Annotated in this window: 104 protein-coding genes (1 of these 104 running past the window's edge); 56 read left to right on the top strand and 48 right to left on the bottom strand. The window is 74.8% G+C overall.

Going from position 1 to position 115,343, the window contains the following annotated elements:
- The 4 genes from KPF47_RS08855 to KPF47_RS08840 all read right to left on the bottom strand — a co-directional run.
- Positions 1-590: the 5' portion of a VanZ family protein gene (locus KPF47_RS08855; protein ID WP_224388025.1), read on the bottom strand. The gene continues 556 nt to the left of window position 1, outside the view; the window shows 590 of its 1,146 coding nt (coding positions 1-590); the start codon lies at positions 588-590; the stop codon falls past the left edge of the window.
- Positions 591-651: 61 nt separating this feature from the next.
- Positions 652-1,635: a methylmalonyl Co-A mutase-associated GTPase MeaB gene (meaB, locus tag KPF47_RS08850; protein ID WP_224388024.1), complete on the bottom strand. Its 984-nt coding sequence runs from the start codon at positions 1,633-1,635 to the stop codon at positions 652-654.
- 79 nt (positions 1,636-1,714) lie between these two features.
- A complete protein-coding gene (gene scpA, locus KPF47_RS08845; RefSeq protein WP_224388023.1) occupies positions 1,715-3,925 on the bottom strand; it encodes a methylmalonyl-CoA mutase in 2,211 nt (736 codons plus the stop codon).
- Complete coding sequence (locus KPF47_RS08840) at positions 3,922-5,853, bottom strand: methylmalonyl-CoA mutase family protein (RefSeq protein WP_255659351.1); 1,932 nt, start codon at positions 5,851-5,853, stop codon at positions 3,922-3,924. Before KPF47_RS08840 ends, scpA begins: the two co-directional genes overlap by 4 nt.
- Before the next feature lie 260 nt (positions 5,854-6,113).
- On the opposite strand from KPF47_RS08840, the gene KPF47_RS08835 reads away from it, so the two are divergent.
- From KPF47_RS08835 to KPF47_RS08775, 13 genes are all read left to right on the top strand, one after another.
- A complete protein-coding gene (locus KPF47_RS08835) occupies positions 6,114-6,608 on the top strand; it encodes a DUF3237 domain-containing protein (RefSeq protein WP_224388021.1) in 495 nt (164 codons plus the stop codon).
- Between the two features lie 44 nt (positions 6,609-6,652).
- Complete coding sequence (locus tag KPF47_RS08830) at positions 6,653-7,273, top strand: sulfite oxidase-like oxidoreductase (RefSeq protein WP_224388020.1); 621 nt, start codon at positions 6,653-6,655, stop codon at positions 7,271-7,273.
- Between the two features lie 2 nt (positions 7,274-7,275).
- Positions 7,276-7,995, top strand: coding sequence for an FAD-binding oxidoreductase (locus KPF47_RS08825; RefSeq protein WP_224388019.1), 720 nt, complete (start codon positions 7,276-7,278; stop codon positions 7,993-7,995).
- A gap of 67 nt (positions 7,996-8,062) precedes the next feature.
- Positions 8,063-8,995 carry an alpha/beta hydrolase gene (locus KPF47_RS08820; RefSeq protein WP_224388018.1) on the top strand — a complete coding sequence of 311 codons (933 nt, stop codon included), beginning with the start codon at positions 8,063-8,065 and terminating at the stop codon, positions 8,993-8,995.
- Positions 8,996-9,232: 237 nt separating this feature from the next.
- On the top strand, positions 9,233-14,068 hold the full coding sequence (locus tag KPF47_RS08815; RefSeq protein WP_224388483.1) for a Pls/PosA family non-ribosomal peptide synthetase: 4,836 nt from the start codon (positions 9,233-9,235) through the stop codon (positions 14,066-14,068).
- Positions 14,065-14,766 (top strand): BPL-N domain-containing protein, encoded by a 702-nt coding sequence (locus tag KPF47_RS08810; RefSeq protein ID WP_224388017.1) that lies wholly within the window; start codon positions 14,065-14,067, stop codon positions 14,764-14,766. The genes KPF47_RS08815 and KPF47_RS08810 overlap by 4 nt, the downstream gene beginning before the upstream one ends.
- On the top strand, positions 14,763-16,475 hold the full coding sequence (locus KPF47_RS08805; RefSeq protein WP_224388016.1) for a heparan-alpha-glucosaminide N-acetyltransferase domain-containing protein: 1,713 nt from the start codon (positions 14,763-14,765) through the stop codon (positions 16,473-16,475). Before KPF47_RS08810 ends, KPF47_RS08805 begins: the two co-directional genes overlap by 4 nt.
- A 57-nt stretch (positions 16,476-16,532) precedes the next feature.
- Positions 16,533-17,984, top strand: coding sequence for a M1 family aminopeptidase (locus KPF47_RS08800; protein WP_224388015.1), 1,452 nt, complete (start codon positions 16,533-16,535; stop codon positions 17,982-17,984).
- 111 nt (positions 17,985-18,095) lie between these two features.
- Positions 18,096-19,613 carry a cytochrome ubiquinol oxidase subunit I gene (locus KPF47_RS08795; protein ID WP_224388014.1) on the top strand — a complete coding sequence of 506 codons (1,518 nt, stop codon included), beginning with the start codon at positions 18,096-18,098 and terminating at the stop codon, positions 19,611-19,613.
- 15 nt (positions 19,614-19,628) lie between these two features.
- Positions 19,629-20,693, top strand: a complete 1,065-nt coding sequence (gene cydB, locus KPF47_RS08790; protein WP_224388013.1) for a cytochrome d ubiquinol oxidase subunit II — start codon at positions 19,629-19,631, stop codon at positions 20,691-20,693.
- Positions 20,694-20,698: 5 nt separating this feature from the next.
- Positions 20,699-22,486, top strand: a complete 1,788-nt coding sequence (gene cydD, locus KPF47_RS08785; RefSeq protein ID WP_224388012.1) for a thiol reductant ABC exporter subunit CydD — start codon at positions 20,699-20,701, stop codon at positions 22,484-22,486.
- Positions 22,483-24,189 carry a thiol reductant ABC exporter subunit CydC gene (cydC, locus tag KPF47_RS08780; protein ID WP_224388011.1) on the top strand — a complete coding sequence of 569 codons (1,707 nt, stop codon included), beginning with the start codon at positions 22,483-22,485 and terminating at the stop codon, positions 24,187-24,189. The genes cydD and cydC overlap by 4 nt, the downstream gene beginning before the upstream one ends.
- A gap of 185 nt (positions 24,190-24,374) precedes the next feature.
- Positions 24,375-25,826, top strand: a complete 1,452-nt coding sequence (locus KPF47_RS08775; protein ID WP_224388010.1) for a hypothetical protein — start codon at positions 24,375-24,377, stop codon at positions 25,824-25,826.
- Positions 25,827-25,900: 74 nt separating this feature from the next.
- Here KPF47_RS08775 and fabG read toward each other — a convergent pair whose 3' ends face one another.
- On the bottom strand, positions 25,901-26,659 hold the full coding sequence (fabG, locus tag KPF47_RS08770) for a 3-oxoacyl-ACP reductase FabG (RefSeq protein ID WP_224388009.1): 759 nt from the start codon (positions 26,657-26,659) through the stop codon (positions 25,901-25,903).
- Positions 26,660-26,825: 166 nt separating this feature from the next.
- On the opposite strand from fabG, the gene KPF47_RS08765 reads away from it, so the two are divergent.
- The 3 genes from KPF47_RS08765 to KPF47_RS08755 all read left to right on the top strand — a co-directional run bounded on the left by KPF47_RS08765 (position 26,826) and on the right by KPF47_RS08755 (position 29,466).
- Positions 26,826-27,584, top strand: coding sequence for a class I SAM-dependent methyltransferase (locus KPF47_RS08765; protein ID WP_224388008.1), 759 nt, complete (start codon positions 26,826-26,828; stop codon positions 27,582-27,584).
- A gap of 234 nt (positions 27,585-27,818) precedes the next feature.
- Positions 27,819-28,685, top strand: a complete 867-nt coding sequence (locus KPF47_RS08760) for an ABC transporter substrate-binding protein (protein ID WP_374108822.1) — start codon at positions 27,819-27,821, stop codon at positions 28,683-28,685.
- A 19-nt stretch (positions 28,686-28,704) separates the two neighbouring features.
- Complete coding sequence (locus KPF47_RS08755) at positions 28,705-29,466, top strand: SDR family NAD(P)-dependent oxidoreductase (protein ID WP_224388006.1); 762 nt, start codon at positions 28,705-28,707, stop codon at positions 29,464-29,466.
- A 44-nt stretch (positions 29,467-29,510) separates the two neighbouring features.
- Here the strand turns inward: KPF47_RS08755 and KPF47_RS08750 are convergent, their stop codons facing one another.
- From KPF47_RS08750 to KPF47_RS08720, 7 genes are all read right to left on the bottom strand, one after another.
- Complete coding sequence (locus KPF47_RS08750) at positions 29,511-30,119, bottom strand: ABC transporter substrate-binding protein (protein WP_374108816.1); 609 nt, start codon at positions 30,117-30,119, stop codon at positions 29,511-29,513.
- Positions 30,120-30,205: 86 nt separating this feature from the next.
- The gene (locus KPF47_RS08745; RefSeq protein WP_224388005.1) at positions 30,206-32,068 is read right to left on the bottom strand and encodes an IS481 family transposase; all 1,863 of its coding nucleotides are present in this window, start codon (positions 32,066-32,068) and stop codon (positions 30,206-30,208) included.
- Positions 32,069-32,127: 59 nt separating this feature from the next.
- Positions 32,128-32,490 carry a hypothetical protein gene (locus KPF47_RS08740; RefSeq protein ID WP_224388004.1) on the bottom strand — a complete coding sequence of 121 codons (363 nt, stop codon included), beginning with the start codon at positions 32,488-32,490 and terminating at the stop codon, positions 32,128-32,130.
- Positions 32,491-32,614: 124 nt separating this feature from the next.
- Positions 32,615-33,382 carry an ABC transporter ATP-binding protein gene (locus KPF47_RS08735; protein ID WP_224388003.1) on the bottom strand — a complete coding sequence of 256 codons (768 nt, stop codon included), beginning with the start codon at positions 33,380-33,382 and terminating at the stop codon, positions 32,615-32,617.
- Positions 33,379-34,374, bottom strand: a complete 996-nt coding sequence (locus tag KPF47_RS08730) for an iron ABC transporter permease (protein ID WP_224388002.1) — start codon at positions 34,372-34,374, stop codon at positions 33,379-33,381. The genes KPF47_RS08735 and KPF47_RS08730 overlap by 4 nt, the downstream gene beginning before the upstream one ends.
- A gap of 84 nt (positions 34,375-34,458) precedes the next feature.
- The gene (locus KPF47_RS08725) at positions 34,459-35,493 is read right to left on the bottom strand and encodes a cytochrome P450 (RefSeq protein ID WP_224388001.1); all 1,035 of its coding nucleotides are present in this window, start codon (positions 35,491-35,493) and stop codon (positions 34,459-34,461) included.
- A 110-nt stretch (positions 35,494-35,603) separates the two neighbouring features.
- Positions 35,604-37,187 (bottom strand): Na+/H+ antiporter, encoded by a 1,584-nt coding sequence (locus KPF47_RS08720; protein WP_224388480.1) that lies wholly within the window; start codon positions 37,185-37,187, stop codon positions 35,604-35,606.
- A gap of 106 nt (positions 37,188-37,293) precedes the next feature.
- Between KPF47_RS08720 and KPF47_RS08715 the strand changes: the two genes are divergently transcribed.
- The 4 genes from KPF47_RS08715 to KPF47_RS08700 all read left to right on the top strand — a co-directional run bounded on the left by KPF47_RS08715 (position 37,294) and on the right by KPF47_RS08700 (position 40,233).
- Positions 37,294-37,827, top strand: coding sequence for a YbhB/YbcL family Raf kinase inhibitor-like protein (locus tag KPF47_RS08715; protein ID WP_224388000.1), 534 nt, complete (start codon positions 37,294-37,296; stop codon positions 37,825-37,827).
- Between the two features lie 11 nt (positions 37,828-37,838).
- Positions 37,839-38,855, top strand: a complete 1,017-nt coding sequence (locus KPF47_RS08710) for a hypothetical protein (RefSeq protein ID WP_224387999.1) — start codon at positions 37,839-37,841, stop codon at positions 38,853-38,855.
- Positions 38,856-38,933: 78 nt separating this feature from the next.
- Complete coding sequence (locus KPF47_RS08705) at positions 38,934-39,398, top strand: nitroreductase/quinone reductase family protein (RefSeq protein WP_224387998.1); 465 nt, start codon at positions 38,934-38,936, stop codon at positions 39,396-39,398.
- Positions 39,399-39,438: 40 nt separating this feature from the next.
- On the top strand, positions 39,439-40,233 hold the full coding sequence (locus KPF47_RS08700; protein ID WP_224387997.1) for an LLM class flavin-dependent oxidoreductase: 795 nt from the start codon (positions 39,439-39,441) through the stop codon (positions 40,231-40,233).
- 27 nt (positions 40,234-40,260) lie between these two features.
- Here the strand turns inward: KPF47_RS08700 and KPF47_RS08695 are convergent, their stop codons facing one another.
- Entirely contained in the window at positions 40,261-41,961 is a 1,701-nt protein-coding gene (locus tag KPF47_RS08695; RefSeq protein ID WP_224387996.1) for a class I adenylate-forming enzyme family protein, read from the bottom strand.
- A gap of 192 nt (positions 41,962-42,153) precedes the next feature.
- Here KPF47_RS08695 and KPF47_RS08690 point away from each other — a divergent pair, with 192 nt between their 5' ends.
- On the top strand, positions 42,154-42,993 hold the full coding sequence (locus tag KPF47_RS08690) for an IS5 family transposase (RefSeq protein WP_224386569.1): 840 nt from the start codon (positions 42,154-42,156) through the stop codon (positions 42,991-42,993).
- A 31-nt stretch (positions 42,994-43,024) separates the two neighbouring features.
- Here the strand turns inward: KPF47_RS08690 and KPF47_RS08685 are convergent, their stop codons facing one another.
- A complete protein-coding gene (locus KPF47_RS08685; protein WP_224386178.1) occupies positions 43,025-43,618 on the bottom strand; it encodes a plasmid pRiA4b ORF-3 family protein in 594 nt (197 codons plus the stop codon).
- A 91-nt stretch (positions 43,619-43,709) separates the two neighbouring features.
- Positions 43,710-44,552, bottom strand: coding sequence for an IS5 family transposase (locus KPF47_RS08680; protein WP_224386276.1), 843 nt, complete (start codon positions 44,550-44,552; stop codon positions 43,710-43,712).
- 416 nt (positions 44,553-44,968) lie between these two features.
- Here KPF47_RS08680 and KPF47_RS08675 point away from each other — a divergent pair, with 416 nt between their 5' ends.
- Positions 44,969-46,048 carry an AbrB family transcriptional regulator gene (locus tag KPF47_RS08675; RefSeq protein ID WP_224387995.1) on the top strand — a complete coding sequence of 360 codons (1,080 nt, stop codon included), beginning with the start codon at positions 44,969-44,971 and terminating at the stop codon, positions 46,046-46,048.
- A gap of 7 nt (positions 46,049-46,055) precedes the next feature.
- On the opposite strand, the gene KPF47_RS08670 is transcribed toward KPF47_RS08675, so the two are convergent.
- Entirely contained in the window at positions 46,056-46,937 is an 882-nt protein-coding gene (locus tag KPF47_RS08670; protein ID WP_224387994.1) for a cobalamin-binding protein, read from the bottom strand.
- A 54-nt stretch (positions 46,938-46,991) separates the two neighbouring features.
- Between KPF47_RS08670 and pgm the strand changes: the two genes are divergently transcribed.
- From pgm to KPF47_RS08655, 3 genes are all read left to right on the top strand, one after another.
- Complete coding sequence (gene pgm, locus KPF47_RS08665; protein WP_224387993.1) at positions 46,992-48,677, top strand: phosphoglucomutase (alpha-D-glucose-1,6-bisphosphate-dependent); 1,686 nt, start codon at positions 46,992-46,994, stop codon at positions 48,675-48,677.
- The gene (gene ppgK, locus KPF47_RS08660; protein WP_224387992.1) at positions 48,674-49,423 is read left to right on the top strand and encodes a polyphosphate--glucose phosphotransferase; all 750 of its coding nucleotides are present in this window, start codon (positions 48,674-48,676) and stop codon (positions 49,421-49,423) included. The genes pgm and ppgK overlap by 4 nt, the downstream gene beginning before the upstream one ends.
- A gap of 144 nt (positions 49,424-49,567) precedes the next feature.
- A complete protein-coding gene (locus KPF47_RS08655) occupies positions 49,568-50,191 on the top strand; it encodes a TetR/AcrR family transcriptional regulator (RefSeq protein WP_224387991.1) in 624 nt (207 codons plus the stop codon).
- 13 nt (positions 50,192-50,204) lie between these two features.
- Here KPF47_RS08655 and KPF47_RS08650 read toward each other — a convergent pair whose 3' ends face one another.
- Positions 50,205-50,750: a dihydrofolate reductase family protein gene (locus tag KPF47_RS08650; protein WP_224387990.1), complete on the bottom strand. Its 546-nt coding sequence runs from the start codon at positions 50,748-50,750 to the stop codon at positions 50,205-50,207.
- Between the two features lie 69 nt (positions 50,751-50,819).
- Entirely contained in the window at positions 50,820-52,301 is a 1,482-nt protein-coding gene (locus KPF47_RS08645; protein WP_224387989.1) for a mannitol dehydrogenase family protein, read from the bottom strand.
- 209 nt (positions 52,302-52,510) lie between these two features.
- On the opposite strand from KPF47_RS08645, the gene KPF47_RS08640 reads away from it, so the two are divergent.
- The 9 genes from KPF47_RS08640 to KPF47_RS08600 are packed head-to-tail and all read left to right on the top strand — an operon-like array spanning position 52,511 to position 61,932.
- Positions 52,511-53,440, top strand: a complete 930-nt coding sequence (locus KPF47_RS08640; RefSeq protein WP_224387988.1) for a TetR/AcrR family transcriptional regulator — start codon at positions 52,511-52,513, stop codon at positions 53,438-53,440.
- Positions 53,437-54,330, top strand: a complete 894-nt coding sequence (locus KPF47_RS08635) for a 3-keto-5-aminohexanoate cleavage protein (RefSeq protein ID WP_224387987.1) — start codon at positions 53,437-53,439, stop codon at positions 54,328-54,330. The genes KPF47_RS08640 and KPF47_RS08635 overlap by 4 nt, the downstream gene beginning before the upstream one ends.
- The gene (locus tag KPF47_RS08630) at positions 54,323-55,300 is read left to right on the top strand and encodes a 3-hydroxyacyl-CoA dehydrogenase NAD-binding domain-containing protein (RefSeq protein ID WP_224387986.1); all 978 of its coding nucleotides are present in this window, start codon (positions 54,323-54,325) and stop codon (positions 55,298-55,300) included. The genes KPF47_RS08635 and KPF47_RS08630 overlap by 8 nt, the downstream gene beginning before the upstream one ends.
- Positions 55,293-55,766 (top strand): thioesterase family protein, encoded by a 474-nt coding sequence (locus KPF47_RS08625; RefSeq protein WP_224387985.1) that lies wholly within the window; start codon positions 55,293-55,295, stop codon positions 55,764-55,766. The genes KPF47_RS08630 and KPF47_RS08625 overlap by 8 nt, the downstream gene beginning before the upstream one ends.
- 56 nt (positions 55,767-55,822) lie before the next feature.
- Entirely contained in the window at positions 55,823-57,379 is a 1,557-nt protein-coding gene (locus tag KPF47_RS08620; RefSeq protein ID WP_224387984.1) for an ABC transporter substrate-binding protein, read from the top strand.
- Positions 57,380-57,384: 5 nt separating this feature from the next.
- Positions 57,385-58,344 carry an ABC transporter permease gene (locus KPF47_RS08615; protein ID WP_224388478.1) on the top strand — a complete coding sequence of 320 codons (960 nt, stop codon included), beginning with the start codon at positions 57,385-57,387 and terminating at the stop codon, positions 58,342-58,344.
- Positions 58,341-59,216 carry an ABC transporter permease gene (locus KPF47_RS08610; RefSeq protein ID WP_224387983.1) on the top strand — a complete coding sequence of 292 codons (876 nt, stop codon included), beginning with the start codon at positions 58,341-58,343 and terminating at the stop codon, positions 59,214-59,216. The genes KPF47_RS08615 and KPF47_RS08610 overlap by 4 nt, the downstream gene beginning before the upstream one ends.
- Positions 59,213-60,808 carry an ABC transporter ATP-binding protein gene (locus KPF47_RS08605; protein WP_224387982.1) on the top strand — a complete coding sequence of 532 codons (1,596 nt, stop codon included), beginning with the start codon at positions 59,213-59,215 and terminating at the stop codon, positions 60,806-60,808. The genes KPF47_RS08610 and KPF47_RS08605 overlap by 4 nt, the downstream gene beginning before the upstream one ends.
- Positions 60,805-61,932, top strand: a complete 1,128-nt coding sequence (locus tag KPF47_RS08600) for a serine hydrolase domain-containing protein (protein ID WP_224387981.1) — start codon at positions 60,805-60,807, stop codon at positions 61,930-61,932. The genes KPF47_RS08605 and KPF47_RS08600 overlap by 4 nt, the downstream gene beginning before the upstream one ends.
- Positions 61,933-61,974: 42 nt before the next feature.
- On the opposite strand, the gene KPF47_RS08595 is transcribed toward KPF47_RS08600, so the two are convergent.
- The 4 genes from KPF47_RS08595 to KPF47_RS08580 all read right to left on the bottom strand — a co-directional run bounded on the left by KPF47_RS08595 (position 61,975) and on the right by KPF47_RS08580 (position 68,361).
- Entirely contained in the window at positions 61,975-62,592 is a 618-nt protein-coding gene (locus tag KPF47_RS08595) for a malonic semialdehyde reductase (protein WP_224387980.1), read from the bottom strand.
- Between the two features lie 77 nt (positions 62,593-62,669).
- Positions 62,670-63,602, bottom strand: coding sequence for an aldose 1-epimerase family protein (locus KPF47_RS08590; RefSeq protein ID WP_224387979.1), 933 nt, complete (start codon positions 63,600-63,602; stop codon positions 62,670-62,672).
- Positions 63,603-63,628: 26 nt separating this feature from the next.
- Entirely contained in the window at positions 63,629-67,147 is a 3,519-nt protein-coding gene (locus KPF47_RS08585; protein WP_224387978.1) for an AAA family ATPase, read from the bottom strand.
- On the bottom strand, positions 67,144-68,361 hold the full coding sequence (locus KPF47_RS08580; protein WP_224387977.1) for a DNA repair exonuclease: 1,218 nt from the start codon (positions 68,359-68,361) through the stop codon (positions 67,144-67,146). The genes KPF47_RS08585 and KPF47_RS08580 overlap by 4 nt, the downstream gene beginning before the upstream one ends.
- 223 nt (positions 68,362-68,584) lie before the next feature.
- Here KPF47_RS08580 and KPF47_RS08575 point away from each other — a divergent pair, with 223 nt between their 5' ends.
- On the top strand, positions 68,585-68,767 hold the full coding sequence (locus KPF47_RS08575) for a hypothetical protein (protein ID WP_224387976.1): 183 nt from the start codon (positions 68,585-68,587) through the stop codon (positions 68,765-68,767).
- A complete protein-coding gene (locus KPF47_RS08570) occupies positions 68,764-68,991 on the top strand; it encodes a hypothetical protein (protein ID WP_224387975.1) in 228 nt (75 codons plus the stop codon). Before KPF47_RS08575 ends, KPF47_RS08570 begins: the two co-directional genes overlap by 4 nt.
- Before the next feature lie 8 nt (positions 68,992-68,999).
- On the opposite strand, the gene nhaA is transcribed toward KPF47_RS08570, so the two are convergent.
- The 3 genes from nhaA to edd all read right to left on the bottom strand — a co-directional run bounded on the left by nhaA (position 69,000) and on the right by edd (position 73,116).
- Positions 69,000-70,319, bottom strand: a complete 1,320-nt coding sequence (gene nhaA, locus KPF47_RS08565; protein WP_224387974.1) for a Na+/H+ antiporter NhaA — start codon at positions 70,317-70,319, stop codon at positions 69,000-69,002.
- 314 nt (positions 70,320-70,633) lie between these two features.
- The gene (gene eda, locus KPF47_RS08560; protein WP_224387973.1) at positions 70,634-71,251 is read right to left on the bottom strand and encodes a bifunctional 4-hydroxy-2-oxoglutarate aldolase/2-dehydro-3-deoxy-phosphogluconate aldolase; all 618 of its coding nucleotides are present in this window, start codon (positions 71,249-71,251) and stop codon (positions 70,634-70,636) included.
- 23 nt (positions 71,252-71,274) lie between these two features.
- A complete protein-coding gene (edd, locus tag KPF47_RS08555; protein ID WP_224387972.1) occupies positions 71,275-73,116 on the bottom strand; it encodes a phosphogluconate dehydratase in 1,842 nt (613 codons plus the stop codon).
- A 139-nt stretch (positions 73,117-73,255) separates the two neighbouring features.
- On the opposite strand from edd, the gene KPF47_RS08550 reads away from it, so the two are divergent.
- Positions 73,256-74,434: an ROK family transcriptional regulator gene (locus KPF47_RS08550; protein ID WP_224387971.1), complete on the top strand. Its 1,179-nt coding sequence runs from the start codon at positions 73,256-73,258 to the stop codon at positions 74,432-74,434.
- Positions 74,435-74,439: 5 nt separating this feature from the next.
- Here KPF47_RS08550 and KPF47_RS08545 read toward each other — a convergent pair whose 3' ends face one another.
- Positions 74,440-75,177 carry a GNAT family N-acetyltransferase gene (locus KPF47_RS08545; protein ID WP_224387970.1) on the bottom strand — a complete coding sequence of 246 codons (738 nt, stop codon included), beginning with the start codon at positions 75,175-75,177 and terminating at the stop codon, positions 74,440-74,442.
- A 166-nt stretch (positions 75,178-75,343) separates the two neighbouring features.
- On the opposite strand from KPF47_RS08545, the gene galK reads away from it, so the two are divergent.
- Both galK and zwf read left to right on the top strand, forming a co-directional pair.
- A complete protein-coding gene (gene galK, locus KPF47_RS08540) occupies positions 75,344-76,480 on the top strand; it encodes a galactokinase (RefSeq protein WP_224387969.1) in 1,137 nt (378 codons plus the stop codon).
- A 62-nt stretch (positions 76,481-76,542) separates the two neighbouring features.
- Entirely contained in the window at positions 76,543-78,114 is a 1,572-nt protein-coding gene (zwf, locus tag KPF47_RS08535; RefSeq protein WP_224387968.1) for a glucose-6-phosphate dehydrogenase, read from the top strand.
- Between the two features lie 78 nt (positions 78,115-78,192).
- Here the strand turns inward: zwf and KPF47_RS08530 are convergent, their stop codons facing one another.
- The 7 genes from KPF47_RS08530 to KPF47_RS08500 form a co-directional block, all read right to left on the bottom strand.
- Entirely contained in the window at positions 78,193-78,549 is a 357-nt protein-coding gene (locus tag KPF47_RS08530; protein WP_374108821.1) for a transposase, read from the bottom strand.
- A gap of 10 nt (positions 78,550-78,559) precedes the next feature.
- Positions 78,560-79,402 carry an IS5 family transposase gene (locus KPF47_RS08525; protein WP_224386276.1) on the bottom strand — a complete coding sequence of 281 codons (843 nt, stop codon included), beginning with the start codon at positions 79,400-79,402 and terminating at the stop codon, positions 78,560-78,562.
- 136 nt (positions 79,403-79,538) lie between these two features.
- A complete protein-coding gene (locus KPF47_RS08520) occupies positions 79,539-80,396 on the bottom strand; it encodes an IS5 family transposase (protein WP_224387967.1) in 858 nt (285 codons plus the stop codon).
- A gap of 254 nt (positions 80,397-80,650) precedes the next feature.
- Positions 80,651-81,493, bottom strand: coding sequence for an IS5 family transposase (locus tag KPF47_RS08515; protein WP_224386276.1), 843 nt, complete (start codon positions 81,491-81,493; stop codon positions 80,651-80,653).
- Positions 81,494-81,753: 260 nt separating this feature from the next.
- The gene (locus KPF47_RS08510; protein WP_224387966.1) at positions 81,754-82,206 is read right to left on the bottom strand and encodes an IS5 family transposase; all 453 of its coding nucleotides are present in this window, start codon (positions 82,204-82,206) and stop codon (positions 81,754-81,756) included.
- A gap of 176 nt (positions 82,207-82,382) precedes the next feature.
- Positions 82,383-83,606 carry an IS701 family transposase gene (locus KPF47_RS08505; RefSeq protein ID WP_374108783.1) on the bottom strand — a complete coding sequence of 408 codons (1,224 nt, stop codon included), beginning with the start codon at positions 83,604-83,606 and terminating at the stop codon, positions 82,383-82,385.
- Positions 83,607-83,660: 54 nt separating this feature from the next.
- Entirely contained in the window at positions 83,661-84,662 is a 1,002-nt protein-coding gene (locus tag KPF47_RS08500) for a LacI family DNA-binding transcriptional regulator (RefSeq protein ID WP_224387965.1), read from the bottom strand.
- Positions 84,663-84,775: 113 nt separating this feature from the next.
- On the opposite strand from KPF47_RS08500, the gene KPF47_RS08495 reads away from it, so the two are divergent.
- The 6 genes from KPF47_RS08495 to KPF47_RS08470 are packed head-to-tail and all read left to right on the top strand — an operon-like array spanning position 84,776 to position 91,516.
- A complete protein-coding gene (locus KPF47_RS08495) occupies positions 84,776-86,329 on the top strand; it encodes a sodium:solute symporter family protein (protein ID WP_224387964.1) in 1,554 nt (517 codons plus the stop codon).
- On the top strand, positions 86,322-87,581 hold the full coding sequence (locus tag KPF47_RS08490) for an AGE family epimerase/isomerase (RefSeq protein WP_224387963.1): 1,260 nt from the start codon (positions 86,322-86,324) through the stop codon (positions 87,579-87,581). The genes KPF47_RS08495 and KPF47_RS08490 overlap by 8 nt, the downstream gene beginning before the upstream one ends.
- A complete protein-coding gene (locus tag KPF47_RS08485) occupies positions 87,578-88,360 on the top strand; it encodes a 6-phosphogluconolactonase (protein ID WP_224387962.1) in 783 nt (260 codons plus the stop codon). Before KPF47_RS08490 ends, KPF47_RS08485 begins: the two co-directional genes overlap by 4 nt.
- The gene (locus tag KPF47_RS08480) at positions 88,357-89,136 is read left to right on the top strand and encodes a sugar isomerase domain-containing protein (RefSeq protein ID WP_224387961.1); all 780 of its coding nucleotides are present in this window, start codon (positions 88,357-88,359) and stop codon (positions 89,134-89,136) included. The genes KPF47_RS08485 and KPF47_RS08480 overlap by 4 nt, the downstream gene beginning before the upstream one ends.
- Positions 89,133-90,251: an N-acetylglucosamine-6-phosphate deacetylase gene (locus tag KPF47_RS08475; RefSeq protein WP_224387960.1), complete on the top strand. Its 1,119-nt coding sequence runs from the start codon at positions 89,133-89,135 to the stop codon at positions 90,249-90,251. Before KPF47_RS08480 ends, KPF47_RS08475 begins: the two co-directional genes overlap by 4 nt.
- Positions 90,248-91,516 carry a hypothetical protein gene (locus KPF47_RS08470; protein ID WP_224387959.1) on the top strand — a complete coding sequence of 423 codons (1,269 nt, stop codon included), beginning with the start codon at positions 90,248-90,250 and terminating at the stop codon, positions 91,514-91,516. Before KPF47_RS08475 ends, KPF47_RS08470 begins: the two co-directional genes overlap by 4 nt.
- A 51-nt stretch (positions 91,517-91,567) precedes the next feature.
- Here KPF47_RS08470 and KPF47_RS08465 read toward each other — a convergent pair whose 3' ends face one another.
- From KPF47_RS08465 to cobT, 4 genes are all read right to left on the bottom strand, one after another.
- Positions 91,568-92,260, bottom strand: a complete 693-nt coding sequence (locus tag KPF47_RS08465) for a cutinase family protein (protein WP_224387958.1) — start codon at positions 92,258-92,260, stop codon at positions 91,568-91,570.
- A gap of 125 nt (positions 92,261-92,385) precedes the next feature.
- Positions 92,386-93,129 (bottom strand): precorrin-4 C(11)-methyltransferase, encoded by a 744-nt coding sequence (gene cobM, locus KPF47_RS08460; RefSeq protein ID WP_224387957.1) that lies wholly within the window; start codon positions 93,127-93,129, stop codon positions 92,386-92,388.
- Positions 93,130-93,139: 10 nt separating this feature from the next.
- Positions 93,140-94,351: a precorrin-6y C5,15-methyltransferase (decarboxylating) subunit CbiE gene (gene cbiE, locus KPF47_RS08455; protein WP_224387956.1), complete on the bottom strand. Its 1,212-nt coding sequence runs from the start codon at positions 94,349-94,351 to the stop codon at positions 93,140-93,142.
- Complete coding sequence (gene cobT / locus KPF47_RS39955; protein WP_308015360.1) at positions 94,344-96,062, bottom strand: nicotinate-nucleotide--dimethylbenzimidazole phosphoribosyltransferase; 1,719 nt, start codon at positions 96,060-96,062, stop codon at positions 94,344-94,346. The genes cbiE and cobT overlap by 8 nt, the downstream gene beginning before the upstream one ends.
- 100 nt (positions 96,063-96,162) lie before the next feature.
- Here cobT and KPF47_RS08440 point away from each other — a divergent pair, with 100 nt between their 5' ends.
- The 4 genes from KPF47_RS08440 (at position 96,163) to KPF47_RS08425 (ending at position 99,942) form a co-directional block, all read left to right on the top strand.
- A complete protein-coding gene (locus tag KPF47_RS08440) occupies positions 96,163-96,549 on the top strand; it encodes a YchJ family protein (protein WP_224387955.1) in 387 nt (128 codons plus the stop codon).
- Between the two features lie 229 nt (positions 96,550-96,778).
- Positions 96,779-97,963 (top strand): CaiB/BaiF CoA-transferase family protein, encoded by a 1,185-nt coding sequence (locus tag KPF47_RS08435; protein WP_224387954.1) that lies wholly within the window; start codon positions 96,779-96,781, stop codon positions 97,961-97,963.
- Between the two features lie 55 nt (positions 97,964-98,018).
- Complete coding sequence (locus tag KPF47_RS08430; RefSeq protein ID WP_224387953.1) at positions 98,019-98,501, top strand: DUF4188 domain-containing protein; 483 nt, start codon at positions 98,019-98,021, stop codon at positions 98,499-98,501.
- 82 nt (positions 98,502-98,583) lie between these two features.
- A complete protein-coding gene (locus KPF47_RS08425; RefSeq protein ID WP_224387952.1) occupies positions 98,584-99,942 on the top strand; it encodes a sugar porter family MFS transporter in 1,359 nt (452 codons plus the stop codon).
- Here the strand turns inward: KPF47_RS08425 and KPF47_RS08420 are convergent.
- Positions 99,923-102,226: a molybdopterin-dependent oxidoreductase gene (locus KPF47_RS08420; RefSeq protein WP_224387951.1), complete on the bottom strand. Its 2,304-nt coding sequence runs from the start codon at positions 102,224-102,226 to the stop codon at positions 99,923-99,925. The genes KPF47_RS08425 and KPF47_RS08420 overlap by 20 nt on opposite strands.
- Before the next feature lie 53 nt (positions 102,227-102,279).
- On the opposite strand from KPF47_RS08420, the gene KPF47_RS08415 reads away from it, so the two are divergent.
- Genes KPF47_RS08415 through KPF47_RS08405 form a run of 3 tightly spaced genes read left to right on the top strand, consistent with a single transcriptional unit; the run spans position 102,280 to position 103,748 of the window.
- The gene (locus KPF47_RS08415) at positions 102,280-102,795 is read left to right on the top strand and encodes a DUF664 domain-containing protein (RefSeq protein ID WP_224387950.1); all 516 of its coding nucleotides are present in this window, start codon (positions 102,280-102,282) and stop codon (positions 102,793-102,795) included.
- A 28-nt stretch (positions 102,796-102,823) separates the two neighbouring features.
- Positions 102,824-103,237: a LysR family transcriptional regulator gene (locus KPF47_RS08410; protein ID WP_224387949.1), complete on the top strand. Its 414-nt coding sequence runs from the start codon at positions 102,824-102,826 to the stop codon at positions 103,235-103,237.
- Complete coding sequence (locus KPF47_RS08405) at positions 103,227-103,748, top strand: LysR substrate-binding domain-containing protein (protein ID WP_224387948.1); 522 nt, start codon at positions 103,227-103,229, stop codon at positions 103,746-103,748. Before KPF47_RS08410 ends, KPF47_RS08405 begins: the two co-directional genes overlap by 11 nt.
- 20 nt (positions 103,749-103,768) lie before the next feature.
- Here the strand turns inward: KPF47_RS08405 and crcB are convergent, their stop codons facing one another.
- The 6 genes from crcB to KPF47_RS08375 all read right to left on the bottom strand — a co-directional run bounded on the left by crcB (position 103,769) and on the right by KPF47_RS08375 (position 107,402).
- Positions 103,769-104,134, bottom strand: coding sequence for a fluoride efflux transporter CrcB (gene crcB / locus KPF47_RS08400; RefSeq protein WP_224387947.1), 366 nt, complete (start codon positions 104,132-104,134; stop codon positions 103,769-103,771).
- On the bottom strand, positions 104,131-104,520 hold the full coding sequence (locus KPF47_RS08395; RefSeq protein WP_224387946.1) for a CrcB family protein: 390 nt from the start codon (positions 104,518-104,520) through the stop codon (positions 104,131-104,133). Before KPF47_RS08395 ends, crcB begins: the two co-directional genes overlap by 4 nt.
- Positions 104,517-105,764, bottom strand: coding sequence for an MFS transporter (locus KPF47_RS08390; protein WP_224387945.1), 1,248 nt, complete (start codon positions 105,762-105,764; stop codon positions 104,517-104,519). The genes KPF47_RS08395 and KPF47_RS08390 overlap by 4 nt, the downstream gene beginning before the upstream one ends.
- A complete protein-coding gene (locus KPF47_RS08385) occupies positions 105,761-106,201 on the bottom strand; it encodes a MarR family winged helix-turn-helix transcriptional regulator (RefSeq protein ID WP_224387944.1) in 441 nt (146 codons plus the stop codon). The genes KPF47_RS08390 and KPF47_RS08385 overlap by 4 nt, the downstream gene beginning before the upstream one ends.
- A gap of 90 nt (positions 106,202-106,291) precedes the next feature.
- A complete protein-coding gene (locus KPF47_RS08380; protein ID WP_224387943.1) occupies positions 106,292-106,753 on the bottom strand; it encodes a MarR family winged helix-turn-helix transcriptional regulator in 462 nt (153 codons plus the stop codon).
- 361 nt (positions 106,754-107,114) lie between these two features.
- Positions 107,115-107,402, bottom strand: coding sequence for a hypothetical protein (locus tag KPF47_RS08375; RefSeq protein WP_224387942.1), 288 nt, complete (start codon positions 107,400-107,402; stop codon positions 107,115-107,117).
- An 87-nt stretch (positions 107,403-107,489) separates the two neighbouring features.
- Between KPF47_RS08375 and KPF47_RS08370 the strand changes: the two genes are divergently transcribed.
- Positions 107,490-107,906: a hypothetical protein gene (locus KPF47_RS08370; protein ID WP_224387941.1), complete on the top strand. Its 417-nt coding sequence runs from the start codon at positions 107,490-107,492 to the stop codon at positions 107,904-107,906.
- Here KPF47_RS08370 and KPF47_RS08365 read toward each other — a convergent pair.
- From KPF47_RS08365 to KPF47_RS08350, 4 genes are all read right to left on the bottom strand, one after another.
- Positions 107,903-108,382, bottom strand: a complete 480-nt coding sequence (locus KPF47_RS08365; protein ID WP_224387940.1) for an SRPBCC family protein — start codon at positions 108,380-108,382, stop codon at positions 107,903-107,905. The two genes, KPF47_RS08370 and KPF47_RS08365, sit on opposite strands and share 4 nt — an antisense overlap.
- A gap of 62 nt (positions 108,383-108,444) precedes the next feature.
- Positions 108,445-108,792 carry a hypothetical protein gene (locus KPF47_RS08360; protein WP_224387939.1) on the bottom strand — a complete coding sequence of 116 codons (348 nt, stop codon included), beginning with the start codon at positions 108,790-108,792 and terminating at the stop codon, positions 108,445-108,447.
- Positions 108,731-109,543, bottom strand: coding sequence for a hypothetical protein (locus KPF47_RS08355; RefSeq protein WP_224387938.1), 813 nt, complete (start codon positions 109,541-109,543; stop codon positions 108,731-108,733). The genes KPF47_RS08360 and KPF47_RS08355 overlap by 62 nt, the downstream gene beginning before the upstream one ends.
- A 48-nt stretch (positions 109,544-109,591) precedes the next feature.
- Complete coding sequence (locus KPF47_RS08350) at positions 109,592-110,302, bottom strand: IclR family transcriptional regulator (RefSeq protein ID WP_224387937.1); 711 nt, start codon at positions 110,300-110,302, stop codon at positions 109,592-109,594.
- Here KPF47_RS08350 and KPF47_RS40760 point away from each other — a divergent pair, their 5' ends adjacent.
- From KPF47_RS40760 to KPF47_RS08330, 3 genes are read left to right on the top strand one after another with little or no spacing between them, the layout of a single operon-like run.
- Positions 110,303-112,309 carry an acetoacetate decarboxylase gene (locus tag KPF47_RS40760; protein ID WP_374108815.1) on the top strand — a complete coding sequence of 669 codons (2,007 nt, stop codon included), beginning with the start codon at positions 110,303-110,305 and terminating at the stop codon, positions 112,307-112,309.
- Position 112,310: 1 nt separating this feature from the next.
- Positions 112,311-113,213, top strand: coding sequence for a 3-hydroxyacyl-CoA dehydrogenase NAD-binding domain-containing protein (locus KPF47_RS08335; RefSeq protein WP_224387935.1), 903 nt, complete (start codon positions 112,311-112,313; stop codon positions 113,211-113,213).
- A complete protein-coding gene (locus tag KPF47_RS08330; RefSeq protein ID WP_224387934.1) occupies positions 113,210-114,430 on the top strand; it encodes an acyl-CoA dehydrogenase family protein in 1,221 nt (406 codons plus the stop codon). Before KPF47_RS08335 ends, KPF47_RS08330 begins: the two co-directional genes overlap by 4 nt.
- The last annotated feature ends 913 nt before the right edge of the window (positions 114,431-115,343 follow it).

Raw genomic sequence — 115,343 nt, 5'->3', positions numbered from 1 at the left:
CACGAGCGGGGCCGCAGCAGGGTCGCGGCCAGACCGCCGAGCAGCGCGCCCGTGGTGTTGGCGATCAGGTCGTCGACGTCGGCGAGCCGGTAGGCGCACGGGAACAGGAACCAGTTGCCGGTGTACTGGGTGGCCTCGACCAGCACCGACACCGCGAACCCGGCCAGGACCGTGACCGGGAGCGAGCGGCGGAACACCCCGCGCAGGAACCAGCCCAGCGGCGCGAACAGCACCACGTTCAGCACCACCTGCTGCACGGCGGCGTTGGCCAGCCAGGCCCGCACCCCGGTCGCGTCCTGGCGCGCGGCGATCCGGGCGATGTCGCCGACGAAGGCGAACGGCCGGGTCTGCAGCGAGTCCGCCGCGGTGCGCCCGGCGCAGAACGCCGCGTCGACCTGGGGCAGCGGGAGCAGCGTGTAGCCGAGGATCGCCAGGCCGTACACCGGGACGGCGACGAGCACGGCCAGTTCGCCGGGCCCGAAACGGCCGCGGCGGCGGTAGGTCAGCGCGACGGCGGGGACGAGCACGGCCAGCACCAGCGCCGACCCGAGGCCGATCGCGAGCACCCCGGGGATGATCCGGTCGTTCACGGTGCCCGACGCTAGCGACCGGCCGGGCCGCGCCCGGGGACCGAAACGGGTGGTTCGGGGTTCAGCCCAGGACGTCGAGGATCTGCTGGGCGGCGAGGGTGGGCGTGAGGCCGCCGTCGCGGACCTCGGCGGTCAGTGCCGGCAGCCGCTCGGCCGTCGCCGGGTCGTGCAGGACGCGGTCCATGAGCCGGTCGCGCACCATCTGCCACATCCACTCGACCTGCTGGTCGGCCCGCCGCGTCGCGAGCTCACCGCCCTTGTCGAGGGCCTCCCGGTGCGCGGTGACCTTCTCCCACACGGTGTCCAGGCCCGCGCCGGTCTGGGCGGAGCAGGACAGCACCGGGGTCCGCCAGTGCGCGGAGGTGGGGGTCATCATGTGCAGCGCGCCGGCGAGCTCGCGGGCCGCGGCGCGGGCGTCGCGCTCGTGCGGGCCGTCGGCCTTGTTGACGGCGACGACGTCGGCGAGCTCCAGGATGCCCTTCTTGATCCCCTGCAGCGCGTCGCCGGTGCGCGCGATGGTGAGGAACAGGAAGGTGTCGACCATCCCCGCGACCGCGGTCTCGGACTGCCCGACCCCGACGGTCTCGACGAGCACGACGTCGAACCCGGCGGCCTCCATCATCACCATCGTCTCGCGGGTACGCCGCGCCACCCCGCCGAGCGTGCCCGCCGACGGCGACGGGCGCACGAACGCGTCCGGGTCGACGGCCAGCCGCGGCATCCGGGTCTTGTCACCCAGGATGGACCCGCAGGTCCGGGTCGAGGACGGGTCGACGGCGAGCACCGCCACCCGGTGGCCCTGGGCGGTGAGCCGCGAGCCCATCGCCTCGATGAACGTCGACTTCCCGACGCCGGGTACCCCGGAGATGCCGACCCGCACCGCGTGTCCGGCCTTGGGCGTCAGCTCCAGCAGCAGCTCCTGGGCGGCCCGCTGGTGGTCGGGCCGGCTGGACTCGACCAGGGTGATGGCCCGGGCGAGCAGGGTGCGGTCTCCGGCCAGGACGCCGCGGGCGAGCTCCGCGGGGTCGGGGACACGTGGGGCCATCGGCGGGCGCTCTCCTTGCGGGACGGGGTCGGACGAGGCCCGGGCCCGGTGCACGCACCGGGCCCGGCGGGGCGGTGCCTCAGTCGGCGTAGACGCTGCCGGGCGTGCCCCCGGTGTCGCCGTCGCCGTGACCGAGGGCCGCGGACAGCTTGCCGAGCAGGTCGACCGCGGCCTCGGCGATGACGGTGCCGGGCGGGAACACCGCGGCCGCGCCCATCTCCAGCAGCTCCGGGACGTCCGCGGGCGGGATGACCCCGCCGACGACGACCATGATGTCCGCGCGGCCCAGCTCGGCGAGCTCGCGGCGCAGCTCCGGGACCAGCGTGAGGTGCCCGGCCGCCAGCGAGCTCGCGCCGATCACGTGCACGTCGGACTCGGCGGCCTGCTTGGCGACCTCGGCCGGGGTCTGGAACAGCGGCCCGACGTCGACGTCGAAGCCGATGTCGGCGAAGGCGGTGGAGATGACCTTCTGGCCGCGGTCGTGGCCGTCCTGGCCCATCTTCGCGACCAGGATGCGGGGCTGGCGGCCCTCGTGGCCGGCGAACTCGGAGACGAGCTCGCGGGCGCGGTCGATCGCCGGGTTCTGCCCGGCCTCGGCGGAGTACACACCGGAGATGATCCGGATCTGTCCGGCGTGGCGCCCGAAGACCTTCTCCAGTGCGTCGGAGATCTCCCCGACGGTGGCCTGGTCGCGGGCCGCGTTCACGGCCAGCTGGAGCAGGTTCTCGTCGTCGGTGCGCGACGAGCCCTCGGCGATCTTCTCCGCGGCGCCGGTGAGCGCGCGCAGCGCCTCGTCGACGGCGCGGTCGTCGCGCTCGGCGCGCAGCCGGGCCAGCTTCTCCAGCTGCTCGCGGCGCACGTTCGCGTTGTCGACCTTGAGCACGTCGATCTGCTCGTCGGCCTCGACGACGTACTTGTTGATCCCGATGACCGGCTGGCGCCCGGAGTCGATGCGGGCCTGGGTGCGGGCCGCGGCCTCCTCGACGCGCATCTTGGGGATGCCGGCGTCGATGGCCTGGGCCATGCCGCCGGCCTTCTCCACCTCGTCGATGTGCGCCCACGCCCGCTTGGCGAGGTCGTAGGTGAGCTTCTCGACGTAGTAGGAGCCGCCCCACGGGTCGACGACGTTCGTGGTGCCCGACTCCTGCTGCAGCAGCAGCTGGGTGTTGCGGGCGATCCGCGCGGAGAAGTCCGTCGGCAGGGCGAGGGCCTCGTCGAGGGCGTTGGTGTGCAGCGACTGCGTGTGGCCCTGGGTGGCGGCCATCGCCTCGATGCAGGTGCGCACCACGTTGTTGTAGACGTCCTGGGCGGTCAGCGACCAGCCGGAGGTCTGCGAGTGCGTGCGCAGGCTCAGCGACTTGGCGTTCTGCGGCTCGAACCGGTTCACGAGCTTCGACCAGAGCAGGCGCGCGGCCCGCATCTTCGCGACCTCCATGAAGAAGTTCATGCCGATCGCCCAGAAGAAGCTCAGCCGCGGCGCGAACTTGTCGATGTCCAGGCCCGCGTCGACACCGGCCCGCAGGTACTCCACGCCGTCGGCGAGGGTGTAGGCGAGCTCCAGGTCGTTGGTCGCCCCCGCCTCCTGGATGTGGTAGCCGGAGATCGAGATGGAGTTGAACTTCGGCATCTTCGCGCTGGTGAAGCCGAAGATGTCGGAGATGATCTGCATCGACGGCTGCGGCGGGTAGATGTAGGTGTTGCGGACCATGAACTCCTTGAGGATGTCGTTCTGGATGGTCCCGGTCAGCTTCTCGGGGCTCACGCCCTGTTCCTCGGCGGCGACGATGTAGAGCGCCAGCACCGGGAGCACGGCCCCGTTCATCGTCATCGACACCGACATCCTGTCCAGCGGGATGCCGTCGAACAGCTGGCGCATGTCCAGGATCGAGTCGATCGCGACCCCGGCCATGCCGACGTCGCCCGCGACGCGGGGGTGGTCGGAGTCGTAGCCGCGGTGGGTGGCCAGGTCGAACGCGATCGACAGACCCTTCTGCCCGGCGGCGAGGTTGCGCCGGTAGAACGCGTTGGACTCCGCCGCGGTGGAGAACCCGGCGTACTGGCGCACCGTCCACGGCTGGTTGGTGTACATCGTCGGGTAGGGCCCGCGCAGGTACGGGGTGATGCCCGGGTAGGTGTGCAGGAAGTCCACACCGGCGAGGTCCTCGGCGGTGTAGAGCGGCTTGACGCCGATCCCCTCCGGGGCCTCCCAGACGTCGGCGGAGCCGGTCCAGGTGGTCGCGGGAGCGGTGTCGCCCAGGAGCGGCACGCCGGTGAAGTCGGGAATGCTCACTTCGAGCCCTCCAGGTGGGTGTACACGTCGTCCAGGACGGCGAGGGCGTCGCAGCCGGCGAACAGGTGGCCGTCGACGCCGGGCACCGGCTCCTTCGGCTTCCCCGCGAGCAGGATGTGCGCGGCCCCGGCCTCGCGCAGCGCGGCGGCGGTCTCGGCGGCCCGCTCGTCGTAGAGCGTGTCCGAGGAGCAGAGCACCGCGACCGGCGAGCCGCTCTTCCCGAACGCCTCGACGACGTCGGCGGCGGTCTCGGTCGGGCCGGCGTCGACGGTGTCGACACCGCCCGCGGCCAGGAGGTTGCGGGTGAACCCGGCGCGGGCGGTGTAGACCGCCAGCGGGCCGAGGGTCGCCAGGAAGGCGGTGGGGCGAGAACCCGTCTCGGCCAGCAGCGCGTCGGAGCGGTCCCGGTGGGCCTCGTAGGCCTCGGCGGGGCGGTAGAGCGGCAGCCCCCCGCGCTCGACGGCCGGCGGCAGCGGGGTGCGCTCGACCGGCTTCTCGTCCAGGTCGGGGAACTCCGAGACGCCGGTGAGCGGCGTCCTGCGCTTCGCGACGTCGGCCTCGCGGCGGGCGCGGACCTCGCCGACCCGATCGGCGACCAGGCCGGAGTCGAGCGCGGCGACGGCGCCGCCCGCGGTCTCGATCTCGACGAAGAACTCCCAGGCCACCCGGGCGAGGTCGTCGGTGAGGTGCTCGACGTACCAGGACCCGCCTGCCGGGTCGATGACCCGCGCCAGGTGCGACTCCTCCACCAGCAGGTTCTGGGTGTTGCGGGCGATGCGGCGGGAGAACGGCTCGGCCACCCCGAGGGCGGCGTCGAACGGCGGCACGGTGACCGCGTCGGCGCCGCCGACACCGGCGGCGAACCCGGCGACGGTGCCGCGCAGCATGTTCACCCACGGGTCGCGCCGGGTGAACAGGGCGTCGGGCACGGTGGCGTGCTGGGTCTGCGGCACGTCGGTGACCCCGGACGCCTCCAGCACCCGGGCCCACAGCCTGCGCCCGGCGCGCAGTGTCGCGATCGTCGGGAACTGCTCGGGGGTGGCCGCGTAGCGGAACTCCAGCAGCCGGGCCGCGTCGGCGACACCGATGCCCGCGGCGTCCAGGGCCCGCAGGTAGGCGACGCCCGCGGCGAGGGACCAGCCCAGCTCCTGGGCATCGGAACCACCCGCCTCGCGGATCACGGTGGCGTCGACGGTGATCGCGGTGATCGCGTCGAAGGTGCCGTGCACGCGGCGGGCGACCTCGACGACCGAGTCGACGTCCGGGCCGGAGCCCGCGCGGGCACGCAGCCCGATCGGGTCGACGCCCAGCGAGCCGAGCAGCTCGGCGTCCTCGACGCCGTTGCGGGCGGCCAGGTCCAGGTAGGCGTGGGCCGCGGCGACCTGCTCGGTCCCGGCGTCCAGGGCGACCCCGGCCAGGTCCAGGTGCACCCCCTCCAGGGCACGGGCCAGGTCGGCGACGGCGACGCCGCCCTCACCCACCCGCAGCCAGACCGAGGTGACACCGCACTCCAGGTCGGCGAGCACGGCCTCGCGGACCGCGGCCGGGTCGGTGCCGGCGTGGCGCTGGCGGATGTCCCAGCCGTCCGGGACGTGCCCGTCGGTGCGGGCACCGCGGGTGAACGGCCACGAGCCAGGCACGCCGGTGGGCGGGAGGTCGGTGACGTCCTCGTCGGCGTAGAGCGGCGCGACACGGATCCCGTCGGGCGAGGTGCGGGTCAGCGTCTCGACCCCGGCCCCGAGCTCGGCGTCCTCGCCGATCCGGCCCGATCTGCGCACCACCGCGTCCGCGGCGGCGAGCCACCGGTCGCGGGTGACCGGGTCGGAACCGCCCGCGAGGACGAGCTCCTCCGGCTCGACCGGACCGTCCACGGCAGAGCCCTCCGGACCGGCTGCGCGGTCGGCCGCGCTGCGGTCACTGTCCGTCATCCGCTCTGTTCTCCTCACCGGCCCGCGGGGCGGCCTCGTTGCCCGCCGGATGGCGCCGTCATCGACGCCACCGAAGTGCCGCGGAGTCTAGTGAGCCGGTGCCTCCGGGGGCATGCGCTGTGGCGAGGCGCGCACGGCCTGTGATGCACCCGACTGGCGCAACGGGACCGTCCGGGGGCCTCGCGGCGAGCACCCGGCCGTTCCCCGCCGGTAGTCCTCACGGGTAGCCCCGGGGGTCCCCCGGGCGCCAGTCTGGGGCCGTGCCGACTCCTGGACCCGCACCCGCCGTACCCGGGCTGACCCCGGTCGCCCGCGTCCACGTCCTGCTCGATCCGCCGCTGGAGGTCGGCCGGACCCCGTTCGGGCGGGAACGGGAGATCCCCATCGTCGGCGGCACGGTGTCCGGTCCCGGCCGCGACGGCGAGGGCCTGCACGGCGAGGTGCTGCGCGGCGGCGCCGACCGCCAGCGGGTGCTCGACGACGGCACCGCCGTGATCGACACCCGCTACACCGTCGCGCTGCGCTCGGGCCACCTGCTCCAGCTCGCGACCGCCGGGTACCGCACCGGGCCGGCCCCGGTGCTGGACGCGCTGCTCGCCGGCGAGCCGGTCGACCCGGCCCGCTACTACTTCCGCGTCGTGGTCGACGCCCGCACCGCCGACCCCGACCTGGCCTGGCTCAACACCGCGGTCCTCGTCGGCTCCGCGGTGCGCACCGCCGACGCGGTCGCCTACGACGCCTACCTCGTGACGTGACCCGCGGTGGGAACAACGGCGGGCGGGGCGGCATTGTGGACGGCATGCCCCGCGTGACCCGAGGATTCGTCGGCCGCAGGCCGCGTGACCAGCGGCTGCCACCCGGCCAGTACGACGTCGGCGACCAGTGGCCGGTGCTCACCGCCGAGCGCGCCCCCGTCCTGGACACCACCCGCTGGACGTTCCGGATCGACGGCCTGGTCCAGCGTCCCGTCGAGTGGACCTGGGACGAGATCCGCACGCTGCCCCGGGAACGGTGGGACGGCGACATCCACTGCGTGACCACCTGGTCGAAGTTCGGGATGAGCTGGAGCGGGGTGGCGGTCGACACCCTGCTGGAGGCCGCGGGCCCGCTCCCGCAGGCGCGGTTCGTCGTGGCGCACTCGCACTCGGGCTACACCACGAACATGCCGCTGTCCGACCTCACGGGCGGCCGGGCGTGGGTGGCGTTCGAGGCCGCGACCGCGCCCGACCGCCCGGAGCCGCTGACCCGCGAGCACGGCGGACCGGCCCGGCTGCTGGTGCCGCACCTGTACTTCTGGAAGAGCGCGAAGTGGGTGGCCGGGCTGCGCCTGGTCGCCGAGGACGAGCCCGGCTTCTGGGAGCGCAACGGCTACCACGACCGTGGCGACCCGTGGGCCGAGCAGCGGTTCCAGGGGGACTGAGGATGGGCGCCACCACCTCCCGCGCGACCCTGCGCTGGCAGGCCGCCACCGTGCTGGCGGTGCACGACGAGGCCCCGGGGGTGCGCACGTTGCGGCTCGGTCTGGACGAGCCCGCCACGCACCTGCCCGGCCAGTACTACGTGCTGCGGCTGACCGCGGAGGACGGCTACACCGCGCAGCGCTCCTACTCCGTCGCCTCGGCGCCCGACGGGCGCCCGGAGATCGCGTTGACCGTCGAGCGGCTCGACGACGGCGAGGTCTCGGGCTTCCTGCACGACGTCGCCGCCGTCGGGGACGTGCTGGAGGTACGCGGACCGGTCGGCGGGTGGTTCGCCTGGGACGGGGTCTCCCCCGCCCTGCTGGTCGGTGGCGGGTCCGGCCAGGTACCGCTGGCCGCGATGCTGCGCCACGCCCGCGCGACCGGCCGTCCGGACCTGGTCCGGATGCTGGTGTCGGTCCGCACGCCCGAGGACCTGTTCTACGGCGACGAGCTCACCGGGCCACCGGTCACCGCGGTCTTCACCCGCGTCGCGCCGCCCGACGCGGCCCGACCGGCGGGCCGGCTCACGGTGGCCGACCTCGCCCCGCTGGTCCGGGGCGGGGAGACCGCGTTCGTCTGCGGCTCGCCCGGCTTCGCCGCCGACGCGGCCGACCTGCTGGCGGCGGCCGGTGTCCCGGACCACGCCATCCGGATCGAGCAGTTCGGGCCGACCGGGGCCTGACCCTGCGGCAGGCCGCGGGCGTGCGGCAGGATGGCGCCGCCCCGCCCGCGCACCGCAGGAGCCGACGATGACCGTCACCCCCGCCGAGACGTCGTTCCGCAGCGCCGGGCTGCGCTGCGCCGCCTGGTACCTGGCCCCGTCCGGTGCGGAGCTCGCGAACGACCGCGGCCGCCCCTGTGTGGTGATGGCACACGGGTTCGGCGCGACCCGCGACTCCGGGCTGCTCCCGTTCGCGCAGCGCTTCGCCGCGGCGGGCTGCGCGGTGCTGGTGTTCGACTACCGCGGGTTCGGCGCCTCCGACGGCACCGGCGACCCCCGCCTGGACCAGGACGTGCACCACGGCCGACACCGCGCCGACTACCACGCGGCGGTCGCGCACGCCCGCACGCTGCCCGGGGTCGACCCCGAGCGGATCGTGCTCTGGGGGAGCTCCTACTCCGGCGGGCACGTGGTGCCGGTCGCGGCCCGCGACGGCCAGGTCGCCGCGGTGATCTCCCAGGGCGCGGCGATGGACGGCACCGCCGCGCTGCTGGAGATCCTGCGCTACGCCGGGCCCGCGCAGCTGGCCCGGCTCACCGGGCACGGGCTGCGCGACGCCGCCGCGGGGCTGCTCGGGCGGCCGCCGCACCGGATCGCCGTGTTCGGGCCGCCCGGGTCGACCGCGGCGATCACCTCGCACGACGCCGAGAGCGGCTACTCCTCGATCACCGGGCCCGCGTTCCGCAACACCATGCGGGCCCGCGGTGCGTTGCGGATCCCGCTCAACCGCCCGGTGACGGCCGCGGCCCGGCTGCGGGCGCCGATCCTCGTCGTCGTCGCGGCACGGGACTCGATCGCGCCGCCGGCGTCGGTGCGCGCGGTCGCCGCCCGGGCCGGTGCGGGCTCGGAGGTGCTGGAGCTGCCCTGCGGGCACTTCGACATCTACCTCGGGGAGATGTTCGAGCGGTCCGTGTCGGCGCAGGTCGACTTCCTGCGACGCACGCTCGCCGTCCCCGCCTGACTGGGCCGGACGGCGTACGGACACTCCCCGGTCGGCCCATCGGACCCTGTGAGTGACCACACTCCGTATAAGCGACGGTCTATCGCCTGTTCTCGCGACGTAACGACGCGCCGTCGTCGCGACGATGTCCTGGGGTACCACGGCGGCGCCACCCGGTCCGACCCTGAACCCACCCGGGGCTCCCCTTCCGGCCACCGAATCGTCCGCCGCCGTGTGAGGAGATGACGGCACGTGACGATGTCCCCGCCCCGCGCGGGGGTAGCCGCGGTGCGCCCGGCCCCCGCCGGCGCGCCCGCGCGGCACCCGGACCGCCTGCACCGGTTCTTCGAGGCCACCGTCGCCCGGTCCCCGCGGGCGATCGCACTGCAGGACGGCGGCCTCGAGCTCACCTACGCCGAGCTGGACGCGCGCGCCAACCAGCTCGCACGCCACCTCGCCGGGCTCGGCGCGGGACCCGGCCGGCGCGTCGGGATCCTGCTGCACCGGACGTGGCGGACCTACGCGGTACTGCTGGCCGTCGGCAAGACCGGTGCCACGTTCGTCCCGATCGACCCGGCGGCACCGGTGGACCGGGTCGGCTACATCCGCGACGACGCCGGGCTGGACCTGCTGGTCACCACCTCGGACCTGGCGGGCGAGCTGGCGCCCCGCGGGCTGGTGCTGCTCGACACCTGCGTCGACGCCGTCGCCGCACTGCCCCGACACCCGGTCCCGGCGCCCGCCGCGGACCCGGCCGACCCCACCTCCCCGGCCTACATCATCTACACCTCCGGCTCCAGCGGCCGGCCCAAGGGCGTCGCGATCGCCCACCCCAGCATCTGGAACTTCGTGCACGTCATCACCGGTGTCTACGACGTCCGCCCGCACGACCGCGTCTACCAGGGCATGACGATCTCCTTCGACTTCTCCATCGAGGAGATCTGGCCGACCTTCGCCGCCGGGGCGACGCTCGTGGTGGGACCGACGGACTCCCGCCGGATCGGCGCCGAGCTGGGCGACTTCCTCGCCGACACCGGCGTCACCGTGCTGTGCTGCGTGCCGACCCTGCTCGCGACGATCCCACGCGAGCTCCCCGCGCTGCGCACCCTGCTCGTCGGCGGCGAGGCCTGCCCGGCCGGGCTGGTCGAGCGCTGGGCCCGCCCGGGACGGCGGATGCTCAACACCTACGGCCCCACCGAGACCACCGTGACCTGCACCTGGGGCGAGCTGCTCCCGGGCCGACCGGTCACCATCGGCCGCCCGGTGCCCACCTACTCGGCGGTCATCCTCGACGACGCCCTGCGGGAGGTGCCCCGCGGCGAGGTCGGCGAGCTCTGCATCGGCGGCCCGGGGGTCGGCATCGGCTACGTCAACCTGCCGGACAAGACCGCGGACCGGTTCGTCCACCACCCCGCGGCCCCGCGCAACGGCGACGACAGGCTCTACCGCACCGGCGACCTCGCCCGGTTCGACGAGCGCGGCGAGATCATCTACCTGGGCCGGGCCGACGACGAGGTGAAGATCCGCGGCCACCGCGTGGACCTCGGTGAGATCGAGACCGTCGCGCTGGAGCACGCCGACGTGGAGAGCGCCGTCGCCGCGGTCTCGAGGACCGGGGACGGGACAGGCGAGGAGCTGGCCGTCTACGGCGTCGGGGCCGCCGGGCCGGGCGGCACCGTCGACCGCGCCGGGCTGCACGGGCTGCTGCGCGCCCGGCTGCCCGAGTACATGGTCCCGGGCCACCTCGAGGTGCTCGACGCCCTGCCGATGATGCCCAGCGGCAAGGTCGACCGGTCGCGGCTGCCCGCTCCGTCCGGTCCGCGGATCGTCCTGGCCCACGGCCCGCACGCCGAGCCGTCGACCGCTCTGGAGACCGCGGTCCGGGCGGTGCTCGCCGAGGTCCTCTCGCTCGACGCCGGGCAGGTCTCGGTGACCGCCGACTTCTTCGACGAGCTCGGCGGGCACTCGCTGCTCGCCGCCCGCGTCGTGACCCTGCTGCGCGAGCGCGGCGTGGGCCGCAGCCCGGCGGTGCGCGACCTCTACGAGAACCCCACGGTGCGCGGTCTGGCCGCGGCCCTGCACCCCGACTCGGCCGGTGACGGCGGCGACGGGTCGGTCCCGCCGCCGCCCCGGCCCGAGCCGCTGCGCCACTCCCGGGGCCGCTACACCCGCGCCGGATCCGCACAGGGCGCAGGTCTGTTCCTGCTCATGCTGGTGATGACCCTGCCCGCCGCCGGGGTCTACGCCTGGCACGGCGGGCGGGTCGCGCCCGACGTGCTGGCCCAGCTGGCCGTCGGTGCGACCGCGGTGTTCCTGCTGCAACGCTGGCTGCTCGCCCCGCTCGCGGTCCGCGCGCTCACCGCCCGGGTCCGTCCCGGCCGGTACCCGATGTGGGGTCGGGTGCAACTGCGGCTGTGGGCCGCGGACCTGCTGCTGTCCATGTCACCGCTGCCGGTGCTCTCCGGCGGGCCGCTCGCGCCCGCCTACCTGCGCCTGCTCGGTGCCCGGATCGGCCGTGACGTGCACGTCGGCACCTCGGTGCTGTCGCTGCCGGCGCTGCTGCGGATCGGCGACGGCGCCACCGTCGGCCACGGCGCCGCGCTGCGGCCCTGGACGCTGGCCGACGGCTGGGTCACCGTCGCCCCGATCGCGGTCGGCGAGGGCGCCCACGTCGGCGCCAGCACGGTCGTCGAGCCGGGCGCGGTGGTCGGGGCGGACGCCGTGGTCGGCGAGCAGTCCGCGCTGGCCGCGGAGCAGGTGGTCCCGCCCGCGGAGCACTGGGCCGGGTCCCCCGCGGTGCCCGACGCCGCCGACGCCGCGGTCGCCGAGCTCACCGAGCGCGGCCCCGCACCGTCCTGGACGCGGCCGCAGCGGGCCGCGGCGCTGGCCGGGGTCGCCGTGCTGGAGCTGGTGTCGCTGCTGGCGCTGGTCCCGGCGGTGCTGCTGGTGTGGACCTCGCTGCTGCTGTTCGGCGACGGTCCCGCGCTGCTCGTCGCCGCCGTGGTCGGGCCGGTGTTCGTGGTGACCGTGTGCGTGCTGGTGGCGGGGGGCCGCCGAGCCGTCGCGCCGCGCACCGGTCCGGGGGTGTTCCCCGCCCGGTCCGCGCTCGGGCTGCGCAAGTGGTTCGGCGACAAGCTGCTCGAGATGAGCCTGACCTACACCAACTCGCTGTACTCCACGCTCTACACGGTGGGCTGGCTACGGCTGCTGGGCGCCCGGATCGGACGCGGCGCGGAGGTCTCCACCGCCTCGCACCTCGACCCGGAGATGCTGACGATCTCCCAGGGCAGCTTCGTCGCGGACATGGCCAGCGTGGGCAGCGCGACCTTCCACAACGGCTGGATGGTCCGCCGGCCGACGCTGGTGGGGCGGCGCGCGTTCGTCGGCAACGCCGCCGTCGTCCCGGCCGGGTCGACGCTGGGCGAGGAGTCGCTGATCGGGGTCGCGACGGTGCCCCCGCCCGCGGGCGTGCCCCGGGACACCACCTGGCTCGGGTCGCCCGCGATGCACCTGCCGGTGCGCCAGGGCTCCGGCGACCACCCGGAGTCGCTGACCTTCGCGCCGTCACGGCGCCGGGTCGCCGAACGGCTCGGCATCGAGTTCCTGCGGGCCACCCTGCCCGCCTCGGCGATCTCGGTGTCGCTCTACCTGTTCCTGCAGGGCTTGTCCGACGTGGCCCGCACCGGCCCGGCGTGGGGGGTCGTGCTCGCCGCACCGGTGCTGGCACTGGCCTCGGCGCTGGCGCTGGTGCTGCTGGTCGCGGTGGTGAAGTGGCTGGTCGTGGGCACCTACCGGCCCCGGACCGAGCCGCTGTGGAGCCGGTTCGTGCGCCGCTCGGAGTTCGTCACCGGGCTGTACGAGGCCTCCGCGGTGCCCGGGCTGCTGAGCATGCTGTCCGGCACCCCGCTGCTGCCGCCGATGCTGCGGCTGCTCGGTGCCCGGATCGGGCGCCGCACCTGCGTGTCCACGACCTACCTGACCGAGTACGACCTGGTCGAGATCGGCGACGACGCCGTCGTGGGGCGGGACGTCTCGCTGCAGACCCACCTGTTCGAGGACCGGGTCATGAAGATGTCCACGGTGACCGTCGCCGACGGCGCCTCGGTCGGCGACCGGGCGATCGTGCTCTACGACGCCGTGGTCGGCGCCGGGACCCGGCTCGACCCGCTGTCGCTGGTGATGAAGGGCGAGCACCTGCCGGCCGGCACCCGGTGGCGGGGCATCACCGCCCGCGCCGTGCCCGAGGCGGCCCCGGAGCCCACCGCGGACCCGGCCGTCCCCGGCGAGGCCCCGGCGGCCCGGTCCGCCCCGGCGGTCGCGGCCGACGCCGACACCGGGCCCGACACCGGGCCCGACACCGCGTCCGACACGGCGTCCGACACGGCGTCCCGGACCGAGGCCGTCCCCGCCGTCACGGTGGACCCCGTGGCGGACTCGACCCGGGCCGCCGCAGCGGACCCGGAGCGGACCACGGCGCTGACCCGGGTACGGGGAGCCGACGACCCCGGGCGCACCCTCCTGATGCGCTCGGTGCTGGCCGGGCGGCAGACCCCCCGCCGCGGTCCCGGGCGGCACCGGGCCGGCGGGACCGGCGGGACCGGTGCGACCGGCACGCCCGGCCGTCCCGGCACCCCCGGCCGTCCCGGTGCGCCCGGCCGTCCCGGCACCCCGGGCGGTCCCGGCGCCGGGTACGGCGGCCGGTCCCCCGCCGGACCGGGCGCCCCGTCCCGTCCGCGGCACCGCCGCGCCGCGGACCCGGACGACCGCGACGGCGCCGTCGTCCCCGCGGGGCGCGCCGGGCAGGGTCCCGGGGCGCGTTCCGCGGAACGCACCCGCCGGGTCCGGCCGGCCCCGGGCCCGCGCACCGGGCCGCCGGTCCCTCCGTCGACGCCCGTGTCGGTCCCCACCTCGGTGCGCACACCGCTGCCCACATCGCGGCCCACATCGCCGCCCCTGCCGGCGCCCGGACCGGTGCCCCTGCCGCCCCCGTCGACGCCCGCAGCGGTGCCGTTCGTGGTGCCTCCGTCGGTACCGCCCGCGGTGCCGCGGCCGCGTGAGGCCCGCCCCGTCCGGCCCGGGCCGGGTCCACGGTGAGCCTGCTCGGGCGGCTGCTCGGCCGTACCGCCCCTGCCCCCGTCGGCGACGGCAGACCCGTGGCGCTGGTCTACCGCGGTCCGGCGTCGCAGCCCACCGGGTGCGCGGAGGCGGTCGCGGCGCTGCTGGCGTCCTCCCGGCACGGGTTCGACGTGCACTTCACCGGTCCCCGTGAGCGGGTCCCGCTCACCGCGAACGCGCTCGCGGGCGCCGTGCTGTACGCCCAGCCCGGCGGTGGCACGCTCGCCGCGGGCTGGCGCGCGATGCGCCCGGTGGCCGGGGTGCTGCGCGACTGGGTCGGCGACGGCGGTCGCTACCTCGGGTTCTGTCTGGGCGGCTACCTCGCCGGGGCCACCCCCGGGTTCGCGCTGCTGCCCGGCGACACCGACCGCTGGATCGACTCGCCCGGCGCCACCGTCGGCCACGACGGCGACGCCCTGGTCCGGATCGACTGGCGCGGCCGCGACCGCAGCCTGTTCTTCCAGGACGGGCCGCACTTCCTGCTGGAGTCCGGCACCGTCCTGGCCCGCTACCCCGACGGTCTCGTCGCCGCCGCCGTGACCCCGTTCGGGCGCGGCCGGGTCGGCGGCGTCGGCCCGCACCCCGAGGCCGGGCCGGACTGGTTCGCCGATGCCGGGCTGCCCGCGGCCGACGCCCGTGACCTCGGGCACCAGCTGATCGACGAGGTGCTGACATGACCCGACCGCAGCCGCCCGGCACGTCCCGGCGGGGCCCGGACCGCTCCGCACCACCGCGGCCACCCGGCGCCCCGGCCCCGACGCGGCCCGCCGGCCCCCGGCACGACGCCGACGGCGTCCGGTACCGCCCCCGGCACGGGGTACCGGCCCCCGCCGCCGACGGCCCGGGTGGCGGCCACCGGCGCGCCGACCCGCCGCGGGGTCCGGGCGAGCCCCTCGGTCCCGGTGCCCGCCAGGCCGACCGGACCGACGTCCCGACCCAGTACCTGGTCCCGGCCCCCCGCCCGGCCGCGGAGACCCGGCCCGGCACCGGGACACGGTCCATCTCGGCGACACTCCCCGGCGCGGCGACACGGCCCGGCGCGGCGACACGGCCCGGTGCGGCGACACCGTCGGCCACGGCGACACGGGCCACCGCGGCGGCGGGGTCCACCACGGCGACACGGACCACCGCGACGGAAGGGTCCACCGCGACGCCGCACGCCACCCCTCCCCGCGCGGAGCGGGCGGCACGGCTGCCCGGCGTCGACGCCACCCGTGGTGTCGCGCTGCTCGGCATCATCGCCGTGCACGCCCTGGTGGAGGCCACCGACGACGGTGCCCCCACCCCCAGCTACCTCGTCTTCGGCGGCCGCTCCGCGGCGCTGTTCGCCGTGCTGGCCGGGATCTCGTTCGCGTTCATGACCGGGCGGGCCCGGGTCCGCCCCGGCCCGGACCTGCGCACGGCCGCGGCGATGCTCGCCACCCGCGCGGGCGTGCTCATGGCGCTGGCCCTGGCACTGAGCTGGACCGACCCGTCGATCGCGGCGCTGATCCTGCCGTACTACGCGGTCGCGTTCCTGCTCGCGATCCCGCTGGTCGCGCTACCCACCCGGGTCCTGGCACCGCTCGCGGTGCTGCTGTGCCTCGGGGTCCCGGTCGGGTCACAGCTGGTGCGCCCGTTCCTGCCGCTGCCCGACCTCGGCAACCCCTCGGTCGCCGACCTCGTCACCGATCCGGGGGCGCTGCTGTCGGAGCTGACCCTCACCGGGGCCTACCCCGCGGTGGTGTGGCTGGCCTACCTGGCCGTCGGCATCGTCGTCGGTCGGCTGCCGCTGTCCGGGCGGCGTACCGCGACGGCGCTGCTGGTCGGCGGGGTCGCCGCGGCCGTGGCCGCCACCGGGCTGTCGATGTGGCTGCTCGGCCCGGCCGGGGGGTACGCCGCGATCGCCGCGGCGAGCCCGCCGGAGCTGCTCGAGAGCGCCCCGACCGTCGCCGACGTCGTGACCGGTTACCCCGACGGCGTCACCCCCACCACGACCTGGTGGTGGCTGGCCACCGTCGCACCGCACTCGGGCACCCCGCTCGACGTCGTGCAGACCACCGGCTCGGCGCTGGCCGTGCTCGGCGCGGTCCTGCTCCTCGCCTCGGTCACCACCCGCGGCGTCGCCGGGCCGCTCGGCTACCTGCTGCGCCCGCTCGCGGCCGCCGGGTCGATGACGCTCACCCTCTACGTCGCCTCCATCCTGTTCATGAACTCCGCGCTCGACGACCTCGGCCCGTGGGAGGGCTACCTCTGGCAGGTCGCGGTCGCGGTCGCCGCCGCGACCGCCTGGCGGCGCGCGGTCGGCCGCGGCCCGCTGGAGACGCTCGTGTCGACGCCCGCGCACGCGGTCCGGGACCGGCTGCGCGCCCGCGACCGGTCGCGCGGCCGCGATCGGGTGGCGTAGCCGTGCGGGCGGCCACGCCGGTCGCCGCCCGCCGGCACCACGGCTAGCCTCGCCACCATGATCGACCTGACCCGGCGGCGCCGGGCCCTCGTCGGCGTCGCCGTCGTCCTGGCCGTACTGGGGGGCTGCGCGGCCGGGGTCCCGCAGGTCGAACGGGCCACCCCGTGGCCGCAGCGCCCGGTCGTCGACGCCTCGCTGGACCTCGCGCCGGACCTGTCCTCGGCCACCGGCCGCCAGAGCGTCCGATTCACCCCGGACGCGCCAATCTGCGAGCTGGTCTTCCGGCTCTGGACCAACCGCCCGACCGTCGTCTCCGACGGCGGCTCGTCCCGGGTGACCACCGCGAGCGTGGACGGCACCCCGGTCACCCCGCGCACCGAGCAGGCCGGCGCCCCCGACGGCGCTCCCGGCACCCTCGTCGAGCTGCCGCTGCCCGCCTGCGTCGACGCGGGCACCATCGTCACCGCACAGCTCGGTTTCACCCTCACCCTCGGCGAGGACTCGACCGAACGCATCGGCTACTCCCCGTCGGCCGGGACGGCCTGGCTCGGCAGCCCGCTGCCGGTGCTGGACTGGGTCCGCGGGCGCGGCTGGGTCCGCACCCCGGCGGTGCGGATGTCGGGTGAGACGGTCGTGGCCGAGGACTACCGGCTCGCCTCGCTCGCGGTCACCGCGGCGGCCGACCAGCAGGTCGTCGGGGTCGGGACGGCCACCGGCACCCGCGACGCCGGCGGCGGGCGGCTCACCCGCACCTTCTCCGCCGACGCGGTCCGCGACGTCGCGGTCGCCGTCGGCGCCTACGAGGTCACCGCGTCCACGGTCGGGGCCACCCGGGTGCACGTCGCGCTGCCCACCGCGGGCCGCGCCGGCGTCCGGCGCGGCGGTGAGCTGCGCGGCTCCGCGCAGGACTGGCAGGACGTGGTCGCCCGGTTCCTGCCCGCGCTGGAACGGCTGCTCAGCCCGTACCCGTACCCGGACCTGTGGCTGACCGTCGTCCCCACCCAGAGCGACGGCGTCGAGTTCCCGACCCACCTGCAGTTCGGCGACGTCGACGACGCCACCCGCCCGTCGCTGGCCGCGCACGAGATCGCCCACTCCTGGTTCTACTCGCTGGTCGGTAACGACCAGGCCCGCGACCCGTGGCTGGACGAGGCGTTCACGACCTGGGCGCAGGCGCTGGTCGCCGGCCAGCGCGACCTCTACCGGATCGGCAGCTTCGGGCCCGGTGACGTGGCCGGCCCGATCGGCGCCCCGATGTCGTTCTGGGACTCCCGCGGCGGTTTCACCGACCTCGTCGACGGCGTCTACGACCAGGGCGCGGCGGCCCTGTTCGCCGGCCGGGACGCCGTCGGGGCCGAGCGCTTCAACGCCGCGATCCGTGGCTACGTCGACGCGAACGCCCACCGCGTCGCCGCCCCGGCCGACGTCGAGCGGGCCTTCGCCGACCTGCCGCAGGTGCTCGACGTGCTGCGCGAGCACGGGGCCTTCGCCCCCCGCACGGGGGGCTGAGCGCACCCGCGGCGGATCGCGTGTCCAGCGCCACCGGGCCCGGCTCCCCACTGATCTTCTACTTCCGGTAGAACTACTACTGGACGTAGAACTTCGCCCGGGAGGTCCGGAATGGACGCGCTCGACCTGGCTCGCTGGCAGTTCGGGATCACCACGATCTACCACTTCCTGTTCGTGCCGCTGACCATCGGACTGTCGGTGATCGTCGCGTCGCTGCAGACCGCCTGGTTCCGCACGGGCCGGGAGGAGTACCTGCGCGCCACCACGTTCTTCGGGAAGCTGTTCCTGATCAACTTCGCGATGGGCGTGGTCACCGGGATCGTGCAGGAGTTCCAGTTCGGGATGAACTGGAGCGCCTACTCCACCTTCGTCGGTGACGTGTTCGGCGCGCCGCTGGCGATGGAGGCGCTCATCGCCTTCTTCCTGGAGTCCACCTTCATCGGGCTGTGGATCTTCGGGTGGGACCGGCTGCGGAAGGGTGTGCACCTGGCCTGCATCTGGGCCGCCGCGATCGGGTCGAACCTGTCGGCGTACTTCATCCTCGCGGCGAACGCGTGGATGCGGAACCCGGTCGGCTACGAGGTCGACGACGCCACCGGCCGTGCCCGGCTCACCGACATCGGCGCCGTGCTGACCAACCCGCAGGCCTGGTCCACCTACACCCACGTCGTCGCCGCCGCGTTCCTGATCGCCGGGCTGTTCGTCGCCGCGGTGAGCTCCTGGAAGCTGATGCGGGAGCGCTGGGGCCGTCCCGGTGACGCGACGCCGCACCCGGGCGAGCACGCGTTGTTCCGGAAGACCCTGCGCACCGGGTTCCTGGTCACCCTGGTGGCCGGTGTGCTGGTCGTCGCCTCCGGTGACCACCAGGCCAAGCTGGCCGCGACCCACGAGCCGATGAAGCTCGCCGCGGCCGAGGCGCTGTGGGAGACCGAGCAGTCGGCCGGGTTCTCGCTGTTCGCCGTCGGCGACGTCCAGGGCAGCCGCAACCACATCAACGTGCAGGTCCCCGGGGTCCTGAGCTTCCTGGCCACCGGGAGCCCGTGGGGCCCGGTGCAGGGCATAGAGAACGTGCAGGCGCAGTACGAGGCGCTCTACGGGCCCGGGGACTACCGGCCCAACATCGCCGTCCTCTACTGGGCGTTCCGGCTGATGATGGGTCTCGGCCTGGCCGGCGTCGCGGTCGCGACGGCGGGGCTCTGGCTCACCCGCGGCGGCCGGCTGCCCGGGTTCACCCGGGACGGCGCACCGGCTCCGGCCGGGCGGCTCCGGCGGTGGGCCTACCGGGGTGTGGTCGCCGCGCTGCCGGCCGCGCTCGCCGGGAACATCGCCGGCTGGGTGCTGACCGAGATGGGTCGCCAGCCCTGGACGGTGCACGGCGAGCTGCTCACCGCGCAGTCCGTCTCCCCGGGGGTGAGCCTGGGCCAGGTCGCGTTCTCCCTCGCCGCCTTCACCGCGGTCTACGGGGTGCTCGCCGTCGTCGAGGTACGGCTGTTGCTGCGCTACGTGCAGGCCGGTCCCGCCGCCGCACTCCCCTACGTCGACCGGCCCGACGGCACCGGCGACGACCCCGACGACGGCGCGGCCGTCGGCACCGACGACGAGCGCCGCCCCGCGGCGTTCAGCTACTGACCCCGGAGGGCGACGATGGACCTGCCCACGATCTGGTTCCTGGCCGTGGCCGTGCTCTGGACCGGCTACCTGGTGCTCGAGGGCTTCGACTTCGGCGTGGGCATGCTGGTCCGCGTCCTGGGCCGCGACGACGAGGAGGACCGGGAGGCGGCCCTGGGGGCGATCGGCCCGGTGTGGGACGGCAACGAGGTGTGGCTGATCGCCGCCGTCGGCGCGATGTTCGCCGCGTTCCCCGCCTGGTACGCCGCCATGCTGTCGGGCCTCTACCTGCCGGTGCTGCTCGTGCTGCTGGGCCTGATCGTGCGCGGGGTCGGGCTGGAGTACCGGCACAAGCGCTCCGACGCGCCGTGGAAGGCCCGCTGGGACCTGATGATCGGTCTCGGGTCGCTGGTGCCGGCGTTCGTGTGGGGCATGGTGCTGGCGAACCTGGTCCGTGGCCTGCCCACCGTGCTCAGCGCCCCGGGCAGCGGGCAGAACACCGTGGTCACCGCCTCGCTCACCGACCTGCTGAACGGCTACGCCCTGCTCGGCGGCGTCGTCACCACGGCCCTGTTCCTGCTGCACGGCGCGGTGTTCCTGGCACTGAAGACCGACGGGCCGGTGCGCTACCGGGCGCGGCGGTTCGCGCTGCGCGCGGTGGTCCCGGTGCTGCTGGTGACCGTCGCGTTCCTGGCCGCGACGCTCGCGCTGCGCGAGCCGTCCTGGACCACCACGGTCGCCTGGGTCTCCGGCGCGGCCCTCGCCGCGGCCGGGGTGGCGCTGCTGGCCGGCCGCGAGGGGTGGGCGTTCACCGCCACCGCGCTCGCGATCGGTGGACTGTCGGTCGTGCTGTTCGGGCAGCTGTACCCGACGCTGCTGCCCTCGACGACCGACCCCGCGCACACCCTGACCGTCGCGAACGCGGCGTCCGCGCCGTACACGCTCGGCGTCATGTCCTGGATCGCGGCCGTGTTCCTGCCGCTGGTGCTCGGCTACCAGTCCTGGAGCTACTGGGTGTTCCGCCGCCGTCTCGGCGGGGCGCGGGTCGCCCCGGCCGGGACCTCCGGCCCTGGTGACACCGCGGTACCGGCACCACGATGACGACCGTGTCCACCCCGTCCACCACCGTCGGCGGGCCGCCCGCGGGCGGCCCGCCGGTCGCCCCCCGGCTGCTGCGCACCGCGAGCGCGGTCCGGGTGCAGCTGGCCGTCGCCACGGTCTGCGGGGTCGCCGCGACCGGGCTGATCCTGGCCCAGGCGTGGCTGGTGTCGCGGGTGGTGGCCGGGGCGACGCCGTCGTTCTCCCTCGGCGGCGCGCGCACCGGGCCGGGCGCCGGGCTCGACACCCTGGCCTGGCTGGTCGGGGGCGTCGCCGTCGTCGCGGTGGCGCGGGCGCTGCTGACCTACGGCGCGGAGTCCGCCGCGCTGCGCTGTGCCGCCCGCGCCAAGTCCCAGCTGCGGATGCAGCTCGTGCGCCGGCTCGCGCTCGCCGCGCCGGACCCGCGGCGGTCCTCCGGTGAGATCGTCACCCTGGCGACCCGCGGCCTGGACGCCCTCGACGACTACTTCGCCCGCTACCTGCCCCAGCTGGTGCTCGCGGTGCTGGTCCCGGTCGCGGTGCTGGTCGTGGTCGCCGACGCGGACTGGATCTCCGCGGTCGTCATCGCGGTCACGCTGCCGCTGATCCCGCTGTTCATGGCCCTGGTCGGGATGCACACCCGGGCCCGCACCGACCGCCAGTGGCGGCTGCTCTCGCGCCTGGGCGGGCACTTCCTCGACGTGGTGCAGGGATTGCCGACGCTCGCGCTGTTCCGCCGCGCGCAGGTCGTCGCGGGCAAGGTCCGGGAGACCACGGACGAGCACCGGCACGCCATGACCGGCACCCTGCGGGTCGCGTTCCTGTCCGCGTTCGTGCTGGAGGTCCTCGCGACGCTGGCCGTCGCCCTGGTCGCGGTCGAGGTCGGCCTGCGGCTGCTCTACGGGAACCTCGACTACGCCACCGCGCTGTTCGTGCTGGTCCTGGCCCCCGAGGCCTACCTGCCGCTGCGCGAGGTCGGGGCCCGGTTCCACGCCAGCACCGAGGGCGTCGCCGCGGCCCGGCAGGTGTTCGCCGAGCTGGACCGACCGGCCGGCGGCGCGACCGGCGGGACCGCGCCGGTGCCGGCCGCCGACCCGGCCGGGCGCGGCCTGACCGTCGAGGGGCTACGGGTGCGCTACCCCGGTGCGGACACCGACGCCGGCGCCGGGCTGTCGCTGGGCCTCGCCCCCGGTGAGACGGTGCTGCTGCGCGGCCCGTCCGGGGCCGGGAAGTCCACTCTGCTCGGGGTGCTGCTCGGCACCGTCGCACCGACCGGGGGCACCGTGACCGTGCACGGCCGCGACGGGACCGGTACCGACCTGACGACGCTGGACCTCGACGCCTGGCGCCGCGAGGTCGCCTGGGTGCCGCAGCAGCCGCACCTGTTCGCCGACACCGTCGCCGCCAACGTCCGCCTCGGCGCCGGGCCGGACCGTGCGACGGTCACCGACGACGCCGTACGCGCCGCGGCGGCGCGGGCCGGGCTCGACGCCGTCGTCGCCCGGCTGCCCCACGGCTGGGACACCGTGCTCGGCGAGGGCGGCGCGCAGCTGTCGTCGGGCGAGCGCCAGCGGGTCGCGCTGGCCAGGGCGTTCCTGCGGGACGCCCCGCTGGTCCTGCTCGACGAGCCGACCGCCCACCTCGACCCCGACTCCGCCGCCGCGGTGCGGGCCGCGGCCGGCGAGCTGCTGCGCGGGCGCACCGCGATCGTCGTCGCGCACGACGCGGGATGGGCCGGGCACACCGACCGCACCGTCACGATCACCCCGGCCACCGCCACCCCGGTCACGGCCACGTCCGCCGGGGGCCCGCGATGAGCCCCTGGTCGCTCGCCCGCAGCGTGCTGGCGCCCCGGCTGCGCGGCGTCGTCGGGGGCGCGCTGCTCGGCGCGCTGGCCACCGTCTGCGGTGCCGGGCTGCTGTCGCTGGCCGCCTGGCTGCTCGCCACCGCCGCCCAGCACCCCTCGGTGACGGCGCTGTCGGTCGCCGTCGTGCTGACCCGCGCCCTGGGCGTCGGACGCGGGGTGGCCCGCTACGCCGAACGGCTGGTCGGGCACGACGCCGCGCTGCGCGCGCTGTCGGACATGCGCGGGCGGGTCTACGCCCGGCTCGCCGCGACCGAACCGGTGCGCCGGTTCCGGCCCGGGGAGCTCGTCGCCCGGCTGGTCGGCGACACCGACTCGGTGCAGGACCTGGTCGTGCGCGGAGTGCTGCCGGTCGTCGCGGCCGCGGTCGCCGGGTCCGGTGCGGTGCTGCTCGCCACCGCGCTGTACGTCCCCGGCGGAGCGCTGCTCGCCGCCGGCCTGCTGCTCGCCGGGGTCGCGGTGCCCGCCCTCGCCGCGGCGCTGTCCCGGCGGCCCGCCGAGCGCGCCGGCCACGCCCGGGACCGGCTCGCGACCGCCCTGGTCGACCTGCTCGACGGCGGCCCGGAGCTGCTCGCCCACGGCGCGACCGGCCACGCCGTCGACGCGGTCGCCCGGGCCGACGCCGAGCTGACCCGCACCGCCCGCCGCGACGCCGCGCTGCTCGGCCTCGGCGCCGGGTCCGGTGCCCTGGTCGCCGGGCTCACCCTGGCCGGGACACTGCTGCTGGGGGTGGCCGCCGTCGACGCCGAGGCGCTGGGCTCGGTCGGGCTGGCTGTGCTGGTGCTGACCGCGCTGGCCGCGTTCGAGATCGTCGCACCGCTGCCGGCCGCCGCGGCCCGGCTCGCCGCGGTCCGCGCCGGGCTGGCCCGTCTGGTGCCGGTGCTCGACGCCGCGCCCGACGTCGCCCACCGCGCCCCCGGAGGACCGCCGCTGCCGCGCCGCGGTGACCTGCGGGTCCGCGGGCTCACCGCGGCCTGGCCCGGCACGGGCCCGGGCGGCCGCGGCCGCACCGTGCTGCACGGGGTGGACCTCGACGTCGGCCGCGGGGAGGTGGTGGCGCTGGTCGGGGCCAGCGGCTCGGGCAAGTCGACGCTGGCCGCCGTGCTGTTCCGGTTCCTCGACCCGCGGGCGGGCACGGTCCGGCTCGACACCCACGACCTGGCGCTGCGCCCGCCCGACGAGGTCCGCACGGTGGTCTCCGGGGTGCCGGCCGACCCGCACGTGTTCGACTCGACGGTCCGGGAGAACCTGCGCCTGGCCGCACCCGACGCCGACGACGCTCACCTCGGCGACGTCCTGCGCCGGGTCGGGCTCACCGGCCTGGCCCTCGACGACGAGGTCGGCGCGCACGGCGCCCGGCTGTCCGGCGGGATGCGGCGGCGGCTCGCCCTGGCCCGCGCGCTGCTCGTCGACCCCGCGGTGCTCGTGCTCGACGAGCCGACCGCGCACCTCGACCCGGACACCCGCGACGCCGTCCTCGACGACCTGCTCGCCGCCGCGGCGGGCCGGGCGGTGTTGATCATCACCCACGATCCGGCGGTGCTGCCGCGGGCCGACCGGGTGTACACGCTGCGCGACAACAGGGTTCACCTGCACAGCGGGGCTGCGTGCAGCCCTCGCGAACCGCGGCCCTACCCTGCTCCGAACGTCCGGTAGCGGGCTCGCGCCGGCTCCGGGCGGGTAGGAGGTTCTCTCAGGCAGGTCACAGGAGGCCCCTGACACGCTGGGACCACCTCGCCGGGACACCGTCCCGTGCAGGAGTGCAGGAGTCAGTACGAGCCCGCGCGCGCCACGGCATCCGCCGGGCGCCGCGTCCGGTCAGAACGTGAGGTCACCACCCCGTGCGAGCGTCACGCCGTCCCTCCCCGACGACGTCCGGACCGAGGTCCCCGTCGCGGACCCCCCGCCTGCGGTCCGGCCCCCGCCGGACCTCGGCCCTGGCCCTGCTGCTGGCGGGGGTGCTGGGCCTCGCCGCCTGCACCTCGGGCACCGGCGGCGACGGCACGACGGTCGGCACCGAGCCCTCCTCGGCCCTGGAGGCCTCCGCCAGGGCCGTCGACCTGAACGGCTGGCGCTGGGACAAGCAGCCGGGGCCGATGGAGATCGGGGTGACCCACACCCAGGACAGCCTCGACGACACCGAACCCGCACAGGCCCGCCAGCGCGGCGTCGACATCCTGTCCAGCCTCGGCCAGGAGTACCAGAACCACCACATCATGGGCTTCGGCACGCTGAACCCCGAGCCGCGCCCCGGCGAGTTCGAGTGGGGCTCGCTGGACCGGCGCATGCAGCTGACCGAGGAGACCGGCGGCAAGGCCATGCTGACGCTGTGCTGCTCCCCGGACTGGATGAAGGGCGCCCCGCGTGACAGCGGCGCCACCCGCTGGGACCGGCTGGAGAAGGCGCCGCTGCCGGAGCACTTCGCCGACTTCGCCAACCTGGCGCGGGAGGCCGTGCAGCGCTACCCGCAGGTCGACCGGGTCCTGGTGTGGAACGAGCTGAAGGGCTTCTACAACCAGGCCGAGAACCGCTGGGACTACGAGGGCTACACGAACTTCTACAACCAGGTCTACCAGGCCGTGAAGTCCGTGCGGCCGGACGTGCAGGTCGGCGGGCCCTACGTCGTCATGAGCAGCGTCCCGGTCGACTCGGGCGACGCCTCGGACATCCGCGGCCCCTGGGGCGCGCTCGACCAGCGTCCCCTCGACGTCCTGGACTACTGGCTGAAGAACAACGTCGGCGCGGACTTCCTCGTCGTCGACGGCTCCACCACCAACCGCGGCCAGCAGGACGCGATCTCCCCGGTCGACGTCGGCGCGGAGAAGTTCTCGGTCATCGACCGCTGGATCCAGGAGCGGACGCAGCTGCCGATCTGGTGGGCGGAGTTCTACGCCAACGTCCCGGCCGACGCCCAGGCCGGGTACGCCACCCCCGCCAGCGCCGTCTCGACCGTGGCCGCCCTGCAGGCGATGGCCCGCTCCGGCACCCAGGGCGCGCTGCTGTGGGGACCCGAGGGCAGCGACTCGCTGGAGTACTCCTCGCTGTGGAGCCCCGCGACCGAGGAGAACGGCGGCCAGCCGACGCCGCTGACCGACGCGTGGCGCTGGCTGGTGCCCAAGCTCCGGGAGGGCACCGTCGAGCTGGGCCGGGCGACCGACGGGTCCTCGCTGGGCGGTTTCCGCGCCGCCGACGGCTCGGTCCTGCTGGTCAACTTCTCGGCCGACGCGGTGCCGGTCTCCGGCCAGGACGACATCCCCGGCTGGGCGATCGTGCCGATGAACAGCACCTCCTGACCCCGCCACGACGACGAACGGGCCGGTACCGCCACTGCGGTACCGGCCCGTTCGTCGTGGGGACCGTGCCGTGGTCAGGCCTTGGGGCCACCGGCCACGTAGATGACCTGGCCGCTGACGAACGAGGAACGCTCGTCGACGAAGAACGACACGGTCTGGGCGATGTCCTCGGGCGAGCCGGGGCGCTGCACCGGGATCTCCTTGGCCCGGGCGGCCTTGAACTCCTCCCAGTCCACACCGATGCGCTCGGCGGTCGCCTTGGTCATCTCCGAGGCGATGAAGCCCGGCGCGATGCAGTTCGCGGTGACGCCGAACTTGCCGAGCTCGATCGCGAGGGTCTTGGTGAAGCCCTGCATGCCGGCCTTCGCCGCGGAGTAGTTGGCCTGGCCGCGGTTGCCCAGCGCCGAGGTCGAGGACAGGTTCACGACCCGGCCCCAGGCGGCGTCGACCATGTGCTTCTGCACCGCGCGGGTCATCAGGAACGCACCCCGCAGGTGCACCCCCATGACCGCGTCCCAGTCGTCGACGGTCATCTTGAACAGCAGGTTGTCCTTGGTGATGCCGGCGTTGTTGACCAGGACGGTGGGCGCTCCGAGCCGCTCGGCGACCGCGTCGACGGCAGCGGCGACGGCCTGCTCGTCGGCGACGTTCGCGCCGAACGCGGCCGCGGTCCCGCCGGCGGACTCGATGGCCTCGACGGTGGCCTTGGCGGCCGACTCCTCCAGGTCCAGCACCGCGACCTTGTGCCCGTCGGCGGCGAGCCGGATCGCGGTGGCGGCCCCGATGCCGCGCGCCCCACCGGTCACGACGGCGGTCCTCTGCTGCTGGGTCATGTCTCTCCTCGCTGATCGACGGTGATCTCCGGGTCGGTTCCGCAGCCGATCGTGTCACCACCCACCGCGCAGTCACATCGCAGCCCGTGCGACGTCGCTCACCCCCGATCGGAGGTCCCCGGTGCACTAGCGTCGAGGTGTCCGTTCCCGACCAGGAAGGTTGTCCATGGCCGTCGAGCGTTCCGCACCGACCTACCGGCTCGCGCTGCCGGAGCCCACCACCTCGTTCGAGCAGGACGCGGAGTACTGCGTCCTGGACCTCGGGCAGGGATGGTCGGAGTACCGCTTCCACGACTACGACGAGCTCTACAAGATCCCCGGACTCTACGAGAAGCTGTTCTACGACATCCTGCAGTGCCAGTCCCCGGCGGTCGTCGCCGGTGCGCTGGCCGAGCAGCTCGACGCCGTCGGCGTCGACCCGTCCGGGCTGCGGGTGCTCGACGTCGGAGCCGGCAACGGCATCGTCGCCGAGGAGCTGCGGGCCCGTGGCGTCGGCAAGGTCGTGGGGATCGACATCCTGCCCGAGGCCCGTGACGCCGCCGAGCGGGACCGCCCGGGGGTCTACGACGACTACCACGTCGTCGACCTCACCTCCCTCGACGAGGAGACCACCGAGAACATCGCCTCGGGCGGGTTCGACGCCCTGACCTGCGTCGCCGCGCTCGGCTTCGGCGACATCCCGCCCGCGGCGTTCCGCGCCGCGTTCGACATGGTCGCGGTGGACGGTTTCGTCGCGATCACCCTGCGGGACGACTTCCTGACCGACGGCGACACCTCCGGGTTCGCCGGACTCATCTCCTCGATGCTGGCCTCCGGCGAGCTCGAGGAGCTCGGGGCGACCGTCTACCGGCACCGGCTCGCGACCAGCCGCGACCCGCTGCTCTACCGGGCCGTCGTGGCCCGCAAGCGCCGCCCGCGCGGCTGACCCGGCGCGTTCGCACCGGTGCGCGGGGACCGGCCGCCGGTGCGAACGCGCGACCGCCGGACCGGCGCCTGAGATCATCCGGGCATTTCCGGTAAGGCTAGGCTCGGCTATGGTCCCGGCGTGCTCCGTCGAACGATCGTCCTGCTGGCCCTCGCGGGCCTGCTCACCGCCTGCGCCTCCGATCCCGGACCGGCCGCCGCGCCGTCCGGCTCCGACGGTGCGTTCCCCGTCCGCATCGACCACGCCTTCGGCACCGCCGAGATCCCGGCCCGCCCGCAGCGGGTCGTCGCGCTCGGCGTCACCGACGCCGACCCCGTCCTCGCCCTGGGCGTCACCTCGGTCGCGGTCGCCTCCTACACCTTCTACCAGGAGACCGGCGGGCTGGGCCCGTGGGCCCGCGGGCTCGTGCAGGGCGAGGCCCCGCAGGTGCTCACCGAGCCCGAGCCCAACCTGGAGCGGATCGCCGCCCTGCGCCCGGACGTGATCATCGCGCTGTCCGCGGGCATCGATCAGGCCGCCCACGACCAGCTCAGCGCGATCGCACCGGTCGTCGCCCGCCCCGCCGGGTCGATCGCCTTCGGGGTGGGCCGCACCGAGCAGATCCGCGCGGTCGCCACCGCGCTCGGCGAGACCGCCCGGGGCGAGGAGCTGGTCCGGACCGCCGACACCGCGTTCTCCGACGCCGTCGCCGCGCACCCCGAGCTCCGCGGGAAGATCGGCGCGACCGTGCTGCCCTTCGACGGGAAGTACGGCGCCTTCACCGACGCCGACGCGCGCGGCCGGTTCATGACCGGTCTCGGGCTCGCCCAGCCCCCGGCGATCGCCGAGCGCGACGACGGGCAGAGCTTCTACGTCGAGGTCGCCTCCGAGCAGGCCGGCCTGCTCGACGGCGACGTCATGGTGATGCTCGCCGATGAGGGCGCCGCGAAGCAGCAGGTCGACTCCGACCCGGTCCTGCGCCAGGTGCCGGTCGTCGCCCGCGGTGACATGGTCGTGCCCGACGCCGACACCCGCGGCGCGATGACCTACAACAGCGTGCTCTCGGCCCCGTTCGCCCTCGAGCGGCTCGTCCCGCAGCTCGCCGAGAAGCTCCGCGACTGATCCGGGTTAGGGTCGCGGCGTGACTGTGATGGAGCGGTTCCGACTGGACGGCCGGGTCGCCGTCGTCACCGGTGCGTCGTCCGGCCTCGGCGTGGCCTTCGCGCAGGGGCTGGCCGAGGCCGGTGCCGACCTCGTGCTGGGCGCGCGACGGGCCGAGAAGCTGGCCGACACCGTGGCCCTGGGCGAGGCGACCGGCCGGCGTGCGGTCGCCGTCGCCACCGACGTGGCGAGGCCCGAGGACTGCCGGGCGCTGGCGCAGGCCGCCGTCGACGAGTTCGGCCGGCTGGACGTGCTGGTCAACAACGCCGGCGTCGGCACCGCCGTGCCCGCGCTGAAGGAGACCCCGGACCAGTTCCGGGAGGTGGTCGACATCAACCTGCACGGCTCCTACTGGATGGCGCAGGCCTGCGCCGCACACATGCAGCCCGGGTCGAGCATCGTCAACATCTCCTCGATCCTGGGGCTGACCACGGCGTCACTGCCGCAGGCGGCGTACTCGGCGTCGAAGGCGGCGATCGTCGGCCTGACCCGGGACCTGGCCCAGCAGTGGACCGGCCGCCGCGGCATCCGGGTGAACGCGGTCGCGCCGGGGTTCTTCGCCTCGGAGATGACCGAGCAGTACCAGGCCGGGTACCTGGAGAAGATGGCCGAGCGCATCCCGATGGGGCGCAAGGGCGACCCGGCGGAGCTGACCGCCGCGGTGCTGTTCCTGGCCTCGGACGCGGGCGGCTACGTCACCGGCCAGACCTGGGCCGTCGACGGCGGTCTGACCATCACCTGACCCGCGCCCGGGGGCGCCCGCACGGCGCCCCCGGGCAGCGGTCCTCAGCCGCGGGGGACGTCGTCGGCGCGCGGCGTGAGCCCGGAGGCCGGCACCAGCGCCCACCGCTCCAGCGCCGCCCGGACCTGCTCGGCGGCGTCGATGTTGAGCGGGCCCGAGGTCCACAGCGCGTAGGGCAGGTTCAGGAACCGGTTCTCCTTCACCGCGGGCAGGTCACGGGTGTCCGGGCGGCTCCTGAGCAGCGCGACCTTCTCCGCGAAGGTCTGCGGCGGGTAGTCGACGAACAGGAACGCCGCGGGCTGCGCGGTCGCGACCCGCTCCCAGGAGACCGCGGTCCAGGTGTCGTCGACGTCGGAGAGCGCGTTGCGCGCGCCGGCCGCCTCCATGATCGCCTGCGGGGCGCCGAACCGGCCGCTGGAGAAGGGCGAGTCGGTGCCGCTGTCGAACAGGAACACCGTCGGCGGGGTCGCCGCCCTCGGCGCCGTCCCCAGCGCGTCGAGCCGGGTGTCGAGGTCGGCGACGACGCGCTCGGCGTCGGCGGCGTGCCCGGTGATCGTCCCCAGGTCGTGCAGGTCCGTGCGCAGCGCCGTCCACGGGTCGACGATGCCGCGGACGCTCCGCCCGTCGGCCCGGCGGCAGGACTCGGTCAGCACGTACGGGGCGATGCCCTGTTCGCGCAGCCGGTGTCTGGGTTCAGATGATGCGGGACGGGTTGGCTTCAGATGATCGGTAACTGCTCCTAGCCAGTTGTTCGGTCTCGGACACCGTAGGCCTTGAAGCGGGTCAGGGGCCGGGTGCTGGTGCGGGGGATCTGGGTGATGACGTGGTGTGCGTGTTCGTCGTAGACGGTCAGGGTGGTCTCGCCGATCTCGATGGTGACGAGCTGTCCGGCGTAGCGCTGGCCGACCAGGACGCGCTGGTTGATGACCTGGGTGGCGCCCTGGGAGGAGACCCGGCGTTGGGTGCGGGCGGGGCGGTCGTCAGGGGCGGGTAGTGGGCCGGCGGCATGAGCGCCGCGGAGTTTGCGTCGCTGGGCCGGGGTGAGTTCCAGGGTGGTGGTGCGGGTGCGGACGCCGTCGACGATCACGTGGGCCAGGCCGTCTTCGAGGTGGATGGTGACGCGGCGGCCGGCGTGTTGGGCGCCGACGTTGAGGTGGGTCCCGGCGACCGAGACTCCTCCGGTGTAGTTCGCGGTGCGGTGGATCTGCAGCGGGCCGGGATGTGCGCGGTCGGCGGCGGGCAGGACTGGGGCCGGTCCGGCTGTGCGGGCGCCCTCGGCGCGCAGGCGGGCCAGGTGGGTGGTGGTCATCCGGGAGGGCACGGTCTTGCGGTGGACGCCGTCGAAGCTGAGATGGACGGTGGTGGTGTCGATCCAGAGGGTGGCGATCCGCCCGGTCAGGGCTGTGCCCAGCCAGAACTGCTGACCGCAGACTCCGAGGTTGCCCGAGGTCGGGACGACGCGTTCGATCTCGACTGCGGCCGTGGGAACGGGATGGGCCGGCGGCGGTGACGGGACCGGGACGGTGACGGGGGCGGGCTGTTCGGTGGGTGGGACTGGGGCGGGGGTCTCGGATAGGTCGTCCGGGAACGGGTCGTGGTCGTCGGGTTCGGGCAGGCCGGTGAGCTCGGGCGGGCTCCAGATCCGGGGTGCTGGGTCCGGGCGCTGCTGGGCCGTGGGGAAGTGGGTGGCCGGGCTGGTCATGGCCCGGGCCTGGTGGGGGCGGTGGTGGTTGTAGTCGTGGACCCAGTGCTCGATCGCGGATTGGGCGGCGTCGAGGGAGTCGAACGGGCCGTGGTCGTCGAGTAGTTCGGCTTGGATGCTGTGATGCCAGCGTTCGATCTTGCCGGTAGTGGTCGGGGACCGGACCTTGGTCAGTAGGTGGTCGATGCCGTTGCGGCGGCAGATCCGGTCGAAGAGCACCTCGACCCGGCGGGGTCGGGCGAAGCGGCCGGTGAACTGGCGTCCGTTGTCGGTCAGGACCTGTTCCGGTGGCCCGTAGCGGGTCATGGCGTCGCAGAACGCGCGGCAGACCGCGCGGGAGGTGGCGCGTTCGACCACGGTGGCGATCACGGCGAAGCGGGAGTGGTCGTCGATACCGGTGACGAGCTTGACCTCCCGGGCCCCACCTTGCGCGGTGGGGTCGGTGATCCAGACCGAGCCCATGATGTCGAGCTGCCAGAGCTGCATCGGCTCAGGTCGTTCCCAGCGCTGGTAGTCGCCCCGTGCCCGGCGCCGCGATGTGGGGACGATCAGGTTGTTGCGCACCAGGGTCCGGTAGATCGACGACCGTGACGGCGGGGTCAGGCCGGTGCGGGCGAGTTCGTGGCCCAACCGGCGTGGGCCCCATCGGGGATGGTTACGGCGCATCTCGCAGATCAGGGCCTCGACCTGCTCGTCGAGCTGCCAGGGATGGCGGTGCGGACGATGGGAACGATCGGCCAGCCCGGCCAGGCCCTCCTCGCGGTAGCGGCGCACCCAGGCGTGCACCGTCTTGCGCGAGACCCCGTAGCGGGCGGCGACCTCGACCACCGGTGCGCGGGCCGAGAGGACTTCCATCACCGCGTGATAGCGCTGCTCCACGACGCTCAACTCCACGAGCATCAGTCCTGGCCCCTCTCGCACGACGACCGTCGTGCACAGCAGAGACCAGGAGCGGAGCGTTACCCCTCATCTGGAGCCAGCGTGTCACCCATCAAGCGGAACCCGACATGTTCGCGCAGCCGGGTTGGGGTGAGGTTCTTCTCCTCGCTGTAGCCGTAGTTCCAGCCGGCGACCATCACGTCCGGGGCGCGGGCCAGCACCGTCTCCAGCGTGGGGTACTCGGGGGCGGCCTGCGGCAGCGCGTCCACGACGGCGGCGCCGTAGTGCCGGCGCAGGGTGTCGGCGTCGCGCTGCATGCTCGACACCGCGGTGACCCGGTCCTGGGCGCGCAGCGCCAGGATCATCGAGATCATGTTGCCGTCGTTGACGAACATCCGCTGCGCCGGTGCCGGGAACGGCGCGTCGGCACCACAGTTCGCCACGGTGACCGTGGCGGCGGGTCACCGGCGGCGGCAGGCGCCGGGGCGGGCGCCGAGCAGGCGGCGAGGGCGACCACCCCCGCGGCGAGGACGGCGTACAGCCGTGGTGGACGGGTCGGCGGACGGGTCACGGGCTCTCCCTGAGCGAGTCGAACACGAGGCGGGACCGCCCGGTCACCGGGTGCGTGACGCGGGCGGCGGCGACCCCGAAGACCCGTGAGACGGTGTCGGGGTCGAGGCGGGACACGGCCGGGAGGGCCCGGCCGTCGTGCAGGACGACGATGCGGTCGCACCAGCGGTCGGCCAGGTCGAGGTCGTGCAGGCTCACCACGACGGTCCGGCGCAGCGACCGGACCAGGTCCAGCAGGCCCAGTGCGTGCCGGACGTCGAGGTGGTTGGTGGGCTCGTCGAGCAGCAGGAGACCGGCGTCCTGGGCGAGGCCCCGGGCGAGCAGCACCCGGCGCCGTTCGCCACCGGAGAGCCGGTCGACCGGCCGGTCGGCGAGACCGTCGAGCTCGACCGCGGCCAGCGCCGCGGTGACCTCGGCCCGCTCGACCGCGTCGCCGCCCGCCCACGGCGGCCGGTGCGGCACCAGGCCGAGCGCGACGACCTCCCCGGCGCACAGGTCCGTCGGGAGGTCCTCCTCCTCCCCGACGAACGCGATCCGCCGGGCCCGCTGCCGGGCGCGCAGCGCGGTCAGGTCGGTGCCGTCGAGCAGCACGCGCCCCGCGGCGGGCCTGCGGATCCCGGCGAGCGCACGCAGCAGGGTCGACTTGCCGCTGCCGTTGGGACCGACGACGCCGAGCACCTCCCCCGGCTCGACGGCGAGGTCGACCCCGGTCAGGACGGCGCGGCCGCCGAGCACGCAGGTCAGGTCCTCGGCACGCAGGATCACGCCATGCTCCCGGCGGTCCGGTAGCGGCGTCGCCCCATCAGCACCAGGAACACCGGGGCACCGATCAGCCCGGTGACCACACTGAGCGGCATCTCGGTGGGCCGCACCGCGACCCGGGCGGCCACGTCGACGACGAGCAGGAACACCGCCCCGCCCAGCGCGGTCACCGGCAGCAGCACCCGGTGCCGGGACCCGACGAGCAGCCGGGCCAGGTGCGGCACGACCAGGCCGACGAAACCGATCGCCCCGGACACCGCGACGAGCACCCCGACCGCGACCGCGCACACCGCGAACAGCACGGACCGGGCGGCGGTCACGGGCACGCCGAGTGCGGCCGCGGTGTCGGGCCCGGCGGTCAGCGCGTCGAGCCAGCCGCTGAACGCCCCGAGCAGCACCAGCAGGAGCGCCACCGTCACCGCGGGCACCGCGACCCGGTCCCACTGCGCCCCGGACAGGCTCCCGAGCAGCCAGAACAGCACGGACCGGGCGGCGGCCGGGTCGCCGGAGCGGAACACCAGGAAGCTAGCCGTCGCCGAGAACGCCGAGCCGAGCACGGTGCCGGTGAGGATCAGCCGGATCGGGGTGATCCCGCCCTGGGCGACGGCGATCGCCCCGACCAGCGCCCCGGCCGCGAGGGCCCCGACCAGCGCCCCGGTGAACAGTGCCCAGGTGCCGAGTGCACCCAGCGCCCCGGTGGTGATGACGGCGGTGGCCCCGACGCTCGCACCGGAGGACACCCCGAGCAGGTAGGGGTCGGCGAGCGGGTTGCGCACCAGGGTCTGCACCCCGGCCCCGGCCAGCGCGAGACCCGCGCCGACGATCGCGGCGAGCAGCGAGCGCGGCATCCGCAGGTCCCACACGATCGTCGAGACCGGGCCGGGGCGCTCGTGCAGCACGGCGTCGACGACCTGCGCGACCGGGAGGACCTCGGCGCCGAACGCGAGCGAGCCCACGAGCGCGGCCGCCAGCAGCACGGCGAGTGCCACGGTCACCGTCCCGGACCGCACCGCATCCCGTTCCCACACCTGCACAGTTCATCATGTCCTGTCATGGCGGGGTCTCGAGTGCGTCGACGATCACCGACCGGGTCGCAGCCGTACCCGTAGCGCGGCGAGCCGCGCCCCGACCGGCCCGCCCGGGTGCACCTCGACGAGCCCGGCCACCGGACCGGCGGGACGGGCGTCGGGGAACCGGTCGCGCAGCACCTCCAGCACGGTGCGGAGCTCGAGGCGGGCCAGGTGCGCACCGGCGCAGAAGTGCGGGCCGTACCCGAAGGTCAGCGGGTGCCCGACGGCCGGGCGGGCGTCGATCCCCCGGATGTCGACCAGCACCGGAGCCCCGGCGGGCAGCGGCTCACCGTCGAGGTCGACGCCGGTCCGGGCGAAGCGCCACAGCGAGAACGGGGCGGGCGGGTGGACCCGCAGCACCTCGGCGACCAGCGCGTCGAGCTCCTCGGCGGTGCGGCCGGCGAGCCCGGAGTCCAGGGCGTGGGCGACGACGTACCCGAGCGCGGCGTCGGTCGTGAGCTGCCCGGCGAACACCAGCCCGAACACGAGGTAGCCGACCTGGGCGTCGGTGAGGTCGGGCAGGGCGGCACGCAGTCCGGCCGCGACGCCGTCGCCGGTCCCGTCGGTGACCGCGGCCGTGCCGATCGCCTGCAGCCGTCCGAACGCCGCTCCCGCCACCGACGGGTCGGGACTCCACATCGCCCTGCAGGCGGCGACGGCGTCGTCGAGGAGCCCGGGTGGCGCGCCCACGACCTCGAGCACGACGGCCAGCGGGTAGCGGGTGGTGACGTCCTCGGTCAGGTCGACCTCACCGGGGCCGAGCCCCTCGAGCAGGGCGGAGGCGAGGGAGCGGACGCGCCCGGAGTACCGGGCGAGCGCGCGGGCGGACAGCAGCGGTGCGTGCGCGCGACGCAGCCGGGCGTGCCCGGGACCGTCGGCGGTGGTGAGCGAGAGCCGCTCGCTGGCAGACGGTTCGAGGTCGGTGACGCCCGGAGGTGCGAGCGCGGTGTCCTTCGCGAACCGCGGGTCGGTGAGCACCCGCCGGGCGAGCGCGTCGTCGGTGACCACCCACACCGCGGCCCCGCCGGTCAGCGCCGTGCGCACGACCGGCCCTCCGGGAACCGTGGGACCGGGCTCGGACAGGGATCGGGTGCGGGCGCTGAACGGGCACGTCATGAGACGAGCGTGACCGTCGACGCGGACACGTCCGGTCCTCAGTCCAGCAGCACCGTGCGCAGGTCGAGACGCCGCAGCACCCGGTCGACGGCGTGCGGGTCGACGCCGGGCTCGCGCCGGGCGGCGAGCACCTCCGTCCGGGCCGCGGCCAGCGCGGAGGCCTGGGCCTCGGCGAACGCGGTGCGGGCCTGCTTGACCGCCGCGATCCGGGACCGCTCCTCCTCCGACGGGGTCTCCCCCGACAGCACCCGCTCCAGCCGTTCGACGCGCTCGCGCATCGCGGTGCCGACCTCCTCGGGCAGTCCCCGGACGGTGCGTTCGAACTCCAGGGTCGCGACGGCGGCACGGCGCGCCCGCAGCACGATCTCCCGCTCGGCGCGCTCCTCGGCATCGGCCTCGTCGTCGATGTCGAGCCCGCGGACCAGCATCCCGAGGGTGAAGCCCGGCACCAGCAGCGTCACGAACAGCACCGACACCGCGATCAGGACGAGCTGGTCACGGGCCGGGAACGGCGCACCGGAGGCGGTCTGCAGCGACAGCGCGAGCGCCAGCGTCGCGAGGCCCCGCATGCCGCACCAGGACAGCAGTACCGCCTCGCGCCCGGTGAGCGGCGCGGCGCCGGCCGCGGCGGCGTCGTCGGTCCTGCGGGCCAGCACCTGCCAGGCGACGACCATCCACAGCACCCGTACCGCGACGACGACCACGCACACGACCGCCGCGTGCCCGAGCATCGTCGGCAGCTCGTCGCCCGCGGCGAGCACGACCTGGCGCAGGTCGAGCCCGATCAGGCCGAACGCGAGACCGGTGACCAGCAGCTCGACGACGTTCCACAGCGAGGACTGGGTGAGCCGCTCGGCGGCCTCGTCGGCGTCCGCCCCGGCCCGCAGCTGCAACGCCAGCACGACGACCGCGATGACCCCGGAGGCGCCGAGCTCCTCGGCCGCCAGGTAGGTGGCGAACGGCAGGACCAGGGTGAGCGCGCTCCGTCCGGTGGCATCGGTGAGCCTGCCGAGCACCCGGCGGGCCAGCCAGGCGGCCCCGAGACCGATGAGCACCGCCCCGGCCGCGCCGAGCACGAACCGCACGCCCAGCCCGAGCGGGCTGAGCTCGCCGCCGGAGACGGTGGCGAGCACCGCGGCCTGGAACACGACCAGGGCGGTCGCGTCGTTGAACAGCCCCTCGCTCTGCAGCACGGCCACCACCCGGCGCGGGATCGGGACCTGCCCGGCGACGGCCTCGACGGCCACCGGGTCCGGCGGGGCCACCATCGCGCCCAGTGCGACCGCCGCGGTCACCGCGATCCCCGGGACGAGCAGCCACACCGTGCCCGCCACGGCCGTCGCGGTGACCAGCACCAGCGCGACGGCGAGCAGCGCGATGGTCCGCCACCGCGCCCGGAACAGTGCCCACGAGGTGCGCTGGGCGGTGGCGAACAGCAGCGGCGGCAGGAACAGCGGCAGGATCAGCTCGGGGTCGATGACGAACGCGTCGGGCAGCCCGGGCAGCAGCGCGACGACCACGCCGAGCACCACCATCAGCGCGGGCCAGGGCAGCCGCAGCCGGTCCCCCACCCCGACCAGGACGACCGCGGCCACCATCAGCCCGACGAGCACGAGCAGCATCTCCACGGACCGACACCCTGCCCTGCTCGCCGCCCCACGGCACCCGACGCGCCGTGCCAGGATCACCGGCGAGACACACCCCCCACCGACCGAGGAGGTCCGCCCCGTGCCCCGCAACCCCTACGACGAGCTGCCCCCGGTCCCGTCGTTCACCCTCACCAGTACCGACCTGGACGACGGCACCGCGCTCGCCACCCCCCAGCTCTCCGGCATCTTCGGCGCGGGCGGCGAGGACGTCTCGCCGCAGCTGTCCTGGTCCGGTGCGCCGGAGGGGACCCGCTCCTACGCCGTGACCTGCTACGACCCGGACGCCCCGACCGTCGCCGGGTTCTGGCACTGGGCGGTGTTCGATCTGCCGGCGTCGGTGACGTCGCTGCCCTCCGGCGCCGGTGACGACACCGGGTCCGGCCTGCCCGAGGGCGCGGTGCAGCTGCCCAACGACGCGAGCCTGGCCCGCTACCTGGGGGCGGCACCGCCGCCCGGGCACGGCCCGCACCGGTACTACTTCGTGGTGCACGCCGTCGACGTGCCCTCGCTGGACGTGCCCGCCACCGCGACGCCGACGTTCCTGGCCTTCACCCTGTTCGGACACACCGTCGGTCGTGCCGTCCTGGTCGGGACGCACGCCAACCTGAGCTGAGGTCCGCCGGCGTGGACACCGACACCGAGCTGGACCGGCTGTACCGGGTCCCGCCGGAGGACTTCGTCGCCGCCCGCACCGACGCCGCCGCCCGGGCCCGCGCCGACGGGCACGCCGACGCGGCCCGGGAGATCGCCGCCGCCCGGCGACCGACCCGGGCCGCGTGGCTGACGAACCTGCTGGTCGACGACGCCCGCGACGACCTGGAGGGTCTGCTCGCCCTGGCCCCCCTGCTGGCCCACGCCCAGCGCTCGCTCGACGGGGCGGCCCTGCGGGAGGTGTCGGCGCAGCGCACCCGGCTGGTCGGGGCCCTGGCCCGGCGGGCCGCCTCCCTCGGCCGCGCCGCCGGGGCCCGGGTGGACCCGGGCCTGGAACGCGACGTGCGGTGGGTGCTGGAGTCGGCGCTGGCGAGCCAGGACCTCGCCGACCGCGTGCGCTCGGGCCGGCTGGAGCGCTACGAGCGGCACAGCGGCTTCGGGCCGCTCGGCGACGCCGGGCCGACGCCGGACGCCGGGGCCGCACCGGAGGCGGGCCCGCGACCGGTCACCGGCTCCGCGCCGGCCGACGCTGCTCCACGACGGGTAGACGCCGGGGAGGGCGGAGACGATGCCGGGGCGGACTCCGACGCCGCGGAGCCGTCGGAGCGCCGGCGGGACGCGCGGCGGCGGGAGGCCGGGCGCCGGGCCGCGCAGGAACGGGAGCGGCGTGCGGCCGAGCGCCGGGCGCAGGCGGTCACCGAGGCCGAGAGGGCGGTCGAGACCACCCGTCTGGCCGCCCACGACGCCGGCCGCGAACGCGACGACGCCCGGGACCGCACCGAGCGGGCCGCCGCCCGCCGCGACGACGCGCACCGCCACGTGGACGAGCTGGCCGCCGAGCTGGACCGTGCCCGGGCCGCGGCCGAGGACGCCGACCGCGCCCGCGCGGAGGCCGACCGCGCCGCCCGGGACGCCGCGGGGCGGGCCGAACGGGCCGAGGAGGCACTCGCCCGGGCCGAGGAGGCGCTGGACGGGCTGCGCCCGGACTGAGGGCACGCGCCCGCCGGGCACCGACCTGCGCCACACTGCCGACTCCGCCGAGACCCCCACCGACGACGAGGAGCCCCTGTGTCCGACGACCCCCGCCGCCACATCCGTGCCCCGCAGCGGATCAGGGACCTGAACGACGACCTGCTCGCCCGCCGCGAGCGTGGCGAGCTGCCCTTCGAGCTGCCCGTCCTGAGCGTCCCCGGCCGGCGCAGCGGCACACCCCGGCACACCCCGCTGACGGTGTACGCCACCGGCGGCGAACGGTTCGTCGTCGGTGGGTTCCCGGGCGCCGACTGGATCGTCAACGTCCGGGCGGCGGGCGGTCACGCCACGCTGAGCACCGGTCCGGACGCCGAGCCGGAGTCCGTGGTGCTGGTCGAGCTGCCGCCGGAGCAGGCGCGCCCGGTGCTGGAGGCGTGGCCGCAGGTCACCCCGGACGGCGTCGGGATCATGGTGGACAACGGTGTCGTCGCCGAGCCGACGCCCGCCGCGCTCGGGGCCCTGACCGGCATCTGCCCGGTGTTCCGCATCGACCCCGCCTGAGCCGCGCGGCGCGGCGCGCGGGCGTGGCACGGTGACCGGTATGGACATCGGCATCGTCTTCCGGCCCGAGCTGGCCCCCGAACAGCTGCCCGGGGTCGCCCGCGACGTCGAGGCCGCGGGGCTGGACCAGCTGTGGCTGTGGGAGGACTGCTTCCTGCACGGCGGGACCGCCACCGCCGCCGTCGCGCTGGCCCGCACCGACACCCTCACGGTCGGCGTCGGGCTGTTCCCGGTGCCGCTGCGGAACCCGGCGGTCGTCGCGATGGAGACCGCCTCGCTCGCCCGGCTGTTCCCCGGCAGGTACCTGCCGGTCCTCGGGCACGGCGTGCTCGACTGGATGGGTCAGGTCGGCAACCGGGTCGCCTCACCGCTGACGCTGCTCGCCGAGCACACGAGCGCCGTGCGGGACCTGCTCGCCGGTCGTGAGGTCACCCGCTCCGGGCGTTACGTGTCGCTGGACCGGGTCCGGCTGGACCACCCGCCCACCATCGTCCCGCCGGTCCTGGTCGGCGCGCGCGGGCCGCGCACCCTGCGGCTGGCCGGGGACCTCGCCGACGGGGTCCTGCTCGACTCCGGCCCGACCCCCGAGGAGGTCGCGTCCTCGCTCCGGGAGTGCGGGCCGGGCGGAGCCGCGGACGGTTTCCGGCGCGTCGGCTACGTCGCGCTGCCGGAGGATCCCGCGGCGCACGGCGGGCAGGTCGCGACGATCGTGCGGGCCCGCGCCGAGGCCGGGCTGGACTGCGTCGTGCTGGTCCCACCGGCCGGAGCCCCCGACCCGGGTCCCTGGCTGGACGCCGTGTCCGCCGCCCGCGACGCCACCGCACCGGACCGGTGACACCGGCGCTCCCCCGCCGTGGTGCCGTCACGTCGTAGCGCCGAACCCCTCCCGCAGCTCCCGCTTGCGGATCTTCCCGGTGGCCGTGCGGGGCAGCGGCTCGTCGGTCCACCGCACGTGTGCGGGCGCGGCGAACCGCCCCACCCGCGCCACGACGGCGGCCCGGACGGCGTCGTCGTCGCGGGGCGCGCCGGGGCGGGCCCGCACCAGCGCCGCGACCTCCTCACCCAGCCGCGGGTGCCCCACGCCGAGCACGGCCACCTCCAGGACGCCGTCGACCTCGTGGATCGCCGCCTCCACCTGCGCGCAGTACACGTTCTCCCCACCGCGCAGCACGACGTCCTTGAGCCGGTCCACGACGTACACCCAGCCGTCGGTCACGTGCCCCAGGTCGCCGGTGCGGAACCAGCCGTCGACGAACGCGCCGGCGTCGGCGTCGGCGTCGGGCCGGTTCCAGTAGCCGCGGACCACGTTCGGACCGCGGAACCACAGCTCGCCGACCTCGCCGTCGCGCCGTTCCCGCCCGTCCTCGCCGACGACCCGCAGCTCGGCCCCCGGCGCGGGGCGGCCGACCGAGTCGGGCCGGGCCCGGTACTCGGGCCCGGTGTTCGCGCAGATCGCCGAGGTCGTCTCGGTCAGCCCGTAGCCGTTCGCGGCCCCGGCACCCAGCTCGCGCCCGATCCGCGCGACGAGCCCGGGCGGCACCGGTGCCCCGCCCATCCCGACGGTCCGCAGCGACGCGAGGTCGGCGGGGTCGGCGCCCTCGAGCAGCTCCGCCGTGGTCGAGGGGACCCCGTTGGAGCGGGTCAGCCGCTCCTCCCGCACGACGGCCCGGGCGGCCATCGGGTCCCAGCGGTGCAGCGTCGCGAGCTTCGCCCCGCCGAGCACGGCGCCGACGAGACCGTTGATCCCGGCGATGTGGAACATCGGGTACATCAGCAGGGTCCCCTGCTGTCCCGGCGGCGGCTCCACCCCGGTCCCGAGCGCGGTGGCCCGGGCCTGCAGCGCGACGTTCAGCAGGTTCGTCACGTGGTTGCGGTGGGTCCCGACCGCGCCCTTCGGACGGCCGGTGGTGCCGGAGGTGTAGAGGATCGTCGCGTCGTCGTCGGGGCCGGGCGCGGTGCCCGCGGCCGGGTCACCGGGACCGTCGGTGCGCAGCCCCAGGTCGTCCCACTCGGTCACCGCTGCCGGGGCGGGCGCCCCGCCACCCCGGACCCGTACGACCGGCACCCCGGTCCCGGCGCCGCACAGGGCGGCGCACCGCTCCGGGTCGGCGACCACCACCCGGGCGCCGGAGTCGGCCACCGCCCACGCCAGCTCGGGGGCGCTCCACCAGGCGTTCAGCGGCACCACGACCAGCCCCGCGACCTGCGCGGCGAAGAAGACCACCGGCCACTCGGGCAGGTTGCGCATGGCGATCGCGACCCGGTCGCCGGGCCCGAGCCCGAACCGTCCGGTGAGGACCCCGGCGAGGTCGGCCACGAGGCTGCGGTGCTCGGCGTAGCCGAGCCGCTCGCCGTGGTGGACGGTGAAGGTCCGCTCCGGCCAGGCCGCCGTGGTCGCCCACAGCTCGGCGAGGGTGTGCGGTCCGCGGCGGTAGACCCGCATCGGGACCCCCCGCACGTCCGCGTCGACCAGCTCGAACTCCCCGCCGGGCGCGGTCAGCCCGGCGATCACCGGTCCGAGCCCGGTGGTCGCGGCGGGGTCGTCCCCCGGGGTGTCTCCCATCGGCGCACCTCCTCGTGCCCGTCCGTCCTACCCCGGCGGGAGCCCGGAGGGGAAGCCGCGGTCGTTCGCTCGGGACAACGATCGTGTCGCGACTCACCGCGCCCCAGTACGCGCGTCCCATTTAGAGGTCGTTTCAGAAGTCGGCGTGTCGGTCCTGTGTGGATCGGCGCTGGTAGCTGATCATGTCCGGTCGTGGCGCGGCGATCTTGTGTCGAGCGATTGGTGAGCGACGAGCTGTGGGCGCTGGTGGAGCCGCTGCTGCCCAAGCCGCGCAAGCACAAGCGGGGACGGACAGGCCGTCCGCGGGTGCCGGATCGGGCCGCTCTGGCCGGGATCGTGTTCGTGCTCAAGACCGGGATCAGCTGGAACGCGCTGCCCGCCGAGCTCGGCTGTGGGTCCGGAGTGACCTGCTGGCGGCGGCTACGGCAGTGGCAGCAGGCCGGGGTCTGGGCCCAGCTGCACCGGGTGATGCTCGACCGCCTCGCCCAGCAGGGCCTGCTGGACTGGTCGCGGGCGGCGGTGGACAGCGTGAGCGTGCGGGCCAAGCGCCGCGGCGAGGCCACCGGGCCCTCGCCGACCGATCGCGGGAAGGCGGGCAGCAAGTACCACGTGCTCTGCGACCGAGGCGGGCTCCCGCTGCATGCGCTGGTCACCGGGGCGAACACCCACGACAGTCGGATGCTCGCCCCGCTGCTGGACACCAACCCCGGCGTCCGCGAACGGGCGGGACAGCCGGGGCGTCCGCGACGTCGGCCGGACAAGGTGCACGCCGACAAGGGCTACGACTATCCCCGCTGCCGCCGCTACCTGAGTGGGCGTGGGATCGGGGTGCGGATCGCCCGGCGCGGGATCGAGGACTCCACCCGGCTCGGGCGGGTCCGCTGGGTCGTCGAGCGCACCATGTCCTGGCTGCTGGACTTCCGCCGCCTCGCGCTGCGCTACGACCGCGCCGAATCCACGATCACCGCGCTGTTATCGCTGGCCTGCGCCCTGATCTGCCACCGCCGCCTCACCAAGCCGAAGCCGAAGTGATGGTCGACCCAGCCCTCGCTGAGGCACTCGCCTACGAGGTCGGGGCCAGCGGCCGCCAGGCCAGCCACTCCAAGGCCCGGTCGGCCTCGTCAGGGTCGAAGCGGTGCGGGTCGAACGGCCCGCCCGCCCACTCCAGGCGCTCGGCGCGGTCGGGATGGTCAGGGTCGGCGAGCACGGCCTGGAAGTCCTCATACCCCCCGATCCCGCCGACGTCCTCGGGCGGGCACGCCCCCTGCCCGGCGACGCATCGCGGATAGCACACTCCCGGCTCGACGGCCGCGACCGCCTCGACGGTGATCTCGTGGGCCCAGTTGTCACCGAAGTCGTAGACGTAACCGAACCGGTCACCAGCCTTGACCAGCCGAAACAGCTTCTCTTTCGTCTCGTCGGCGACATCCTGTCCGGGCCAGTCCGGGTCTGGGATCCCGTAGCGGCGCCCGACGATCTCGAACTCGTGCAGATGAGAGTTCGTCCAGCCCATCACTGACTGCACCACCTCGTGCAACACCGCCAAGTCGACCTCGCCCGGCACCTGCACCCGACGCCGGACCGCCGGCACCACCTCGGTCAGGACGATCTCCAACTCGAAAATCTTCGTCTTCTCAGACACACGAGGCGCGACCATCAGCCGATGCTGCCAGCCCCGCCGTCACCGGCAGAACCGGGCCCACCACTTCTGAAACGACGTCTTAGAGGTCGCGCGGATTGGTTGGTGATCATGGACGTCGTGCAGGTCGGGCGTTCCAGCGGTGTGTGGTCCAGGCCTGCCGAATCAAGCTACGGAGTGTGACGATCGTGTCGGCGAGGTCGAAGAACGCGTCGACGACGATTTCTCGTCGTTCGTAGCAGCGCTGCAGCCGGTTGAAGCTGTTGTGCCAAGCGTTGGTCCGCTCGACGTGCCAGCGGCGGGTGGCCTGGATCGGCGCTTTCTCACCCTTGTGCGCGATCTCGCCGTGCAGGCCTCGTTCGGCCAGCGTGTCGCGGGTCTTGCCGGAGTCATAGCCGGCGTCGAGGTGCACGGTGATGTCGTCGGGCAGCGGGCCGAGAGCATCGAGGCGGTCGAGGGTGGGGCCCAGTAGCGGGGAGTCGTGCCGGTTGGCTCCGGCCAGGACTCGGCCCAGCGGGATGCCGTATCCCTCGACGAGCACCGAACGTTTCATACCCTGTTTGCGCCGGTCCACCGGCGACGGACCGGCGACCTCGCCGCCGCCGGGGGCCTTGGTGATGGCGCCATCGACGGCGATGTCGTGCAGCAGCAGACCGACGATGCGGTCGTAGGCGTCCAGGACGATCCGACGCAGCTGGGCGAAGACCCCGAGCCTGATCCACTCGTCACGACGATCGCGGATGGTGGTCGCCGAGCAGGTGCTGTCAGCGATGCCCTCATACGAGCAGCCGAACCGCAGTACCTGCAGGAGCTTGTCGAACACGATCCGATCCGCGATCCGGCGGCGATGGCAGCCCAGCGGATGGGTGGGATCGAACTCGTCTCGATGAGGCAGCAGCGCGGTGAACTGGTCCCACAACGGCTCGGTCAGCCATGATGGCAGGGTGGGCACGCGGCCTCCAGACGATCACGAAGCGTAGATAACTTCATGATCGGCAGGCCCGTACCCGCCCTCGCCCCCAGACACTCGACCGCGGCCAAGCTGTGACCAATCCGCGCGACCTCTTAGAGGTCATTTCAGAACGAGGTCGACGTGTCTGTTGTAGACGACAAGCGGCTATCTGACCTGCCGTTTGATCTGTCGTCGAGGGGTCAATGGAAACTCGACAAGTCGTTCTGAAACGACCTCTTAGAGCGTCCGGCAGTAGAGGTGGCCGTGTGTCGGTGTTGGTAGAGACACGGACCTGCAAGTGATCATGGGATTGCTGATGTCCTGATAGTCGCCTGGAGAGTCCGTGCCTCTACCTGCAACGACACCCCCACGACCTCATTTGCCGGGCGCTCTTAGGCTCGGGTCGTGATCACACGGTGAGGTCCCGCCCGTCGCAGACCGGATGGTGGCGCTGGCTGCTGCTCGCCGCCCTGACCGTGCTGGTGACCGCCGGCCTCGCCGCCGTGGACGTGCCCTCCCCCGCCCTGTTCGCCGGGCTGCTGGTCGCGACCGTGCTCGCACTGTCCGGCCTCGGCCCCGTACGGGTCGCGCGCCCCGCGACGTCGGGGGCGCAGGCGGTCATCGGTGTGGTCATCGGGCTGCTCGCCCGCCCCGACACCCTCGCCGCGGTGGCCGCCGAGTGGCTGCCGGTGCTGCTGATCAGCCTGGCGACGCTGCTGGTCAGCATGGGGTCGGGGCTGCTGATGGGGCTGCAGCGCGGTGTCACCCCGCTCACCGGGATGCTCGCCCAGACCGCGGGCGGTGCGTCCGGGCTGGTCGCGATCAGCCGCGAGCTGGGCGGGGACGAGCGCACCGTCGCCGTCATCCAGTACCTGCGGGTCGGCCTGGTCACCGCGACCATGCCGGTGGTGGCCGCGGTCGTCTACGGCGCCTCCACCGGTGCCCCGCCCCCCGCGGCGGCCGGCCCCGGCACCCCGTGGTGGGTCGGGCTCGCGGTGACCGCGGTCTGCGTGGGCGTCGGGGTGCCGCTGGGGAAGATCGCGCGGGTCCCCGCCGGGGCGTTGCTCGGGCCGATGCTGGTGGCGCTGGTGATCAGCCTGGCCGGGTTCTCCTTCGCCGCGTCGGTGCCGCTGCCGATCGTCGACGTCGCCTACGCCGTGATCGGCTGGCAGGCGGGGCTGCGCTTCACCCGGGCCGCGCTCGGGACCGTCGCCCGCGTGCTGCCGCTCGCCACGGTGCTCATCCTGGGCGTCGTGGCGCTGTGCGCCGCACTGGGGCTGCTGCTGTCCCGGCTCACCGGGATGACCCCGCTGGAGGGCTACCTCGCGACCACCCCGGGCGGGGTCTACGCGGTCCTGGCGACGGCGATCTCCTCCGGTGTCGACGTGACCTCCGTCGTCGCCGTGCAGGTGCTGCGGGTGATCCTGATGCTGCTGGTGGCCCCGTGGATCGCACGGGCGGTGGGGCGTCGGCTCGGCCCCGGCACCGCAGGCTGAGGCCCGCTCAGCGGACCCGGGCCACCCGGCCCGGTGGCGGCGCGGGGACCACCCCGGGGTGCAGGACGGCGGCGATCGCCTCCACCCCGTCGACCAGCCGCGGGCCCGCCCGCACCACGAACGACGCGGAGTCGATCGCGTGCACCGGGACCCCGGCGGGCAGCCACGCCAGGGCCGCGCGGGCCTGGCCGAGCGCGTCGTCGAGCCCGAAGCCGCAGGGCGCGACCAGTACCGCGTCGCACGGGGGCAGGGCGGCCGGGTCGACCGCGGTGCTGCGTCCGCCCGGGTCCGCGGCCACCGGGACCCCGCCGGCGGCGGTGACCAGGTCGGGTACCCAGTGCCCGGGCAGGAACGGCGGGTCGGTCCACTCCAGCACCAGCACCCGCGGCGCCGGACGGCCCCGCACCGCGGCGGCGACGGCGTCGAGCCGCGCCGTCAGGCCGGCGACCAGGTCGGCGGCGCGCTCCGGTACCCCGGCCGCGACGCCGACCGCGGTCACCGCGTCGAGCACGTCGGCCAGCCGGTGCGGGTCCAGCGACAGCACCCGGGCCCGGGTCCCCAGCTCCGCCTGGACCTGCGCGACGGTCGAGCCGGGCAGTGCGCACACCGCGCACAGGTCCTGGGTGAGGATCAGCTGGGGGTCGGCGGCGGCGAGCCGGGCACGGTGCACCGCGTAGAGCGGCAGCCCGGCCGCGGCGCGCGCACGGACCACGGCGTCGATCTCCCCCGGCGACGCGGCGGGCGGCAGCGCGGTGTCGACGACCACCGGCACCCGGTCCCGCACCCCCACCGGCTCGTCGCACTCGAAGGTGACGCCGACCAGGTCGGCGGCCAGGCCGAGCCGTCCGGCGATCTCGGTCCCGGCCGGGAGCAACGACGCGATCCGCACACCGCACGACGGTAGGCGGTGGCGTGGGCCGCGACGAGGGGGAAGGATCGCCGCATGACCGTGCACGAGCGCGCCGGGACCCCGGCCCGCCCCGAGGACCTCGTCGACGTCGACGCGCTGCTGGCCGCCTACGCCTCGACCCACCCCGACCCGTCGGTCGCCGTGCAGCGGGTCGCGTTCGGCACGTCCGGGCACCGCGGGTCGGCGTTCACCGCGACCTTCAACGACGACCACATCGCCGCCACCAGCCAGGCCATCGTCGAGTACCGGGCCGCGCAGGGCACCGACGGCCCGCTGTTCCTCGGCCGCGACAGCCACGCGCTGTCCGAGCCGGCCTGGCGCACCGCGGCCGAGGTGTTCGCGGCCAACGGCGTCGACGTCGTGATCGACTCCCGGGACGGGCTGACCCCGACCCCGGCGATCTCGCACGCGATCCTCGTGACCAACGCCGGGCGCGACGGCCGGCACCTCGCCGACGGCGTCGTCGTCACCCCCTCGCACAACCCGCCCGCCGACGGGGGCTTCAAGTACAACCCGCCGGACGGCGGCCCGGCAGGCACCGAGGCGACGTCCTGGATCGCCGACCGGGCCAACGAGCTGCTGGAGAACGGGCTGAAGGAGGTGCGCCGCGCCCGGTTCGACGCCGCCGCACACCGCTACGACTACCTCGGCACCTACGTCGACCAGCTCGACCAGGTGCTCGACATGGCCGCGGTCCGCGACGCCGGCGTCACCATCGGCGCGGACCCGCTCGGCGGCGCCTCGGTGGACTACTGGGGTGAGATCGCGCAGCGCTGGGGCCTGGACCTGACCGTGGTGAACCCCGACGTCGACCCGACGTTCGGGTTCATGACCCTGGACTGGGACGGGAAGATCCGGATGGACTGCAGCTCGCCGTACGCGATGGCGTCGCTGATCGCCCGCATGGAGGCCGGCGGTGCCGATGCGCGCTCCGCCGAGGCTCCGCGCGGTGCCCCCTTCACCATCGCCACCGGCAACGACGCCGACGCCGACCGGCACGGCATCGTCACCGCCGACGGCGGCCTGATGAACCCCAACCACTACCTCGCCGTCGCGATCGGCTACCTGTTCGCCCACCGCCCCGGCTGGCCCGCGGCCGCCGGGATCGGCAAGACCGCCGTCAGCTCGTCGATGATCGACCGGGTCGCCGCCGACCTGGGCCGGACGCTGGTCGAGGTGCCCGTCGGGTTCAAGTGGTTCGTGCCCGGCCTGCGGTCCGGCACGATCGGATTCGGCGGGGAGGAGAGCGCGGGCGCGTCGTTCCTGCGCCGCGACGGCTCGCCGTGGAGCACCGACAAGGACGGCCTGCTGCTGGCCCTGCTGGCCTCGGAGATCACCGCGGTCACCGGGTCGACCCCCAGCGAGCACTACGCCCGGCTGACCGGGCGGTTCGGCGCCCCCGCCTACGCCCGCACCGACGTCGCCTGCTCGCGGGAGGACAAGGCGGCGCTGTCGAAGCTGGCCGCCGACGCCGTCACCGCCACCGAGCTGGCCGGGGACGCGATCACCGCGCGGCTCACCCGTGCCCCGGGCAACGACGCCGCGATCGGCGGCCTGAAGGTCGTCACCGACGCCGGGTGGTTCGCCGCCCGCCCCTCGGGCACCGAGGACGTCTACAAGGTCTACGCCGAGAGCTTCCGCGGGCCGGAGCACCTGGCACGCATCCAGGACGAGGCGCGCGGAGTGGTCTCGGCGGCCCTGGGAGGATCGGGCGCGTGACCAGCAAGCACGCACTCGGCTTCGGTATCGACATCGGCGGCTCCGGCATCAAGGGTGCCCCGGTGGACCTGCACAAGGGCCGGCTGGCCGCGGAGCGGGTACGGATCCCGACGCCGCAGCCGTCCACCCCGGAGGCGGTCGCGAACACCGTCAAGCAGATCCTCGACGAGTTCGACTGGCGCGACCCCTTCGGCTGCACCTTCCCGGCCGTCGTCACCCACGGGGTCACCCGCACTGCGGCCAACGTGGACCGGGCCTGGGTCGACTGCGACGCCGCCGCGGTGCTGCGCCGGGTCACCGGCCGGGACGCGCTGCTGGTCAACGACGCCGACGCCGCGGGTGTCGCCGAGGCCGAGTTCGGCGCGGCCGCCGACCACCACCACGGGCTCGTGCTCGTCGTGACCCTCGGGACCGGCATCGGGTCGGCGCTGGTCAACCACGGGAAGCTGGTGCCCAACACCGAGTTCGGGCACCTGGAGATCGACGGGTTCGACGCCGAGTCGCGCGCCGCCGACTCCGCCCGCGAGCGCGAGGACCTGGACTGGGAGCAGTGGGGGGCCCGGCTGCAGCGCTACTTCACCCACGTCGAGGGGCTGCTGTGGCCGGACCTGATCGTCGTCGGCGGCGGGGTCAGCAAGAAATTCGAGAAGTGGTCGCCCTACGTGCACACCCGCACCGAGCTCGTCCCGGCCGGCCTGCTCAACGAGGCCGGGATCATCGGGGCGGCGCTGCTGGCGCACGGCTGAGCGGCGCCCCGCCGGGCGCGCGCGGAGCACTGGTTTGCGTTGCTCACGAACAGGCGAGCACACTGCAGGGGCTGCACGACTGCACTCCCCGCACGTTCCGAGGGTGCGAGCCGCGCCGGGACCAGCGGGAGAGGCGGGACGGGCATGATCGGCGAGATGCTGACCGACCAGGAGGCGCGCTGCCACGGGCTGCGGGAGCGCAAGAAGGTGCGGACCCGGCAGGCACTGCGCGCCGCGGCGCTGGAGCGCGCCCGCACCCAGGGTCCGGACGCGTTCACCGTCGAGGAGGTCTGCGCCGACGTCGACGTCGCCCCGCGCACCTTCTTCAACCACTTCCCCTCGAAGGACGCGGTGCTGTTCGACTGGGACACCGCCTCCCTCGACGAGCTCGCCGCCGAGGTCCGGGACCGGCCCGAGACCTCCCCGCTGGCCGCGGCGACCGCGGTGCTCGCCGAGGTGGCCGAGGCGCTGACGACCAGCCCGACCTGGCACGGGCAGATGGAGCTGCTGCGCGCCCACCCCGAGCTGCACCCGCGGATCGCCCACGTCGGGCGGACCGTCGAGCTGACCGTGGCCCGGGGGCTCGCCGAGCGCGACGGCGCCACCACCCCCTCGACCGCACACCGGCTCGCCGCGGCCGCCGCCATGGCCGTGCTGCAGGTCGCGGTCGCGGGCTGGCTCACCGACCCGGCGGGCCGGGCGGCCCGACGGGTCTACGGCGAGGTCCTGGCCGCCGCCCGTACGGCCTTCGCGGAGCTGGCCGACTGAGGACGCCGCGGCCTCAGGCGACCAGCGGCCCGTAGGTCAGCCGGACCACGCCGTTCTCGTAGGCCTCGGACTCGCGCAGCCGCAGCGGTACCCGGCTGCCCTCGGCGAACAGCCGCAGCCCGGTGCCGAGCGAGACCGGGTAGACGAACAGGTTCAGGGTGTCCACCAGGCCGTCGGCGAGCAGCGCCCGGACCAGGGTGACGCTGCCGGAGACGTAGATCCCACCCTCGGTGGACTCCTTGAGCCGGCGGATCCGCGCGGGGTCGTAGGGGCCCAGCACGTGCGAGTTCTCCCACTCCAGCGGGTCGGCCAGGGTCGAGGTGACGACGTGCTTGGGCGCGCCGTTGAAGAACGCGCCACCGGACTCGACGTCGTGACCACGGGCGGACCAGGCCGGGTGGAACATCTCGTAGGTGGTGCGGCCCAGCAGGATCGCGGCATCGGTCAGCCGGCCGATCGCCTCCCCCATCGCGTCGGTGAAGCCGTACTCCGCGGTCCAGGACGGGTCGGACACGACCCCGTCGAGGCTGATGAACTCGTGCACGTCGATGGTGCCCACTGTGGTCTCCCGGGGTCGGCTGCTGAGGTGTCGGGGGTAGGACCGCGGCCCGGCCCGGTACTCATCGGCTCAGGCCAGGTCCGCGACGGTGGACGCCGCCCCGCGCGACCACAGCGACTCCAGCGCACGTCGGAACGCGCCCGCGAACCGCTCGTCGGAGCCGAGGTCGCCGAAGACACCGCGGTGGGACAGGAACGACCCCGGCGTGTCGCGCTCGGCGCGGGCCAGCGCGGTCATCTCCTCGGCCAGGCGGTCCTGCTGGGTGATCGACCCGCCGGCCTCGTCGGTGCCCTCGGCGTAGCGGCACCATCCCGCCACGACGGCGGCCGCCCGGTCCACCGGCCCGTCCGCGGCCAGCTGCTCGCGCACCACCGGCAGCAGGAAGATCGAGATCCGGTCCGAGCTGCCGTAGTTGATCCGCGTCAGGGTGTCGGCGACGCCCGGGTTCGCGAACCGTTCCAGCAACGTGTCCTTGTACTCGTCGAGGTCGATGCCGGGGACCGGGCGCAGGGTCGGGGTCGCCTCGTCGTCCATGTAGCCGCGCAGGAACGCGGCGAAGGTGGGGTCCTGCGCGACCTCGTGGACGTAGCGGTGCCCGGCGAGGTAGCCCAGGTACCCCAGCGCCTGGTGGGTGGCGTTGAGCAGGCGCAGCTTCATGAACTCGTAGGGCACGACGTCGTCGACGACCTGCACCCCGACCCGCTCGAACTCCGGGCGGCCCGCGGCGAAGTGGTCCTCCAGCACCCACTGGGTGAACGGCTCGCACACGACCGGCCAGCCGTCGCGCAGCCCGAAGCGCTCGGCGAGCGCGTCGCGGTCGGTGTCGGCGGTGGCCGGGGTGATCCGGTCGACCATCGAGTTGGGGAAGGTGACCGCCTCGGCGACCCAGGCGCCGAGGTCGGCGGCGCGGAGCTGGGCGACACCGGTGAACACCCGCCGGGCGACGTCGCCGTTGCCCTGCATGTTGTCGCAGCTCATGATCGTGAGCGGTCCGGTGCCGCGTTCCCGGCGCCGGGCCAGCGCCTCGACGACCAGCCCGAACGCCCCGGTCGGGGCGGTGCCCGCGGCCATCGCGTCCAGGTCGGCACGGATGCCGGGGAAGTCCGGGTCGAACTCACCGGTCTGCTGGTCGATCGCGTACCCGCCCTCGGTGATCGTCAGCGAGACGATCCGAGCGTCGGGGTGCGCGATCCGCTCGATGACGGCCTCGGGGTCGTCGGGGGCGTAGAGGTAGTCGACCAGCGACCCGACGACCCGCGGCGCGAGCGTGCCGTCGGCCTCCTTGAGCACCAGTGTGTAGAGCCCGTCCTGGGCGGCGAGCACGTCCCGCATCCGGTCGTCGGTCCCGAGCACGCCGACCCCGCAGATCCCCCACCCCGGCGCACCGCCGGAGGCCAGCAGCGCGTCGACGTACATCGCCAGGTGGGCACGGTGGAAACCGCCGACACCGATGTGGACGATCCCGCGGCCCACGGCGGTCCGGTCGTAGCCGGGGACCTCCACGCCCTCGATCCCGTCGGTCCAGATCCCGGCCTCGTCCAGCGAACGCATGGTCCCCCTCGCCACATCCCCCGCGCCCCCGCGACGCTGTCGGGTGAGGGCACGACACTACCGCTCCCACCGGCCGGCGCAAGCGGTTCCGCGACCGGCCCGCGCGAACTGGTCGCCTCACCGGTAACGCCAGCGAAACGAGGCTGTGCGCTGCGACGATCGAAGATCTAGACTTGCGCATATCGCAAGTGTGGGCCTACGGTCGCCCGGTGACCGACCCGCGCGAGCCCCGGACCGCCGACGAAGCGGTGGCCGGCCGGGTACGCGCCCTGCTGGAGCGCGACGGCTGGACCCAGCGCCGGTTCGCGGCCGCGGTGGGGCTGGACGAGACCAAGCTGTCCAAGTCCCTCGCCGGCCGGCGGCGCTTCGCCGCCGGCGAACTCGTCCGTGTCGCCGAGGTCACCGGGGAGACGGTCGCGCGGCTGCTGCACGGCCGCGACGGCGCCCGCGCCCGCACCGCGGTCCCCACCGGGGCGGCCGCCCCGGCCGCCGAGCCCGGCCCGGGCCGCGAGGCGGGCGGGTCGCACGGCACCCGGGGCCGGATCCTCGACGCGGCCTGGGAGCTCATCGCCGACCACGGCTACCACCGGGTCCGCACCGCGGACGTCGCGCGGGCGGCGGGGACCAGCCCGGCGGCGATCCACTACCACTTCCCCACCCGCTCGGAGCTGCTCGACTCCGCGCTGCGGCACAACGTGCGCCTCGCCTTCGACCGTCAGGTCGCCGAGCTCGACACGGTCTCCGACCCGCGGGAACGGCTGCTGCGGCTGATCGACCTGCAGCTCCCCGACGGTGCGCTGCTGCGCCGGGAGTGGTCCATCTGGATCCAGGTGTGGGCGGAGTCGGCGATCGACCCCGCGCGGCGCGAGCTGTACTGGGACGCCTACGACCGCTGGTACCGCAGCATCGCGATGACCCTCGACGACGGCGCCGCGGCCGGGGTGTTCGTCGCCGGGCGCACCGAGGCGCTGGCCGACCAGCTCACCGCCCTGATCGACGGGCTCGGCATCCAGGTGCTCGCGATGACCCCGCGGGCCGGCACCGACCGGATGCGCGCCGTCCTGCACGACTTCATCGACCGGGCCGCGCTCGCGGCGCCGGACCACCGGCAACACCCAGATCGGACGGAGAACGGATGAACCGTGACGTCATCATCACCTGCGCGGTGACCGGGGCCGGGGACACGGTCGGGCGCAGCCCGCACGTGCCCGTCACCCCGGCGCAGATCGCGGCGGACGCGATCGCCGCGGCCCGCGCCGGCGCCGCCGTGGTGCACATCCACGTCCGCGACCCGGAGACCGGGAGCCCGTCGCGGGCGGTGGAGCTCTACCGCGAGACCGTCACCCTGATCCGGGACTCCGGCGTCGACGTCGTGCTGAACCTGACCGCGGGCATGGGCGGCGACCTGGTGATCGACGCCGACGACCCGCTCAAGCCGGTCGACGGCACCGACCTGGTCAACGCGCTGGAGCGGCTCCCGCACGTCGAGGACCTGCTCCCCGACATCTGCACGCTGGACTGCGGCTCGCTCAACTTCGGCGAGGGCAACCAGCTCTACATCTCCACCCCCGACATGCTGCGCACCGGCGCGAAGCGGATCCAGGAGCTCGGTGTGAAGCCGGAGCTGGAGATCTTCGACACCGGCCAGCTGTGGTTCGCGAACGTGCTGGTCTCCGAGGGCCTGATCGACGCCCCGGCCCTGTTCCAGCTCTGCATGGGCATCCCCTACGGCGCCCCGGCCGACCCGGGTGTACTCGCCGCGGAGGTCGACCTGCTCCCCGAGGGCGCCAACTTCGCGTCGTTCGCGATCGGCCGCGACCAGCTGTCGTGGGTGGCCCGGTCGATCCTGGCCGGCGGGCACGCCCGCGTCGGGCTGGAGGACAACCTCTACCTCTCGCGCGGGGTGAAGGCGACCAACGAGCAACTCACCGAGCGGGCGGTCCGGATCGTGCAGGACCTGGGCGCCACCGTCGCGACCCCGGACCGGGCACGCGAGATCCTCGGCCTGAAGGAGCGCGCCGGTGCCTGAGCTGCGTCCCGTCACCGACATCCGCACCGTCGCCTGCATCGGCGCCGGCGTGATCGGCGCCGGCTGGGCGGCCTACTTCCTGTCCCGCGGGCTGACCGTGCGCGCCTGGGACCCGGCCCCGGACGCCGAGGAGAAGCTGCGCCGGGTGGTCGACGCCGCCTGGCCCGCGCTCACCGAGCTGGGCCTGGCGCCGGACGCGGACCCGGGTGCGATCACCGTGTTCCCGACCGCCGCCGAGGCCGTCGCCGGCTCGGACTTCGTGCAGGAGAGCGCCCCGGAGGACCTGGAGCTCAAGCGCTCGCTGCTCGCCGAGCTGGCCGCGGCCGCGGTGGCCGCCGGACCGGACGTGGTGGTGGCCTCGTCGACGTCGGGCTTCCCGATGACCGACATGGCGACCGAGGCGGCCGAGCCGGGCCGGCTCGTCGTCGGGCACCCGTTCAACCCGCCGTACCTGATCCCGCTGGTCGAGGTCGTCGGCGGGGAACGGACCGAGGGCTGGGTCGCCTCGCGGGCCGCCGACTTCTACCGGCACATCGGCAAGTCGGTGATCGAGATGGAACGGGAGCTGCCCGGGTTCATCGCGAACCGGCTGCAGGAGGCCATCTGGCGCGAGGCGCTGCACATGGTCGCCGCCGGTGAGGCCACCCCCGAGGAGATCGACCGCTCGATCACCGACGGACCCGGGCTGCGCTGGCCGGTGCACGGCCCCTGCCTGACCTTCCACCTGGCCGGCGGGCAGGGCGGGATGGCGCACATGCTCGACCACTTCGGACCGTCGCTGAAGGCGCCGTGGACCCGCCTGGAGGCCCCCGAGCTGACGCAGGAGCTGCGCGACGACATGGTCGCCGGGGCCGAGGTCTCCGCCGGTGGCCGGCCGATGGCCGAGCTCGTCGCCGAACGCGACCGCGCGGTCATCGCGGTGCGCCGGGCGGTGGACGCGGCCCGTGCCGCCGGGGGCGCCGGTGCCTGAACCGCTGCGCCACACCGACACCGTCCGCCCGGAGTGGATCGACTACAACGGTCACCTGTCCGAGCCGTACTACGTGCTCGTGTTCGGCGACGCCACGACCGCGTTGATGGACCGGACCGGCATGGACCCCGGGTACCGCGCGGCCACCGGCTGCTCGCTCTACACCGTCGAGGGGCACGTCCGGTACCTGCGCGAGATCGGGCCGGACGCCGTGCTGGAGGTCCGCACCCGGGTGCTGGGCCGGGACGCGAAGCGGCTGCGCCTGTGGCACGAGCTGCACGTGGACGGGCGGCTGCGGGCGACCGAGGAGCTGATGTGCCTGCACGTCGGCCCCGGCGGGACCGCACCGTTCCCCGACGACGTCGCCGCCGCCCTCGACTCGCTCGTGCTCCCGGGTGAACCGGAGCACGCGGGCCGGGCGATCGCGGCCATCGGCCGGGAGGAGGTGCATCGCCCCTCGACGTGATGGGCCCGAGACCGCGGCCCCGGCGCGACCGGGGCCCTCTGCGAGGAGACACGTTCATGACCAGCCCGACAGTGGCGCACGGCGGGCTCACCCGCCGGCGCCTGCTGGGCGGAGCGGCCGGCCTGGCCGCAGCGGCCTTCCTGGCCGGCTGCGGCGGACCGGCGACGGCCCGTGAGGCCGGAGCCCCCCGTCGCGGCGGCGTCCTGCGGGTGGGGGTGACCGGCGGAGGCTCGTCGGACACCCTCGACCCGCACAGCCCCGCCACGAACCCGGACATCGCCCGCGTCATCAGCCTCTACGAGCCCCTGGTTCGCTGGGACAACGCCTACACGCTGCAGCCCGCCGTCGCCGAGTCCGTGCGGCCCGACCCCGGCGCCCGCAGCTGGACCGCGAGGATCCGGCCCGGCATCACCTTCCACGACGGGCGCCCGGTGACCCCCGACGACGTCGTCGCGACGTTCCGGCGGATCACCGACCCCGACGACCCGAAGTCCGGTGCCGCCCAGCTGGAGACGCTGCGCGAGGTCGTCGTGATCGGTGACGACCGGGTCCGGTTCGTGCTCAGCGAGCCCGGGCCGGTGTTCGACCAGTACCTGGCCGAGTACAGCTGCGGGATCGTCCCCGCGGACTTCTCCCTCGACCGTCCGGTCGGCACCGGTGCGTTCCGGTTCGAGTCGTTCTCCCCCGGCCAGCAGAGCGTCTTCGTACGACACGACGGGTACTGGCGTCCGGACCAGCCGTGGGTCGACCGCCTCGAGCTGATCAACTTCAGCGAGGAGGACGCCCGGATCAACGCGTTGCTGTCCGGGCAGGTCGACGCGATCGACCAGGTCCCGCTGTCGCTGACCGAGGTGGTCGGCGCCTACGACTCGATCGCGCTGCTCACCGCCGAGACCGGGAGCTGGCTGCCGTTCACCATGCGGGTCGACGTCGAGCCGTTCGACGACGTCCGGGTCCGGCAGGCGTTGCGGCTGGCCACCGGCCGCGGCGAGATGGTCGGCCAGGTGCTGTCGGGTCAGGGCGCGCCGGCGGGTGACCTCTACGGCCGCTTCGACCCCGACTTCCTGGCTCCCCGCCGCGACCAGGACCTGGAGCGGGCGCGGGACCTGCTCGCCGCCGCCGGGAAGCCGAACCTGTCGCTGGAGCTGGTGACCTCGCCGATCCAGGCCGGCTCGGTGGAGTCGGCACAGGTCCTGGTCACCCAGGCCCGCGCGGCCGGCATCGACATCGGGCTGCGCCGGGTGGACACCTCCACCTTCTTCTCCGACCAGTACCTGCAGTGGGAGTTCGCGCAGAGCTTCTGGAACACCCGCAACTACCTGCCGCAGGCCGGGTCCTCGTCGCTGCCGGACTCGCCGTTCAACGAGACGCACTGGAACGACGCGGAGTACATCCGGATCGTGCGCCGGGCCCGCGCCGAGGTGGACGCGACCCGGCGCGGCGAGCTGGTCCGCAGTGCCCAGCGCATCGAGTACGACCGGGGCGGCTACCTCATCTGGGGCTTTCCGAACCGGGTCGACGCGCACCAGGCCTACGTCGGCGGTCTCACGCCGAGCCGGACCGGGCTGTCCCTGTCCGGCTACGAGTTCCGGAAGGCGTGGGTGGGGGCGTGAACCTGCTGACGAAGATGATCCTCCAACGGCTGCTGGTCAGCGTGCTGGTGCTGTTCGTGGTGTCGCTGCTGGTCTTCGCCGCGACCCTGCTGCTGCCCGGTGACCCGGCCCGCGCCATCCTCGGCCAGCAGGCCACCCCCGAGCGCGTCGCGGCGCTGACCGCGCAGCTCGGCCTGGACCGGCCGGTCTGGGAGCGGTACCTCGGGTGGCTGGGCGGGGTGCTCACCGGGGACCTCGGCTACTCCGCGGCCACCCAGGGCCCGGTGACCGAGCTGCTCGGCGGCCGGATCGCCGCGTCCGGGGTGCTGCTGGTGCTGACCGCGGTCGTCGCGACCCCGGTCGCCCTGGCGCTGGGCGCCTGGGCCGCGGTCCGCCGCGGCACCCGCACCGACTCGGCGCTGTCGGGAACCAGCCTGGTGCTGGCCGCGCTGCCCGAGTTCGTCATCGGCGTGCTGCTCGTCGTGCTGTTCGCGACCTCGGTGCTGCGGGTCCTGCCCTCGGTCACCATCGCCCGGCCCGGAGAGCCCGTCTGGACCCGGCCCGAGCAGCTCGTGCTGCCGGTGCTGACCCTGGCCCTGGTGGTGATCCCCTACGTCGTCCGGATGACCCGGGCGACGCTGTCGGAGACCTTCGACACCGGGTTCGTCGAGATGGCACGGCTCAAGGGCCTGCCCGAACGCACGGTGCTGCTGCGCCACGCCGTCCCGCACACCGTCGGGCCGGTCGCCCAGGTGCTGGCCCTGCAGCTGGCCTGGCTGGCCGGCGGGGTCGTCGTCGTGGAGTTCCTGTTCCGCTACCCGGGCATCGGCCAGGCCCTGATCGACGCGGTCAACAACCGCGACGTCCAGGTGGTCCAGGCGATCTCGATGCTGATCGCCGCGTTCTACGTCGTGGTCAACCTGGCCGCCGACGTGGCCGGGATCCTCGCCGACCCGCGGATCCGCAACTCCGGAGGTGTCCGATGAGCGTGGTGGACCCCCCTGTGACCGCGGGCTCCGCGCCGGCCGGGCTGCTGCGGCGCACCTTCCGGCGCCGGCAGGCCCGGATCGGCGCCGCGCTGACCCTGGTGGTGGTGGCCGTCGCGGTGCTCGGCCCCGTGCTCGGGCCGCTGCTGACCGGGTTCGGCGTCGACGACTTCGCCGGGCGGCCGTTCGGCCAGGACGGCGTCGCCGGCACCGACGACCTCGGCCGCGACGTGCTCACCCGCTTCCTCGCCGGCGGCGGCCCGGTGCTGCTCTACGCCCTCGCCGCGACCGCGGTCGGGCTGGTCGGCGGGGCCGCCGCCGGGATGCTCGCCGGGTACTCCGGCGGCCGGCTGGACACGCTGATCATGCGCGGCGGCGACGTGCTGCTGTCGTTCCCGCAGCTGGTGCTGGCGCTGCTCGCGGTCGCCGTGCTCGGCTCGTCGGGCTGGCTGCTGGTGCTGGTCATCGGGATCTCGCACATCCCCCGGGTGGCACGGGTCGCCCGGCAGGCGACGCTGTCGGTCGCCGGTCAGGACTACGTCCTGGCCGCCCGGATGTACGGCGTCCCGCGCCGGCGCATCCTCGGCACCGAGATCCTGCCGAACATCACCGGCCCGCTGATGGTGGAGCTGGGTCTGCGGCTGACCTACTCGATCGGCTACATCGCCTCGCTGTCGTTCCTCGGCCTCGGGGTCCAGCCGCCGGCCGCGGACTGGGGACTGCAGATCAACGAGAACCGGATCGCGCTGATCGTCGCCCCGTGGGGCGTGCTGCTGCCGGTACTGGCCATCGCGGTCCTCACCGTCGGCACGAACATGATCACCGACGCCCTGGCCAAGGAGTCGGCGGACACCACCGGGGAGGGCGCATGACCGCCACCGAGTCACCCACCATCGCCTGCACCGGCCTGCGGGTGTCCACCACCGGCGGGCGGGAGGTGCTGCACGGCGTCGACTACGCCGTCGCCCCGGGTGAGATCCTCGCGCTGGTCGGCGAGTCCGGCTCCGGGAAGACGACGGCGGCGCTGGCCGCGCTCGGCCACTTCCGGACCGGCCTGGTGCACACCGGCGGCACGATGGTCTTCCACGGCCACACCGAGACCCACGACGACCTGCTCACCCTGGACCCCGTCACGCTGCGCGGGATCCGGGGCCGTCTGGTCAGCTACGTCCCGCAGGACCCGGCCCTGTCGCTGAACCCGCTGCTGCGGGTCGACACCCAGGTCGCGGAGGTCCTGGAGGCCCACGCCTACGAGGGCGACGTCGACGCGCGGGTCCGAGAGGTCCTCGCCGACGTCGGCCTGCCGCACGACGACGCGTTCCTGGCCCGCTACCCGCACCAGCTCTCCGGCGGCCAGCAGCAGCGGGTCGGGATCGCCGCCGCGTTCGCGAACCGGCCCGACGTCGTGGTGCTCGACGAGCCGACCACCGGTCTCGACGTCACCACCCAGGACCTCGTCCTGGACACCGTGCGGGAGCTGGTGACCCGCTCGGGGACTGCGGCGCTCTACATCACCCACGACCTCGCCGTCGTCGCCGGGCTGGCCGACCGGGTGGCGGTCATGCAGGCCGGCGAGGTCGTCGAGACCGGACCGGTGGCCCGGGTCCTCACCGCACCCGAGCACGCCTACACCCGGGGGCTGATCGCCGCCGTGCCCGACCTGGACCGGCACGTCGAGCGGGACCCGGTGCCGTCCGGGGACGGGGCGGGCGAGCCGCTGCTGCGGATGTCCGGTGCCGGGAAGCGGTACGGCTCGCGGACCGTCCTCGACGGCGTCGACCTGGAGCTGTGGCCCGGCGAGTGCCTGATGCTGCTCGGCGAGTCCGGCTCGGGCAAGACGACCCTGGCCCGTGGTCTGTCCGGGCTGCTCACCCTGGACTCCGGCACGCTCACGCTCAAGGGCGAGGAGCTCACGACCCCGCGCACCTACGCCCAGCTGCGCAGCGTCCAGTACGTGTTCCAGAGCCCGTTCGCCTCGCTCAACCCGCGCCGCACCCTGGCCGGGTCGCTGGAGGTCCCGCTGCGCCACCTGACCGACGCCGACGCCGGGGCCCGCCGGGCGCGGGTGCTCGACATGCTGCGCCAGGTCCGGCTGGACGAGAGCTTCGCCGGGCGCTACCCCGGGTCGCTGTCCGGCGGCGAGCGCCAGCGTGCGGCGATCGCCCGCGCCCTGGTCACCGCGCCCGACGTCCTCGTGTGCGACGAGGTGACCTCGGCGCTGGACGTGTCGGTGCAGGCCGCGATCCTGGACCTGCTGGCCACGGTCCGCCGCGAGCTCGGCACCGCGATGGTGTTCGTGACCCACAACATCGCGCTCGCCCGCGAGGTCGCCGACCGGATCGCGGTGCTGCAGGGCGGCCGGATCGTCGAGCAGGGCACCGTGTCCGAGGTCCTCACCGACCCCGCCCACGACTACACCCGTGAGCTGCTGGCGCACACACCGTCGATGGCCGCGGTCCGATGACCGCCGGTCCGGCCGACGGCCACCGGGTGCACGGCACCGTCGCGCCCGGGTTCTCCGCCGTCGCCGACGCGTTCGCGACGGTGCTCGCGGGCTCGCACGCGGGGGTCGCGTTCTCGGTGGTCCGCGGCGGGGAGCCGCTCGTCGAGCTGCACGGCGGCCTCGCCGACCCCGCCACCGGACGCCCCTGGGCGGCGAACACGGTGGCGGTCCTGTTCTCCGGCACCAAGGGACTGACCGCGGCCGGCTGCGCCGCGGTCGCCGACCGGCTCGACCCGGACGCCCCGGTGTCCCGGTACTGGCCGGAGTTCGCCGGGGGCGGCAAGGAGCACGTCACCGTCGGCCAGGTGCTGTCGCACACCGTCGGGCTCCCCTACACCGACCCCGAGCCGTCCCCGGCCCAGCGGCTCGACGACCGGGCCTGTGCCGCGGTGCTGGCCCGCCAGGAGCCGATCTGGGAGCCGGGCACCCGGGTCGCCTACCACCCGACGACCTACGGGGCGATGGCCGCGGAGCTGCTGGCACGGGTCACCGGGCGCGACCCCCGCGCGGTCGTACGCGACACCGTGGCGCAGGTCCCCGGTGCCCGGGTGTTCCTGGGCGAGGACCCGCCCGCACCGGCGCGGATCGTGCGCGACCCCGACTACCGGATCTCCACGTTCCTCACCGACCCGCACCGCCGGCGGCTGGTCGAGCGGATGTACCGGATGCTGCTCGAGGAGCCGGACCTGCCCGACAGCCCCGCCTACCACCGCAGTGGCGCCCTGTCCGGTGCCGGCCTGGCGGGTGCGCCCGCGATGGCCCGGTTCTACGCGGCGCTGTGCGTACCGGGGACGTCACCGGTGCCGGCCGCGGCACTGGCCCAGGCCACGAGGACCTGGTCCGAGGGCACCGACGCGATCAACGACCGGCCGCTGCGGTTCGGGCTGGGCTTCGAGCTCGCCGACCCGATCGGCACCTACGGACCGGAGCGGGTCGCCTTCGGCCACAGCGGCGCGGGGGGCGGGCGGCACGGCGCCTGGCCCGACCGGGAGCTCGGCTTCTCGTTCCTCACCAACGAGATGCGGGCCGAGGACGTCGACGACCGGGCCTCGGAACTGCTGGCGGCGCTGCACACCTGTCTGTGACGGCGCGGTGCGCTGCGCCGCGCCGTCACGGGCGGGGGTGTCTCAGGCGAAGTCGAGGACCTGCTCCGCCGCGAGGCGGGGCAGCCGCGGGTGCCAGGCGTCCGGGCCGGGGTGACCCAGGTTGACCACCAGCAGCACCCGGTGCCGTCCACCGGGGAAGAACTCCTCGGTCACCGCGTCGGCGTCGAACCCGGCCATCGGGCCGGTGGCGAGGCCGAGCGCACGGGCGGCCAGCAGGACGTAACCGACCTGCAGCGAGGCGTTGAACCGGGCCATCGCCTCGCGCCCCTCGCAGCCCTGGGACTCCAGGCCCTCGCGGAAGCCGGGGCGGATCGGGAACGTGGTGTCCGAGTGCTCGTGGAAGTCCAGGTCGACGGCCAGGACCGCGATGACCGGGGCCGCCTCGGACTTGGCCCGGTTGCCCTCGGCGAGCAGCGGCACCAGGCGCCGCTTGCCCTCCTCGCTGCGGACGAAGGTCACCCGCAGCGGCTGGGTGTTCGCCGCGGTCGGCGGCCACTGGGCCAGGTCCCACACCGAGCGGAGCGTCTCGTCGGTGACGGGCTCGTCGGTGAAGGTGTTGGCGGTACGGGCCTCGGTGAACAGCGCGGCACGGCCGGCCTCGTCGAGTCGGGGAAGCTGCACCGGATGCGTGGTCTCCACAGTCACGAACCGTAGAGCGTTCAACGACTTCGCCGGCATTCCCCGGCCGGACCATGACGCGGGTCACGCCGTGGCGGTCAGCCGGTGGCGTGCACACCCCACCGCAGCACCTGCGACTCCCCCGGGACGAGCTCGATCAGGTCGGTGCCCGAGTTCAGCGCGTCCGGCGGGCAGGTCATCGGCTCGACCGCGATCGCCCGCGACGCCGTCACGGCCCCGTCCGGGCCCTGACGCGGGAAGTCCCCGGGGGTGAAGACCTGCACCCAGCCGAACGCCGCGTCCGCCCACAGCTCGGTGCCGCCGCCGTCGCGGGACCCGACCCGGTGCCGGACCCGGCCGTCGGCGCCGCCGTCGGGGCCGTCGCCGGGTGTGCAGCCCCCGAACGCGCTGTCCAGGACGAGCCCGGCCAGCCGGGTCCGGGAGACCGCCCTGTCCAGTGCGCGCGGGGGGCCGTCGGGCAGCTGGTCGCGCAGCGGCAGCTCGGTCCGGGCGGACAGGGTGAGCTCCAGCTCGTCGGTCGGGACGTCACCGACCCGCAGGTACGGGTGGAAGCCCAGACCGAAGGGGACCGGGGCGTCGCCGAGGTTCTCCACCTCGGTGGCGACGGTCAGTCCGTCACGGCCGACGGAGTAGGTCACCGTGACCCGCACCGGCTGCGGCCAGCCCGGCTGCACCGGCGCCACCGCGGACAGCGTGATCCGGTCCCCCGCCCGGTCCACCGGCGTCCACGGGACGTGCCGCAGCAGGCCGTGGATGGCGTTGCCGGCGTCCGGCTCGGTGAGCGCGAGCTGCATCGGGGCGCCGCGGTGGGTCCACGCGCCGCCACGGACCCGGTTCGGCCAGGGTGCGAGCACCGCGCCGGAGCCCTTCGCCGGGCGGACGGTCGGCGGGTGCGGCTCGATCCGGACCCGGCCGGCCTGCGAGAAGCCGGCCAGCGCCGCACCCACCTCGTCGACCTCGGCCTGGGAGTCCCCGCTGACGATCACGAACCGTTCACCGCACGCGTCCACCCGAGCAGTCTCCGCGACCGGGCCGCTCAGCCGGCCAGCGGGGTGGCCCGGGCGGTGTCGGCGTCACCGACGACCTCGACCGGGGCGGGCGGGCCCAGCTCGGCGACGGTGAACGTGACACCGGCGTCGCGGGCCAGGCCGACGACGTGCTCGTGGTGGGTGAACAGCAGGACCTGGGCGGTGGCGGCCAGCTCCCCCAGGACGGCGACGGCGGCGGCGCCGCGCTCGTCGTCGAAGGTCATCAGGACGTCGTCGAACACGACCGGCACCGTGGGCAGCCCGGCGGCGACCCGGTCGGCCTGCAGCTGCTCGATCCCGGCCAGGCGCAGCGCGAGGTGGACCTGGTAGGCGGTGCCCTCCGACAGCCGGGCCGGGGCGAGCTCCTCCCCGTCGGCGCGGACCGCGACCAGGCTGCGGCCGGTACCGCCCGCCTCGCCCGGGGGCCGCAGCGCGACGAACCGGCCGCCGGTGAGACGTTCGAGCAGCACGCCGGCACGGACCAGCAACGGGGAGGCGTGGCTGCGTTCGTAGGCCTCCAGCTCGCGGCGCAGGATCTCGCGCTGCAGGTGCAGCACCAGGTAGCGCTCCGCGGCGTCGGCGACCCCGGCGAGCTCGGACTGGGCGCGGGCGTGGAGCTCGGCCGCACCCTGCGCCTCCTCCAGCTCCCGGCGCCGGGCCCGCAGCCCGCCCAGCTGTTCGCGCACCTCGTCCTGCACCGCGCCGAGGTCGCGCTCGTGCGCCTCGGCCCGGTCGAGTGCCTCGGCGAGCGCGCCCGGCTCGGTGTCGGGGGCGGCCGCGACCAGCTCGGTGGCGTCGAGGTCGGGGGCCGCGGCGGCGAGCAGGCGTTCCTGCTCGGCGATCCGGGTGTCCAGCCCGGCGACGTGGCTGCCCCGCCGCGCCGCGGCCTCCAGCCCACCCGGCTCCGGGGCCTCGGTCAGCGCCAGCTCGACGGCGAGCCGGTCCAGCACCGCGGTGGCCCCGGTGGCCGCGCGGGCGGCGCGGGCCGCCTCGTCCTCGGCGGCGGCGATGCCGTCGTCGAGATGGCCCGCCGACACCGCGGACTTGGTGACCTCGCGGACCCGGTCGGCCAGCTCGCCGAGCCGGTCCACCGCGGCGGTACCGGTCGGGGAGGGCTCCAGGTGCCGCTCGACCAGCGCGACGACGGCCCGGCCGTGGGCGGCGACGGCACGCTCGAGCCGGCGGGCCTGGTCGTCGTCCTCACGGGCGAGTGCGCCCGCGGTGCGCGCGTCGGCAACGGTGTCGCGACGGGTGTCCCAGCCGGCGGGCTCCAGGTCGGTGGGCAGGCCGGCGCCCCGCAGCGCGAACCGCCAGCGCTGGGCGGCCAGCTCGCGCTCGTGGCGGGCGGCGTCGGCGGCACCCCCGGCGCGCTCGGCCTCGCTGCGCAGCCGGGCCAGCAGCACCCGCCGGTCCCGGGCGTGCTCGGCCTCGGTGGCCAGGTCCGCCGCGGCGACGAGCAGCACGTCCAGCGGGGCGCCGTCGCGCGGGCGTCCGGCCGCGGCGAGCGCCGAGCCCAGCGCCCGTTCCTGCACCTCGGCCTGGTCGCGCAGGCGGGCGAGGCGCTCGTCGGCGCGGGCGGCGTCGCTCTCGGCGCGGGCGGCCTCGGTCAGCGCGGAGACGACCGCGTCGGCGTCGTCGGGCTTCGGGACGGCGACGCCGTGCGTGCGCCACAGCGTCGCCCACGCGGCGGCCGCGGCGGCCGTGCGCTCACCGGCGGCGGTGGCGGCGACGGCGGTGCGGGCGGCGTCGGCGTCGGCGGTGTCGAGCTCGGCGTCGCGGTGGGCGAGCTCGGCGACCCGGTCCGCGGAGGCGATCATGTCGTCGGCGACCCGGTCGGCCCCGGCGAGCGCGGCGGACAGCTTCCCCGCGGCCGCGGCGGCGCCCTCGGGGCCCGCGGTGAGCAGCCGTTCCAGCGCGGTGTCGCGGGCGGCGCGGGCGGCGGCCAGCGCCTCCGCGCCCACCGGGCGGCCGTCCGCGGCCACCCCGTCGCGGGCGGCCCGGGCCCGGTGCGCGCGGTCCGCGGCGTCCGCGGCGGCCCGCTCGGCGCCGCGCTGGTCGGACTCCGCGGCGCGCAGTGCGGCCCGCAGCTCCCGCACCTCCCGCCGGGGCGGGGCCAGCACGCCCCGGTCACCGCGGGTCTCGCGGTGACCGGCCGCGGCGAGCGCCTCGGCCCGCCGGGCGCGGGCGAGGTCCCGGTCGGCGACCGCGGTCCGGCACAGCGCCGCCGCCGAGCCCTCGGCCTCGATCGCCCGTCGGACCTCGGCGACCCGGTCGGCGTCGAGACCGCCGGGCACGTCGGCCACCTCGCGGACCTCGGCGAGCGCGGCGGCGTGCAGCCGCTCCGCGCGGCTCTGCTCGGCCAGTGCCTCGGTGAGCCGGCGGGCGTGCTCGTCGAGGTCACGGGCGCGGTCGCTGGGCAGGTGGACCGCGGCGAGGCGGTCGGCGGCGCTGCGCCCGTCGTCGGCGACCAGACCGGCCAGTGCGGTCTCGGCCCGGCGATGGGCCTCGGCGGCGTCGGCGCGCAGCCGGGCCGCCCGTTCGGCGTCGGCGCGACGGGCCTGCGCGGCGGACTCCAGCTCGCGGACCCGGGTGGCGTCGGCGAGCAGGTCCTCGTCGAGGTCGAGCTCGGCGCGGCGGGCCCGCAGCGCGTCGGCGGTGGCGCGGTGCTCGTCGCGCGCAGTCTCGGCCTCGGCCAGCGCGGCGGTCGCGCGGGTGTACTCCTCCAGCGAGGCCGCGTCCAGGGCGGCGCCGGTGGCGCACAGCGCGGCGCGCTCGGCCCGCAGCTCCGCCAGCTCCCGCGCCGGATCCTGGCCGCGCACGGCCTGCCGGGCGGCCCCGGCCGCCCCCGCCGCCCCGCGACGGGTCCGGGTCAGCTCCGCGGCACGGCGCTCCAGCCGGGCGATCTCCTCGGCCAGCGCGGTGACCTCCCCGGCCCGCGACACCCGCTCCCCCACGGCCTTCTCGGTCTCGGTGAAGCGGGCGAACGCGGCCCGCACCTCCACCGAGCGGTTGCCCCGGTGGTCCTTGAACAGGGCGTCGGCCTCGGCGTCCAGGGCGGCGATCAGCGCCCGGGCGTCCCGGCCGCTGCGGGCGGTGAACACCAGCTCGGCGAGGTCGCCCGCACCGGAGCACAGCGCCCGGCCGCCCTCGCGCAGCTCCTCGTGCCCCAGCCCGAAGCCCTCCCGCCAGCGCCGCCGGGCGTCGGCGCCGGACTCGCCCCACGGCGGGTCCGCGACGGCGCCGGTGTCGTCGTGCAGACCGCGGGTGGTGCGGCGCAGCACGCTCGTCCCGCCGTCGCCGTCGACCCGGGCGGAGACGGCGAGCCGGGACGGGCCGACCGCGTAGGCGTGGCGCACCGGGCGGGGCATCCCCCACAGCAGGTCCGACAGGGCGTCGAGCAGGGTGGTCTTGCCCGCCTCGTTGGGCCCGGACACGATCGTCAGGCCCGTACCCAGGGTGAGCTCGCGCCCCTCGTAGGCGCCGTAGCGCTCCAGGACCAGCGTGCGCAGCCGCGCGGTGGCGGTCACGACCCGGCCATCCGGGCCAGCAGCTGCTGCTCGGCCTGGCGGGCCAGCGCGGCGAGGCGCTCGTCGTCGCGCAGGTCCAGCAGGCCCGCCTCGCGCAGCCGCCGGCCGACCTCGCGCTCCAGCGGGGCGGCCAGCTCGCGGATGCGGTCGGGTTCGGCGGCGAGACCGGCCGCGGCGGCCGACACGGCCGCCGTCAGCTCCGGGTCGACCGCGAGCGCCCCGGCGGGTGGGCGGGTGCGGTTGCGGACCTTCTCCAGGACCGCGCCGCAGCGCTCCGCGAGCAGCTCCAGCTCGGTGCGGACCCCCTCGGCGGAGGTGAGGTCCGCGGCGGCGGCCCCGGCGCCGTACAGCGTCACCTGGGCGACGACGGCGCGCGGCGCGGCGGCGGCGCAGCGCTCGCGCAGCGCGGCCTCGTACACCTCGTCGGCTCCGCCGAGACCGGTGATGTCGACCTCGACGAGCTCCCAGCGGGCGACGTCGAGCACCAGCGGGGTGACCGCCGCCCACCGGCCGGGGGTCGCGTCGACGAGCAGGGCCCCCTTGGCGCCGCGCTCCTGCGGGTGGCGGCCCTGCAGGTTCCCGGAGAACCAGGCCGGGTGCGGGCCCTCGCAGACCGCGCGCTGCTCGTGCACGTGGCCGAGGGCGAAGTACTCGTAGCCGCACCCGGACAGGTCCTCCGGGCGGCAGGGGGCGTAGGTGTCGTGCCGGTCGTCGCCCTGCACCGAGGTGTGCAGCATCCCCACGTTGACCAGGCCGGGGATCCGGTCGGGGTAGGCGGGGACGAGGTTCTCCAGCACGGCGCGGCGGGCGAAGCCCTGGCCGTGCACGGCCAGGCCGCGGTCCTCGTCGACCACGGTCTCGGGCGCGTCCACCGACAGCCGGTGGGTGTTGGGCGGGAGCCGCAGCGACCGGGTGATCTCGGACTCGGCGTCGTGGTTGCCGCTGATGAGGAACACCGGGATGCCCTCGTCGTGCAGCCGGGACAGCTGGCGGACGAAGAACGCGCCGGTCGCGTAGTCCTTCCAGTCGCCGTCGTACACGTCGCCGGGCAGCACCAGCGCCTCGGCCCGGGAGTCGACGACCGCGTCCACGAGGTTCTCGCAGGCCCGTCGGGTCGCCGCGCGCAGCGTCGCGGCGAGCTCGGAGTCGCCGAGCCTCGACAGCCCGCGCAACGGGCTGTCGAGGTGCAGGTCGGCGGCGTGCACGAAGCGCACGGAACAACTCCCGGAGCGGTCGGGGAACGGGGACCGCCGAGTCTAGGGCGGTGCCCCGTCGGTTCCCCGCCGCGACACCGCCCGCCCGCTCACCGATGGCGGCACCGCAGGTCAGGTGGGGTGGACCACACAGCGGCACCGGTCACGTTCCGGTGTCCGGACGACGACCGGTGGGTGGATGCTGGCCGTCCGGTCCCGAGAGAGAGGCGCGAGGTCGAGCCCGATGATCCAGCTCTGCGAACGCTGCTTCGCACCCGTCGACACCGCGACCGAACGCGTCTACCGGTTGTCCCACATCGCGTCGGCCGACGCGGCGGGAGAGGTGACCTGGCGCGAGGCCGTCGTGCACGTCGCCGCCTGCGTCCCCGCCGGCACCGTCGCCCCGGCCGAGCGGCGGGCGGCGTGATCCGCGACGCGCTGTGCGAGCGCTGCCTGAACCCGATCGACCCGGCGTCCGAGCCCCTGCGGGTACGCACCCACGGCGGGACGGCCCCCGACGGCGGCCCCGCACGCAGCTTCGTGCACGCCCTGCCGTGCGCCCGCCCGGACACCGGTGACTGGGACCGGGGCCGTCGCGGCCTGTCCCCGGCCGCGGTGCGGCACGCCGCGGCCCGCGCCGACCACCGCTGACCCGGCGCTCACCCGTCCCGGCGGGGGCCGCCCTGCTGGTACACGTCCGGCACCCCGTCACCGTCGTCGTCGCGCGTCTCGGTCTGCTCGATCCGCCGGTAGTGGGCGTTGCGGGCGCGCAGGACCACCGTCGCCAGTAGCGCCGCGAGCAGCGATCCGCACAGCACCCCGATCTTGACGTGGTCGTCCTGCGGTCTCCCGGCGCCGAAGGCCAGCTCGCCGACCAGCAGCGACACGGTGAACCCGATCCCGGCGAGCTGGGCGAGACCGAGCAGGTCCCACCAGGACAGGTCGTCCGACAGCTCGGCCCGGGTGAACCGCTGCACCAGCCAGGTCGCGCCGAGCACGCCCACGGTCTTGCCGACGACCAGGCCGGCGACGATGCCGAGGGTGACGGTGTCGACCAGGGCCGCGCCGAACCCGCCGCCGTCACCGTCGCCGCCGACCACCGTGACTCCGGCGGCGAAGAACGCGAACACCGGCACCGCGAACCCGGCCGACAGCGGGCGCCAGCTGTGCTCGAAGTGCTCGGACAGCGACACCCCGTGCACCCGGCGCCGCCCCAGGACCGGCACCGCGAAGCCGAGCAGCACCCCTGCGACCGTGGCGTGCACGCCGGACTCGTGCACGAGCACCCAGGTGATCGCGGCGAGCGGCAGCAGCACCCACCAGGAGCGGATCCCGCGCTGCACCGCGAGGGTGAACAGCGCCAGCGGGACGAGGGCGCCGAGCAGGGCGGGCACCGACAGCCGGTCGGTGTAGAAGACCGCGATGATCGTGATGGCGAGCAGGTCGTCGACGACAGCGAGGGTCAGCAGGAAGGTCCGCAGCGCGGCAGGCAGGTGGGTCCCGATCACCGCCAGCACCGCGAGCGCGAACGCGATGTCGGTGGCCGTCGGGATCGCCCAGCCGACCAGGGCGTCGGGGTTCGCCAGGTTCACCGCGACGTAGATCAGGGCGGGCACGGTCATCCCGCCGACGGCCGCCGCGACCGGTAGCAGCGCCGTCCGCGGGTCGCGCAGGTCCCCGGCCAGGAACTCGCGCTTGAGCTCCAGCCCGACGACGAAGAAGAACACGGCCAGCAGGCCGTCCGCGGCCCAGGTGGCCAGCGACAGGTCCAGGTGCAGCGCGGCGGGGCCGACGGTGACCCCGGCGAGCGCGGTGTAGGCGTCGCGCCAGGGCGAGTTGGCGAACAGCAGCGCGGCCACGGCCGCGATGACGAGCAGGACGCCGCCGACGGTCTCGGTGCGCAGCACGTCGGCGACGCGACGGGCCTGTGCCCACGAACCGCGGGAGAACAGGCGGCGGGGGGCGGGGGTGGTGTTCACGGGGCTCCGGTCAGGTCGGGAGGGCAGGGGGCATCGCTCGCCGACCAGACTTCCCGGCACACCGGAAGAGACCTTAACGGTCCCGGGCCCCCGCGTCAGCCCGTTCGAGGCGCTCGCCACCTCCCGCACCGGACTCCCGGGGGCGGCCCCCTCGTGCCGTCCCCGGGCATCGGGATCGCGTCGGGCCCCGGCCCGTCGGTGTCACCGCTGGCGCACGGCGACGCGATGAGCGAGATCGCCGGGTGGGCGCCGACCCTGCTCCGCCTCCGGCCGGCCGTGGCGGCAGCCGGGGCCGTGCCCGTGGGCCCGCGCCGTCAGCCCAGCGCGGCGGCGGCCGCGGCGAGGCCGCGGATCCGGTCGAACTCCCCCGCGGCGACGGCGTCGGCCGGGGTGAGCCAGGAGCCCCCGACGCAGGGGACGGTGGGCAGGGCCAGGTAGCCCGGTGCCGAGTCGACGGTGATCCCCCCGGTCGGGCAGAACCGGAGGTCCGGCAGCGGCCCGGCGACCGACTTCAGGAACGGGCGCCCGCCCGCGGCCTCGGCCGGGAAGAACTTGCAGGCGGTGTGCCCGCGCTCGGCGACGGCCATCATCTCCGAGATCGTCGCGGTGCCGGGGAGGAAGTCCAGCCCGGAGTCCTCCATCGCGTCGAGCAGCCGGGGCGTCGCGCCCGGGCTGACGAGGAAGCGGGCACCCGCCTCGACCGACCGGCGCACGTCGTCGGGGGTGCGGACGGTCCCGGTGCCGACGACCGCGTCGGGCACCTCGGCCGCGATCCGGCGGACGGCCTCGAGCGCGGCCGGGGTCCGCAGGGTCACCTCGATGACCGGCAGCCCGCCGTCCACCAGGGCACGGGCGAGCGGGACGGCCGTCGCGGCGTCGTGCAGCACGACGACGGGGACGACGGGGGCCAGCTCCAGCAGCTTCTCGCTCATGGTTCCTCTCGGACGGGACGGGCTCAGTGGGGCAGGGCGACGGTCGCGCCGGTGTCGGCGGGGCCGACCGCGGCCCGGAACGCGGCGAACAGCTCGCGCCCGGTGCCGGTGGTCGGGCCGGACGCGCCCGCGGGCCGGACGGGCTCGCGGGCGTCGAACTCGTCGGCGTCGACCAGCAGGGACAGGGTGCCGTTCAGGGTGTCCAGGCGCACCGGGTCACCGTCGCGGACCTTCTGCAGCGGTCCGCCCTGCGCGGCCTCGGGGGTGACGTGCAGCGCGGCGGGGACCTTGCCCGAGGCGCCGGACATCCGGCCGTCGGTGACGATCGCGACCTGGTGACCGCGGTCCTGCAGCAGCCCCAGCGCGGGGGTCAGCTTGTGCAGCTCGGGCATCCCGTTGGCGCGCGGACCCTGGTACCGGACGACCGCGACCAGGTCGCGCCCGTCGAGCTCACCCGCGGCGAACGCGGCCAGCAGGGCGTCCTGGTCCTCGAACACCATGGCCGGGGCCTCGACGACGCGGTGGTCGGGCTCGACGGCGGAGGTCTTGACCACCGAACGGCCCAGGTTGCCGTGCAGCACGCGCAGCCCGCCGTCCGGGGAGAACGGGTCGGCGACCGAGCGCAGCACCGACTTGTCCAGGCTCTCGGTGGTGCCCTCACGCCAGACGAGGGTGTCCCCGTCGAGGAAGGGCTCGCGGGTGTAGCGGCGCAGGCCGGGGCCATCGACGGTGCGGACGTCGTCGTGGGCCAGGCCGTGGTCGAGCAGCTCGCGGATGAGCAGCTGCATCCCGCCGGCGGCGTGGAAGTGGTTCACGTCCGCCGTGCCGTTGGGGTAGATCCGGGCCAGCAGCGGCACGACCGCGGACAGGTCCGAGAAGTCGTCCCAGGTGATCTGCACGCCCGCGGCGGCGGCCATCGCGACAAGGTGCATCGTGTGGTTGGTGGAGCCACCGGTGGCCAGCAGCGCGACGATCCCGTTGACCACCGCCTTCTCGTCGACGACCGCGCCCATCGCCTTGTCCGGGTCGCCCGCGGCGGCGAGCGCGCGGCGGGCGACGTCGTCGGTCAGGGCGTCGCGCAGCGCGGTGCCGGGGTTGACGAACGACGACCCCGGCAGGTGCAGGCCCATGACCTCCATCAGCAGCTGGTTGGAGTTCGCGGTGCCGAAGAAGGTGCAGGTGCCGGGGCCGTGGTAGCTGGCCGACTCCGCCTCCAGCAGCTCTGCGCGGTCGGCCTCGCCCGCGGCGAACGCCTGCCGCACCCGGGCCTTCTCCTTGTTCGGCAGCCCGGAGGTCATCGGGCCCGCCGGGGCGAGCAGCACCGGCAGGTGCCCGAACGACAGCGCGCCCATCACCAGGCCGGGGACGATCTTGTCGCACACCCCGAGCAGGACGGCGGCGTCGAACATGTCGTGGCTCAGGGCGATCGCGGTGGACATCGCGATCACGTCGCGGGAGAACAGCGACAGCTCCATGCCGGCCCGGCCCTGGGTGATGCCGTCGCACATGGCGGGGACCCCGCCGGCGACCTGGGCGACCCCGCCCGCCGCGCGCGCCGCCGCCTTGATCCGCGCGGGGTAGGTCTCGAACGGCTGGTGCGCCGAGAGCATGTCGTTGTAGGCGGTGACGATGCCGATGTTGCGGGCGGGCGACGCGGTGAGCGTCAGCTTGTCCGGCCCGCACGCGGCGACGCCGTGGGCGAGGTTGGCGCAGCCGAGGTCGGCGCGGCCGGGTCCCGCGGCGGGCCCCGCCGCGGCGGCGGCGCGCACGCGCTCGAGGTAGGCGGCCCGGGTGGTGGCCGAGCGGGCGACCACCCGCCGGGTGACGGCGTCGACGACGGGGTGGAGCGGGGCGGGAGAGGTCACGGTGCGTCGATCTCCAGGTGGTGGGGTACGTGGCGAACCGTTCGATAAGCACTCTATCGACTGACTTATGTACCCACAAGACGTTAGTGAGACGGCATCAGCGTTTCACCAGGTCGAAGCCCTGTGGTTCACTGGATGAATGCGAGGACGCACCCCGACCAGCGCGCCCGCCACGGCGGGCGAGATCTTCCGGCTGGTCCGGGACGGCGTGGCCGGAACCCGGACCGAGATCGGTCGCGAGACCGGCCTGTCCCGGACCGCGGTCGCCGCCCGCGTCGACCGGCTGCTCGCCGACGGCCTGGTCACCGAGGTGGTCGGCGCCGCCGCGACCGGCGGGCGACCCGCCGCGCGCCTGGAGTTCAACGCCGCGGGCGGCACCGTCCTGGCGCTGTCGGTCGGGGTCAGCCGGTCCAAGGCCGCCGTGTGCGACCTGTCCGGCGCCGTGCTCGCGGAGGAGGTCGTCGACATCCCCGCCTCCGCCGGGCCGGAGCACCTGATGTCGGAGGCGGTGATCCGGCTGGAGAAGCTGCTGCTCACCGCGGGGGTGGACGACGCGACGATCCGCGGCATCGGGTTGTCCATCCCGGGCACCGTCGACGGCGCCCGGGGCTGGTCGGTGGGAGTCCCCGCGCTGCCCGGATGGGAGCGGATCGCGCTGCCGCCGCTGCTGACCGCACGCTTCCCGGCCCCGGTGCTGGTCGACAACGACGTGAACGTCATGGCCCTGGCCGAGCACGACGCGCATCCCGACGTCGACGACCTGTTGATGGTCAAGATCGGGTCCGGGGTCGGCGCCGGGCTCGTCTGCGGCGGGGTGCTCCAGCGCGGCGCCTGGGGCGCGGCGGGCGAGATCGGGCACACCCCGGTCCACGACGGTCCGGGCATCGGCTGCGGCTGCGGCAACATCGACTGCCTGGAGGTGCTCGCCTCGGGCCGGGCCCTGGTCCGCGACCTCGCCGACTGCGGGCAGCCGGTCACCGGGATCGCCGACGTCGTCGCGCTGGTCAAGCAGGGTGACCCGGACGCGGTCCGGCTCGTGCGCATCGCCGGGCGCCGGCTCGGCGAGGTGCTCGCCGCCGCCGTGAACCTGGTCAACCCCGCGCTGGTCGCGATCGGCGGGGACCTGGTCGGGGCGTTCGACCCGCTCGTCGCGGGTGTGCGGGAGGCGATCTACCGGCGCTCGATGGCCGCGGCCACGCAGAACCTGCGCATCGAGCCGGGTCTGCTCAGCGGCCGTTCCGGTGTGATGGGCTGCGCGATCCTGGTGCTCGACGAGGTGCTCTCCCCCGGCTCCGTCGACGCCGCCCTGTCGGCCTGAGCCGTTCAGCCGTGCGGGACGCGGAGCAGGTCGAACCGCATCGCGCGCGACACGGTGAACCCCATCGCCCGGTAGAGCCGGACGGCGCCGTGGTTGTCGGCGGCCGCGTGCAGGATTGGGCGCTCGCCGCGGGCCACGATCCCGGCGGCGACGGCGTCGACCAGCCGACGGGCCAGGCCCCGGCCCCGGAACAGCGGGTCGGTGCAGACCGCGCTGATCTCGGTCGCCCCCGCGGCACCGGGGCCGCCGAGACGCATGCGCTCCCCCGCCATCGCGACCAGCCTGCCCTCGTGCCGGACCCCGAGGTAGCGGCCCAGCTCGGCGGTGCGCGCCAGCCACGGCCCCGGCCGGGTACGCGCGGTGAGCTCGGCCATCTCCGCGCGGTCCGCCGGGCCCAGCTCGACGACGTCGTCGGCGGTCGCACCCGCCACCGCGGAGCCGTCCATCTGCACCCCGGGGAACGCGCGCAGCAGGTCCCAGCCCGCCGGGATCCGGGGCGGCCCGTCGCCGGCGCGCACCACGACCACCTCACCACCCGGCACGCACAGCGCCGCGAGGTCGGCCCAGTCGCCGGCGCTGCCGCGTCCGTCCCGGTCGAGCGGGAGTGCCCCGAACGGCGAGACCTGCGGGTCGAAGCGCACGGCGGCCCCGCGGACCGCGCCGAAGCCGCGCAGCCGGCCGCGCAGGGCGGAGGTCACCGGGTCGGCCAGGGCGGTGTCGAGGGGGTCGGGGGCGTCGGGCACGGCCGCCATCGTGCCCCGGCGCCCCCGACCACCGTCCCCGGGGTCGGCTACCGTGCCCGCGCCCCCGGCCACCCGCCCCCGGCCGAACCGCCACCGCCACCGCCACCGATCTCCACCGATCTCCACCGACCTCCACCGACCACGCACCAGTACGACCGGAGCTGCCATGTCCACCGTCGCCGACGCCTTCGCCACCCGTCACGGGGCGGCCCCGACCGGGGTCTGGTTCGCCCCCGGGCGGGTCAACCTGATCGGCGAGCACACCGACTACAACGACGGGTTCGTGCTGCCCTTCGCGCTACCGCACCGGGCCGTCGTCGCCGCGGCGCCGGCGTCCGGGGGGCGCAGCCGGGTCCGGTCGGTGCAGGAGCCCGGCGAGGTGGTCGAGTTCTCCGCGGCCGGCGTCGTCCCGGGTGCGGTGCCCGGCTGGGCCGCCTACGTCGCCGGGACCTGCTGGGCCTTCCGGGAGGCCGGCTACCCGCTGGGCGAGGTCGAGCTGGAGCTGGACTCCGACGTGCCGGTCGGGGCGGGGCTGTCCTCGTCGGCGGCGGTGGAGTGCGCGGTCGGTGTCGCGCTCGCCGGCCTCGCCGGGGCCGACGTGGACCCGACCACGCTCGCCCGGATCGCCCGGCGCGCGGAGAACGAGTTCGTGGGCGCCCCGACCGGCGGGATGGACCAGATGGCCTCGATGCACGGCCGCGCCGGGCGGCTGGTGTTCCTCGACACCCGTGACGACACCGTCGCGCTGGTGCCCTTCGACCTGCCGGCACACGGCCTGGAGCTGCTGGTCGTCGACACCCGGGCACCGCACGCGCACGCCTCGGGCGAGTACGGCGCCCGGCGCGCGGACTGCGAGGCCGCGGCCGCCGCCCTGGGCGTCCCGGCCCTGCGCGACGCCGACACCGAGGACCTGTCCCGGATCACCGACCCGCGGATCCGGCGGCGGGCCCGGCACGTCGTGACCGAGAACGCCCGGGTCCTCGAGACCGTGCGGCTGCTCTCCGGCGGTGCCGACCCGCGGGCCATCGGGCCGCTGCTCGACGCCTCGCACACCTCGATGCGCGAGGACTTCGAGATCACCGTGCCGCACGTCGACGTGGCCGTCGAGGCGGCCAGGGACGGCGGCGCGACCGGCGCACGGATGACCGGTGGCGGCTTCGGCGGGTGCGTGATCGCGCTGGTCGAGGCCGACGCGGCGGCCGCGGTCACGGCGTCGGTCCGCGAGGCCTACGCCCAGCGCGGCTGGGCCGATCCGGTGGTGTTCCCCGGGACCCCGTCGGACGGGGCGGGCCGGCTGGCCTGACCGCACCCCCTTCCGCCTTTCGCGAGCCGAACGGAATCGGTACAGTACGGAAGTGCCCGTTCGTGGGCCTGGCACCGCTCGACCCGCGCCCGTTCGCCTACCGAGGAGACCGGCTCGTGCCGCACCCCCTTCCCGTCATGGACCCCGCCGACGTCGTCGTGTTCGGCGGCACCGGCGACCTCGCGATGCGCAAGCTGCTGCCCGCGCTCTACCTCCGCGACCGCGACGGCCAGCTCGCCGCCGACACCCGCATCGTCGCCGTGTCCCGCTCCGGGCTCGACGACCCCGGCTACCGCGACAAGGTGGACTCCGAGCTGCGACGCACCGCGCCGCGCTGGGCCGGTCCCGACGCCTGCGCCGACGACGCGCAGCACCGGCGCTTCCTGGACCGGCTGCACCACGTGACCCTCGACGTCGCCGACGACGACTGGTCCCGGCTCGCGGACCTCATCGGTCCGCCCGCGCCGGGCCGCACCCGCGTCCTCTACCTCGCCTCCGCCCCGCAGCTGTTCGGCCGGATCTGTGTCGGCAGCGCGGCCGCCGGCATCGTGGACGACCGCACCCGGGTGGTGCTGGAGAAACCGCTCGGGACCGACCTGGCCTCGGCGCAGGCGATCAACGACGAGGTCGGCTCGGTCTTCGCCGAGGAGCAGATCTACCGGATCGACCACTACCTCGGTAAGGAGACCGTGCAGAACCTGCTGGTCCTGCGCTTCGGCAACTCCCTGTTCGAGCCGCTGTGGAACGCGGGCCAGATCGACCACGTCCAGATCACCGTCGCCGAGTCGATCGGCGTCGGGAACCGGGCCGACTACTACGACGGCTCCGGCGCGCTGCGCGACATGGTGCAGAACCACCTGCTGCAGCTGCTCTGCCTGGTCGCCATGGAGCCGCCCGCCAAGATCGACGGCGAGGGGGTGCGCGACGAGAAGCTGAAGGTCCTGCAGTCGCTGCGGCCGCTCGACGGGCCCGACGTCGTGCGCGACACGGTGCGCGGGCAGTACGCCGAGGGCCTGGTCGACGGCACCGCGGTGCCCGGCTACGCCACCGAGCTGGCCGAGTCGCGGGCCGGGACACCGCGCGAGCGGGAGCGCTCCTCCACCGAGACCTTCGTGGCCCTGCGTGCCGAGGTCGCGAACTGGCGCTGGGCCGGGGTGCCGTTCTACCTGCGCACCGGCAAGCGGCTCGCGACCCACGCGTCGGAGATCGTGGTGCAGTTCAAACCGGTCCCGCACTCGATCTTCCCCGCGTTCGGCGAGGAGATCCCGGCCAACCGGCTCGTCCTGCGGCTGCAGCCCGACGAGGGCGTCCGCCTGCACATGACGGCCAAGCAGCCCGGCCCCGGCGGGATCCGCCCGATCCCGGCACCGCTGGACCTGAGCTTCGCCCGCACCTTCGGCGACCGGCTGCCCGACGCCTACGAGCGGCTGCTGATGGACGTGCTGCGGGGCAACCCGACCCTGTTCATGCGCCGCGACGAGATCGAGGCCGCGTGGCGGTGGGCCGAGCCGATCCTGCGGACCTGGGAGGCCACCGACCAGCGGCCGCGCCCCTACACCGCGGGAAGCCACGGCCCGGCCTCGGCCACCGCGCTCATCGAGCGCGACGGCCGGGCCTGGCACGAGGACTACTAGGGCGTGTCTCCTAAGAGGTCGTTTCAGAACGACTTGTCGAGTTTCCATTGACCCCTCGACGACAGATCAAACGGCAGGTCAGATAGCCGCTTGTCGTCTACAACAGACACGTCGACCTCGTTCTGAAATGACCTCTAAAGTGCGCAACCAGGTGACGATGGCCTTCAGTGCAACTCCGCCGCGGTAGGTCAGGGCGAGTTTGTCGTAGCGGGTCGCGAGGCCGCGCCACTGCTTGACCTCGCAGAACCCGCGTTCGACGACGTTGCGGCCGCGGTAGTCGACCCGGTCGAACGCCGGTGGTCGACCGCCGCGTGTGCCGCGTCGTTTCCGGTGTCCCTGCTGGTCAGCCGGCTCCGGGATGACCGCGACGATCCGTCGTCCGCGCAGGTGGGCGCGGATGGCGCGTGAGGAGTAGGCCTTAGAGGTCGCGCGGATTGGTTGGTGATCATGGACGTCGTGCAGGTCGGGCGTTCCAGCGGTGTGTGGTCCAGGCCTGCCGAATCAAGCTACGGAGTGTGACGATCGTGTCGGCGAGGTCGAAGAACGCGTCGACGACGATTTCTCGTCGTTCGTAGCAGCGCTGCAGCCGGTTGAAGCTGTTGTGCCAAGCGTTGGTCCGCTCGACGTGCCAGCGGCGGGTGGCCTGGATCGGCGCTTTCTCACCCTTGTGCGCGATCTCGCCGTGCAGGCCTCGTTCGGCCAGCGTGTCGCGGGTCTTGCCGGAGTCATAGCCGGCGTCGAGGTGCACGGTGATGTCGTCGGGCAGCGGGCCGAGAGCATCGAGGCGGTCGAGGGTGGGGCCCAGTAGCGGGGAGTCGTGCCGGTTGGCTCCGGCCAGGACTCGGCCCAGCGGGATGCCGTATCCCTCGACGAGCACCGAACGTTTCATACCCTGTTTGCGCCGGTCCACCGGCGACGGACCGGCGACCTCGCCGCCGCCGGGGGCCTTGGTGATGGCGCCATCGACGGCGATGTCGTGCAGCAGCAGACCGACGATGCGGTCGTAGGCGTCCAGGACGATCCGACGCAGCTGGGCGAAGACCCCGAGCCTGATCCACTCGTCACGACGATCGCGGATGGTGGTCGCCGAGCAGGTGCTGTCAGCGATGCCCTCATACGAGCAGCCGAACCGCAGTACCTGCAGGAGCTTGTCGAACACGATCCGATCCGCGATCCGGCGGCGATGGCAGCCCAGCGGATGGGTGGGATCGAACTCGTCTCGATGAGGCAGCAGCGCGGTGAACTGGTCCCACAACGGCTCGGTCAGCCATGATGGCAGGGTGGGCACGCGGCCTCCAGACGATCACGAAGCGTAGATAACTTCATGATCGGCAGGCCCGTACCCGCCCTCGCCCCCAGACACTCGACCGCGGCCAAGCTGTGACCAATCCGCGCGACCTCTTAGAGCGTCCGGCGATTGATGGTTATCGGAGTCGACGGGTCGTGGGTCGGGTTGTCCAGCGGTAGCGGCTGCGGGCACGGTTGATCAGCCGGCGGATCACGGTGAGCGCGGCGGCGAGGTTGAGGTAGAACTCGACGATGATCTTCCGGCGATCGGTGAACCGGCGCAGCTTGCCGTAGCCGTTCATCCAGGAATGGGTGCGCTCGACCGGCCACCGCTTACCGACCTGGATCGGGGCGGGCCGGCCCTTGGTGGCGATCTGTGCGTCGAACCCGAGTCGTTCGAGCAGATCGCGGGTCTTGCCTGAGTCATAGCCCCGGTCCAGGTGCAGGCACGGTCGCTCGGGCAGCGGCCCGATCATGTCGTAGATCCCGATCAGGGTCGGTTTCAGCAACGGCGAGTCGTGGTCATTGGCGCGGGCGCTGATCAGGTGCAGCGGGATCCCCGCACCGTCGCAGACCACGGAGCGTTTGGTGCCCTGTTTGCCCCGGTCGACCGGGTTACAGCCGGCGACCTCGCCACCGCAGGGAGCCTTGGTGATCGCTCCGTCGGCAGACAGATCGTCGAGGTCGAGACCGATCATCTGGTCATAGCCGGCCAGCGCGGCCCGAAGGACCTGCTCCCCGACGCCGGCGGCGGCCCACTGGGCGAGACGGCGGCGGATCGTGCGGTCCGAGCAGCCGGGGGTGGCGATGCGTTCGTAGCCGCTGCCGTGCACCAACGCCGCGAGCACGTGCTCGAACACCAGGCGGTCGGGGATCCGGCGGCGGTGACATCCCCACGGATGGGCCGGGTCGAACTCCGGGCGCCGCTCTGCCTCGATCAGGGCAGCGAACTCGACCCAGAGGGGGTCGATCAGCGATTCTGGCAATAGAGGCACGGACCCTCCAGGCGACCATCAGGACATCAGCAATCCCATGATCACTTGCAGGTCCGTGTCTCTACCAACACCGACACACGGCCACCTCTACTGCCGGACGCTCTTAGAGGTCATTTCAGAACGAGGTCGACGTGTCTGTTGTAGACGACAAGCGGCTATCTGACCTGCCGTTTGATCTGTCGTCGAGGGGTCAATGGAAACTCGACAAGTCGTTCTGAAACGACCTCTTAGAGGTCGCGCGGATTGGTTGGTGATCATGGACGTCGTGCAGGTCGGGCGTTCCAGCGGTGTGTGGTCCAGGCCTGCCGAATCAAGCTACGGAGTGTGACGATCGTGTCGGCGAGGTCGAAGAACGCGTCGACGACGATTTCTCGTCGTTCGTAGCAGCGCTGCAGCCGGTTGAAGCTGTTGTGCCAAGCGTTGGTCCGCTCGACGTGCCAGCGGCGGGTGGCCTGGATCGGCGCTTTCTCACCCTTGTGCGCGATCTCGCCGTGCAGGCCTCGTTCGGCCAGCGTGTCGCGGGTCTTGCCGGAGTCATAGCCGGCGTCGAGGTGCACGGTGATGTCGTCGGGCAGCGGGCCGAGAGCATCGAGGCGGTCGAGGGTGGGGCCCAGTAGCGGGGAGTCGTGCCGGTTGGCTCCGGCCAGGACTCGGCCCAGCGGGATGCCGTATCCCTCGACGAGCACCGAACGTTTCATACCCTGTTTGCGCCGGTCCACCGGCGACGGACCGGCGACCTCGCCGCCGCCGGGGGCCTTGGTGATGGCGCCATCGACGGCGATGTCGTGCAGCAGCAGACCGACGATGCGGTCGTAGGCGTCCAGGACGATCCGACGCAGCTGGGCGAAGACCCCGAGCCTGATCCACTCGTCACGACGATCGCGGATGGTGGTCGCCGAGCAGGTGCTGTCAGCGATGCCCTCATACGAGCAGCCGAACCGCAGTACCTGCAGGAGCTTGTCGAACACGATCCGATCCGCGATCCGGCGGCGATGGCAGCCCAGCGGATGGGTGGGATCGAACTCGTCTCGATGAGGCAGCAGCGCGGTGAACTGGTCCCACAACGGCTCGGTCAGCCATGATGGCAGGGTGGGCACGCGGCCTCCAGACGATCACGAAGCGTAGATAACTTCATGATCGGCAGGCCCGTACCCGCCCTCGCCCCCAGACACTCGACCGCGGCCAAGCTGTGACCAATCCGCGCGACCTCTTATCTGCGCGGACCCGCTCGGGCCGGGTCCGCGGTCGGCCCGGACCGACCCGTCCGACGCTCAGATGTGACATCAGGTGCGCGAACATCGGGGCGTCACCGGCCTGGCCAGGGCCGACCAGTACGACCAGCGGGCGGCCGTGTCCGTCAACGAGCTGGTGGATCTTCGTGCCGAGCCCTCCGCGGGAGCGGCCCAACGCGTGATCGGGCGGCTCGATCAGCAGATTCTTGTAGTTCGATCCGGCCCCCTGTGTCCCGCTGCAGGGTCGCGGCGTGTTGGTGAGCGCGGATGATCGTCGAGTCGACCGACACGGCCCAGTCCACGAGACCGGCGGAGTCGGCATCGGCGAGCAGAGCTGCGAGAACCTGGTCCCAGGTGCCGTCACCGCAGTAGCGGCGGTGGCGTTTCCATAGGGTCTGCCACAGCCCGAACTCGACCGGGACATCACGCCAGGCCAGCCCGCAGCGGAACCGGTAGATGATCCCCTCGATCACTCTGCGGTGATCGGCGAACGGGCGCCCTGGCATCCCGTCCGACGAGGGCAGTAACGGCTCGAGTCGGTCCCACTGGGCATCGGTCAGGACGGCACGGCGCGACACCTACTGATCATCGCGCAGGCCCGACCAGCCGGGTTAGGAGACGCGCCCTAGTACTCCAGCCGCACTTCGTTAGCTGAGCTGTCTTCGTCGTCGATAGTGGCTTTCGCGGGCTCGGTGTTGGTGGCGACGTCGCCAGGTCGACCAGGCCCAGCACGGCGCCTGGGTGGGAATGTGGATCAGAGGTGCCAGGAGACGTCGGATCTCGGCGAGGGTGAGCGGGATGAGCCCGTGATCAGGTCTTTTGGGGCGATCGCCGCGGTGACCGAGAGGTAGGCGTGGGCGAGAATAGCCAGGGTGACGTGGCGGTACCAGGCGTCGTAACGCCGCACTTGATAGTGGTCGAGCCCGACCTCGTTCTTCGCGGTCTGGAAGCACTCCTCGATCGCCCACCGCGTGCCGGCGACGCGGATGAGATCGTCGTCGGTGGTGCCGGGCGGGCCGGCGCACAGGTAGTAGGCCAGATCGGGCTCCTCGCCGGCGGAGAGCTGTGTGTCGGTGAGGATCTGACGTCGGACCAGTAGCCATCGGCCCCATCCGGCCGGGGCGTTCTCGGGCGGATACAGCGAGGCCACGGCCCAGTCGTAGAAGCGTTCTCCCTTCACACCCGGACCGGCTGAGCGGCGCTTCCACGCCCGTCCGGGAGCGCGGGCGACCAGGTCGTCGGCCCGTCGTGAGCCGCTGATCTGACAGATGTCGGCGTCCAGGGACAACGGGACGGACTGGCTGCGCGGAACCGCGACGACGTAGCCGATCCGGCGCTGCTCGCACCAGGTGCGGAACTTGTAGTCCTGCCCGTATGCCTCGTCCGCGGTCACCCATCCTGCGGGAACCCCGGCATCGAGGGCACGGCCGAGCATTTCCTTGGCCAGCGTGGCCTTGGTGGCGAACTCGATCTCCTCAGGCACCGCCGCGGCTCGGCAGCGTTCCCGATCACCGGTCCAGGACTTGGGCAGGTAGAGCTCGCGGTCGATCAACGTCCGGCCCTTGCTCGTGGCATAGGCACAGAAGACTCCGAGCTGGCAGTTCTCCACCCGCCCGGCAGTGCCCGAGTACTGGCGCTGCACCCCCGCCGACTTCGTCCCCTTCTTCAGGAACCCGGTCTCATCGACGATCAGCACCCCACCGGACTCGCCGAGGTGCTCGACGACGTAATCCCGCAGGTCATCACGGACACCGTCGACATCCCAGGTCGCGGAGTTGAGCAGCCGCTGCATCCCATCCGGAGTCGTGTCACCGGCGACCTCGGCCAGCGTCCACCCGTTCTTCCCCGCCAACGGCGCCAACAACCCCCGCACATACGCCCGCGCCCGACGCCGCGGTTCCGTCCGGAAGAACCGGCCCGCCACCAGCCCGAACAGCCCATCCAGGCCACCGGCCCACGCCTCGAGATCCTCCTCCACCTGCACAAGATCGAAGCTTAGCGCACATCAACATCACAAACTGCGGCTGGAGTACTAGGCGGGCACGGGGCCCGTGGTCCCCCGGACCACCATGTCGGCGGGGAGCCGCCGGACCCGCTCCTCGTCGACGCCACCCAGCGCCTCGACCAGCAGCTCGACCGCGGCCTCACCCGCCTCGCGGACGGGACAGCCGACCGTGGTCATCGGTGGGTAGGTCGTCGCGCTCACGGTGTCGTCGCAGGCGGTGAGCGAGAACTGCTCGGGGACGCGGACCCCGCGCTCGGCCAGCCCGGCGAGCAGCCCCTGCCCCAGCACGTCGTCGAAGGCGATGGCGGCGGTCACGCCCAGCTCCAGCACCTCGGCGGCCGCCGCCCGCCCGCCGCGGTGGTCGGGCAGGCGTGCCTGCAGCGTCGTCAGGACGATGTCGTGCTCGCGGCACGCGTCCTCGATCGCGGCGAGCCGCTCACCGTTCGACCAGGAGGTCGCGGGCCCGTTGACGTAGGCGATGCGGGTGTGGCCGAGTCCGGCCAGCAGCCCGACGCAGGCCCGCATCCCCGGCGCGGAGTCGATCAGCACCCGGGGGACGCCCGCCAGGTCCCGGTTCACCAGGACCAGCCGCGTGACCTCGTGCAGCGAGCGGAGGACCGCCTCCGGCGCGCGGGACGAGGCGAGGATGACCCCGTCGGTCTGGCCGCGGAGCCGGCTGACCATCGCCGCCTCCTTCGTGCCGTCCTCGTTCCCGTCGCCGATGATCGTGCTCAGACCGGCCCGCTCCGCGGCGGTCTGGGCGGCCCGGATCAGCGGCGGGAAGAACGCGTTCGCGATGTCCGGCACGACCAGCCCGATCACGCCACGGCGACCGGTCGTGAGCGCCTGCGCCGAACCGTCGGGAACATAGCCCAGCTCGGCCGCCACCGAGCTGACCCGCTCGACCGTGCTCGGCCGCAGGAGATGGGGGTGGGAGAAGGTCCGCGAGACGGTGGACGGGGAGACGCCGGCGACGGCCGCGACCCGGCGGATCGTCGCCCGCTCGAAGCCGCCGCGGGAAGGTGCCATGTCCGCATCGTAGCTTGACGTGCAACCGGTTGCATGCGAACGTCGGCCGTCGAATTCGTGCAACCGGTTGCACGCCGCGTTCCGGCCGGCGTGCACCAGCGACGGGAGAACACGTGGCGGTCCTCGACTGGGTCATGATCGGTGGGTACTTCGTCCTGATGATCGTCGTGGGGGTGTGGGCGAAGAACCGGGTCCACGACTCGGGCGACTTCTTCACCGCGGGCGGACGGATGCCCTGGTGGCTGTCCGGGATCTCGCACCACATGTCCGGCTACAGCTCCGCGGTCTTCGTCGGGTACGCCGCCATCGCCTACGACGCGGGCTTCGTGCTCTACGTGTGGTGGGCGCTCGGCATCACCGTCGCGATGGTGATCGGGTCGTTCCTGTTCGCGCCGCGCTGGCCGCGGCTGCGCCGACGGCTCGGCATCATCTCCCCACTGGAGTACCTCAGGATCCGCTACGACCTGCGGACCCAGCAGCTCCTCGCCTGGAGCGGCACGCTGCTGAAGGTCTTCGACGTCGGCGCGAAGTGGACCGCGATGGGGATCCTGCTCAACGTCTTCGCGGGCGTGCCGATGCTGTGGGGGATCCTGCTCACCGGCGGCGTCACGCTCGTCTACTGCACGGTCGGCGGCATCTGGGCCGACGCGCTCACCGACCTCGGCCAGTTCCTGATCCAGCTGGTCGCGGGGATCGTCCTGTTCGTCGCCGTGCTCGGCGCCCTGGACGGGCTCCCGAGCGTCTGGACGATGTGGGAGGACCTGCCCGAGGGCAACGCGAGTCTGTTCAACAACGAGTACACCGGCCTGTTCGTCATGGTGTACCTGTTGATCAACACGCTGTCCTACAACGGGGGGACCTGGAACCTCGCCCAGCGCTTCATCGCCTCCCCCACCGGCAGCACCGCCCGCCGCGCCGCGCTGCTCTCGGCCGGGCTCTACCTGGTGTGGCCGCTGGTGATGTTCTTCCCGATGTGGGCCGCCCCGTTGCTGCTCCCCGGCCTGCAGGACCCCGAACAGTCCTACGCGCTGCTCACTACACAGCTCCTGCCCGCCGGGCTGGTCGGCCTCGTCCTGGCCGGGCTGTTCTCGCACACCATGTCGATGACCGGGTCGGACGCGAACGCGATCTCCGCGGTCGTCACCCGGGACATCCTCCCGGCGCTGCGCCGGGCCGGGAGCAGGCTGACCCCGCGCGGCGAGCTGACCGTCGGACGCGTCTCGGTGTTCCTGTTCATCGTCGTCAGCATGGCCATCGGGCTCGGTGCGGACAGCTTCGGCGGCGTCATCGGCCTGGTCATCGTCTGGTTCGGCGGGCTGGTCGGGCCGATCGCGATCCCGATGCTGCTCGGGATGCTCCCGTGGTTCGACCGCTGCGGGCCGTCGGCGGCCATCTCGTCGTGGTCGGTCGGTGTGGCGGTCTTCGCGCTCACGAACTTCGTGCTCGACGACGCGATCTCCACCCTGGCCCCGGACCAGGTCACGGCCGTCTCGGTCGGGGGGCCGGTGGTCTGTGCGCTGATCACCTTCGTCCTCGTCGGTCTCCTCCGACCGTGGAACGACCCGGCGGCGAGGGCCCTGGTCGCCTCGCTCGGCGAGGACGCCGACGACGCCACGCCGGACCGCGCCCGGGCCGTCCGCGGCGAGCAGGACGGGACGCATGCCTGAGCCCGGTGCCACCGACCGGCACCGCCGCCACCTGGTCGACGACGTCCTCCCCTGGTGGATGGCCCACGGCCCCGATCACGACCACGGCGGGGTCCTGACCTGCTGGGACAACCGCGGCACCGCCCTGGTGTCGACCGACAAGTACACCTGGTCGCAGGGACGGTGGGCCTGGCTCACGGCCCGGGTCGCGGCCGCGGCGCAGCGGGGCGTGCTGGACCTCGACCCGGCGCCGTTCCTGCAGCAGAGCGAGTCCGCAGCCCGCTTCGTGCGCGACCACGCCCTGCTCTGCGACGGTCGGGTCGCGTTCGTGACCGACCGTGCCGGGACGCCCCGTGAGCCCCGGCCCGGGGCCGGCCTGGCGACGAGCGTGTTCGCCGACCTGTTCGCCGCGCTCGGCATGGCCGGGCTCGCCCCGCCGCGCCCGGACGACGGCTGGGGCGCGATCGCCGAGCGCCTGCTGGAACGGGCGGCCGCCACCGTCGCCGGGGGCGACGTACCCGCCGACCCGTACCCGGTGCCCGAGGGGCACCGTGCGGTCGCCTTCCCGATGATCCTGCTCGGCGTGGGCGAGCAGGTGCACCGCGCGACGGGCTCGGCCGCCTCCGCCCGGGTCGTCCGAGCCGCCGCCACCGACCTGGCGAGCCACGTCGGCGCGGACCACGACGTCGCGGAGATGCCGGGGCCCGGCCCGGCACGGCAGCAGTCGATGGTCGGCAGGCACCGCGCTCCGGGCCACGCACTCGAGGCGTTGTGGTTCGCCCACCACGCGGCGGACCTGATCGGCGGTACCGGGCTCGACCGGCCGGAGGCGCTCGTCCCGATCGCGCTGTGGGCGTGCCGCACGGGCTGGGACGACGAGCACGGCGGCCTGCTGCGCTACACCGACCGGGCCGGCGGCCCGCCCCGGGGGACCCGGACCGGGCATCCGTACGAGGAGCTGGTCGCGGACACCTGGGACACCAAGCTGTGGTGGCCGCACGCCGAGGCGCTCTACACGACCACCCTGCTCGCCGGCGAGACCGGCGACACCGACCTCGCCGCCTGGGCGGAGCGCATCGGGGACTACACCTACGCCACCTTCCCCGAGGGCCCCGGGCGGGAGTGGACCCAGGTCAGGACCCGGGACGGCAGCCCGCTGGACCGGACCGTGGCGTTACCGGTGAAGGACCCCTTCCACGTGGCCCGCGCCCTGCTCCTGCTCGCGGAGCGGGACACGGCCGGACCGACGACCGTCGAGAGGAACACGCAGTGACCGACCAGCACGTCCCCGAGGGCCCGCGAGTACGGGTGTTCGACAACCGCACACGGATGGGGGCCGCGGCCGCGGCCGCGGTCGCCGACGAGCTGCGGGCGCGGCTGGCCCGGCAGCCGGAGGTACGGATGGTGTTCGCCGCCGCGCCCAGCCAGCAGGACATGCTCGGTGCGCTCGCCCAGGCGCCCGATGTCGACTGGAGCCGGGTCTCGGCCTTCCACATGGACGAGTACCTCGGCCTGCCCGACGGGGCCCCGCAGCGGTTCGGTCGCTGGCTCTCGACGGTCTTCTTCGACCGCGTACCGCTGGGCGCGGTGCACCTGATGGATCCCGACGCCGACCCGGACGGCCGCGCGTACGCGGAGCTGCTCGGACGGGCCCCGGTCGACCTCGTGTGCCTCGGTATCGGGGAGAACGGCCATCTCGCGTTCAACGACCCACCCGCCGCCCGGCTCGACGACCCGCGCGACGTGGCGGTCGTCGAGCTCGACGGGGTTTCGCGCTCCCAGCAGGTCGCCGACGGCCTGTTCGGCACCGTCGACGACGTCCCGACCCACGCGATCACCCTCACCGTGCCGCGGCTGCTGGCCGCCGACCGGCTCTTCTGCGTGGTCCCGGGGGCCGCCAAGCGGCAGGCCGTCACGCGAGCGCTGCACGGCCCGCTCACCTCGCAGGTGCCGGCGTCCGCGCTGCGGACGCACGCGGACTGCACCCTGTTCCTCGACGCCGGATCGGCGCCGCGGGACGTGGTCGCCCCGGCCGGGGCGGTGTCGCGGTGAGCGGCGCGGACACCTCCCCCGGCGCCGCCGCCGTCGCCGGGTACCTGGAGCACATCCGGACCCATCTGCAGAGGCTGCACGACGAGGAGTCCGACGCGCTCGGTCACGCCGCGGGGATGCTCGCCGACCAGGTGGCGGCGGACCGGTTGGTGCACGTGTTCGGCCCGGGCGGGCACTCCAACCTGGCCGCCCAGGAGATCTTCTTCCGCGCCGGCGGGCTGATGCACGTCTCGGCGATCCTGGACGGGGGCACCCTGCTGTCCCAGGGGGCGCTGCGGTCGATGGCGATGGAACGGACCCCCGGGTACGGCCGTGTCGTCATCGCCGACCGCGACCTCGGGCCGGATGACCTGCTGATCCTGGTCAACGCCTACGGGATCAACGCCGCCCTGATCGACGCCGCGCTCACCGCCCGGGAGCGCGGCGGGCGGCTGATCGGGGTGAGCTCACGCGAGCACGCCGAGAACACCGCCGCGGACCACCCCGCGCGGCACCCGTCGGGGGCGAACCTGCACGACCTCGTCGACGTCGCCGTCGATTCCAAGGTCCCGGTCGGGGACGCGGTCGTGCAGGTCCCCGGGGCGGCGGAACCGGTGGCGGCGATCTCGACGTTCGCCAACGCCTTCCTGCTGAACGCACTCGTGCTCCGCACCGTCGCCGAGCTGGCCGGGCGCGGTGTGGAGGCGCCGGTGTGGCGCAGCGGCAACGCACCCGGTGGTGACGAGGCCAACGCGGCGTTCCTGCACCGGTTCCGGTCCCGGGTCCGGTCCCTGTGAGCACCGCACGTACGGTGCGCGGACGGGACGCCCTGACCGGTCGGACCATCGAGATCACCGTCGAGGACGGACGGGTGTCCGCGGTGCGTCCGTGGACACCCGCGCCGGGCACCGACCCGGTCCTGCTCGCCCCCGGCCTGGTGGACCTGCAGGTCAACGGCTACGCCGGGTACGACGTCAACGGTGAGTCCGTGGAGCCCGGTGAGGTCCGCGCGCTGGTCCGCGCGCTGGCCGCGGTCGGCACGACCACGGTCGTGCCGACGGTGATCACCGCGTCCGAGGCGGCCATCACCCGCGCGCTGCGGGCGGTCGCCCGCGCGATCCCCTACGTGCACGTGGAGGGCCCGTTCATCGCGGTCGAGGACGGGCCGCGCGGCGTGCACCCGGCCGACCAGGTGCGCCCGCCCGACACCGCCGAGCTGGAGCGCTGGCAGACCGCCTGCGACGGGCTGGTCGGGATGGTCACGCTCTCGCCGCACCACCCCGGTACGTCCGCGTTCGTCGCCGACGCGACCGCGCGCGGGGTGCTGGTCGCGATCGGGCACACCGGCGCCTCCCCCGAGCAGATCCACGCCGCGGCGGACGCCGGTGCGAGCCTGTCGACCCACCTGGGCAACGGCGCGCACGCCCTGCTCCCCCGCCACCCCAACCACCTGTGGGCCCAGCTCGCCGACGACCGGCTCAGCGCCGGGTTCATCGCCGACGGTCACCACCTGCCGCCCGACACGCTGCGCGCCATGCTGCGGGCCAAGGGGCCGGAGCGCTCGTTCCTGGTCTCCGACTCGGTCGCGCTCGCCGGGCTCCCGCCGGGTGAGTACACGACCCCGGTGGGTGGCCGGGTCGAGCTGTCCGCCGAGGGGCGTCTGGCCGAGCTCGGCACCCCGTACCTCGCCGGGGCGGCGCGCTGCCTCGCCGAGTGCGTGGCGACGGCGCGCCGCGACGCCGGTCTGACCCTGGCCGACGCCCTCCGGCTAGCGACGGCGTCGCCCGGCCGGTTCGCCGGCGGCCGCGGCCTGCTCGTTCCGGGCACCCCGGCCGACCTGCTCCGGATCGCGGACGACCCGGAGCACACGACGGTCGTCGAGGTGATCGCGGACGGGGAGCCGGTGCGATGACCGTGCGGGCCGGGGTCGCCGTCCTCGACATCACCCCCGGACCGGGCACGCCCCTGTCCGGATTCGCCGTCCGCACCGCGCCGGCGTCCGGCGTGCACGACGTGCTGAGCGTGCGCGCGCTGTGCGTCGGGGACACCGCCCTGGTGACCGTGGACGTCGTCGGCCTGCACGAGACCCTGTGCCGCCGGGTGCGCGACCGGTGCGCCGACCTCGCGCCGCACGTGGTCGTGCACGCTACGCACACCCACGGCGGGCCGGCGAGCATGCCCGGGCGGCTGGGTGGTGACCCGGATCCACGCTGGCTCGCGACGGTCGAGCAGGCCTGCGTCGACGCGGTGCGGGCCGCCGCCGGGCGGCGCGAGGACGTGCTGGTCCTCGCCGGGGTCGGGACCGACCCCGGCGTCGCCCGCAACCGCAGGCGGCCCGACGGCCCGGTCGACCGGGACCTGCCCGTCGTCCGGTTCGTCCGGGACGACGGGACGACCCTCGCCGTGCTGGTGTCCCATGCCTGCCACCCTGTGGTGCTCGGACCGCACAACACCCTGCTCACCGCCGACTACCCGGCCGTGGTCCGCGGCCGGCTCGAACGCACGCTCGCCACGACCGTGCTCCACGCGACCGGCTGTGCGGGGGACGTGAACACCGGCCACGGGGCGGCCGACTCCTTCCGCACCGCGACGTCCGCGGACCGCACCTTCGCCGCCTCCGCGCGGGCCGGCGCCCGGGTGGCCGACGCCGCGCTGCGAGCCGTGCCCGCCCACGGGTCGTCGCCCGGCTCGGTCGGGGGCCGTTCGGTGCCGGTTCTCCTCGATCTCGAGGTCGACGGACCCGCGGAGCGACGCAGAGCGGCCGCACGCTGGTCGGCGGCGCGGGCCGGCGCCGACCCCGCCGCCGATGCGCTGTACCGGTGCTGGGCCGACTGGGCACGCGCGGTGCCCGTCGACGCGCCGCGGACCTGGGCCGGTGACGTCACCGTGCTGAGCTGGGGCCCGGTGACCCTCGTCGCGCTGCCCGGGGAGCCGTTCGCGGCCACCGCCGCCACGGTCCGGGCCCGGCTCGCCGCCACCGCCGAACGCCCCGTGGTCGTGATCGGGTACTCGAACGGGGTGCCGGGCTACCTCCCGACCGTCGACGAGTACCCCCTCGGGGGGTACGAGGTCCTCGACGCGCACCGCTACTACGGAATGCCGGGCCGGTTCGCCCCGGGATCGGCCGAGCGGGTCGCCGACGCGGCGGTACGGGCTGCGGCCGGCATCGGCTCCTGAGTCGACACCGGCCGCGGACGTCCCCGTGTCGGTCGGGGCACCGGGCCGGACTCAGCCGCCGATCCGCTGCACGGCGAACGTGGTGGCGGCGGTCCGGTCGCTCGCGTAGCGGTAGTGGCCCGCGCCGCTCGCCCCGCGCTGACAGAAGTTGTCGGTGGCGTTGCAGTAGGAGCGGATCGACGAGGCGTAGGCCGACAGCGCGCCGCGCGAGCGCGCGAACACGCCGTTGCGGGCCGCGGAATAGCTGCCGGTGTTGTAGCTCTCGCGGCCGTTGAACGTCGGGTCGCCGAAGAGCAGCACCGCCGGGATGCGGTCGGCGCCGGGCACGCCGCCGCCGGCCAGGGTGTCCCCGATGACCTGGGCGCCCTGCGAGTAGCCGATCAGCACGAACCGGGTGGACGGGCACTGCGCGGAGGTCGCCGCCAGCCTGCTGCGCAGCGCGGAGACCCCCTGGCGCACGCTGCTCGTGTAGTTGCCCAGCGACGCCGGGTAGACCAGGTCGTGGGTCCGGACGGTCTGTGCGGACCGCGACTGGATCGACGAGGCCTGCGGGCCCGCGATGCTGCCGCCGCCCTGGGCCTCGGTGCTGCCGCGGACCCCGATCGTCTCGATCTGCGGGCACCCGGTCGGCGGGGCGGGAGCGGCACCCGCCGTGGGGCGGCGACGACGCCCGCCAGCGCGATGCCGACCGCGGCCGCGATCCCGGTGACGACACTTCTGATGTGCACGACTGGTTCCTCCCACCGACCGACGCCCCGATCATCCGATCGGGTGCATCCAGTGGGCCACGTGCGCCGTGCACCGATGATCTTCGCGCGCCCGGGGGGCACTTCCCCGCGGCGAACGGACGACGAACGGCTCCTGCCGCGTCAGCTCCGGCAGCGGTCCGCGCTGTACAGGTGGGAGTCCGGGAAGTGCCGGGCCGCGAGCGCCTCCCCCACGATGATCACGGCCGTACGCTGGATCCCGGCCTCGTCGACCGCCTTGGGCATCTGCTCCAGGGTCCCGCGCAGCACGATCTCGTGGGCGCGGGAGGCGTGCGCCACCACCGCGGCCGGACAGTCGCCGCCGTAGGACGGGGCGAGCGCGTCGACGACCTCGGCGATCCGGTGCACGGCCAGGTGCAGCACCACGGTGCCGCCGGCGGCGCCCAGCCTGTCCAGTCCCTCGTTCTCCGGCATCGGGGTCGCCCGCGCCGCGATCCGGGTGAGGGTGACGGTCTGGGCGACCGTGGGGACGGTGAGCTCGCGGCCCAGCGCCGCGGCCGCCGCCGCGTAGGCGGGGACGCCGGGGCACACGTCGTAGGGCACGCCCTCGGCCTCCAGGCGGCGCATCTGCTCGGCCATCGCCGAGAACACCGACGGGTCCCCCGAGGCGAGGCGGGCGACGTCGAGCCCGTGCCGGTGCGCGCGCACCATCTCGCCCGTGATCTCGTCGAGGGTCATCAGCGCGGTGTCGACGGTGCGGGCGCCGGGCGGGCAGATCTCCAGCATCTCCGGCGGCACCAGGCTGCCCGCGTAGAGGCAGACCGGCGCGCCCGCGATGAGGTCGCGGGCGCGCAGGGTCAGCAGGTCGACCGCACCGGGTCCGGCCCCGATGAAGTGCACCGTCACGGTTCAGCCCTCACAGCGCGTTCCTCCAGCTCCACAGGGTCACGGGCATGGCGGGACGCCATCCGTGGAAGCCACCGACCGGGACGGCGCGGGCGACCTGCACCCGCACCAGGTCCCCGCCGTGGTCGGCGTGCGCGGCGGCCAGCGCCGCCTCGGTCGCCGTCGTCACCGCGTTCGCGACCAGGCGCCCGCCCGGACGCAGTGCCGCCAGGCAGGCGTCGAGCACACCGTCGCGGGTCAGTCCGCCCCCGACGAACACGACGTCGGGACGTTCCAGCCCGGCCAGCACGTCCGGCGCGGATCCGGTCACCACCCGCAGGCCGGGGACACCGAGCGCCGCGGCGTTGGCGGCGACCCGGTCGGCGCGCTCGGGCCGGGTCTCGACGGCGATCGCGCGGCACCGCGGGTGCGCCCGCATCCACTCGATCCCGATCGACCCGGACCCGGCTCCGACGTCCCACAGCAGCTCCCCGGCGCGCGGCGCGAGGTGGGCGAGGGTGACGGCGCGGACCTCGCGCTTGGTCAGCTGGCCGTCGTGGTCGTAGGTGTCGTCGGGCAGGCCGGGCGTCTCCCCCGGCGGGACCAGCCCGGCGTCGGGGACGCACTCGAGCGCGACGACGTTCAGCGCGTCCGCGTCGCCCCGCCAGGTCGCGGCGGTGGCGGACACCCGGCGCTCGTCGGGCGCGCCGAGCCGCTCCAGCACCGTCATCCGCGAGCCGCCCCAGCCGGCGCCGGCGAGCAGCGCGGCGATCTCGGTGGGTGACCCGGCCCCGGCCGAGAGCACGACCAGCCGGGCGCCCGGGGCCAGCGCGCGGCGCAGCGCGTCGAGCGGGCGGCCGACGACGCTCAGTACCGCCACGTGCTCCGAGCCCCAGCCCAGCCGGGCGCAGGTCAGCGCCACCGACGACGGGTGGGTCAGCACCCGCAGCCGGTCCGGCCCGGCGACCCGGGCGAGGGTGGCGCCGATCCCGAAGAACATCGGGTCGCCGGAGGCGAGCACGGCGACGCGGCGGTCGGCGAGCGAGTCGAGGATCCCCGGCAGCGCCGGGACCAGCGGCGACGGCCACGCCCGCCGCTCCCCCGCCACGTCGGCGGGCAGCAGGTCGAGCTGGCGGGGCCCGCCGAGCAGCACCTCGGCGTCGCGCAGCGCGTCGCGGTGGGTCTCCGGCAGCCCGGCCCAGCCGTCGGCGCCGACCCCGACGACGGTGAGCGGGTCACCCACCGGTCTTGTCCGTGACCCCGGCGGCGTCGAAGGTGGCGACGTCGGCCATCGCCCGGGCCGCGCCCTGCAGGACCGGCAGCGCGAGCAGTGCCCCGGTGCCCTCGCCCAGGCGCATGTCGAGCTCCAGCAACGCCGGGAGGCCGAGATGGTCCAGGGCGAGCGCGCCGCCCGGCTCGGCCGAGCGGTGCCCGGCCAGGCAGTAGCCGGCCACGGCCGGGGCGAACGCGGCTGCGACCAGCGCCGCGGCCCCGGCGATGACGCCGTCGAGCACCACGGGGGTGCGCAGCGCGGCGGCGCCCAGGACGAACCCGGCCAGCCCCGCATGTTCTAGCCCGCCGACGGCGGCGAGCACCCCGAGCGGGTCGGCCGGGTCCGGTCGGTGCAGCTCCAGGGCACGGCGCACGACGCCGGTCTTGCGGGCCAGGGTCTCGTCGTCGACGCCGGTGCCGCGTCCGGTCGCGACGGCCGGGTCGGCCCCGGTGAACGCGCACACCAGCGCGGCGGCGGCGGTGGTGTTGGCGATGCCCATGTCTCCGGTGAGCAGGCAGCGGTTCCCGGCGGCCACCAGGTCGCGGGCGACCTCGATGCCGTGCTCGAGCGCGGCCCGGGCCTGCTCGCGGGTCAGCGCCGGGCCGGCGGTCATGTCGGCGGTGCCGCGGGCGACCTTGCGCGGCAGCAGGCCGGGCACCGGGTCGAGCTCGGCGGCCACCCCGACGTCGACGACGAGCACCTCGGCGCCGAGCTGGCGGGCGAAGGCGTTCACCACGGCCCCGCCCGCGGTGAAGTTCGCGACCATCTGCGCGGTGACCTCCTGCGGCCAAGGGGTGACACCCTGGGCGTGCACGCCGTGGTCGCCCGCGAAGACCGCCACGGCGGCCGGGGACGGCACCGGCGGCACCTCGGCCCCGGCGATCCCGGCCAGCACGACGGCGACGTCCTCGACCCGGCCGAGCGCGCCGCGCGGCTTGGTCATCCGGTCGAGCCGGTCGCGGGCCGCCGAGCGGGCCGCCGCGTCGACCGGGGCGACGGCATCCACGGTGGACTCCAGCAGGGCCGCCGGGGCGGCGCCGGGCAGCCCCCGCGCCCCCCAGGTGTCCTGGTGCACCGCCCAGTCCAGCGGCCGGCGCCGGGCCCAGCCGTGCTGCTCCAGCTCCGGGCGGTCGGGGAAGGCGTCGACGTGGCCGACGCACAGGTAGGCGACGACCTCGACGTGCGCGGGCAGCTCGAGCAGCGCGCCGAGCTCGGTCAGGCCGTCGTCGCCGAAGAACGACACCCAGCCGACCCCGAGGCCCTCGGCGCGGGCGGCCAGCCACAGGTTCTGCACCGCGAGCGCGGCGGAGTACGGGCCCATCTCGGGGCGTTCGTGGCGGCCGAGGGTGTGCCGGCCGCCGCGGGTGGCGTCGGCGGTCACGACGACGTTCAGCGGGGTCTCGCGGATCGCCTCCACCCGGATCGCGCGCAGCGCCTCGGCGCGGACGGCGGGCAGCGACGCGGCGTAACGGTCACGCTGGGCGGAGACGAGGGCGTGCACGCGCTCGCGGACGCCCGCGTCGCGGACCAGGACGAAGTCCCAGGGCTGGGAGAACCCGACGCTCGGGGCGGCGTGCGCGGCCTGCAGGACGCGGGTGAGGACCTCGTCGTCGACCGGGTCGGGCCGGAAGCCGGTGCGGACGTCGCGGCGGGAGTGCAGGACGTCGTAGAAGTCCGTCACGTCGGCATTCCTCCTGCGGTACACGGCACGGCGACGGATGAGACGACCACACGTCCGTCGAGGTGGTCAACTGTCCGGGCGGGGCGGTCGGGGACCTCACATGCGCGGTGCGGCATCCTCGTCGACCGTGCTCTGTCCCTGCGGCACCGGCCGTCCCGAACAGACCTGCTGCGGCCCCGTGCTCGACGGGCGGCCCGCGCCGACGGCGGAGGCCCTCATGCGCAGCCGCTACACCGCCTTCGTCCGCGAGGACCGCGCCCACCTGCTGGCGTCCTGGCACCCGTCGACGCGGCCGCCCCGGCTGCGGCTGGAGCCGGGCTCGGTGTGGACCGGGCTGGAGATCGTGACACGCTCGGGTGGGTCGATGTTCGAGACCACCGGGACCGTCGGGTTCCGGGCTCACCGGACGGACGGGGTGCTGGTCGAACACAGCCGGTTCGTCCGGGAGGAGGGACGGTGGTTCTACGTCGACGGCCACCTCGGGTAGGTGCCGCCTGAGTCGGCGCGATCGGCAGCGGGTACGGCTGCGTGTGCACCTTCACCGTGGACGACGTGCCCGCCTCGGACTTCTACACCGTCGAGGTGGGCCACCGCGGTGAGGTGACCTTCATCGACGCCGCCGTGCGCGACGGGGAGATCCAGCTCTCGCTCGGGTGACAGGTGACGGGTCGTGTCGCGCTGTCGCCGGCCCCGGAGCAGGGCTAGCGTCGGTGGACGTGGATCACTCCCCGTTCGGCGACGACCCCACCGGCGGACCGCTGGACGGGGTGTTGGTCGCCGACTTCTCCCGCGTCCTCGCCGGGCCCTACGCCACGATGATGCTGGCCGACCTCGGCGCGACGGTGGTCAAGGTCGAGGCACCGGGTGGTGACGACACCCGCACCTGGAAGCCCCCGGTGGTCGACGACCCCGAGCACGGCGAGGTCTCCACGTACTACCTGTCGATCAACCGGAACAAGCGGTCGGTGGTGCTCGACCTGGCCGACCCGGACGACCTCGCGGCGGCCCGGGAGCTGGCGCGGCGGGCGGACGTCGTCGTCGAGAACTTCCGGCCGGGCGGCGCGGCGCGGTTCGGGCTGGACCACGCGACCGTCGCGGCCGACAACCCCCGGGTCGTGTACTGCTCGATCACCGGCTTCGGCGCCCGCGGCGGCGCCCACCTGGCCGGGTACGACCTGCTGGTCCAGGCGGTCTCCGGGCTGATGAGCCTGACCGGTGAGCCCGACGGTCCGCCGTACCGCGCGGGGGTCGCCGTGTTCGACGTCCTCACCGGCCTGCACGCCGCACTCGCGGTCGCCGCGGCACTGCGGCACCGCGAGCGGACCGGGCAGGGCCAGCTGCTCGAGACGAACCTGCTGTCGGTCGCGATGTCCACACTGGTCAACCAGACCGAGGCCTATGTGGCCGCGGGCGCGGTCGGCACCCGGATGGGCAACGCCCACCCCAGTGTCTTCCCCTACCAGCCGATGCCCACCGCGGACGGCGACCTCATCGTCATCGCCGGGAACGACGGGCAGTTCCGCAGGCTGGCGACCGTCCTCGGCGATCCGGCCATGGCGGAGGACCCGAGGTTCGCGACCATGTCCGACCGGATCGGCCGTCGGGAGGAGATCGAGCAGCGGCTGCGCGCCCGCCTCGCCACCCGCACCGCCCAGGAGTGGTACGACGCGATCACCGCGGCGGGCGTGCCCTGCGGGCCGATCAACTCCGTCGACGGCGGCGTCGCCCTGGCCGAGGAGCTCGGCCTCGACCCGGTCGTCCGGGCCGACGACGCCGCCGCGACCCCGACCGTGCGCAACCCGGTCGACTGGTCGCTCACCCCGCCGTCCTACCGCCGGTCGCCCCCGCCGCTGGGCGCCGACTCCGCCGAGGTCCGGGCCTGGCTCGACCGCGACGGATGACGTCATCATCGGATAGTGTCGGTATCCACAACCCGCCGCACGAGGGAGTGGACCGATGGCGCCCTACACCCGCACGACCAACGAGCCGACCGACGGCCAGGTCGTCGTCTTCCTGATCGGGATGCGCTTCAACCGGCCCTGGAAGGTCCGGGCCTGGCTGCCGGTCGTGGCCGCGATGGCCGGGATGCTGCGCGAGCTGGAACGCGAGCCCGCCCACGGGCTGCTCAGGACCCGCTCGGCGATCGGCCCCGGCGGCCCGCTGCTCGTCCAGTACTGGCGCGACCGCGAGTCCCTCTACGCCTACGCGAGCGACACCACGGCGACGCACCGGCCGGCCTGGGCCGCGTTCAACCGGCGGGCCCGCCGCCACCCCGGGGCCGTCGGCATCTGGCACGAGACCTTCGTCGCCGGCGAGTTCGAGACCGTCTACGGGGACATGCCGGCATCGGGGCTGGCGAAGGCGCTGGGGGGCCGGGAGGTCGACGCCGCGACCGACGGCGGACGCCGCAGGCTGGACGCCTCCCGGCACGCCGGCTGACCCCTCCTGTTGCGGCCCGCAACACCCCGCCGGAGGATCGGCGGATGAGTTCGGGGGCGGGGACGGCGAAGCGGCCGTCACAGTGGGCGATCTGGTCTTCGGGGCACTCGGCGGCATCCTGTGGGGCTACGACACGGGAGTGATCTCCGGGGCGATCCTGTTCATCCCCGACGACATCCCGCTGTCCTCGCTGGAGCAGGGCACCGTAGTGTCCGGGCTGCTCGTCGGTGCGATGCTCGGGGCCGGGGTCTCGGGCAGGCTCGCCGACACGCTCGGGCGGCGGCTGCTGATCCTGCTCGGCGGCATCGTCTTCGTGGTCGGCACGCTCGGCGCCGCCCTCGGGGTGAACGTCGCGATGCTCGTCGGGTTCCGGTTCGTGATGGGCGTCGGCGTCGGGATCGTGTCCGTCGTCGTGCCGATGTACCTGTCCGAGCTGGCCCCGGCCCGGATCCGCGGGCGGCTGACCTCGCTGATGCAGCTGCTGGTGACCGTCGGCATCTTTCTCGCCTACGTCACCGACTTCGCCTTCGCCGAGTCCCGGGACTGGCGCTGGATGATCGGGCTCGGCGTGATCCCCGCGGTCGTCCTCGCGATCGGCATCTACACCCAGCCCGAGAGTCCCCGCTGGCTGGTCGCGCAGAAGCCCGACGGCGGCGAGGAGGACGCGCGGGTCGTCCTGGAGCGGCTGCGCGGCACCCCGGAGGCCGCCGAGGCCGAGCTGTCCGAGATCCGGGAGAGCGTGCGCGTCGAGCGGGAGAACACCGAGAAGGTCGCGATCGGCACGCTGTTCTCCCCACGGCTGCGACGGCTGACCCTGATCGGGATGCTGCTGGTGTTCTTCCAGAACTTCGTCGGCATCAACACGATCATCTACTACGCGCCCACCCTGCTCACCGACGTCGGCTTCGGCGCGACCGGCGCGATCGGCGCCAACGTCGGCATCGGCGCGGTGAACATGCTGATGACACTGCCCGGGATGTGGCTGATCGACCGCGCAGGCCGGCGCCCGCTGCTGCGCTGGGGCGCGGTCGGCATGTGCGTGGCGATGGTCGTCCTGGCGGTCACCAACCTGGTCGGGCTGGAGCAGGGCCCGCTGCTGCTCGGACTGACCCTGGCCGGGATCGTGGTCTACATCGCCTCGTTCTCGATCTCCTGGGGCCCGGTGCAGTGGGTGCTGCTGCCGGAGCTGTTCCCCCTGCGCGTGCGGGCCGGGGCCGTCGCGTTCTGCGTGACGTTCAACTGGCTGTTCAACATGGCCGTCGCGCTGCTGTTCCCGTCGCTGCTCGAGGCGTTCGGAGCGGGCTGGAACTTCCTGTTCTTCGCGGTGACCACGGCCGCCGCCTACGTCTACGCGACCCGGCTGCTGCCCGAGACGAAGGGCCGGAGCCTGGAGGAGATCGAGCGGGACCTGGCCCAGCCGGTCACGGCGAAGCCGGCGTGACCGGCGGGGTGTGCGCGGTGACCACCGGGGCCTCGCGGGGGTAGCGCGAGACCGCGACCGCGCACAGCTGGCCGGTGCAGCCCTGCGCGAACCCCGAGGTCCCGCGGTCGCGGGTCACGGCGTTCGGGTTGCCGTGCACACAGAGGCCGTCGTCGCCGAGCTCGGGCCGGTCCGGGTCGGGGCGCGGGTCCCACCACGCACCGGTCGGCAGCTGCAGCACGCCGGGCCGGATGTCGTCGGTGACCCGCGCCGCGGCCAGGCACGCACCCCGGTCGTTGTGGATCCGGACGACGTCGCCGCCGCCGATACCGAGCCGCCCGGCGTCGTCGGGGTGGATGCGCACGACCTCCCGCCCGGAGCGCTTCGAGCCGGCCGAGTGGGCGCCGAAGTCGAGCTGGGAGTGCAGCCGGGTCGCCGGCTGGTTGGAGACCAGCCAGAACGGGTGCCGGTCGTCGGGGACCTCGGCCGGCTCGATCCACGCCGGGTGGCCGGGGTGGTCGGGCAGCCCGAGGGCGGCGATCCGGTCGGAGCCGACCTGGATACGGCCCGACGCCGTGGGCAGCGGGTGCGCGGCAGGGTCGGCGCGGAAGCGGCCCAGCACACCGCCGTCGTCGGGGCGCCGGGGCAGCTCCAGCTCCCCGCGCGCCCAGAACTCCTCGAACGACGGCGCGTCGAGCCCGCGGCCCGCCAGCCCGGTGCGGGTGCGGTCGTACATGTGGACCAGCCACTCGTGCGACGTCCGGCCCTCGGTGAACGCCTCGCCCTGCCCGAGGCGCGCCGCCAGCTCGGCGAGCACCTCGTAGTCGTCGCGGGCCTGCCCGTGCCGGGGCACGAGCTGTTTCATCGCCACCACCAGCGGGTCGGAGGTGGTGGCCCCGATGTCGTCGCGCTCCAGGGTCGTCGTCGAGGGCAGCACCACGTCGGCGTGCCGCGCGGTGGCCGTCCACATCGGGTCGTGCACGACGAACGTGTCGAGCTCGGCGACCGCGCGCCGCAGCCGGCGCAGGTCCTGGTGGTGGTGGAACGGGTTGCCGCCGGCCCACCACGCCATCCGCACGTGCGGGTAGGTGTGCTCGGCCCCCTGGTAGGTGTAGCCCTCCCCCGGGTGCAGCAGCATGTCCGCGACCCGGGCGACCGGGATGAACGAGGTGACCGGGTTCGGCACCCGGGAGAACGTCGGTACCGGCACCGCGTTGCGCGGCCGCCCGTAGTGGCCCAGCGACCCGAGGCCGTAGTTGAAGCCGCCGCCGGGCAGCCCGATCTGGCCGAGCACCGCGGCCAGCGCCGTCCCGCCCCACACCGGTTGCTCACCGTGCTCGGCGCGCTGCAGCGACTGGGCGACGGTCACCAGGGTGCGGCCGTGCGCGATCCGCCACGCCAGCTCGCGGATCGTGGCGGCCGGGATGCCGGTGACGCCCTCGGCCCACCCGGCGTCCTTGGCCGGGGCGGCGAACAGGTGCTCGCGCAGCAGATCCCAGCCGTCGCAGTGCGAGGCGAGGAAGTCGGTGTCGGCGCGCCCCGCCTCGACCACGGTGTGCATCAGCGCCAGCATCAGCGCGACGTCGGTGCCGGGCCGGATCGGGAGCCAGGTGGCGTCGACCTCCTCGGGCAGGTCCGGACGCAGCGGGCTGACCAGGACGAACACCGCTCCCCGGTCACGGGCGGCGCGCATGGCGCCGCGCTCGACGTGCCGGCTGACCCCACCCGCGGCGATCGCGGAGTTCTTCAGCGCCATGCCACCGAACGCGACGACGGTGTCGGTGTGCGCGGCGACCTGGTCCCAGGTCACCGCGTACCGGGTCACCGCGTCGAAGGTGCCCAGCACGTGCGGGAGGACGACCTCGGCGGCGCCGCCGGAGTAGGTGTTGACCGAGCGGGTGTAGCCCCCGGTCAGCGCGAGGAAGCGGTGCAGCTGGCCCTGGGCGTGGTGGAACCGTCCCGCCGACGCCCAGCCGTAGGAGCCGCCGTACACGGCCTCGTCGCCGTGGACCGAGCGCACCCGGTGGGTCTCCTCGGCGAGCCGGTCGAGCACCGCCTCCCAGCTCACGGTGCGGTAGCCGTCCCGCCCGCGGGCGGGGTCACGGCCCGGGCCGCGCTCCCACCAGCCGCGGCGCACCGCGGGGGCGGCCACCCGCGCGGCGTGTCCGACGGCCGCGGGGACGTTGTCCAGCACCGGCGACGGGTCCGGGTCGCCCGGGTGCGGGCGGACCCGCAGCCGGCTGCCGTCCCAGCGGGCGCTGAACACGCCCCAGTGCGCGCTGTGGGTCCTCACGTTCTCGGTCACCACCGTCCACCGTAACCCGCATGCGAGGGGCCGCATACGGGAAAGCCCGCCCCATGACGACGACTGCGGAACTGCTGACCGACCACTTCGGCCGGGTCGACGAGCTCGTGCGCTCGGTGGTGGACGGCCTGTCCGGGGCCGACCTGGCCCGTCGCCCCGAGGGGGCGGACGGCCCCGGCAACCCGATCGGCTGGCTGGTGTGGCACCTGCTGCGGGTGCAGGACGACCACGTCGCCGAAGCGTTCGGGGCCGGCCAGGTCTGGACCGACGACGGCTGGGCGGAGCGGTTCGGGCTCGACCTGGACGTCACCGACACCGGCTTCGGGCACACCTCGGCACAGGTCGACGCCGTGCGCACGACCGCGGACCTGCTGGCGGGCTACGGCTCGGCGGTGCACCAGCGGACCGTCGGGCACCTGGCCGGGCTCGCCGACGACGACCTGTCCCGCGTGCTGCCGCCCACCTGGGGGCAGAACGTGACCCTCGGCGAGCGCCTGGTGAGCGTGCTCGGCGACGACCTGCAGCACGCCGGTCAGGCGGCCTACCTGCGCGGGCTGCTCGGGGTGTGACCCCGCCCGCCGCCTACGCTGGGACCCGATGGCCACCGCACCCGCACGCGTCCCCGACCTGACCGCGCTCGCCCTGCTCCGCGACGTCGCCCGCACCGGGAGCCTGTCCGCCGCGGCGGAGGGCATGGGGCTGACCGTGCAGGCCGCGTCGGCGCGGATCCGGGCCGCCGAGCAGCAGGCGGGCGGACCGGTGCTCGAACGCGGACGCCGGGGCAGGCGGTCCAGCAGGCTCACCACCCGCGGCGTACTGCTCGTGGAGTGGGCGGGCGCGCTGCTCGCCGCAGCGTCCGACCTGGACGTCGCGGTCGCGGCGCTGCGCGACGAGCCGGTCGGCGACGACGGGGTCGTCCTGGCGGCCGACCCGGTCGTCGCGGAGTGCCTGCTGCGGACCTGGCTGGTCGAGCTGCGCGACGGACCCGGGGGGGCGGGTCGTGCTGCGTGACACGCCGGACCCGGCGGCCACGGTCCGGGCGGGTGACGCCGCCGTCGGTGTCGTGTCCACCCCCGGGCCGCTGGAGGACCTGCACGCCGCGACGGTCGGGGCGGACCCGCTGGTCCTCGTCGTCGCCCCCGGCCACCCGTGGTCCGCCTCCGACGGGGTCGACGCGGCGCAGCTGGCCGCGACCCCGCTGCTCACCCGGGCGTCCGGGGCCGGCGCCCGGCCCGCGCTGGAGGCCGCGCTCGACGCCGCCGGTGCCGGCGAGCCCGTGCCGCCGCGACGCGAGTTCGCCGCGGACACCGCCCTGCGCGCCGCCGTCCGCTCCGGGGAGGGCCCCGCGGTGCTGGGACGGTCGGTGGTCGCCGCCGACGTCGCAGCCGGGTCGCTCGCCGTGGTCGAGGTCTCCGGCCTCGACCTGACCCGCGAGTTCCGCGCGGTGTGGCGGGAGGGCACCTCACCCCGCGGCACCGCACGCGACCTGCTGCGGATCGCCACCGGCGGCCGGATCCGCTGACCCGGCAGGCCCGACCCGGCTCAGGCGGCGGCGGTGAGCAACGCGTGCCCGGCCAGCGCCGCCGCGACGCCGACGAGCGCGCTCGCCGCCGCGTAGCCCACGGCGAGTGCGGTGCGGCCCCGTTCGAGCAGCGACAGCGTCTCCCAGCCGAACGTGCTGTAGGTGGTGAACGCCCCGCAGAACCCAGTGCCGAGCAGCGCGGCGAACCCCGGCCCGGCCGACGGGGTCAGCGCCACCACACCGCCCAGCACGAACGACCCGGCCACGTTGACCACCCAGGTACCCCACGGGAACGCCGAGGGCGTCCGCGCCCTCACGGCGGTGTCGACCAGGTAGCGCAGCGGCGCCCCGACGGCCGCACCGAGGGCGACGAGCAGCGCCGTCACCGGGCTGCTCCCCCGGCGAGCGCGCGGGTCAGGCCCGCGCCGAGCGCCGTCGCAGCGACGGCGAGCACCGGGGTGCCGACCATCAGCGCCAGCGACCCCGGCGAGGCGAAGGCCGGCGCGGCGACGTCGACGGCGTAGGTGGAGAACGTCGTGTACCCGCCGAGCACCCCGACGCCCAGGGCCGGGCGGACGAGCGGGTGGGCCCGGAAGCGCTCGGTGACCAGCACCATCAGCACCCCCATCAGCAGGCAGCCGGTGACGTTGATCAGCAGCGTCGTCCACGGGGCGGGCGGGCCGACGAGCCCGAGCAGCCACCGGGCCTCGGCGCCCACCACCCCGCCGGCGGCGACCGCCGACGACACCGCCACCCGGCCGGGCGTGCTCACGCGGCCGCCTCCGCCCGGGCGGCGCGCCGCGCCGTCGGCAGGCCGATCGCGGCCGCGACCAGGCAGGCCACCGCACCCAGCGCGAGCCCCCCGCGGCCGCCCCACTGCTCGCTGACCCAGCCGACGATCGGGCCGCCGATCGGGGTGGAGCCCAGGAACGCCACCGACCACAGCGCCATCACCCGGCCGCGCATGTGCGGGGCCGAGGCCAGCTGCAGGGTCGAGTTGCCACCGGCCATGAACGCGACGCTGGCCATCCCGACCAGCGCCATCGCGACCAGCGCCACCCACAGCGACGGTGCGACCGCGGCCAGGCCCAGCACCAGGCCGAACAGCAGCGCGGTGCGCACCAGCATCGGCACCCCGGTGCGGCCGTGCCCGGCGACGACGAGCCCGCCGACGACCGCGCCGACCCCCATCGCGCCGGTCAGCCAGCCGTAGGTGCTCGCGTCGCCGCCGAAGGTCTGCGAGGCCACCACCGGCAGCACCACCGGGAACTCGTAGGCCAGGCAGCCGATCAGCGCCATCATCACCAGGGGCACCCGGAGCTCGGGGTTGCCCCGCACGTGGGCGAGCCCCTCGCGCAGCTGTCCGGGCGCCCGCGGGGCCGGTGCGGTGGGGGTGAGCGCGGAGGTGTCCAGGCGCAGCAGCGAGGTCACGACGGCGACGAAGCTCACCGCGTTCACCGCGAAGCAGACACCGGTGCCACCGGCGACGATGACCAGCCCGGCGACGGCCGGGCCGACCGCCCGCGCGGCGTTGACCAGCACCGAGTTGAGGGTGACGGCGTTGCGCAGGTCGTCGGGGCCCACCAGCTCGTGCACGAAGGTCTGCCGGGCCGGGTTCTCGACGGCCTTGTTCAGCCCGAGGACCGCGGCCAGCACGTAGACGTGCCACAGCGCGACGGTGCCGGTGAGGGTGAGGACGGCGAGTGCGGCGGCCTGCAGGCCCATCATCGTCTGCAGGCCGACCATGAGCCGTCGCCGGTCGAGCCGGTCGACCCACACCCCGGCGTAGGGGCCGAGGAGCAGGGTGGGGACGGTCTGCACGGCGACGACGGTGCCGAGGACGGCCGCGGACCCGGTCAGCTCGTAGACCAGCCAGGACTGGGCGATCGACTGCATCCAGGTGCCGACCAGCGAGATCGACTGGCCACCGATCCAGAGCCGGTAGTTGTGGCCGGACAGCGCGGCGAAGGTGCGGGCGAGCGTCGAGCGGGGCGCCTGGTCCTGGCCGGCGCTCACCGCGCGTCCCGCAGGGCCCCGGCGAGCGCGTCGAGTGCGGGCAGCGCGGCCCGCAGCCGTGCGGCGTGGTCGGGGGTCAGGGCGTCGACGTGGGCGGCGAGCAGGCGGGTGCGCTCCTCGCGGCGCCTGCGGTGCTCGGCCGCGCCGGCCTCGGTGACCGCGACGCGGACGGCGCGTCCGTCGTCGGGGTCGGTGTCGCGGACGAGGAGCCCGGCGGCCTCGAGCTTGCCCGCCAGCCGCGACAGCATGGTCGGGTTGACGCCCTCGACGGTGGCGAGCTCCCCCATCCCGAGGGGGCCGCGGACGGCGACGGTGCCGAGCACCGACTGCGCGCTGCGGGTCAGGTCGGTGCCGCGGGTGGCCCGGTCCAGACCCCGGGCGATCCGGGCCAGGTACGTGCGCAGCCGCGCCAGCTCATCGGGGTCGAGGTTGCCCATCCACACTCCATATATGTTTGCCTGTCGGCAAGCATATACCCGCGCAACGGTCTGCGCCTGAGCGTGCGGGTGGGTGGAGCGGGCCCGCGGTCAGGCCGGAGCCGCCTCGGAGGACCGGAGCCGGGACGCGAGCCGCTGCAGGTCGTCGCGGAGGCGGAACAGCTCGTCCAGCGACATGCCGGTGGCCTTGATGACCTGCTCCTGCGCGGCGGCGGCCTCCTCGCGCAGCGCCTGGCCCTTCTCGGTCAGCGACACCTGCACGGTGCGCTCGTCGTCCGGGCGGCGGGCCCGGGTGACCAGCCCGTGTCCCTCCAGCCGGGTCAGCATCGGCGAGAGCGTGCCGCTGTCGAGGAACATCCGCTCCCCGAGCTCCCGCTGGGGCACCGTCTGCTCGGCCCACAGCACGAGCAGGACCGCGTACTGGCTGTAGGTGAGGCCGATGGAGTCGAGGATCGGGCGGTAGCACCCGGTCATCGCGCGCGACGCCGAGTGGAGCGCGAAACAGAGCTGTTCGTCGAGCGCCAGTGGCGCCACGGTTCCGTGCTCGGTCATTCCGACAGGGTAAGCGCTCGATGTCCGGAGTTCATCCGAGCCCGCAGGATCGGTGCGGCACCGGGCTCCCGCGGGCCGGTCACGACGAGGAACGGGCCCGGAACGCGACCACCCCCGAAGCGGTCGCGCCCCGGACCCGGGGCCGACGGACCGGAAGGCTCCCCAGCGCCCGGTCCGTGCAGAAGACTGTGTCGTGCCGTTCTGCACGAGACGTTCCCCGGCGCGGCGGGACTCAATCGCAAACACGTCGGATTCACCCGCAGCGCGCAGTGTCGGTGCACACGGTGACCCGGTCGTCGGCGCGCTGCTACGACAACGGGGTGACGACGGTCGGACCGGGGGGAGGTACCGCGACGGCCCGTCAGCGGCGCGGGCCGCCTGCCGGACGGAACCGCACCACCGCGACCGCGTCGGCCGGCAGCGCGTGGTCGGCGACGAGCCGGTCCCGGTCGGCGTGCCCGCAGCGGCTGTTGTCCTGGGGGACGCGGACCCAGTCGTGCTCGGCGTCGGCGGCCAGGCCGCGGTCGTTCACCTCGCGCTCGAAGCCGGGCACCGGCCAGTGTCCGGCCGCGCGGGTGCGGTGCACGCGCAGGAACACCGGGCCGTCGCCGTAGTCACCGGGTGCCGGAACGGTCTCGGGAGCGGTCATGTCGGGGCCTCCGTGGAAGGGTGGTCCCCGGTGTCCGCACCGCAGGCCGGCTCCGGTTCGACCGGGACCGGCGTATACCCAGAATCGATGACGCCGGAGGCGAGCATGCACGCGGTCCGCACCGCCGCCCGGCTGCTGCTGGGCGCGTTCCTGGTCGCCGCCGGTGTCGCGCACCTGCTCGTCCCGGCGGAGTTCCTGGCCCAGGTGCCGCCGTTCCTGCCGGCACCCGCAGCGGTGGTGCTGGTGTCCGGGGTCGTCGAGCTCGGCGTCGGGGCGGCGGTGCTGGTCGCGCCCGCCCGGCTCCGGCCGCAGGTCGGGCTGGTCGTGGCGGTGCTGTTCGTACTGGTCTTCCCCGGGAACGTGTCCCAGTACGTCACCGGCACCGACGCGTTCGGTCTCGACAGCGACGGCGCCCGGGCGACCCGGCTGCTGTTCCAGCCGCTGCTGGTGGCCTGGGCGATCTGGGCGTGCGGTTCGCTCGTGCTGCTGCGCCGGACCCGCTAGCCCCGCTGCACCGTGCGGGCGAGGATGCCCAGGGTCGCCCGCAGCGACGCCGCGGAGATCACCGGGAACAGGTCGGAGTCGCGGTACTGCGGGTGGATGTCGGACCAGTCGCACCAGGACACCACGCGGGTTCCGCCCCCCTCGGCCTCGTCGAGCGGCTCCAGCCGGTAGCCGTACACGTGACCGACGGGCGGACGCATCACGCCGACGATCGTCCACGAGATCTCCCGGTCCGGCACGTAGGTCGCGATGTGCACGGTGACGTCGTAGCGGCCCATCGGGCGGTCACCGAGGGACTCCCGGTCCATGTGCACGACGAAGGTGTCGCCGGCGGCGGAGACCGGATCCCCCTCCGCCGACATCAGCATCCCGGAGCTGTCGACGGCCACGTGGCCACGCGGGTCGCGGAGCACGGCGAAGATGTCGGCCGGACTCGCGTCGACGACACGGGAGGACTCGATCCGCTGGTCGCTCATGGAACCGATCATGCCCCGCCCCGGACGGCCGGGCCCGGAGACGGGGCACGACGGCGGCGCGTTCAGGCGGCGGGGCCGACCGGGAAGCGCAGGACCGCGCCGACGCCGTCGGTGAGCGTGACCTCGTCCCCCGGCCGGACCAGCACGACCGCGGCGCCGGTCGCCGCGGCCGCCCGCCCCAGCACGTTCGCGGCCGGGCCGGACACCACCGGCGTGTCCCCGACGAGCTCGTCGGCCTTCTCCCCCACCGCCGCCGGGTCGGTGCCGGCGACCAGCTCGGTGCCGGGCACCGCGGCCGGGTCGAGGAGCAGGGTCTCGACGGCGTGCGCCCGGGTGGCGCCGGCGACGTCACCGAGCCCGGTGACGGCCAGCCCGTCCTCCCGCCCGGACGCGGTGGCGAAGCTCGTCACGGCCTCGCCGCGGCGGGACTCGCGGACCTCGTCGGCGGCGGCGCGGACGGTGTCGTCGACCTGCTCGGGGACCGTCCCGCCGGTGTTCTCGATCTCGGCCATGATCGCGGCCGAGGTCGGGGGGGAGCTCGTCGCGCAGCCGGGCCCGGGACCCGGCGTCCCCGGCGACGACGAGCAGGGCGGCGTTGCCGCCGCGGACCAGCGCGTCGACCCGCTCGGCGACGACCTGGGCGTTGCGCTTCCAGGTCTCCTCGACCCGCGCGTCGGCCGAACCCTCACCGGGACCCGCGACGTTCGCCTTGTGGACCGGACCACCGGAGTCGGTCGACACCTCCTCCACGGTGCCGTCGACACCGCGGACCCGCCCGCCGGTCCGGTCGAGGGCGACGACCACGGTCGCCACGTCCTCCCCCACCGCGCCGAGCACGCCCAGCAGGTCCGGGACCGGGCCCCAGGCCGCGGTCCCCCGCTCGGGCGGGAACTCGGTGTGGCGGTCCAGCAGCACCCGGGCGGGGTCGGCGACGAGCACCCGCCCCGCCGTGCCGTCCGGGGCGGCGGCGGCGGTCACCGCGTCGTCGAGAACGGCGAGGGTCGACTCGTCGGCGCCGTCGTCGGCGAGCCGCTCGCGCAGGTCACGCCACCGCAGGCGGTACTGCTCGGTGGCGTCGGCGGTGTCGTGCGTGGCGTCGAGCACGACGGTCGCGAAGGGGCCGTCGCTGTCGTTCAGGGGTCGGATCCAGTCGGTACGCATCCCTCCGGTCCTTCCCGGCACACCCGGCGGCAAACCTGGCGCGGCGGCTCAGCTGGACCAGGCTCCCGCGGCATCGGCGAGGGCGTCGACGACCTCACCCGGCAGCGGCCCGACGCCCCGGGCGGCCGCCGAGAGCGCCCCGGTCACCCGGCCGTCGTGGCGGAGGGCGACGGCGACCGCCGTCGCCCCGGGCAGCAGCGCGCCACTGGCGCCCCGCTCGAACCCGTCGGCCCGGATGCGGCCGCAGGCCTCGAGCAGGGCGGCCGCGGCCCCCGGGTCGCCGTCGTGCGCGGCCAGCGCGACCCGCTTGCGCTCGGGTGCGGCGAGGTGGGCCAGCAGCACCCGGCCGGCGGCGGTGTCCGGCAGCGGCGCGCGGACCCGGGCGGACAGCGCGACGTCGAACGCCTCGTCGGCGCCGGCCCAGTCGAGGTAGACGGCGTCGTCGCCGATCCGCGCGGCGAGCAGGACCGGCAGGCCGGCGTGCCGGGCGAGCTGGTCCAGTGCCTCGTGCGGGATCGCCGGGACGGGTGGTTCCCCGGCTCTCGCCGCGAGCATCCACGGTGCGGGCCCCAGGGTGTAGCGACGGTCGCGTTCGTCGAGGTTCCCCGCGGCGACGAGGCCGTCGACGAGCTTCTGCACCGAGGACACCGGGGCGCCGACCCGGCGGGCCAGCGAGGACAGCGTGCTGCCGTCCGGGCGGCGCGCGGCGGCCTCCAGCAGTCCGGCCACGCGGTCCACGGTCCGGTGTCGCTTACGCATATGGGTAAGCCTAGCTCGCAGGGGAGACGAAGGTTAGCCATGCTCATGGAGAACGGAACGCGGACCGACCGGAGGGAGCACGACATGGGTGGCGCACTGGACGGGCTGCGGGTGATCGACCTGGCCTCGGTGGTCATGGGCCCCTACGCCTGCCAGATCCTGGGCGACCTCGGCGCGGAGGTGATCAAGGTCGAGCCGCCGGCCGGGGACATGACCCGCCGCACGCTGCCGCAGCGCCATCCCGGGATGGGGGCGCTCGCGCTCAACGTGAACCGCAACAAGCGCTCGGTCGCGCTCGACCTCAAGACCGACGCGGGCCGCGCGGTGCTCGACGACCTGCTCGACACCGCCGACGTGCTCGTGACGAACATGCGCCCCGGCGCGCTGGACCGGCTCGGGCTCGGACCCGACCGGGTGTCGCAGCGGTTCCCGCGGCTGGTGCAGGTCCGGGCCCAGGGCTTCCGCAGCGACTCCGAGCTCGCCGACCGGGCCGCGTACGACGAGATCGTGCAGGCGTCCTCGGGGATGGTGGACCTGATGCGCCGCGCGACCGGCACCCCGTCCTACGCGCCGACGATCCTGGCGGACAAGGTGTGCGCACTGACCATCGCCTACTCCACGCTGGCGGCGGTGATCCACCAGCGGGCCACCGGCGAGGGCCAGCTCGTCGAGGTCCCGATGACCGACACGCTGCTCGCGTTCAACCTGGTCGAGCACCTGTCCGGGCACACCTTCGTGCCCGCGGAGGGGCCGACCGGGTTCAACCGGTCGATGGCCGCCGGGCACGAGGCCGTCGCCACGAAGGACGGCTGGGCCTGCATCCTGCCCTACACCCCACGCAACATCGCGGACTTCTTCACCGCCGCCGGCCGCGAGGACCTGGCCGCCGACGAGCGGTTCGCCACCTCGCCCGCGATGGCGACGTACCAGCCCGAGCTGTACGCGCTGATCGGCGAGCTCGCCCCGCAGCGCACCACCGAGGAGTGGGCGGCGCTGTGCGCACAGCACTCGATCCCGTTCGCGCCGGTGCTCGCGGTCGACGACGCCGGGACCGACCCGTACGTCACCTCCGGCGGCCTGCTGACCGAGTCCGAGCACCCGACCGAGGGCCGCTACCGCTCGATCGGGTTCCCGGTCCGGTTCACCGGCACCCCGGGGGGGCATGCGCACGCACGCCCCGGCGCTGGGCGCCGACGGCGCCGACGTGCTGCGCGAGCTGGGCCGCACCGAGGACGAGATCGACGCGCTGGTCGCCGACGGGGTGCTGGTCCGATGAGGGCCGCCGACGTCCTCGCCGCCGGGACCACCCCGCTGACCGCGCCGGCGTTCCCACCCGGTGCGCACCGGTTCACCGACCGCGAGTACCTCAACGTCGTCTACCGCACCGACCCCGACGCGTTCCGCCACGCGCTGCCCGAGCCGCTGGTGGCCGGGGACCCGCTGGTCCGGTTCGAGGTGATGCACATGGGCGACGTCGACGGGTTCGGCCCCTACACCGAGTCCGGCCAGGCGCTGGCCTGCTCCTTCGACGGCGAGCAGGGCGAGTACCTGCACGGCATGTGGTTGGACAACTCACCGGCCACCTTCGCCGGTCGCGAGCAGAGCGCCTACCCCAAGGCGTTCGGCACCCCGCGGCTGGCCGTGGAGGACGGCGCGCTGGTCGGCACCCTGCACAAGGGGTCGCTGCCGGTCGCCGTCGCGACGATGGCCTACCAGCACGCGCCGCTCGACCCGGCCGAGGCCGCCGCGCAGATCGGCGTCCCGACGTTCATGGTCAAGCTCGTCCCCGGCCGCTCCGGCCCGGTCGACGCCCGCCTGGTGCGCACCCGGATCACCGACCTGACCGTGAAGCGTGCCTTCACCGGCCCGGCGCGGTTGCAGCTGTCCCACCACGTCCTCGCACCGCTGGCGGACCTGCCGGTGCGCGAGGTCGTCTCCGCCTCGCACGTGCTCACCGACCTCACCCTGGCGCCGGTCACCACCGTGCACGACTACCTGGAGCGCTGACATGAGGATCACCGAGATCGGCGCCGGCACGATCGGCGTCTCCTGGACGGTGCTGCTGGCCGCGGCCGGGCACGACGTCGTCGTCACCGACCCGCGGCCGGACCTGGCCGACGTCGTCGAGACCGGGGTGGCGCGCTTCGGCTCGCCGGAGCTGCTCGACCGGGTCACCTGCGAGCCGGACCTCGCCACCGCGGTCGCGGGCGCCGACGTCGTGCAGGAGCAGGGCCCGGAGGACCTCGCGGTCAAGCGGGAGATCTGGGCGACGGTGGCCGCGCACGCCCCGGCCGGGGCGCTGCTGCTCAGCTCCACCTCGGGGATCCTGCCCAGCGACATCGCCGCCGGTTTGCCCGACGACGCCGCCGCGCGGCTGCTGGTCGCGCACCCGTTCAACCCGCCGCACGTGCTGCCGCTCGTCGAGCTCGTCGCCGGGCGGCGGACCGGGCGCGACGCCGTCGAGCGCGCCGCGGAGCTCCTGCGCGGCCTCGGCAGGGACCCGGTCGAGATCCACAAGGAGGTGTACGGCTTCGTCGGGAACCGCCTGCAGTCCGCGCTGTTCCGCGAGGCCGTGTCCCTGGTCCGCGACGGGGTCGTCTCCCCCGCCGAGCTCGACCGCGTCGTCACCGGCGCGCTCGGCCCGCGCTGGGCGACCGGCGGGCCGTTCCTGTCCTTCCACCTCGGCGGCGGCGACGGCGGCCTGCGCCACCTGCTCGAGCACCTCGGGCCGGGCATGGCACGACGCTGGGCCGACCTGGGGACCCCCACCCTCGACGCGGACACCGTCGAGGCGATCAGCAGCGCCACCGAGGACGCCTACGGCCCCAGCCGCGAGGCGCTGACCACCGCACGCGACCGCGCCGAGACCGCCGTGCTCGCCGCCCGCGACGACACCCTGGAGCAGTCATGACCAGCCCCCTGCCCGCCGACCTCTACGGCTACCTGGACCTGCTGGGCGAGCAGGAGAAGGAGATCCTCGCCCGGGTCCGCGACTTCGCCGAGACCCGGATCGCGCCGATCGCCGACGGGTACTGGGACCGTGCCGAGTTCCCGCACGAGCTGATCCCGGGCTTCGCCGAGCTCGACGTCGTCGGTCTGGCCCGGGAGTGGCCGGACCGGCCCGCGTACTCGCGGCTGCTCACCTCGTTCGTGTCGATGGAGCTGTCCCGGGTCGACCCGTCGATGGCGACCTTCTTCGGCGTGCACGCCGGTCTGGCCCTGTCCTCGATCGACCTGTGCGGTTCGGAGGAGCAGAAGCGCCGCTGGCTGCCCGCGATGCGCCGGATGGAGCTGATCGGGGCGTTCGCGCTGTCCGAGCCGCACGGCGGGTCCGACGTCGCGGGCGGGCTGGAGACCACCGCCCGCCGTGAGGGCGAGGGCGACGACGCGGTGTGGGTGATCGACGGCGCGAAGCGCTGGATCGGCAACGGCACCTTCGCCGACCTGGTGGTCGTGTGGGCCCGCGACGTGACCGACGACCCCACCGGCGGCCCGGTGAAGGGGTTCGTCGTCGAGAAGGACATGCCCGGGTTCACCGCGACGAAGATGGAGGGCAAGCTCGCGCTGCGCTCCGTGCAGAACGCCGACCTGGCCTTCTCCGGGGTGCGGGTGCCGGAGGCGAACCGGCTGCCCGGCGCGGAGTCCTTCCGCGACACCAACCGGGTGCTGCGGGTGACCCGCGGCGGCGTCGCCTGGAACGCGGTCGGCGCGATGGCCGGGGTGTACGAGCTGGCCCGCGACTACGCCGTCGAGCGCGTCCAGTTCGGGCAGCCCATCGCGTCGTTCCAGCTGGTGCAGGACCACCTGGTGTCGATCCTGGGCGACGTCGTCGCCTCGCTCGGGATGGCGGTCAGGGTCGCGCAGATGCAGGACGACGGCACCTTCCGCGACGAGCAGGCCGCCCTGGCCAAGCGACAGGCGACGATCATGCTGCGGGACGCCGTCGCCCGGGCCCGCGAGGTGTTCGGCGGCAACGGCATCCTGCTGGAGAACAAGGTCGGCCGGTTCTTCAACGACGCCGAGGCGCTCTACTCCTACGAGGGCACCAAGGAGATCAACACCCTGGTCGTCGGGCGTGCGGTCACCGGGGTCGGGGCGTTCGTCGGGCGGCGGCCCGCGAAGGACTGAGCACGGCGAGCGCGTCGCGCAGCGCACGCAGCCCGGTGACGGTGGGGTCGTCGCCGGGCAGCGCGCGCAGGTGGGCCTCGACGCACTCGGTGTGGAGCCGGCCAGGTGCTCGGTGAGCAGCGACCAGGCCACGACCCGCTCCCCGACCGGGCCGGTGCCCCAGGCCAGCGCCGCGGTCGCGAGCCCGGCGTGCGGGCCGTCGTAGGAGGCGACGGCGGCCTCGTTGCGACCGATCCCCCCGGTCCGCAGCGTGTGCAGGAACCGGACCGGGAACAGCACGGTCTTGGTGACCGCCCGGACGCCGCGCGCCAGCAGCGCCGCCGGGTCGGCGACGCCGGCGAGCCAGTGGTCGTCGACCCGGTCGACCAGGAACTGCGCGGATCCGCGGACCAGCTCGTCGTGGGTGGGGCGCACGGCACCGTCGCGGACGTCGGTGCCGTGACGCAGCACCCCGGAGTCGAGCAGGTCGAGCCGGTCCACGGCGGGGAGCCGGGACGGTCGGCCACCGGGGCCGTGGCGCACCGTCGCGGGGTCCGCCCAGAACACCGAGAGCCGCTCGGCGAGGCCGTCGGTGCCCGCGGCGGCGTCCCGGGCGGCGGCGACGACGTCGTGCACCCGCGAGGCGGTGCCGGCGTCGGTCCCCCGCAGCACCAGGGCCAGGTCGACGTCACTGACGGCGGGGGCGAACCCACCGTGCGCGAGGCTGCCGAGCGTGTAGGCCGCCACCAGCTCCCCGGAGAACCTCCGGCGGGCCGCCGCGGTCGCCGCGGCCAGCACCGCCTCGCCCCGCTCGTCGACCGCCACCCGCCCAGCGTGCCACGCCCGGCGCCGCGACGACCCGCCGGACCGACCGCAACGCCCTCCCGCCCCACCACGGGTTGCGCACGTCCGGTTGCCGGGGATGATCTCCGAC

This window comes from Pseudonocardia sp. ICBG1293, from assembly GCF_020131355.1.
In the GTDB taxonomy this organism is placed as follows: domain Bacteria; phylum Actinomycetota; class Actinomycetes; order Mycobacteriales; family Pseudonocardiaceae; genus Pseudonocardia.
This window is presented reverse-complemented; position numbering and strand designations above follow the sequence as displayed.

Bases quoted from the DNA above. Each gene is read 5' to 3' on its own strand.
- meaB (WP_224388024.1), bottom strand. From the start codon at position 1,635: ATGGCCCCACGTGTCCCCGACCCCGCGGAGCTCGCCCGCGGCGTCCTG.
- KPF47_RS08840 (WP_255659351.1), bottom strand. From the start codon at position 5,853: ATGACGGACAGTGACCGCAGCGCGGCCGACCGCGCAGCCGGTCCGGAG.
- KPF47_RS08830 (WP_224388020.1), top strand. From the start codon at position 6,653: ATGCCCCGCGTGACCCGAGGATTCGTCGGCCGCAGGCCGCGTGACCAG.
- KPF47_RS08825 (WP_224388019.1), top strand. From the start codon at position 7,276: ATGGGCGCCACCACCTCCCGCGCGACCCTGCGCTGGCAGGCCGCCACC.
- KPF47_RS08820 (WP_224388018.1), top strand. From the start codon at position 8,063: ATGACCGTCACCCCCGCCGAGACGTCGTTCCGCAGCGCCGGGCTGCGC.
- KPF47_RS08815 (WP_224388483.1), top strand. From the start codon at position 9,233: ATGTCCCCGCCCCGCGCGGGGGTAGCCGCGGTGCGCCCGGCCCCCGCC.
- KPF47_RS08805 (WP_224388016.1), top strand. From the start codon at position 14,763: ATGACCCGACCGCAGCCGCCCGGCACGTCCCGGCGGGGCCCGGACCGC.
- KPF47_RS08800 (WP_224388015.1), top strand. From the start codon at position 16,533: ATGATCGACCTGACCCGGCGGCGCCGGGCCCTCGTCGGCGTCGCCGTC.
- KPF47_RS08795 (WP_224388014.1), top strand. From the start codon at position 18,096: ATGGACGCGCTCGACCTGGCTCGCTGGCAGTTCGGGATCACCACGATC.
- cydB (WP_224388013.1), top strand. From the start codon at position 19,629: ATGGACCTGCCCACGATCTGGTTCCTGGCCGTGGCCGTGCTCTGGACC.
- cydC (WP_224388011.1), top strand. From the start codon at position 22,483: ATGAGCCCCTGGTCGCTCGCCCGCAGCGTGCTGGCGCCCCGGCTGCGC.
- fabG (WP_224388009.1), bottom strand. From the start codon at position 26,659: ATGACCCAGCAGCAGAGGACCGCCGTCGTGACCGGTGGGGCGCGCGGC.
- KPF47_RS08765 (WP_224388008.1), top strand. From the start codon at position 26,826: ATGGCCGTCGAGCGTTCCGCACCGACCTACCGGCTCGCGCTGCCGGAG.
- KPF47_RS08745 (WP_224388005.1), bottom strand. From the start codon at position 32,068: ATGCTCGTGGAGTTGAGCGTCGTGGAGCAGCGCTATCACGCGGTGATG.
- KPF47_RS08720 (WP_224388480.1), bottom strand. From the start codon at position 37,187: ATGCTGCTCGTGCTCGTCGGGCTGATGGTGGCCGCGGTCGTCCTGGTC.
- KPF47_RS08700 (WP_224387997.1), top strand. From the start codon at position 39,439: ATGGACATCGGCATCGTCTTCCGGCCCGAGCTGGCCCCCGAACAGCTG.
- KPF47_RS08695 (WP_224387996.1), bottom strand. From the start codon at position 41,961: ATGGGAGACACCCCGGGGGACGACCCCGCCGCGACCACCGGGCTCGGA.
- KPF47_RS08685 (WP_224386178.1), bottom strand. From the start codon at position 43,618: ATGGTCGCGCCTCGTGTGTCTGAGAAGACGAAGATTTTCGAGTTGGAG.
- pgm (WP_224387993.1), top strand. From the start codon at position 46,992: ATGACCGTGCACGAGCGCGCCGGGACCCCGGCCCGCCCCGAGGACCTC.
- KPF47_RS08655 (WP_224387991.1), top strand. From the start codon at position 49,568: ATGATCGGCGAGATGCTGACCGACCAGGAGGCGCGCTGCCACGGGCTG.
- KPF47_RS08645 (WP_224387989.1), bottom strand. From the start codon at position 52,301: ATGCGTTCGCTGGACGAGGCCGGGATCTGGACCGACGGGATCGAGGGC.
- KPF47_RS08635 (WP_224387987.1), top strand. From the start codon at position 53,437: ATGAACCGTGACGTCATCATCACCTGCGCGGTGACCGGGGCCGGGGAC.
- KPF47_RS08620 (WP_224387984.1), top strand. From the start codon at position 55,823: ATGACCAGCCCGACAGTGGCGCACGGCGGGCTCACCCGCCGGCGCCTG.
- KPF47_RS08610 (WP_224387983.1), top strand. From the start codon at position 58,341: ATGAGCGTGGTGGACCCCCCTGTGACCGCGGGCTCCGCGCCGGCCGGG.
- KPF47_RS08605 (WP_224387982.1), top strand. From the start codon at position 59,213: ATGACCGCCACCGAGTCACCCACCATCGCCTGCACCGGCCTGCGGGTG.
- KPF47_RS08600 (WP_224387981.1), top strand. From the start codon at position 60,805: ATGACCGCCGGTCCGGCCGACGGCCACCGGGTGCACGGCACCGTCGCG.
- KPF47_RS08575 (WP_224387976.1), top strand. From the start codon at position 68,585: ATGATCCAGCTCTGCGAACGCTGCTTCGCACCCGTCGACACCGCGACC.
- eda (WP_224387973.1), bottom strand. From the start codon at position 71,251: ATGAGCGAGAAGCTGCTGGAGCTGGCCCCCGTCGTCCCCGTCGTCGTG.
- KPF47_RS08550 (WP_224387971.1), top strand. From the start codon at position 73,256: ATGCGAGGACGCACCCCGACCAGCGCGCCCGCCACGGCGGGCGAGATC.
- galK (WP_224387969.1), top strand. From the start codon at position 75,344: ATGTCCACCGTCGCCGACGCCTTCGCCACCCGTCACGGGGCGGCCCCG.
- KPF47_RS08500 (WP_224387965.1), bottom strand. From the start codon at position 84,662: ATGGCACCTTCCCGCGGCGGCTTCGAGCGGGCGACGATCCGCCGGGTC.
- KPF47_RS08490 (WP_224387963.1), top strand. From the start codon at position 86,322: ATGCCTGAGCCCGGTGCCACCGACCGGCACCGCCGCCACCTGGTCGAC.
- KPF47_RS08470 (WP_224387959.1), top strand. From the start codon at position 90,248: ATGACCGTGCGGGCCGGGGTCGCCGTCCTCGACATCACCCCCGGACCG.
- KPF47_RS08440 (WP_224387955.1), top strand. From the start codon at position 96,163: ATGCGCGGTGCGGCATCCTCGTCGACCGTGCTCTGTCCCTGCGGCACC.
- KPF47_RS08430 (WP_224387953.1), top strand. From the start codon at position 98,019: ATGGCGCCCTACACCCGCACGACCAACGAGCCGACCGACGGCCAGGTC.
- KPF47_RS08415 (WP_224387950.1), top strand. From the start codon at position 102,280: ATGACGACGACTGCGGAACTGCTGACCGACCACTTCGGCCGGGTCGAC.
- KPF47_RS08410 (WP_224387949.1), top strand. From the start codon at position 102,824: ATGGCCACCGCACCCGCACGCGTCCCCGACCTGACCGCGCTCGCCCTG.
- KPF47_RS08385 (WP_224387944.1), bottom strand. From the start codon at position 106,201: ATGGGCAACCTCGACCCCGATGAGCTGGCGCGGCTGCGCACGTACCTG.
- KPF47_RS08380 (WP_224387943.1), bottom strand. From the start codon at position 106,753: ATGACCGAGCACGGAACCGTGGCGCCACTGGCGCTCGACGAACAGCTC.
- KPF47_RS08375 (WP_224387942.1), bottom strand. From the start codon at position 107,402: ATGACCGCTCCCGAGACCGTTCCGGCACCCGGTGACTACGGCGACGGC.
- KPF47_RS08370 (WP_224387941.1), top strand. From the start codon at position 107,490: ATGACGCCGGAGGCGAGCATGCACGCGGTCCGCACCGCCGCCCGGCTG.
- KPF47_RS08365 (WP_224387940.1), bottom strand. From the start codon at position 108,382: ATGAGCGACCAGCGGATCGAGTCCTCCCGTGTCGTCGACGCGAGTCCG.
- KPF47_RS08355 (WP_224387938.1), bottom strand. From the start codon at position 109,543: ATGCGTACCGACTGGATCCGACCCCTGAACGACAGCGACGGCCCCTTC.
- KPF47_RS08350 (WP_224387937.1), bottom strand. From the start codon at position 110,302: ATGCGTAAGCGACACCGGACCGTGGACCGCGTGGCCGGACTGCTGGAG.
- KPF47_RS40760 (WP_374108815.1), top strand. From the start codon at position 110,303: ATGGGTAAGCCTAGCTCGCAGGGGAGACGAAGGTTAGCCATGCTCATG.
- KPF47_RS08335 (WP_224387935.1), top strand. From the start codon at position 112,311: ATGAGGATCACCGAGATCGGCGCCGGCACGATCGGCGTCTCCTGGACG.
- KPF47_RS08330 (WP_224387934.1), top strand. From the start codon at position 113,210: ATGACCAGCCCCCTGCCCGCCGACCTCTACGGCTACCTGGACCTGCTG.